The organism is Micromonospora salmantinae, assembly GCF_022230905.1.
Classification (GTDB): Bacteria; Actinomycetota; Actinomycetes; order Mycobacteriales; family Micromonosporaceae; genus Micromonospora; species Micromonospora salmantinae.
Genome location: NZ_JAKKFG010000020.1, coordinates 1 through 99,397, shown reverse-complemented (window position 1 = coordinate 99,397; position 99,397 = coordinate 1). Strand labels below are relative to the sequence as shown.

The 99,397-nt window shown below is 71.6% G+C and carries 88 protein-coding genes, 1 pseudogene and 1 riboswitch; of the genes and pseudogenes, 29 read left to right on the top strand and 60 right to left on the bottom strand.

Features of this window, described 5'->3' with window-relative positions:
* From PSH03_RS17465 to PSH03_RS17435, 7 genes and pseudogenes are all read right to left on the bottom strand, one after another.
* Window positions 1–267 (bottom strand): annotated as a pseudogene (locus PSH03_RS17465) (phage shock envelope stress response protein PspM); the annotation flags it as partial.
* A 23-nt stretch (window positions 268–290) separates the two neighbouring features.
* Window positions 291–1,163 carry a PspA/IM30 family protein gene (locus tag PSH03_RS17460; RefSeq protein ID WP_210786494.1) on the bottom strand — a complete coding sequence of 291 codons (873 nt, stop codon included), beginning with the start codon at window positions 1,161–1,163 and terminating at the stop codon, window positions 291–293.
* Window positions 1,164–1,361: 198 nt separating this feature from the next.
* Window positions 1,362–1,796, bottom strand: coding sequence for a helix-turn-helix domain-containing protein (locus tag PSH03_RS17455; protein WP_210786492.1), 435 nt, complete (start codon window positions 1,794–1,796; stop codon window positions 1,362–1,364).
* Window positions 1,797–2,014: 218 nt separating this feature from the next.
* Window positions 2,015–2,524: a CinA family protein gene (locus PSH03_RS17450; RefSeq protein ID WP_238689771.1), complete on the bottom strand. Its 510-nt coding sequence runs from the start codon at window positions 2,522–2,524 to the stop codon at window positions 2,015–2,017.
* Window positions 2,525–2,743: 219 nt separating this feature from the next.
* Entirely contained in the window at window positions 2,744–3,334 is a 591-nt protein-coding gene (gene pgsA / locus PSH03_RS17445) for a CDP-diacylglycerol--glycerol-3-phosphate 3-phosphatidyltransferase (RefSeq protein WP_030336827.1), read from the bottom strand.
* A 77-nt stretch (window positions 3,335–3,411) separates the two neighbouring features.
* Window positions 3,412–4,920 (bottom strand): 30S ribosomal protein S12 methylthiotransferase RimO, encoded by a 1,509-nt coding sequence (gene rimO, locus PSH03_RS17440; RefSeq protein WP_091402051.1) that lies wholly within the window; start codon window positions 4,918–4,920, stop codon window positions 3,412–3,414.
* A gap of 80 nt (window positions 4,921–5,000) precedes the next feature.
* Window positions 5,001–5,924 (bottom strand): ornithine cyclodeaminase family protein, encoded by a 924-nt coding sequence (locus PSH03_RS17435; protein WP_238689770.1) that lies wholly within the window; start codon window positions 5,922–5,924, stop codon window positions 5,001–5,003.
* 93 nt (window positions 5,925–6,017) lie between these two features.
* Window positions 6,018–6,088: riboswitch (guanidine-III (ykkC-III) riboswitch) on the top strand.
* Window positions 6,089–6,148: 60 nt separating this feature from the next.
* On the opposite strand from PSH03_RS17435, the gene sugE reads away from it, so the two are divergent.
* Together sugE and PSH03_RS17425 are read left to right on the top strand one after the other, a co-directional pair.
* Window positions 6,149–6,463 carry a quaternary ammonium compound efflux SMR transporter SugE gene (gene sugE, locus PSH03_RS17430; protein WP_112586602.1) on the top strand — a complete coding sequence of 105 codons (315 nt, stop codon included), beginning with the start codon at window positions 6,149–6,151 and terminating at the stop codon, window positions 6,461–6,463.
* Window positions 6,464–6,545: 82 nt separating this feature from the next.
* Entirely contained in the window at window positions 6,546–6,791 is a 246-nt protein-coding gene (locus PSH03_RS17425; RefSeq protein WP_210786486.1) for a hypothetical protein, read from the top strand.
* A 60-nt stretch (window positions 6,792–6,851) separates the two neighbouring features.
* On the opposite strand, the gene PSH03_RS17420 is transcribed toward PSH03_RS17425, so the two are convergent.
* Window positions 6,852–9,311: an FtsK/SpoIIIE family DNA translocase gene (locus tag PSH03_RS17420; protein WP_238689769.1), complete on the bottom strand. Its 2,460-nt coding sequence runs from the start codon at window positions 9,309–9,311 to the stop codon at window positions 6,852–6,854.
* A 113-nt stretch (window positions 9,312–9,424) separates the two neighbouring features.
* On the opposite strand from PSH03_RS17420, the gene PSH03_RS17415 reads away from it, so the two are divergent.
* Together PSH03_RS17415 and PSH03_RS17410 are read left to right on the top strand one after the other, a co-directional pair.
* The gene (locus PSH03_RS17415) at window positions 9,425–9,904 is read left to right on the top strand and encodes a YbjN domain-containing protein (RefSeq protein ID WP_238689768.1); all 480 of its coding nucleotides are present in this window, start codon (window positions 9,425–9,427) and stop codon (window positions 9,902–9,904) included.
* An 86-nt stretch (window positions 9,905–9,990) separates the two neighbouring features.
* Window positions 9,991–11,568, top strand: a complete 1,578-nt coding sequence (locus PSH03_RS17410; RefSeq protein ID WP_238689774.1) for a type III secretion system chaperone family protein — start codon at window positions 9,991–9,993, stop codon at window positions 11,566–11,568.
* A 62-nt stretch (window positions 11,569–11,630) separates the two neighbouring features.
* Here PSH03_RS17410 and PSH03_RS17405 read toward each other — a convergent pair whose 3' ends face one another.
* From PSH03_RS17405 to PSH03_RS17385, 5 genes are all read right to left on the bottom strand, one after another.
* Window positions 11,631–13,319: a ribonuclease J gene (locus PSH03_RS17405; protein WP_238689767.1), complete on the bottom strand. Its 1,689-nt coding sequence runs from the start codon at window positions 13,317–13,319 to the stop codon at window positions 11,631–11,633.
* Window positions 13,320–13,371: 52 nt separating this feature from the next.
* Window positions 13,372–14,298, bottom strand: coding sequence for a 4-hydroxy-tetrahydrodipicolinate synthase (dapA, locus tag PSH03_RS17400; protein ID WP_238689766.1), 927 nt, complete (start codon window positions 14,296–14,298; stop codon window positions 13,372–13,374).
* 47 nt (window positions 14,299–14,345) lie between these two features.
* Entirely contained in the window at window positions 14,346–15,086 is a 741-nt protein-coding gene (gene thyX, locus PSH03_RS17395; RefSeq protein WP_210786506.1) for an FAD-dependent thymidylate synthase, read from the bottom strand.
* Window positions 15,087–15,731: 645 nt separating this feature from the next.
* Window positions 15,732–16,340: a DUF2752 domain-containing protein gene (locus PSH03_RS17390; protein WP_238689765.1), complete on the bottom strand. Its 609-nt coding sequence runs from the start codon at window positions 16,338–16,340 to the stop codon at window positions 15,732–15,734.
* A gap of 4 nt (window positions 16,341–16,344) precedes the next feature.
* Window positions 16,345–17,574: a winged helix-turn-helix domain-containing protein gene (locus PSH03_RS17385; RefSeq protein ID WP_238689764.1), complete on the bottom strand. Its 1,230-nt coding sequence runs from the start codon at window positions 17,572–17,574 to the stop codon at window positions 16,345–16,347.
* Between the two features lie 79 nt (window positions 17,575–17,653).
* Between PSH03_RS17385 and PSH03_RS17380 the strand changes: the two genes are divergently transcribed.
* Window positions 17,654–18,205, top strand: a complete 552-nt coding sequence (locus tag PSH03_RS17380; protein ID WP_238689763.1) for a GNAT family N-acetyltransferase — start codon at window positions 17,654–17,656, stop codon at window positions 18,203–18,205.
* On the opposite strand, the gene PSH03_RS17375 is transcribed toward PSH03_RS17380, so the two are convergent.
* On the bottom strand, window positions 18,104–19,378 hold the full coding sequence (locus PSH03_RS17375; RefSeq protein ID WP_210784740.1) for a glycosyltransferase 87 family protein: 1,275 nt from the start codon (window positions 19,376–19,378) through the stop codon (window positions 18,104–18,106). The genes PSH03_RS17380 and PSH03_RS17375 overlap by 102 nt on opposite strands.
* A 35-nt stretch (window positions 19,379–19,413) precedes the next feature.
* Between PSH03_RS17375 and PSH03_RS17370 the strand changes: the two genes are divergently transcribed.
* Window positions 19,414–19,995: a GNAT family N-acetyltransferase gene (locus tag PSH03_RS17370; protein ID WP_210784739.1), complete on the top strand. Its 582-nt coding sequence runs from the start codon at window positions 19,414–19,416 to the stop codon at window positions 19,993–19,995.
* A 119-nt stretch (window positions 19,996–20,114) separates the two neighbouring features.
* Here the strand turns inward: PSH03_RS17370 and PSH03_RS17365 are convergent, their stop codons facing one another.
* The 7 genes from PSH03_RS17365 to truB all read right to left on the bottom strand — a co-directional run bounded on the left by PSH03_RS17365 (window position 20,115) and on the right by truB (window position 28,006).
* A complete protein-coding gene (locus tag PSH03_RS17365; protein ID WP_238689762.1) occupies window positions 20,115–20,585 on the bottom strand; it encodes a GNAT family N-acetyltransferase in 471 nt (156 codons plus the stop codon).
* A 123-nt stretch (window positions 20,586–20,708) separates the two neighbouring features.
* Window positions 20,709–21,476: a 4-hydroxy-tetrahydrodipicolinate reductase gene (gene dapB, locus PSH03_RS17360; RefSeq protein WP_210784737.1), complete on the bottom strand. Its 768-nt coding sequence runs from the start codon at window positions 21,474–21,476 to the stop codon at window positions 20,709–20,711.
* Between the two features lie 107 nt (window positions 21,477–21,583).
* The gene (locus tag PSH03_RS17355; RefSeq protein ID WP_210784736.1) at window positions 21,584–22,981 is read right to left on the bottom strand and encodes a M16 family metallopeptidase; all 1,398 of its coding nucleotides are present in this window, start codon (window positions 22,979–22,981) and stop codon (window positions 21,584–21,586) included.
* 47 nt (window positions 22,982–23,028) lie between these two features.
* Window positions 23,029–25,419 carry a polyribonucleotide nucleotidyltransferase gene (locus PSH03_RS17350; RefSeq protein WP_210784735.1) on the bottom strand — a complete coding sequence of 797 codons (2,391 nt, stop codon included), beginning with the start codon at window positions 25,417–25,419 and terminating at the stop codon, window positions 23,029–23,031.
* Window positions 25,420–25,646: 227 nt separating this feature from the next.
* Window positions 25,647–25,916, bottom strand: coding sequence for a 30S ribosomal protein S15 (gene rpsO / locus PSH03_RS17345; RefSeq protein WP_030337594.1), 270 nt, complete (start codon window positions 25,914–25,916; stop codon window positions 25,647–25,649).
* A gap of 199 nt (window positions 25,917–26,115) precedes the next feature.
* A complete protein-coding gene (locus PSH03_RS17340; protein ID WP_210784734.1) occupies window positions 26,116–27,045 on the bottom strand; it encodes a bifunctional riboflavin kinase/FAD synthetase in 930 nt (309 codons plus the stop codon).
* Window positions 27,046–27,121: 76 nt separating this feature from the next.
* Entirely contained in the window at window positions 27,122–28,006 is an 885-nt protein-coding gene (gene truB / locus PSH03_RS17335) for a tRNA pseudouridine(55) synthase TruB (protein ID WP_372494783.1), read from the bottom strand.
* 202 nt (window positions 28,007–28,208) lie between these two features.
* Between truB and PSH03_RS17330 the strand changes: the two genes are divergently transcribed.
* Window positions 28,209–28,511, top strand: coding sequence for a hypothetical protein (locus PSH03_RS17330; RefSeq protein ID WP_238689761.1), 303 nt, complete (start codon window positions 28,209–28,211; stop codon window positions 28,509–28,511).
* A gap of 10 nt (window positions 28,512–28,521) precedes the next feature.
* Window positions 28,522–29,520, top strand: coding sequence for a hypothetical protein (locus PSH03_RS17325; protein ID WP_238689760.1), 999 nt, complete (start codon window positions 28,522–28,524; stop codon window positions 29,518–29,520).
* Window positions 29,521–29,541: 21 nt separating this feature from the next.
* On the opposite strand, the gene PSH03_RS17320 is transcribed toward PSH03_RS17325, so the two are convergent.
* Complete coding sequence (locus PSH03_RS17320; protein WP_238689759.1) at window positions 29,542–30,864, bottom strand: MATE family efflux transporter; 1,323 nt, start codon at window positions 30,862–30,864, stop codon at window positions 29,542–29,544.
* A 204-nt stretch (window positions 30,865–31,068) separates the two neighbouring features.
* On the opposite strand from PSH03_RS17320, the gene PSH03_RS17315 reads away from it, so the two are divergent.
* Window positions 31,069–31,908 (top strand): hypothetical protein, encoded by an 840-nt coding sequence (locus tag PSH03_RS17315; RefSeq protein WP_210784729.1) that lies wholly within the window; start codon window positions 31,069–31,071, stop codon window positions 31,906–31,908.
* Window positions 31,909–32,353: 445 nt separating this feature from the next.
* Here the strand turns inward: PSH03_RS17315 and PSH03_RS17310 are convergent, their stop codons facing one another.
* The 9 genes from PSH03_RS17310 to rimP all read right to left on the bottom strand — a co-directional run bounded on the left by PSH03_RS17310 (window position 32,354) and on the right by rimP (window position 40,325).
* A complete protein-coding gene (locus PSH03_RS17310) occupies window positions 32,354–32,563 on the bottom strand; it encodes a DUF6186 family protein (protein ID WP_210784746.1) in 210 nt (69 codons plus the stop codon).
* Window positions 32,563–32,970 (bottom strand): hypothetical protein, encoded by a 408-nt coding sequence (locus PSH03_RS17305; protein ID WP_210784728.1) that lies wholly within the window; start codon window positions 32,968–32,970, stop codon window positions 32,563–32,565. The genes PSH03_RS17310 and PSH03_RS17305 overlap by 1 nt, the downstream gene beginning before the upstream one ends.
* Before the next feature lie 102 nt (window positions 32,971–33,072).
* Window positions 33,073–34,122: a DHH family phosphoesterase gene (locus PSH03_RS17300; protein WP_238689758.1), complete on the bottom strand. Its 1,050-nt coding sequence runs from the start codon at window positions 34,120–34,122 to the stop codon at window positions 33,073–33,075.
* A complete protein-coding gene (rbfA, locus tag PSH03_RS17295) occupies window positions 34,119–34,619 on the bottom strand; it encodes a 30S ribosome-binding factor RbfA (RefSeq protein WP_210784726.1) in 501 nt (166 codons plus the stop codon). Before rbfA ends, PSH03_RS17300 begins: the two co-directional genes overlap by 4 nt.
* A 126-nt stretch (window positions 34,620–34,745) precedes the next feature.
* Window positions 34,746–35,042: a DUF503 domain-containing protein gene (locus PSH03_RS17290; RefSeq protein ID WP_091400377.1), complete on the bottom strand. Its 297-nt coding sequence runs from the start codon at window positions 35,040–35,042 to the stop codon at window positions 34,746–34,748.
* A 90-nt stretch (window positions 35,043–35,132) separates the two neighbouring features.
* Window positions 35,133–38,153 carry a translation initiation factor IF-2 gene (gene infB / locus PSH03_RS17285; protein ID WP_238689757.1) on the bottom strand — a complete coding sequence of 1,007 codons (3,021 nt, stop codon included), beginning with the start codon at window positions 38,151–38,153 and terminating at the stop codon, window positions 35,133–35,135.
* A gap of 93 nt (window positions 38,154–38,246) precedes the next feature.
* Window positions 38,247–38,579, bottom strand: coding sequence for a YlxR family protein (locus PSH03_RS17280; protein WP_112624296.1), 333 nt, complete (start codon window positions 38,577–38,579; stop codon window positions 38,247–38,249).
* A 16-nt stretch (window positions 38,580–38,595) separates the two neighbouring features.
* Entirely contained in the window at window positions 38,596–39,639 is a 1,044-nt protein-coding gene (nusA, locus tag PSH03_RS17275; RefSeq protein WP_210784724.1) for a transcription termination factor NusA, read from the bottom strand.
* Complete coding sequence (rimP, locus tag PSH03_RS17270) at window positions 39,636–40,325, bottom strand: ribosome maturation factor RimP (protein ID WP_210784723.1); 690 nt, start codon at window positions 40,323–40,325, stop codon at window positions 39,636–39,638. Before rimP ends, nusA begins: the two co-directional genes overlap by 4 nt.
* Before the next feature lie 155 nt (window positions 40,326–40,480).
* Between rimP and PSH03_RS17265 the strand changes: the two genes are divergently transcribed.
* From PSH03_RS17265 to PSH03_RS17235, 7 genes are all read left to right on the top strand, one after another.
* Window positions 40,481–41,008 carry a hypothetical protein gene (locus tag PSH03_RS17265; RefSeq protein ID WP_238689756.1) on the top strand — a complete coding sequence of 176 codons (528 nt, stop codon included), beginning with the start codon at window positions 40,481–40,483 and terminating at the stop codon, window positions 41,006–41,008.
* Entirely contained in the window at window positions 41,005–41,442 is a 438-nt protein-coding gene (locus PSH03_RS17260; RefSeq protein ID WP_210784721.1) for a ferritin-like domain-containing protein, read from the top strand. The genes PSH03_RS17265 and PSH03_RS17260 overlap by 4 nt, the downstream gene beginning before the upstream one ends.
* Before the next feature lie 53 nt (window positions 41,443–41,495).
* Window positions 41,496–42,098, top strand: a complete 603-nt coding sequence (locus tag PSH03_RS17255; RefSeq protein ID WP_210784720.1) for a PadR family transcriptional regulator — start codon at window positions 41,496–41,498, stop codon at window positions 42,096–42,098.
* Window positions 42,095–42,829: an ABC transporter ATP-binding protein gene (locus PSH03_RS17250; RefSeq protein ID WP_238689755.1), complete on the top strand. Its 735-nt coding sequence runs from the start codon at window positions 42,095–42,097 to the stop codon at window positions 42,827–42,829. The genes PSH03_RS17255 and PSH03_RS17250 overlap by 4 nt, the downstream gene beginning before the upstream one ends.
* Complete coding sequence (locus PSH03_RS17245; RefSeq protein WP_238689754.1) at window positions 42,826–45,603, top strand: FtsX-like permease family protein; 2,778 nt, start codon at window positions 42,826–42,828, stop codon at window positions 45,601–45,603. Before PSH03_RS17250 ends, PSH03_RS17245 begins: the two co-directional genes overlap by 4 nt.
* A 74-nt stretch (window positions 45,604–45,677) precedes the next feature.
* Window positions 45,678–46,178, top strand: coding sequence for a nitroreductase/quinone reductase family protein (locus PSH03_RS17240; protein ID WP_210784717.1), 501 nt, complete (start codon window positions 45,678–45,680; stop codon window positions 46,176–46,178).
* 92 nt (window positions 46,179–46,270) lie between these two features.
* The gene (locus PSH03_RS17235; protein ID WP_210784716.1) at window positions 46,271–47,008 is read left to right on the top strand and encodes a nucleotidyltransferase domain-containing protein; all 738 of its coding nucleotides are present in this window, start codon (window positions 46,271–46,273) and stop codon (window positions 47,006–47,008) included.
* Between the two features lie 6 nt (window positions 47,009–47,014).
* Here PSH03_RS17235 and PSH03_RS17230 read toward each other — a convergent pair whose 3' ends face one another.
* A complete protein-coding gene (locus tag PSH03_RS17230; RefSeq protein ID WP_210784715.1) occupies window positions 47,015–47,728 on the bottom strand; it encodes a VIT1/CCC1 transporter family protein in 714 nt (237 codons plus the stop codon).
* 55 nt (window positions 47,729–47,783) lie between these two features.
* Window positions 47,784–48,641 carry a type I methionyl aminopeptidase gene (map, locus tag PSH03_RS17225; RefSeq protein ID WP_112586528.1) on the bottom strand — a complete coding sequence of 286 codons (858 nt, stop codon included), beginning with the start codon at window positions 48,639–48,641 and terminating at the stop codon, window positions 47,784–47,786.
* 95 nt (window positions 48,642–48,736) lie between these two features.
* Here map and PSH03_RS17220 point away from each other — a divergent pair, with 95 nt between their 5' ends.
* Window positions 48,737–49,051: an STAS domain-containing protein gene (locus PSH03_RS17220; protein ID WP_210784714.1), complete on the top strand. Its 315-nt coding sequence runs from the start codon at window positions 48,737–48,739 to the stop codon at window positions 49,049–49,051.
* A gap of 26 nt (window positions 49,052–49,077) precedes the next feature.
* Here the strand turns inward: PSH03_RS17220 and PSH03_RS17215 are convergent, their stop codons facing one another.
* The 6 genes from PSH03_RS17215 to PSH03_RS17190 form a co-directional block, all read right to left on the bottom strand.
* Entirely contained in the window at window positions 49,078–52,737 is a 3,660-nt protein-coding gene (locus PSH03_RS17215) for a SpoIIE family protein phosphatase (RefSeq protein ID WP_238689753.1), read from the bottom strand.
* Window positions 52,738–52,930: 193 nt separating this feature from the next.
* Window positions 52,931–53,482, bottom strand: coding sequence for a pyridoxamine 5'-phosphate oxidase family protein (locus PSH03_RS17210; RefSeq protein ID WP_238689752.1), 552 nt, complete (start codon window positions 53,480–53,482; stop codon window positions 52,931–52,933).
* Between the two features lie 47 nt (window positions 53,483–53,529).
* Window positions 53,530–54,228: a gamma-glutamyl-gamma-aminobutyrate hydrolase family protein gene (locus PSH03_RS17205; protein ID WP_238689751.1), complete on the bottom strand. Its 699-nt coding sequence runs from the start codon at window positions 54,226–54,228 to the stop codon at window positions 53,530–53,532.
* On the bottom strand, window positions 54,225–54,992 hold the full coding sequence (locus PSH03_RS17200; RefSeq protein ID WP_210784710.1) for a 3-oxoacyl-ACP reductase: 768 nt from the start codon (window positions 54,990–54,992) through the stop codon (window positions 54,225–54,227). The genes PSH03_RS17205 and PSH03_RS17200 overlap by 4 nt, the downstream gene beginning before the upstream one ends.
* 5 nt (window positions 54,993–54,997) lie before the next feature.
* Entirely contained in the window at window positions 54,998–56,344 is a 1,347-nt protein-coding gene (locus PSH03_RS17195) for an aldehyde dehydrogenase family protein (RefSeq protein ID WP_247669629.1), read from the bottom strand.
* Window positions 56,345–56,377: 33 nt separating this feature from the next.
* Window positions 56,378–57,742, bottom strand: coding sequence for a glutamine synthetase family protein (locus PSH03_RS17190; RefSeq protein ID WP_305076087.1), 1,365 nt, complete (start codon window positions 57,740–57,742; stop codon window positions 56,378–56,380).
* Between the two features lie 90 nt (window positions 57,743–57,832).
* On the opposite strand from PSH03_RS17190, the gene PSH03_RS17185 reads away from it, so the two are divergent.
* On the top strand, window positions 57,833–58,978 hold the full coding sequence (locus PSH03_RS17185; RefSeq protein ID WP_238689750.1) for a PQQ-dependent sugar dehydrogenase: 1,146 nt from the start codon (window positions 57,833–57,835) through the stop codon (window positions 58,976–58,978).
* Window positions 58,979–58,996: 18 nt separating this feature from the next.
* On the opposite strand, the gene PSH03_RS17180 is transcribed toward PSH03_RS17185, so the two are convergent.
* The 5 genes from PSH03_RS17180 to pcaF form a co-directional block, all read right to left on the bottom strand.
* Window positions 58,997–60,583: an amino acid permease gene (locus PSH03_RS17180; RefSeq protein ID WP_238689749.1), complete on the bottom strand. Its 1,587-nt coding sequence runs from the start codon at window positions 60,581–60,583 to the stop codon at window positions 58,997–58,999.
* A 352-nt stretch (window positions 60,584–60,935) separates the two neighbouring features.
* Window positions 60,936–61,436, bottom strand: a complete 501-nt coding sequence (locus PSH03_RS17175; RefSeq protein ID WP_112638544.1) for a DUF456 domain-containing protein — start codon at window positions 61,434–61,436, stop codon at window positions 60,936–60,938.
* 46 nt (window positions 61,437–61,482) lie between these two features.
* Window positions 61,483–63,699 carry a putative bifunctional diguanylate cyclase/phosphodiesterase gene (locus tag PSH03_RS17170; protein WP_210784706.1) on the bottom strand — a complete coding sequence of 739 codons (2,217 nt, stop codon included), beginning with the start codon at window positions 63,697–63,699 and terminating at the stop codon, window positions 61,483–61,485.
* 4 nt (window positions 63,700–63,703) lie between these two features.
* On the bottom strand, window positions 63,704–64,516 hold the full coding sequence (locus tag PSH03_RS17165) for an SAM-dependent methyltransferase (protein WP_210784705.1): 813 nt from the start codon (window positions 64,514–64,516) through the stop codon (window positions 63,704–63,706).
* A 110-nt stretch (window positions 64,517–64,626) separates the two neighbouring features.
* Window positions 64,627–65,832 carry a 3-oxoadipyl-CoA thiolase gene (gene pcaF, locus PSH03_RS17160; RefSeq protein ID WP_210784704.1) on the bottom strand — a complete coding sequence of 402 codons (1,206 nt, stop codon included), beginning with the start codon at window positions 65,830–65,832 and terminating at the stop codon, window positions 64,627–64,629.
* Window positions 65,833–65,938: 106 nt separating this feature from the next.
* Here pcaF and PSH03_RS17155 point away from each other — a divergent pair, with 106 nt between their 5' ends.
* The 4 genes from PSH03_RS17155 to PSH03_RS17140 all read left to right on the top strand — a co-directional run bounded on the left by PSH03_RS17155 (window position 65,939) and on the right by PSH03_RS17140 (window position 70,178).
* On the top strand, window positions 65,939–66,904 hold the full coding sequence (locus PSH03_RS17155) for a glutathione S-transferase family protein (RefSeq protein ID WP_210784703.1): 966 nt from the start codon (window positions 65,939–65,941) through the stop codon (window positions 66,902–66,904).
* Complete coding sequence (locus PSH03_RS17150; RefSeq protein WP_210784702.1) at window positions 66,897–67,580, top strand: DUF998 domain-containing protein; 684 nt, start codon at window positions 66,897–66,899, stop codon at window positions 67,578–67,580. The genes PSH03_RS17155 and PSH03_RS17150 overlap by 8 nt, the downstream gene beginning before the upstream one ends.
* Before the next feature lie 168 nt (window positions 67,581–67,748).
* Window positions 67,749–69,041, top strand: coding sequence for a dicarboxylate/amino acid:cation symporter (locus tag PSH03_RS17145; RefSeq protein ID WP_210784744.1), 1,293 nt, complete (start codon window positions 67,749–67,751; stop codon window positions 69,039–69,041).
* Window positions 69,042–69,110: 69 nt separating this feature from the next.
* On the top strand, window positions 69,111–70,178 hold the full coding sequence (locus tag PSH03_RS17140) for an NADH:flavin oxidoreductase/NADH oxidase (protein ID WP_210784701.1): 1,068 nt from the start codon (window positions 69,111–69,113) through the stop codon (window positions 70,176–70,178).
* A 48-nt stretch (window positions 70,179–70,226) separates the two neighbouring features.
* Here the strand turns inward: PSH03_RS17140 and PSH03_RS17135 are convergent, their stop codons facing one another.
* Window positions 70,227–73,829 carry an ATP-binding cassette domain-containing protein gene (locus PSH03_RS17135; RefSeq protein WP_238689748.1) on the bottom strand — a complete coding sequence of 1,201 codons (3,603 nt, stop codon included), beginning with the start codon at window positions 73,827–73,829 and terminating at the stop codon, window positions 70,227–70,229.
* A 715-nt stretch (window positions 73,830–74,544) separates the two neighbouring features.
* Here PSH03_RS17135 and PSH03_RS17130 point away from each other — a divergent pair.
* Entirely contained in the window at window positions 74,545–75,111 is a 567-nt protein-coding gene (locus tag PSH03_RS17130) for a hypothetical protein (protein WP_238689647.1), read from the top strand.
* Window positions 75,112–75,328: 217 nt separating this feature from the next.
* Here the strand turns inward: PSH03_RS17130 and PSH03_RS17125 are convergent, their stop codons facing one another.
* Both PSH03_RS17125 and PSH03_RS17120 read right to left on the bottom strand, forming a co-directional pair.
* Entirely contained in the window at window positions 75,329–76,168 is an 840-nt protein-coding gene (locus PSH03_RS17125; protein ID WP_210787032.1) for a GNAT family N-acetyltransferase, read from the bottom strand.
* Window positions 76,098–77,438 carry an MFS transporter gene (locus tag PSH03_RS17120; protein ID WP_238689747.1) on the bottom strand — a complete coding sequence of 447 codons (1,341 nt, stop codon included), beginning with the start codon at window positions 77,436–77,438 and terminating at the stop codon, window positions 76,098–76,100. Before PSH03_RS17120 ends, PSH03_RS17125 begins: the two co-directional genes overlap by 71 nt.
* 112 nt (window positions 77,439–77,550) lie before the next feature.
* Between PSH03_RS17120 and PSH03_RS17115 the strand changes: the two genes are divergently transcribed.
* Window positions 77,551–78,129, top strand: a complete 579-nt coding sequence (locus PSH03_RS17115) for a PadR family transcriptional regulator (protein WP_238689746.1) — start codon at window positions 77,551–77,553, stop codon at window positions 78,127–78,129.
* 107 nt (window positions 78,130–78,236) lie between these two features.
* On the opposite strand, the gene ispG is transcribed toward PSH03_RS17115, so the two are convergent.
* The 7 genes from ispG to PSH03_RS17080 all read right to left on the bottom strand — a co-directional run bounded on the left by ispG (window position 78,237) and on the right by PSH03_RS17080 (window position 84,657).
* On the bottom strand, window positions 78,237–79,409 hold the full coding sequence (gene ispG / locus PSH03_RS17110) for a flavodoxin-dependent (E)-4-hydroxy-3-methylbut-2-enyl-diphosphate synthase (protein WP_210787026.1): 1,173 nt from the start codon (window positions 79,407–79,409) through the stop codon (window positions 78,237–78,239).
* A 9-nt stretch (window positions 79,410–79,418) separates the two neighbouring features.
* Entirely contained in the window at window positions 79,419–80,669 is a 1,251-nt protein-coding gene (locus PSH03_RS17105; RefSeq protein ID WP_210787024.1) for a M50 family metallopeptidase, read from the bottom strand.
* Window positions 80,669–81,880 carry a 1-deoxy-D-xylulose-5-phosphate reductoisomerase gene (dxr, locus tag PSH03_RS17100; protein ID WP_238689745.1) on the bottom strand — a complete coding sequence of 404 codons (1,212 nt, stop codon included), beginning with the start codon at window positions 81,878–81,880 and terminating at the stop codon, window positions 80,669–80,671. Before dxr ends, PSH03_RS17105 begins: the two co-directional genes overlap by 1 nt.
* Window positions 81,881–81,923: 43 nt before the next feature.
* Window positions 81,924–82,568 (bottom strand): Uma2 family endonuclease, encoded by a 645-nt coding sequence (locus tag PSH03_RS17095; protein ID WP_238689744.1) that lies wholly within the window; start codon window positions 82,566–82,568, stop codon window positions 81,924–81,926.
* A gap of 105 nt (window positions 82,569–82,673) precedes the next feature.
* Window positions 82,674–83,309 carry a hypothetical protein gene (locus PSH03_RS17090; RefSeq protein WP_238689743.1) on the bottom strand — a complete coding sequence of 212 codons (636 nt, stop codon included), beginning with the start codon at window positions 83,307–83,309 and terminating at the stop codon, window positions 82,674–82,676.
* A 279-nt stretch (window positions 83,310–83,588) separates the two neighbouring features.
* A complete protein-coding gene (locus tag PSH03_RS17085) occupies window positions 83,589–83,786 on the bottom strand; it encodes a DUF397 domain-containing protein (RefSeq protein WP_238689742.1) in 198 nt (65 codons plus the stop codon).
* Window positions 83,776–84,657 carry a helix-turn-helix domain-containing protein gene (locus tag PSH03_RS17080; RefSeq protein ID WP_238689741.1) on the bottom strand — a complete coding sequence of 294 codons (882 nt, stop codon included), beginning with the start codon at window positions 84,655–84,657 and terminating at the stop codon, window positions 83,776–83,778. Before PSH03_RS17080 ends, PSH03_RS17085 begins: the two co-directional genes overlap by 11 nt.
* Window positions 84,658–84,868: 211 nt before the next feature.
* Here PSH03_RS17080 and PSH03_RS17075 point away from each other — a divergent pair, with 211 nt between their 5' ends.
* Together PSH03_RS17075 and PSH03_RS17070 are read left to right on the top strand one after the other, a co-directional pair.
* On the top strand, window positions 84,869–85,108 hold the full coding sequence (locus tag PSH03_RS17075) for a hypothetical protein (protein WP_238689740.1): 240 nt from the start codon (window positions 84,869–84,871) through the stop codon (window positions 85,106–85,108).
* A gap of 40 nt (window positions 85,109–85,148) precedes the next feature.
* On the top strand, window positions 85,149–85,466 hold the full coding sequence (locus PSH03_RS17070; RefSeq protein WP_238689739.1) for a hypothetical protein: 318 nt from the start codon (window positions 85,149–85,151) through the stop codon (window positions 85,464–85,466).
* On the opposite strand, the gene PSH03_RS17065 is transcribed toward PSH03_RS17070, so the two are convergent.
* Together PSH03_RS17065 and PSH03_RS17060 are read right to left on the bottom strand one after the other, a co-directional pair.
* Window positions 85,456–89,424 (bottom strand): CARDB domain-containing protein, encoded by a 3,969-nt coding sequence (locus PSH03_RS17065; protein ID WP_238689738.1) that lies wholly within the window; start codon window positions 89,422–89,424, stop codon window positions 85,456–85,458. The two genes, PSH03_RS17070 and PSH03_RS17065, sit on opposite strands and share 11 nt — an antisense overlap.
* 450 nt (window positions 89,425–89,874) lie before the next feature.
* Window positions 89,875–90,426 (bottom strand): GNAT family N-acetyltransferase, encoded by a 552-nt coding sequence (locus PSH03_RS17060; protein WP_210787006.1) that lies wholly within the window; start codon window positions 90,424–90,426, stop codon window positions 89,875–89,877.
* Window positions 90,427–90,477: 51 nt separating this feature from the next.
* On the opposite strand from PSH03_RS17060, the gene PSH03_RS17055 reads away from it, so the two are divergent.
* The gene (locus PSH03_RS17055) at window positions 90,478–91,344 is read left to right on the top strand and encodes a YhjD/YihY/BrkB family envelope integrity protein (protein ID WP_238689737.1); all 867 of its coding nucleotides are present in this window, start codon (window positions 90,478–90,480) and stop codon (window positions 91,342–91,344) included.
* A gap of 135 nt (window positions 91,345–91,479) precedes the next feature.
* Window positions 91,480–93,075: a phytoene desaturase family protein gene (locus PSH03_RS17050; RefSeq protein ID WP_238689736.1), complete on the top strand. Its 1,596-nt coding sequence runs from the start codon at window positions 91,480–91,482 to the stop codon at window positions 93,073–93,075.
* Between the two features lie 90 nt (window positions 93,076–93,165).
* Here the strand turns inward: PSH03_RS17050 and PSH03_RS17045 are convergent, their stop codons facing one another.
* Window positions 93,166–94,746: a Rieske 2Fe-2S domain-containing protein gene (locus PSH03_RS17045; RefSeq protein WP_238689735.1), complete on the bottom strand. Its 1,581-nt coding sequence runs from the start codon at window positions 94,744–94,746 to the stop codon at window positions 93,166–93,168.
* 198 nt (window positions 94,747–94,944) lie between these two features.
* Here PSH03_RS17045 and PSH03_RS17040 point away from each other — a divergent pair, with 198 nt between their 5' ends.
* Window positions 94,945–95,166, top strand: a complete 222-nt coding sequence (locus PSH03_RS17040; RefSeq protein WP_091400308.1) for a DUF2631 domain-containing protein — start codon at window positions 94,945–94,947, stop codon at window positions 95,164–95,166.
* A gap of 85 nt (window positions 95,167–95,251) precedes the next feature.
* On the opposite strand, the gene PSH03_RS17035 is transcribed toward PSH03_RS17040, so the two are convergent.
* The 3 genes from PSH03_RS17035 to PSH03_RS17025 all read right to left on the bottom strand — a co-directional run bounded on the left by PSH03_RS17035 (window position 95,252) and on the right by PSH03_RS17025 (window position 99,082).
* Entirely contained in the window at window positions 95,252–96,400 is a 1,149-nt protein-coding gene (locus PSH03_RS17035; RefSeq protein ID WP_210784354.1) for a DivIVA domain-containing protein, read from the bottom strand.
* A 31-nt stretch (window positions 96,401–96,431) separates the two neighbouring features.
* Window positions 96,432–97,589 carry a dual-specificity RNA methyltransferase RlmN gene (gene rlmN / locus PSH03_RS17030; protein WP_091400305.1) on the bottom strand — a complete coding sequence of 386 codons (1,158 nt, stop codon included), beginning with the start codon at window positions 97,587–97,589 and terminating at the stop codon, window positions 96,432–96,434.
* 104 nt (window positions 97,590–97,693) lie between these two features.
* Window positions 97,694–99,082, bottom strand: coding sequence for a phosphatidate cytidylyltransferase (locus PSH03_RS17025; protein ID WP_238689734.1), 1,389 nt, complete (start codon window positions 99,080–99,082; stop codon window positions 97,694–97,696).
* Between the last annotated feature and the right edge of the window lie 315 nt (window positions 99,083–99,397).

Below are 99,397 nucleotides of genomic sequence, written 5' to 3'. Positions count from 1 at the left end.
CCGCGACCGGGCCGCCGCCTCGGCCGGGGCGAGCGCGGGGGGCGCCGGCTGGGCGGCCAGGGCGCGCACGTCGATCCAGCGCCAGGCGGCGAGCGCCACAGCGCTGCCAGCGGCGCCGGCCCAGGCCGCGTCGGGCAGACCAAGCCCGGCGTACGGAGTCAGCACCACCGCCGCGCCGCCGAGCCCACCGGCCAGCACGCTCCACCGTCGGGCCGACCGGCGAAGCCGACCCAGCCTCCGGAAGTACCGTGTCCGCTCGTCTGCCACAGTGACCCCCTCGATCCGGTCGTTCAGCCGGCGGCGGTCGGGTCGCCGGTGCCCCGCTCGCGAGCCATGCTGGCGCGCAGCTCGTCCAACCGGGCGGCGGCCGTCGGGTCGTTGGCCGGGCCGGTCTTCTCGGATTGCGGCACGGCCGGTCGCTGCGCCGCGCCGCCGAGCTGCTCCCCCGCCATGCTGGACCGGATCTGCTCCAACCGGGCGGAGCCTGCCGAGTCGATCGTGGCCTTCTGAATTTCCAACATACGGCCCTCGACGGAGTTGCCGGCCAGTTCGGCGCGACCCATCGCGTTGGCGTACCGCCGCTCGATCCGGTCGCGCACCTCGTCCAGCGACGGGGTGTTGGTGGGCGCGGTCAGCGACGACATCGACTCCAGCGAGCGGGCCACCGTCTCCTGCATCTTGGCCTGCTCCAGTTGGCTGAGCAGCTTGGTGCGCTCGGCGAGCTTCTGCTGGAGGATCATCGAGTTGTTCTCGACCGCTCGGCGGGCCTGGGCGGCGGCGCCCAGCGCCTGGTCGTGCAGGGTCTTCAGGTCCTCGGTGGCCTGCTCGGCGGAGACGAGCTGGCTGGCCAGGGTCTGCGCGGACTGCTCGAACCGCACCGCCTCGGCCTCGTCGCCCTTGGCCCGGGCCTGGTCGGACAGCACCAGGGCCTGCCGGGCGTTGCCCTGCAACCGCTCGACCTCGGTCATCTGCCGAGACAGCTTCATCTCCAACTGACGCTGGTTGCCGATCACCGCGGCAGCCTGCTGAACCAGCGCCTGGTGCTGCCGCTGGGCATCCTCGATGGCCTGCTGGATCTGCACCTTGGGATCGGCATGCTCGTCGATCTTCGCACCGAAGAGCGCCATCAGGTAGTTCCAACCCTTGACGAACGGGTTCGCCATCTCCGCGGTATCCCCTCAGTAGCGTCGCTCCACCACGGCCGGGCCGGCTGGACCGACCGACCATGACCGGCCGGTCTCCATCGTCCCAGCCGAACGCCAATGAGGCATCCGTACCGGGCGGTCGACAGCACCGGCGGCTCCTGCGAGCAACCCTACGCGGCCGGGGCCAGCCCGCCCATGGTCAACTGGATCGGCGACTCAGGCCGCGCAGACCACGTCCCGGTCGCGCTCGGTCGGGCGGACCCGGGTGCTGCGCAGGGTGGCCTTGAGCGGCGATTCCTGGCGGACCGAGACAGCGACCTTGCCGTCGGAGGTGACCTGACGGACACCCCGGTTGGTGCTCTTGGCGGCGGCGTCGGCCGGCTCGTCCTGCATCGAGACGAGCACCCCGGGCATCTGCTCGGCGAGCGCCACGGTGTCGCTCACCTCACGCAGCAGCTCGGAGAGGCGGGCACCGAGGGCGTCGCAGATCGCGGCGAGCAACTCGCTCGACGGTTCCTTGTGCCCGCGCTCGATCTCGGAGAGGTAGCCGAGGCTGACGTTGGCGGCGGTGGAGACCTCACGCAGCGTGCGCTGCTGGCCCTGCCGACGCGCTCGCAGTGCGTCACCGATCACCCGGCGTAGCAGGATCATCGCACCTCCCCCTGAGGGATACCTCGCGCCCGCCGCTGGGCAGCCGGTCGCGGCGGACCACGCCGACCCCGAACGTCGGAGCCTTCCCGCAACCGTACCCGTTGCGGGCCCGAGCGACATCCCGCCCCGCCCGTCGGTTCGTCGGGACGGGCTCACCGGGGCACGCCGCCGCCCGTGTGGCGTCGGCTCGGTGGCTCTGATCGCTTCGGCGGTGGCGTTCACGAGGTTGCGGCGGCCAGCCGCTCGGAAAGCAGCCGCAACGCCTCGACCACCGCCTCCGCTCGGACATGGTCCCGCCCGCTGCCCAGGTGGAGCTGGCGGACCTCGCCGCCGTTCGGACCGGCGACCGCGACGTAGACCAGGCCCACGGGTTTCCCGTCCTGCGGCTCCGGGCCGGCGACCCCCGTGGTGGCCAGCCCCCAGTCCGCGCCGCACCGCTGCCGGCCGCCCTCGGCGAGCGCCGCCGCCACCTCCGGGTCCACCGGCCCTCGCTCGGACAGCAGGTCGTCCGGTACGCCAGCCAGCGTCGCCTTCAACTCGGTGGCGTAGACCACGAGGCCACCCCGGTAGACCCCGCTGACCCCGGCGATGTTCACGATCGAAGCGGCGAGCGACCCACCGGTGAGCGATTCGACAGTGGCCAGGGTTTCGTGCCGCTCGGCCAGCCGGTGCACGACGCCCGCCGCCGCTCTGCCCACCTCGGCACCGTCCACCTCAGCGCCATTCACCCCGGCACCACCCGCCCCAGGACCATTCACCCCGGCACCGCCCGCCCCGCCACCGTTCACCGACACCCCAACCTCCGTCGCACCAACCAGTCCTTCCCCACCCACCAATCCCCAACCCCGACGCCCGACCCAATCGCGGCGATCATGGAGTTGGCGTCACGACACGCCGTTCCGACCGGCGATAACTCCATGATCGATAGGAGCACGCTGGGCAGGGGGTTAACGGGGGCGGCGGAGGCGGAGGGCCTGGGCTATGTAGTCGAAGCCGGTGGCGACCGTGACCAGGACGGCGGCGGCCATGATCCAGGGGCCGACGGCGGCGAGCGCGGCCGGCATCGGCCAGAGGTACCAGGCGATGGCGAGGATCTGGAGCGCGGTCTTGACCTTGCCGCCTCGGCTGGCGGCGATAACGCCGTGCCGGATCACCCAGAACCGCAGCCCCGTGATGCCCAGCTCGCGGACGAGGATCAGCGCTGTCACCCACCAGGGCAGTTGGTCGTACCAGGAGAGCAGCACCAGCGCCGCGCCGGTCAGCGCCTTGTCGGCGATCGGGTCGGCCACCTTGCCCACCGACGTGACCAGCCCGAAGCGGCGGGCGATCCAGCCGTCCACCAGGTCGGTCGCCGAGGCCACCGCGAAGATCAGGCAGGCCGCCATCCGCCAACCGGCGTGGGTCATCCCGGACATGATCACCGAGGCGGCGAAGACCGGCACCAGCACCAGCCGCAGGGCGGTCAACGCGTTGGCCGCGTTGACGACGGGCACCACGGCCACCACCCGGCCCGGCGTCGACTCCGTCGCCCCGGTCACCGCCGGACTCCGCTCGGGCCGCCGTGGCGTTCCCGGCACCGCACCACCTGGGTCCCCCGCTCCGCTCGGGCCCGCCGTCACCGTGCCGCGCCGGGCGCCGCCGAGATCATCTCATCCGGCACAGCGAGCAGGTCCACCCCTTCGGTGCCGGTCACCGTTGCGCGTACCAGATCGCCCGGGCGCAGCGCGGCCAGGTCGACCCCGCCCTCGGCCGGGGCGACCAGGGTGGTGGAACCGTCCACCTCGGGCGCCTGGTGGGCCGCCCGGCCCTCCACGACGCCGTCCTCGATCGAGTCGACAAGCACCTCGACTGTCGAGCCGAGCCGGTCTTCGGCCCGCTGCGAGCAGAGCTCGTCGGCGAGGGCGCTGAGCCGGTCGTAGCGCCGCTTGATCGTCGCGGCGGAGACCTTGCCGGGCAGCCCGGCAGCCTCGGTGCCGTCCTCGTCGCTGTAGTCGAACATGCCGATCGCGTCGAGCCGGGCCTCGGTCAGGAACCGGACCAGCTCGTCGACGTCGGCGCGGGTCTCGCCGGGGAAGCCGACGATGAAGTTGCTCCGGGCGCCCGCGTCCGGGGCCAGGGCGCGGGCACTCGCCAGCAGCTCCAGGAACCGGTCGGTGGAGCCGAAACGCCGCATCCGGCGCAGCACCGGCTCGCTGGAGTGCTGGAACGACAAGTCGAAGTACGGCGCCACGCCCGGGGTGGTGGCGATCGCCTCGACCAGACCGGGCCGGGTCTCGGCCGGCTGAAGGTAGCTGGCCCGCACCCGGACGATGCCGGTCACCGCGGCGAGCTGCGGCAGCAGCTTCTCCAGGGCGCGCGGGTCACCCAGGTCCTTGCCGTACGAGGTGGAGTTCTCGCTGACCAGCACCAGCTCCCGTACGCCGGTCTTGGCCAGCCACTCCGCCTCGGCGAGCAGCTCGTCCGGGGTACGCGAGACGAAGGCCCCGCGGAAGGCCGGGATGGCGCAGAACGCGCAGCGACGGTCGCAGCCGCTGGCCAGCTTCAGCGAGGCCACCGGGCCGGTGTCGAGCCGTCGGCGCAGCACCTGGCGCAGGTGTGCCGGGGTGTGCTCGTCGGTGTCGACGACGGTGCGGGTCACAGTGCCGTGGCCGGGCAGCGACACCCCGCTGTCGCGGCGCTGCACCGGGGTCAGCGGCAACAGCTCGCGCCGGTCCCGTGGGGTGTGCGCGGTGATCTGCTCGCCGGCGACGACGGCGTTCAGCCGGGCGGCGATGTCGGGATAGTCGTCGAAGCTCAGCACCGCCTGGGCCTCGGGCAGGCTGTCGGCCAACTCCCGGCCGTACCGCTCGGCCATGCAGCCCGCGGCGACCACCTTGGCGCCCGTTCCGGCGGCGGCGAGCAGGGTCTGGATCGAGTCCTGCTTGGCCTTCTCCACGAAACCGCAGGTGTTGACGACCACCACGTCGGCGCCCTCGCCGTCGGTGGTCACCTGCCAGCCGTCGGCGTGCAGGCGGGCGGCCAGCTCCTCCGAGTCGACCTCGTTGCGGGCACAGCCCAGGGTCAGCAGGGCGACGCGACGGCCCTCGGCGTGGTCAGCGGGAGAAGGAGAGGTGGCAGACACCATCCGAGGGTACCGGGCCGGCCGGGTAACCCCATGCACGCGGGCTGCGGAGACGGTCGACACCGAGGCGAACGTCATTCCGGTCAGCGCGCCTCGGCGCCAACCCGGGTCAGCACGTCGAGCAGGAACACCTCGGTGCCGGCCAGGCCGGTGGAGCAGAAGACGGAGATCTGGTTCGCCGTGGTCCGGCCGGGAACCGCGCCGGCCAGGATGCCGCCCAGGTCACGCAACCGCCCGGCGTACGGGGGTGTGGCCGCGAGCATCGGCGGCTGGTAGTCCGCCGCCTGGGCCGGTGAATCGGTGACCAGCAGGTCGGCGGTGTCCAGCAGGTCGGTGCCGAACTCGCTGCGGTCGCGCTGCTTGAAACCGACCGCGTTGACGTGCGTGCCGGGGCTGAGGTCGGCGGCGCAGAGCACCGGGGTCGGGCTGGTGGTCGCCAGCACCACCAGGTCCCGCCCGGCGACGGCCGATCCCGGGTCGGCCACCGCCCGGGCCGGCACGCCCAGTTCGGCACGGACCCGGGCGGCGAACGCCTCCCGGCGAGCGGCGGAGCGGCTGTGCACCACCACCTCGCGCAACGGACGGACCGCGGCGGTGGCCCAGACCTGGGTCCACGCCTGCCGGCCGGAGCCGATCACCGCGAGGGTGGCGGCGTCGGGACGCGCCAGCGCGTCGACAGCGAGGCCCCCCATCCCTCCGGTACGACGGGAGCCCAACTCCTCGCCGACCGCGACCGCCCGAATCGCCCCGGTCCGGGCGTCGTGCAGCACCACCAACTGCTCGCCCTGCGGGTGACCGAAGGTGTCGTACGAGCGGAAGCCGTACCACTCGCCGACCAGGTGCCCGGCGGTGAGAACCATCCGCCCGCCGCCCAGCGGTGCGGCGGCCCGGGGCGGCGCGATCAGGCGCCCCTCGTACGCGGCCAGGAGGGCGGCGCGCATGGCGTCGACAGTGGTGGCGGCGTCCAGCGCGGCGGCGACCTCCGGGTCGGCGTAGAGCATGGTCATGGTGGCGATACTGCAAGTTGAAGTCAGGTGGAGGTCAACGGACCGTGGTGGTGGTCACGGCCCCGCCACCCGGGGCCGGTGCTAGCGTCGGCGCCGGCGGCCGGATGCTCGTGGCCGCTCCGGACGAGTGGTGGGCGTACCCGGTCAGGCCAAGACGCCCCGCGTGACGTGCAGACTCGACTCGTCCCGGCGCGGCAGCCCGGGCGCTTCCGGTGAGGTGAACGATGGCCTGGCTCGTACTGGTGATCTCGGGACTGTTGGAGACGGCCTGGGCGATCGCCCTGGACCGCAGCGCCGGCTTCAGCCGGCTGGTCCCGTCAGTGGTGTTCGTGGTGACCCTGCTGCTGAGCATGGCCGGGCTGTCGTACGCGCTCCGGGACATCCCCGTCGGCACCGGCTACGCGGTGTGGGTCGGCATCGGCGCGGTCGGCACCGCGCTGGTCGGGATGCTGGCGCTCGGCGAGTCGGCGAGCCTGCCCCGGATCCTCTGCCTCCTGCTGGTGGTCGCCGGCGTGATCGGTCTCAAGATCTTCCACTGAGGCGCCCCGTCGGCAGGCGTGGCCGGCGCCCACAGTGGGTAGTGATCGATTCGTCACGACAGGCTCTCACCCGGAGGAAGACATGGCCGACATGCCGAGCACCGCCCGTCCCCGCAGCAACGCCGCCCGCATCCTCACCATCGTGGGCTTCGTCTTCGCGGTCCTGGCCCTGCTGCTCAACCCGATCATCTTCGGCGTGCTCGGCGTCATCGCTGGCGTCGTCGGCGCGGTGCTCGGTGACAAGCCGCTGGGCTGGTACGCCGCCGCGGCCAGCGTCGTCGCCGCGATCATCAGCCTGGTGGTCTTCGCCGCGCTGATCAACAACTGACCACTCCCCCCGTCGCGGGCCCGTCGGATTCCGGCGGGCCCGTCGTGCGTCGGGGGTCGGTCAGTCCACGTCGCCGCGCAGGCCGGTCAGGACCTCGTCCAGCTCGTCCGGCTTGACCAGCACGTCGCGCGCCTTCGACCCCTCGGACGGCCCGACCACTCCCCGGGTCTCCATCAGGTCCATCAGGCGGCCCGCCTTGGCGAAACCGACCCGCAGCTTGCGTTGCAGCATCGAGGTCGAGCCGAACTGCGAGGTGACCACCAGCTCCACCGCCTGCACCAACAGGTCCAGGTCGTCGCCGATGTCCTCGTCAATCTTCTTCTTGGTCTCCTGCGCCGGGGCCAGCACGTCCTTGCGGAACTCCGGCTCACGCTGGTCCTTGCAGAACTTCACCACGTCGGCGATCTCGCGCTCGGTGACCCAGGCGCCCTGGATCCGGACCGGCTTGGAGGCGCCCATCGGCAGGAAGAGCCCGTCACCACGGCCGAGCAGCTTCTCCGCGCCCGGTTGGTCGAGGATGACTCGGGAGTCCGCCAGGGAGGAGGTGGCGAACGCCAGCCGGGACGGCACGTTCGCCTTGATCAGACCGGTCACCACGTCGACCGAGGGGCGCTGGGTGGCCAGCACCAGGTGGATGCCGGCGGCCCGGGCCAGCTGGGTGATCCGGACGACCGAGTCCTCCACGTCGCGCGGCGCGACCATCATCAGGTCGGCCAGCTCGTCCACGATCACCAACAGGTACGGGTACGGACGCATCTCGCGTTCGCTGCCCGGCGGTGCCGTGATCTCGCCGCTGCGGACCTTGCGGTTGAAGTCGTCGATGTGCCGGACCCCGTTGGCGGCGAGGTCGTCGTAACGCATGTCCATCTCGCGGACCACCCAGTCCAGCGAGTCGGCCGCCTTCTTGGCGTTCGTCACGATCGGGGTGACCAGGTGGGGAATGCCCTCGTAGCCGGTCATCTCGACCCGCTTCGGGTCGATCAGCAGCAGCCGCACCTCGTCCGGGGTGGCCCGGGTGAGGATGGACACCAGCAGGGTGTTGAGGCAGCTCGACTTGCCCGCGCCGGTGGCCCCGGCGATCAGGATGTGCGGCATCTTCGCGAGGTTGGCCACCACGTAGCCGCCCTCGATGTCCTTGCCGAGCGCCACCACCATCGGGTGGTGATCGCTGGTCGCCGCGCGCGAGCGCAGCACGTCGCCGAGGGCCACGTTCTCCGGGTCGGTGTTCGGGATCTCCACGCCGACGGCGCTCTTGCCCGGGATCGGGCTGAGGATCCGTACGTCCGGTGACTTCACCGCGTACGCGATGTTGCGGGACAGCTGGGTGATCCGCTCGACCTTGACGCCGTGCCCCAGCTCCACCTCGTAGCGGGTGACGGTCGGGCCGCGGGTGAAGCCGGTGACGGCGGCGTCCACGTCGAACTGGTCGAACACGCCGGTCAGCGCGGCGATCACCTCGTCGTTGGCCTTGCTGCGGGTCTTCGCGGCCGCCCCGGCGCTGAGCATGTTTGCCGGCGGCAGGGTGTAGTCCCCGGACAGCCCGGTCAACGCGAGCTGCTCGGCCCGGGTCGGGGCGGGCGAGTGCTCCGGCGGGTCGACCGGCGGCTTGCGGCTCGCCGGCACCTTCGCCGGAGACTTGCGCGGCAGCACCATGGTCTCCTGGAGGTCCGCGCCGTCCAGGTCCTCGAAGTCGTCCGGGTCCAGTGGCGCGGGCATCCGCTTCGCCGGTCGCTTGCGCGCCGGCTTGGCGGCCACCTCGTCCGCCTCCTCATCCGCCTCCGGTGCGCCGACCAGCCCACCCGCGAGCAGGCCCAGCCGCTCCGGGATCTTGTTGATCGGCGTCGCGGTCACCACGAGCAGACCGAAGAGCAGAAGCAGGATGAGCAGCGGCACCGCCACCCAGGCGGTGACCGCCCGCTCCAACAGCCCGCCGACGCCCGCGCCGACCAGACCGCCGGCGAAGTCACGCTCCAGCGGGTCGGCCGGGTCCTGACCGATCTGGAGCAGCGCGGCGGTCGACACCAGCAGCGACCCCCAGCCGATCAACCCACGGCCCCGGTGCTCCGGATCGGCCGGCTGACGCATCAACCGCCACGCCCCGATCATCAGCAGCACCGGAACGACAACCGAGATCGCACCAAGGAACAGCCGGATCGTGTCGGCCAGTCGCGCGCCCACCGGCCCCGCTCCGGACAGCCAGAGCGCCACGGCGGTGAGCAGGGCGAGCCCGAACATGAGCAGCCCGGCACCGTCGCGGCGGTGCTCCGGGTCGAGGTCGCGGGCCGAGGCGGCCTGCCGGCCGGCGGCGCGCACCGCCCAGCCCATCCCGTGCGCCAACCCCATCCACAGTGCACCGACCGCACGACCGACGTAGACCGCCGGGCCGGGCCGGGACGGCGTGGTGCGACGTCGGACCGGTGCCCGGGTGGTCTTCTTCGCCGGTTGACGGGCACGACTGTTGGTGCCACCGCGCGGCGACGCGCCGCGTCGCCGGCTCGCCTGAGAGGTACGGCCCGCCATAGAGTCACGGTAACGGTGGGGCCGGGCAGAACCCCGCTTTTCCGGGTCGTGTCCGCGCGTCGTAACACGAACCCCACCGCCGGTCGTGATATCCGCCTCAGAAGGGATGCCCCATGGCGTCGCCGGAAATCGACGGCGATCCGGACGATCCGCTGGCCGGGCACCCTGGCGCGCTGCGTCCGCTGACCGGTGAACTGGTCGCCGCGGTCCTCGCTGCCCGTGGCCGGTCCGTCGGCCCGACCCCGGACGGCGAGCTGGTGGGCCACTTCGACGACAACCTGATCTGGTTCCTGCGCGTCGGCGGGGACGGGGAGCTGCTCCAGATCCGCACCATGGTCGATCCGACCTTCGGCATCGAACGGGTGCCCGACCTGTACGCGTTCTGCAACTCCTGGAACCACGACCGGCTCTGGCCCAAGGCGTTCGTCCACGTCGCCGACGACGGTCGGGCCCGGGTGTACGGAGAGGTGATCACCGACCTGGAACGCGGCGTGACCCCACACCAGCTCGACCAACTGCTCGACTGTGGCATCTCCACCGGCTGCCAGCTGGCCGTGGCGGTTCGTCGACTGCCCGGCGCGGTGCCGTCGTGACCGGCCGGGACGAGTTCACCGGCAGCCGCACCGGCACGACACCCACCGGCTCCGGTGACCGCCTCGCGCGGGGCCGCGTACCGGCGCTGGAGACCGCGCTCGCCGCGGCCCGGGACCTCCCCGACGGCCCGGCCCGGCAGGTGGCCCTGGAGCGGCTCGCCGAGCGCGCCGACGCGGCCGGCGACGTCCGGTCCGGGATGGACGCGCGATTCGCGTTGATCGAGGCGTACCTGCTGCACGGGGAGCGGTGGCGTCTGGTCGAGCCGGTCCGGCGCTGCCGGGCCGCCGCCGACCACCGCCCCGACCTCCTCACCGAGACGGAGGCCGGGCTGCTGCTGCGCTACCAGCGGTACGCAGTGGAGGCGTTGCTCGGCACCCCCCGGGTCGGGCTGGACCAGACCCGGTCCCTGCTGCACGACCTGGCCCACCGCGTCGGCGCGGATGGTCCGGACACACCGACCGTCGCGGAGCTGCACTGCCGGATCGCCGATCATCTCGGCGACGAGCCCACCGCCCGGCACTGGTACGAGCGATGGTCCGGAAAACGGCCGGGCCCGGCCGGCGGCTGCCCGGGCTGCGCCTCGGCACGGCGTGCCGAGCTGCTGGCCGGCTGGGGCGAGTGGCATGCCGCGGTCAGTGATCTCGGGGAAACCGACGGCGACCCGCAGGCCTGCACCGACCAGCCCGAGCGGGACCTGGTCGCCGGTCTGCTGCCGGCACTGCGCACCGGCGAGCCGGCGCGGGCGGCGACGTCGCACGTGCGGGCGTACCGCCGGCACCGGCGGGAGCGCGCGGCGTTCCCGCACCTCGCCGCGCACCTGCGGTTCTGCGCGCTGGGCGGGCACCTGGAGCGCGGGCTGGCCATCCTGGCCGAGCAGCTTCCCCGGTTGGACCGGCCGACCGACGATCTCGCCGCCATGGAGTTCGCCGCCGCCGGGGCGCTGGTCTGCGGGCTGGCTGCCGAGGCAGGGCTGGGCGGGCGGACGATGCCCCGGCCGGCGTACGGCGAGCGGACGGCCACCGAGTTGGACGTCGCCACCCTCGGGGCGCTGCTGCTCGGGATGGCCAACGAGTTGGCCGGCAGCTTCGACGCCCGCAACGGCACCGGGCATCACTCCGGACGGATGGCCGCCTGGCTGGCCGAGCGCCCGCTAGCGGCGCCGGTTCCGCTACCCGCCGACGACGAACCTGACGAGCCCGACGCCGACTGGTCCGACCTCCAGGCCGACGCCGACGCCGAGCCCGAGCTGGGCGAACGCGAGTTGTCGGCGCTCTCCCTCGGCATGATCACCGAAATCTTGGACGGGCGCGGCGACCGGTACCTGGTGGACGAGGGCGAGACAGTGGTCGGCCACTGGGAGGGGGCGGTGATCCAGTTCCGGCGGGCCGGTGAGCGCGGCGAGGTGCTGCACGCCCGTGCCATGGCCAACCGCCGGCTGCCGGCGGCCCGCCGCGCCGAGGCGTACGCCTTCTGCAACGCGTGGAACCACGACCGGCTACTGCCCAAGGCGTACGCGCACGACCTCGGCGACGAGTTGGTGCTGGCCGGCGACGTGGCCACCGACCTGGCGCACGGGGTCGCCCCGGCGCAGCTACGGGTCCTCATGGAGGCCGCCATCGCCACCGGCGTCGCGTACGCCGAGGCCGTCGCCGCGCTGCCCTGACTCCCGGATACGGCGGACGCCGGCCCACCCCGTTCAGGTGGACCGGCGTCAGCGGGAGTTGCTCAGACCTCGACGACGGTGGGAACGATCATCGGCCGACGACGGTACTTGTCGTTGACCCACCGCCCCACGGTCCGCCGGACGATCTGCTGAAGCTGGTGCGGGTCGGTGATGCCGTCCGCCGCCGCCCGGTTGAGCGCCTCGGTGACCAGCGGCACCACCGGGTTGAACGCCTCCGGGTCCTCGGAGAAACCCTTCGCGGAGAGCGTCGGGCCGGCGACCACCTTGCCGGTGACCGAGTCGACGACCACTGTGGTGGCGATGAAACCGCCGTCACCGAGGATCCGCCGTTCGGTGAGCAGCGACTCGCTGACGTCACCGACGGCGAGGCCGTCCACGTAGACGTACCGGCTCTTCACGTGCCCGACCAGGGTGGCGCGGCCCTCGACCAGGTCGACCACGTCGCCGTCCTCGCAGATCACCACCCGGTCGGCGGCGACCCCGGATTCGATGCCGAGCCGGGCGTGGGCGCGCAGGTGACGCCACTCGCCGTGCACGGGCATCAGGTTGCTGGGCCGGACCACGTTGAGCAGGTAGAGCAGTTCCCCGGCGGGGGCGTGCCCGGAGACGTGCACCTTGGCCACGTCCTTGTGCACGACCACCGCGCCGGCCCGCGCGAGCCGGTTGATCACCCGGTAGACCGAGGTCTCGTTGCCGGGCACCAGGGAGGAGGCCAGCACGACCGTGTCACCGGGGGCGATGGTGATGTGCCGGTGGTCGCCGCTGGCCATCCGGCCCAGCGCGCTCATCGGCTCACCCTGGGAACCGGTGGACATCAACACGATCTGCTCCGGCGGCAGCGTGGTCGCCTCCTCGATCCCGATGACCAGGCCGGTCGGGATGTTGAGCAGGCCGAGGTCCCGGGCGATGCCCATGTTGCGGACCATGGACCGGCCGATCAGCGCGACCTTGCGACCGTGCTCGGCGGCGGAGTCGAAGACCTGCTGCACGCGGTGCACGTGCGAGGCGAACGAGGCCACGATGATCCGACCCTTGGCCTTCGCGAAGATCGAATCGAGCACCGGGCCGATCTCCCGCTCCGGGGTGACGAATCCGGGGATCTCCGCGTTGGTGGAGTCGGACAGCAGCAGGTCGACGCCTTCGGCGCCGAGCCTGGCGAAACCGGCCAGGTCGGTGATCCGGCCGTCCAGCGGCAGCTGGTCCATCTTGAAGTCGCCGGTGTGCAGCACCAGGCCGGCGGGGGTGCGGATGGCCACCGCGAGGGCGTCCGGGATCGAGTGGTTGACAGCGAAGAACTCACACTCGAACGGGCCGAGCCGCTCGCGGCCGCCCTCCCGCACGGTCAGCGTGTACGGCTGGATCCGCCGCTCGGCCAACTTCGCCTCGACCAGGGCGAGGGTGAACTGTGAGCCGACCAGCGGGATGTCGGGCTTGTGGGCGAGCAGGTACGGCACCGCGCCGATGTGGTCCTCGTGACCGTGCGTCAGCACGATCGCCTGGACGTCGGCCAGCCGGTCCAGGATCGGACCGAAGTCGGGCAGGATCAGATCCACACCCGGCTGCTCGACGTCAGGGAAAAGCACCCCGCAGTCGACGATCAGCAACTTGCCGTCGTACTCGAAGACGGTCATGTTCCGACCGATGGCGCCGAGCCCGCCGAGCGGGATGATCCGCAGGCCACCTTCCGGCAGCGGCGGGGGTAGCTCCGCCTCGATGTGCGCCTCGGTCACGCGTCCACCTCATTCTGCGACGCCGTTACTCGACGTCCATCGTGTCGTTCGTTCATTCGGGCAGCTCCAGGCCCGCTGCCGCGAAGTCCGCGCGCAGCTGGGCGATCTCGTCGTCGGTGGCGTCCACGAGCGGGGGTCGCACCGGGCCGGCCGGCAGGCCCAGCGACGCCAGGCCCGCCTTCACCAGGATGGTGCCCTGGGTACGGAAGATGCCGGTGAACAGCGGCAGCAGCCGCCGGTGCAGGGCCAGCGCGGTCGGCATGTCCCCCGCGTCGTACGCCTCGATCATCTGTACGGTCAGCGCCCCGGTGAAATGCGTCGAGGTGCCGACCACGCCCACGCACCCGACGGCCAGCGCCGGCAGGGTGAGGGCGTCCTCGCCGCTGTAGAAGGCGAGGGTGGTCCGGCTGGTGACCCAGCTGGTGGCGGTCAGGTCGCCCTTGGCGTCCTTGACCGCGACGATCCGGCCGTGTTCGGCGAGCCGGACCAACGTCTCGGTGTCGATCGGCACGCCGGAGCGGTGCGGAATGTCATAGAGCATCACCGGTAGGCCGGTGGCGTCGGCCACCGCTGTGAAGTGTCGCAGCAACCCGCTCTGCGGCGGCTTGTTGTAGTACGGGGTGACCACCAGCAGGCCGTGCGCACCCGCCTTCTCGGCGGCGGCGGCCAGCTCGATGGTGTGCCGGGTGTCGTTGGTGCCAACGCCCGCGACCACCTTGGCGCGGTCACCGACGGCCTCCACCACGGCTCGGATCAGGTGTTCCTTCTCCACGTCGGTGGTGGTCGGCGACTCGCCGGTGGTGCCATTGACCACCAGCGCGTCGTTGCCCTGCTCGTCGACCAGGTGGCTCGCCAGCCGGGCGGCGCCGTCGAGATCGAGGGAACCGTCGGGGGCGAACGGGCTCACCATGGCTGTGAGCAGCCGGCCGAACGGGCGGGACGCCGGTCGGGCCGCGGCGTCGAGGTGGTCGTGCGTCATACCCTCCAACCTAGCGGACGACCAGCCGAGGCCCGCCGGGGAAGGGCTCAGGACGCCTCGTGCGGGCTGGCCGCCACTTCGGTGCCGTCCGGCAGGGTGGTGATCACGAAGTCGGCGAACACGTTCGGGGCGACCCCCTGGAGCTGGCGCAGGCACTCCACGGCCAGCTCACGGATCTCCACGTCGGCGTGCTCGGTGGCCCGCATCGCCACGAAGTGCCGCCAGGCCCGGTAGTTGCCGGAGACCACGATCCGGGTCTCGGTGGCGTTGGGCAGCACCGCGCGGGCCGCCTGCCGGGCCTGCTTGCGGCGCAGCGTCGGGTTGGGCTCGTCGGAGAAGCGCTGCTCGAGGCCCTCCAGCAACTCGGTGTACGCCCGAACGCTCGCCTCGGCGGCCTCCACGAACTTCTTGTGCAGCTCCGGGTCATCGGCGATGACGGCCGGCTCGACCATGGCCGCGTCCCGCTCCGGGACGTAACGCTGCGACAGCTGGGAGTACGAGAAGTGCCGGTGCCGGATCAGCTCGTGGGTGAAGGAGCGGGACACCCCGGTGAAGTAGAAGGTGACCGACCCGTGCTCCAGCACGCTCAGGTGGCCCACTTCGAGGATGTGCGCCAGGTAGCCGGCGTTGGTGGCGGTCGCCGGGTTCGGCTTCTTCCACGACTGGTAGCAGGCCCGACCGGCGAACTCGGCGAGCGCCTGGCCGCCCTCCGCGTCGGTCGACCACGGCACGTCGTCCGGGGCCGCGAATTGGGTCCACGCGATCAACTTGACCTGGGGCTGCACCATGTCCGGCATTCCTGGGACTTTAGTGGTGGGGTGCCGCCCGACCCAACTCAGGCGCGCCCCGTGCAATGTCGATCACTCAGCCAGCGCCGAACCCGCCGACGCACCAGGCCGACAGCCTGGGGGCGTCGGCCGGGTGCCGGGTGCCGGGTGCCGGGGATCGTCGTCGGGGCCGGGGCGGACAGATCCATCGGCGTCCTTTGGAGCTGAATCGTTGGCGACATCACCCCCGGCGGGTGGGCCGCCCGAGCCGGCGACCGAGGCCCGAGCGACCGGGGCCCGAGCGACCGGGGCCCGAGCGGTTCGGCAGCCGCTGCACCCGCAAGATCGCGCAACATCCTGGATGTAGTGGCATCGATCGCGCCCGACTCCACTACATCCAGGATCGAGCGCGCTCTTACATCCAGGATCGAGCGCGCTCTCGGGGCCAGGTACGTCGGCCGTCGTGCGCCCCGGACTCGGGTGGGCGCCGGAGGAGGCCCGTGATGTCGTAAACGAATCAGCTCCAAAGGACGCTCGAACAACGCATGCCGGTCGCACCCGGGCACCGGCCCGTCGGGCGGCGGCAGGTCGCGCACTGGCGCGCCAGGCAGCGGCGCGTCAGACGGCAGCACAGCGGGGCGAGGCGGGGCGGGCGGGGCGGGGCGGTCAGACGTAGAGCGAGGTGAACGGCGCCCAGGGCAGGTTGCGAAGCACCGAGAAGGCCAGCCACGCGGCCAGGAAACCGCCGATGACCTTCGAGCTGATCCGCAGCTCGGGCAGTCGCCACCCGAACGCCTGGTTCCCCGCCCAGGCCACGAAGAGGTACGCGAGGAACGGCAACGCGAAGACGAACAGGAAGTGGTGCCGGGCGGCGGCCGGCAGGTCGCCGTGCAGCACGTACCAGAGCGCTCGGGTGCCACCACAGCCCGGGCAGTCCAGCCCGGTGGTCAACTTGAGCAGACAGGTGGGCGCGGCGTCCGGGTCGGCGTAGGTCGGGTTGCTGAGCAGCGCGTAGCTCATGCCGACGGCGACGCAGCCGACCGCGGCCAGCGGCACCGCCCAGCGCGGGGAACGCTCGTAGAGCCGCAGCACGAACCGGGTGAGCCGGTCCGGCTCAGGCGCCGGGTAGCCACCCGGCGGTGTCGTCGGCCAACCCTCCGGACCCGCGCCACCGTAATTGAGGCCACCGGGAGCCGTGTCACCGTCGGCCGGCGCCGTGTGGACCGCGCCGGGGGCTGGGTGCGGCTGATCGACCGGTCCGGGAGCGCTCGTCACGCGCTCACGGTACACCGGACACGCCGGCCAACGCGGCGGTGAGCGGACCGGCCAGATCGCCGGCTGCCGGCGGGGCCACCGCGTCCAGGCCGAGCCAGCCGGCGAGGCGGTACAGCTCGGCGGCGAGCGCGACCGCGGTCTCCCCCGGGTCGGCGCCGGGTTCGAGCCAGGCGGCCGGCACCAGCAGCACCCCGGCCTTCCGATCGGCCTTCAGGTCGACCCGGGCGGTGAACCGGTCGCCCTGCAGGAACGGCAACACGTAATAGCCGTAGACCCGCTGTGGCGCCGGGACGTAGATCTCGATCCGGTAGCTGAAGTCGAACAGCCGCTCGGTGCGGGCCCGTTCCCAGATCAGCGGGTCGAAGGGGCTGACCAGTGTGTTGCCCCGAACCCAGCGGGGCAGCCGGGCGGACGTGTGCAGCCAGGCCGGCTGTCGCCAGCCCGCCACGGTGACCGGCACCAGCTCACCGGCCTCGGCCAGCTCCGCGACGGCCTGTCGGGCGCCGGCCAGCGGTAACCGGAAGTAGTCGCGCAGCTCCGGCTCGGCGGCGACCCCTAGGGACCGCGCGGCGAGGGCCACCAGCGTCCGGTACGCCTCGGCGTCGGTCGGGGTGGGCGCGGCCAGCACCCTCGCGGGCAGCACCCGCTCGGGCAGGTCGTAGCGGCGGGCGAAGGAGGTGCTGCGCTCGGCGGCGGCCACCTCCCCGGCCCAGAACAGGAACTCCAACGCTCGCTTGACAGCCGACCAGTTCCAACCCCAGTTGCCGGTCTCCCGGGGCGCGTCGTGCTTGATCTCGGCGGCGGTCAGCGGCCCCCGGACGGCCACCTCGTCCCGGACCCAGGCGACCAGCTCCGGCTGCTCCTGGGCGATCCGCCGCATGCCGCCCCAGGATTCGCTGTGCGCCCTGGCCATCCGCCAGCGCAGCATCAGGTGCAGCTCCACCGGGACCAGCGACGCCTCATGGCCCCAGTATTCGAACAGCTCACGGGGGCGCCGGTAGGCGGCCTGGTCGAGCAACGTGGTCGGGTAGGGCCCGAGCCGGCTGTAGAGCGGCAGGTAGTGCGCCCGTTGCAGCACGTTGACCGAGTCCATCTGGATCAGCCCGACCCGACCCAGCACGCGACGCAGGTGCCGGCGGGTGGGCACGCCAGTGGGCGCCGGGTCGGCGAAGCCCTGGGCGGCGAGCGCCACGCGGCGGGCCTGGGCGAGCGAGAGCGATTCCGGTGCGATCATCGTCGGCGACCTTAATTCATCGGTACGACGCCGGTGCGGGAAGCTGGACGTGACGACCAACGGGGCATAGAACGGTGCAATGCTGACCATCCGTCGGGAGGAGCCGGACGACGCCGAGGCGGTCGCCCGGGTACACGTGCACGGCTGGCAGGCGGGCTACGCCGGCTTCATGCCCGACGAGGTGCTGGGGCGGCTCAACGTGGTGGCCTGGGCGCAGCGTCGTCGCGACGTCGGCACCGCCGATCCGGAGCACCCGTTCATCACCCTGCTCGCCGAGGTGGACGGGTTGGTCGTGGGCTTCACCACCTTCGGGCCGTACCGCCGCAACCAGGACCGGGACGACCTGGACCCGACGGTCGGCGAGGTGGTGGCGCTCTACGTGGAGCCGGCCCACTGGGGTGACGGGACCGCTGCGGCGTTGCTGGACGCCGCCCGCAGCGGGCTCACCGAGCGGGGCTGGGCCGGCTACCGGGCGTGGGTGCTGGCGGACAACCGGCGGGCCCGGCGGTTCTGCGAGCGCGCCGGCCTGTCAGCGGACGGTGAGCGGTCGACCTACCAGGTGCCGCTGGCCGGTGGGGGCGCGCCGGTCGGGCTGGTCGAGCTGCGGTACGCCGGACGTCTCGACCGCTGACCCGTTCGGGGTCAGCCACCGGCGGATCGGCAGGAAGGCCAGCAGCGCCAGACTGACCCACACGTAGGCGTTGCTGCCCAGGAAGCCGTCGACGCCGGTGAAGTCCTTCTCCCAGAGCCAGACGGTCCGGCTGATCAGCAACGCGTACCCGATGGTCGCGGCGAGCAGCAGGACCTGCCGTCGGCGGCCGGCCGGCGCGGCCATCGCGTTGTCGACCAGCAGGATCAACGCGGGCAGCAGCCAGACCAGGTGGTGCACCCAGGTGACCGGGCTGACGAGGCACATCACCGCGCCGGTCAGCGCCAGGCCGGTCGCCTCGTCGCCGGCCGCGACGGCGGCCCGGGACCGCCAGGCCCAGAGCGCCAGGGTGCCGAGCACCAGCACCAGCCACAGCAGGGTGCTCGGGTGCTCCGGGTCGAGCCGGGCGACCACCCCGCGCAGCGACTGGTTGGAGACGAAGGCCAACTCGCCCACCCGTCCGGTGTTCCACAGCGCCTCGGTCCAGAACTCCCGCGAGGCGTCCGGGAAGAGCGCGGCGGCCAGCAGCGACACCCCGGCGGCGGTGCCGCTGGCGGTGAGCGCCGCCCGCCACCGCCCGGTCACCAGCAGGTAGACGATGAACACGCCAGGGGTCAGTTTGATCGCCGTGGCGAGGCCGATGCCCACCCCCGTCCACCGGTTGCCGGCCGGCAGCAGCCGCAGCAGGTCCACCGCCACCAGGAAGAGCAGCAGCGTGTTGACCTGGCCGAAGTTGACCGTCTCCCGCATCGGTTCGAACGCGGCGGCCAGGCAGAGCGCCACGGCGAGGGCGAACCACCGGGTCCAGCCGGCGCGGCGGGCGATCGGGTCGACCAGCCACCAGATCAGCACGGTGGTGGTGGCCACGCTGGCGAGCACGCTCACCACGATCGCGGCCGTCCACGGCAGGTACGCCATCGGCAGCATGACCAGCGCGGCGAACGGCGGATAGGTGAAGCCGTACTGGGTGCCCGGCTTGAGGTAGTCGTAGATCTCCCCGCCGTCGTGCACCCACCAGGTCAACGCGCCGTAGTAGACCTTCAGGTCGAAGAACCCGTGCCGGACGGCGGCGACGGCGAGGAACCCGGTGACCGCCGCGGCGAGCACCACCACCCCGACGACCTGCGCGGTCGTCCTGTTGGCACCCTGCGCCACCGTCGTCTCCCTCGCCCTGCGTAGGCTTCCGTCCCATGGCTCTCGGGTACGTCCGCCCGGCGCGTCCCGAGGACGCCGGCGAGATCGCACGCATCCAACTCGCGACCTGGCGGGTCGCGTACCGCCGGATCCTGCCTCGGCATGTGCTCGACAACCTGGACGAGGCGTTCCTCGCCCGGCGGTGGAGCGCCGCGGTGCTGGAGCCGCCCTCGGGCGCGCACCGGGTGCTGGTCGCCGTCGAACAGGCCGAGCAATCGTATCTGGTGGGGTTCGCCGCCTCCGGCCCGGCCGACGCCGAGGCGTTGGCCCCGGGTGAGCCGGCCGACGCGCTCGGCCCGGACGTGGCGGCGGTGACCGACCTGCTGGTGGAGCCGCGGTGGGGCCGGCGCGGGCACGGCAGTCGACTGCTCGCGGCCACCGTCGACCTGTGGCGGGAGGACGGGATGAGTCGGGCGGTGGCCTGGGCGTTCGACGGTGACGAGGCGACCCGCAAGTTCCTGACCAGCACCGGGTGGGAGCCCGACGGCGCGGCCCGGGCGCTGGACGTCGACGACATGCTGGTGCCTCAGGTGCGCCTGCACGTGGGCGTGCCGACCGAGAAGGTACCGGCCGAGTGAACCGGTGTGGCGGCCCCGACGCGGGTCAGACCCAACCAGCCCGGCGATCTTGCGGTTTCGGTCGTTGAGATGCGGGTGATGCGCCTTGTGTCGCGACAGAAAGTGCAAGATCGCGGGGTTCAGGGGGTTCGTTCGGCGATCAGCTCGTCGTCGTCCATGGCACCGGTGGGGTGGAAGCCCAGGGAGGTGTAGAGGGCTGCGGCCTTGGTGTTGTCGGGGTGGTACGACAGGCGGACCGGGGGGTTGCCGTCTCGGGCCGCCAGCCAGGGGGCCAGCGTCTGCACGGTGGCCCGGCCAACGCCCTGGGCCTGCTCGGCAGCGTCGATCAGCATTCCGCCGATCCAGTGCGAGCCGTCGTCGTCCACGCCCCACATGACGTGGCCGACGACGGTCTCGTCGGCGTACACGGCCAGCGAGTTCCACACCTCGGAGCGCATGCTGAGCAGCAGATAGCGCGCGCCCAGCGCGGCCACGAACCGGCGCTGGTCGTCACGCGGGGCGACGTCGGCCACCGCCCGCCAGTTGTCGTCGTCGACCGGCCGCAGCGTGACTCGCCGCCCGGCCCGGTCCAGGTGTCCCGCATCGATCATCCGGCGGATGCTACCCGGCCCGCGCCCGTAGATCTTGGGCACTTTCCGTCAGCGCGGAACGGAATACTGCGCTGGGCGGTGTTGTGGGCTGGTCGGCGGGCGGACGCGGGAGAAAGGGGCCGGTCAGTCGAGCAGGGCGTCCAGGCCGACGGTGAGGCCGGGGCGGTTGCGCACCGCGCGGACGGCCAGCAGCACACCCGGCATGAACGACACCCGGTCGTACGAGTCGTGCCGGATGGTCAGCGTCTCGCCGGTGCCGCCGAACAGCACCTCCTGGTGGGCCACCAGGCCGGTGGCGCGCACCGCGTGCACGCGTACCCCGTCGATCTCGGCGCCGCGCGCACCCGGCACCTCGTCCTTCGTGGCGTCCGGGACCGGGCCGAGCCCGGCCTCGGCGCGGGCCCTGGCGATCTGCCGGGCGGTGTGGGTGGCGGTGCCGCTCGGGGCGTCCAGCTTGCGCGGGTGGTGCTGCTCGATGATCTCGACGGACTCGAAGTGTCGGGCGGCCCGCGCGGCGAACTGCATCATCAGCACCGCGCCGATACCGAAGTTCGGCGCGATGACCACGCCCACCTCGGGCTTGTCGGCCAGCCAGCCGCGCACCTGCGCCAGCCGCTGCTCGGTGAAGCCGGTAGTGCCGACCACAGCGCTGATGCCCTGCTCGATGCACCACTGGAGGTTGTCCATGACGACGTCCGGGGTGGTGAAGTCGACGACCACCTCGGCGGTGGAGACGGCGGAGCGGCTGTCGCCCTGGTCGATCGCCGCGGTCAGGGTGAGATCGTCGGCGGCGTCGACCGCCTTGCAGACCTCGACGCCCATCCGGCCGCGCGCACCAAACACGCCGACCCGCAGCTGCTGGGCCGGGGTCTTTCCCTGCTCGTCAGTCACGGGGCACAACCTATCCCAATCGGGACGGGCCCTTCCGGCCGGATCGGCTGTGCTCCACCGGCCGGGACGCCCAACCGGGGCACCTCGACCGGGCCGGGCGGCAGACCTCAGACCGCGAAGTCGCCGGCGCCGAACGGGCCCACCACGGCCAGCGACATCGGCCGGCTGAGCAGCTCGGCGGCGAGGACGTTCACGTCCTCCACGGTGACCTCGTCGACCCGGCGGAGCAGCTCGTCGACCGGCATCAGGTCGCCGTAGAGCAGCTCACCCTTGGCCAGCCGGCTCATCCGGGAACCGGTGTCCTCCAGGCCGAGCACGAACGAGCCCTTGCTCATCCCCTTGCCCCGCGCCACCTCGGCCTCGGTCAACCCGTCGGCGGCCACCCGGGCCAGCTCGGCGCGGGTCAGGGCCAGCACCTCGTCCACCTTGCCCGGCGCGCAGCCGGCGTAGACGGCGAACAGGCCGGTGTCGGCGTACTGGCTGGCGTAGGAGTAGACCGAGTACGCGAGGCCACGCTGCTCGCGGATCTCCTGGAACAGGCGGCTGGACATGCCGCCGCCGAGCACGTTGTTGAGCACCCCGAGGGCGAACCGCCGGTCGTCGAGCCGGTCGATCCCGGGGCAACCGAGGATGACGTGTGCCTGCTCGGTCTCCTTCGGCTCCACCACAGTGGTCACCGGCTTGGTGCGTACCGCCGGGGTCGCCGCGCGGTGCGGCGCCGGGCTGGCCGGGTCGCTGTCCAGCGGGGTGCCGCGCACGGCCTGACGGACCAGCTTGACCACCGCGGCATGGTCGAGGTTGCCGGCGGCGGCGATGACGATCTGCGGCGCGGTGTAGCGACCCCGGTAGAAGGTCTGGATCTGCCGCCGGGTCATCGGGGTGACGGTCTCCGCGGTGCCGGAGATCAGCCGGCCCAACGGGTGATCGCCGTAGACGGCCTGGACGAAGAGGTCGTGCACCTCGTCACCCGGCTCGTCGTCGTGCATGGCGATCTCCTCCAGGATCACGCCACGCTCGGTCTCGACGTCGGCCGGCTCCAACAGCGAGTCGGCGACCAGGTCGCACATCACGTCGATCGCCAGCGGTAGGTCCTCGTCCAGCACGCGGGCGTAGTAGCAGGTGTATTCCTTCGTGGTGAAGGCGTTGGTCTCGCCACCCACCGCCTCGATCTGCGAGGAGATCTCCAGTGCGGTGCGCTTGTGGGTGCCCTTGAAGAGCAGGTGCTCGAGGAAGTGCGCGGCACCGGCCTGCGGGCCGGTCTCGTCACGCGAGCCGACCGCCACCCAGATGCCGAACGAGACGCTGCGCATCGCCGGAATCGCCTCGGTGAGGACGCGCAGACCACTGGGCAGCACGGTACGACGTACCGTGCCGCCCAGCGGGTCGTCGCTGAGCGTCCGGGTCACCGCGCGGGCGGTGCCGCCGGAGCGGCCCGCCCCGGTGTCCCGAGACGGGGCCACCCCCCGTCGATCCGGTGGAAACGGCGCGCTGATGGCCCGACTCACGACTTGCTCCCGGTTCGACGAGGGGTGGGTGATGCGTTGTACGACGGTCAGCTGTGCCGGGTCCGACGGCGCGGACGCTCGCCGCCCTCGCCACCCTCGCCGCCGCCGCCGTTGCCGCCCTCGCCGCCGCGCTCCGGGCCACGACCGCCACGGTCGCCGCCACGCTCACGGTCGCCGCGGTCACGCGGAGCCCGGTCGCCCCGGTCCCGACCAGCCGGCCGGTCGCCAGCGGCGGCCTCACCGGCGGCCGGAGCCTCGGTGCCCTCCGGGCGGACCTTGTCGAGGTAGATCTTGCCGCGGGCGTCGATGTCCGCGATCTCGACCTCGACCCGGTCACCGACGTTGAGGAAGTCCTCGACGCGCTCGACCCGCTTGCCGTCGCCCACCTTGGAGATGTGCAGCAGGCCGTCACGGCCCGGCAGGAGCGAGACGAACGCGCCGAACGCGGCGGTCTTGACCACCGTGCCGAGGAACCGCTCGCCCTGCTTCGGCAGCGTCGGGTTGGCGATGCCGTTGATCCGGTCGACAGCCGCCTGGGCCGACGGGCCGTTGGTGGCGCCGACGTAGATCGTGCCGTCGTCCTCGATGGAGATCTCGGCGCCGGTCTCGTCCTGGATCGCGTTGATGGTCTGCCCCTTCGGGCCGATCACCATGCCGATCTTGTCCACCGGGATCTTGACGGTGGTAACTCGCGGCGCGTAGTCGGACATCTCGGCCGGAGCCTCGATCGCCGCCTTCATGACCCCGAGGATGATCTGCCGGGCCTCGTTCGCCTGCTGCAACGCGGCGGCCAGCACGTCCGACGGGATGCCGTTGAGCTTGGTGTCGAGCTGGAGCGCGGTGACGAACTCCGGCGTGCCGGCGACCTTGAAGTCCATGTCACCGAACGCGTCCTCGGCACCGAGGATGTCGGTCAGCGTCACGTACTGGGTCTTGCCGTCCACCTCGTCGGAGATGAGCCCCATCGCGATGCCGGCGACCGGCGCCTTCAGCGGGACACCCGCGGAGAGCAGGCCCAGCGTCGACGCGCAGACCGAACCCATCGAGGTGGAGCCGTTGGAGCCGAGCGCCTCCGACACCTGCCGGATGGCGTACGGGAACTCCTCGCGCGACGGCAGCACCGGGATCAGCGCGCGCTCGGCGAGGGCGCCGTGGCCGATCTCGCGACGCTTCGGCGAGCCGACCCGGCCGGTCTCACCGGTCGAGTACGGCGGGAAGTTGTAGTTGTGCATGTAGCGCTTGCGGTTCTCGGGGGACAGCGTGTCCACCATCTGCTCCATGCGGAGCATGTTCAGCGTGGTGACGCCCAGGATCTGGGTCTCGCCCCGCTCGAACAGCGCCGAACCGTGCACCCGGGGCAGCACGCCGACCTCGGCGGTCAGCGAACGGATGTCGCGCGGGCCACGCCCGTCCATGCGGACCTGCTCGCGCAGCACGCGGTTGCGCACCTCGGACTTGGTCAGCGACCGGAAGGCAGCGCTGAGCTCCTTCTCCCGACCCTCGAACCGAGCGCCCAGCTCTTCGGCGACCCGGGCCTTGACCCGGTCCAGGGCCTCCTCGCGGTCGGCCTTGCCGGCGATGGTGATCGCCTCGGCCACGTCGGCGCGGGCCAGCTCGGAGACGGCGTCGTACACGTCGTCCTGGTAGTCCAGGAAGACCGGGAACTCGGTGACCGGCTTCGCGGCGACCTCGGCCAGCTCGCTCTGCGCGCGGCACAGCTCACGGATCGCCGGCTTGGCGGCCTCCAGGCCGCTGGCGACGACCTCCTCGGTCGGGGCGGTGGCACCGGCCGAGATGAGGGCGACGGCGTTCGGGGTGGCCTCGGCCTCGACCATCATGATCGCGACGTCGCCGTCCTCGAGCGTGCGGCCGGCCACGACCATGTCGAAGGTGGCGCGAGCCAGCTCCTCCAGGGTCGGGAAGGCGACCCACTGGCCGTCGATGTGGGCGACGCGGGTCGCCCCGATCGGGCCGGAGAACGGCAGGCCGGAGAGCTTGGTCGACATCGAGGCGGCGTTGATCGCCACGACGTCGTACGGGTGCTGCGGGTCGAGCGCGAGGATGGTCTCGACGACCTGGACCTCGTTGCGCAGGCCCTTGACGAAGGACGGGCGCAGCGGCCGGTCGATCAACCGGCAGGTGAGGATCGCGTCCTCGCTGGGCCGACCCTCACGGCGGAAGAACGAGCCGGGGATGCGGCCCGCGGCGTACATCCGCTCCTCGACGTCGACGGTCAGCGGGAAGAAGTCGAACTGCTCCTTCGGGTGCTTACCGGCGGTCGTGGCGGAGAGAACAACCGTCTCGCCCAGCTGGGCGATGACGGAACCGGCGGCCTGGCGAGCCAGCCGACCGGTGGAGAAGGTGATCTCGCGGGTGCCGAAGGACCCGTTGTCGATCACGGCGGTGCGGGATTCGGTGCCGAGTTTGGTCTCGGTCATGTGCTGTCGTGCTCCTTCGCGTCGTGGGCCCACGACATCGGGGAGCTGCTCAGCCGGCCGGTCTTCGATCGAAGCGCCCGGGTGGCCGGCATGATGCCGGGGTTCCCGGGGGCCACTACCGGAGACCGGTACGCTGACCGGCTCCCTCTCGGGTGGTCGCGCGGCCCGTGTTTCCTCAGGTGGGACGCGGTACGGGGGAGCGGCCGTCCGGCCACTCCCCCGTCACGTCACCGGCGCAGACCGAGCCGCTCGATGAGCGACCGGTAGCGGGCAATGTCCTTCTTCTGGACGTAGTTGAGCAACCGACGGCGCCGGCCGACCAGCAGCAGCAGCCCACGGCGGCTGTGGTGGTCGTGCTTGTGCACCTTCAGGTGCTCGGTCAGCTCGGCGATCCGCTTGGTGAGGACCGCGACCTGGACCTCCGGCGAACCGGTGTCGCCCTCGGCGGTCGCGTACTCCGCGCGGATGCTGGCCTTGGCTTCCTGATCGAGCGCCATGTTCTCCCTGTTTCGATGGGTTGATCAAGTGGGTGTCCGTCGTCCCGATGGACCGGGAACGGACCGGTACCTCGCACCCGCGGCGTCGAGCAGGCACGCGAGGCCCCACGCCGGTCACCCGACGTCCCGGCAAGACTACCAGCACTCGCCGGTAACACCCGGCGAAGGGCCTCGGTGGCGGCCCGTCACCCCGCCACGATCAGGCCAGTACGCGCCGGGTGCGCTCGACGTCCTGATTCATCTGGGCGATCAGCGGCTCGATCGAGTCGTACCGGATCTGACCACGCAGGTGCGCCACGAAGTCCAGGGCCAGCCGCTCGCCGTACAGGTCACCGGAGAAGTCCAGCGCGTACGCCTCGACCCGCCGCTCCCGGCCGGAGAAGGTCGGGTTGGTGCCGACCGACACCGCCGCCAGCAGCGGTTCGTGCTGACCGCGGCGGATCAGCCGGGCCGCGTACACGCCGTCGGCGGGCACCGCCGCGTACCGGTGGCAGAGCAGGTTGGCGGTGGGGAAGCCCAGCTCCCGGCCCCGCTGGTCGCCGCGGACCACGACGCCCTCCACCCGGTGTGGGCGGCCCAGCGCCGCGGCTGCCGCGCCCACGTCACCCGCGTCCACGCAGGATCGGATGTAGGTGGAGGAGAAGACGGTGCCGGCCTCGGCGACCAGCGGGCCGCCCTCCACGCCGAAGCCGAACGTCTGACCGAGCCGTTCCAGCAACGCCACGTCGCCGGCGGCCCGGTGCCCGAAGCGGAAGTTGCTGCCGACCACCACCAACGCGGCGTGCAGGTGCTCGACCAGGACGTCGTGCACGAACTGCTCGGCCGGTACCCGGGAGAACTCCGGGGTGAACGGCACCACGCAGAGCACGTCCACGCCGAGCGCCTCGATCAGCTCGGCCTTACGGGCCGGCTCGGTGAGCACCGCCGGGTGCGAACCGGGGCGGACCACCTCGGCCGGGTGCGGGTCGAAGGTGACCACCACCGACCGCACGCCCAACTCGCGGGCCCGGGCCACGGTGTGCCCGATCGTCGCCTGGTGCCCCTTGTGCACGCCGTCGAAGACGCCGATGGTGACCACCGAGCGTCCCCACCCGCCGGGCGCCGCGTCGTAGCCCCGCCACCGCTGCATGCCGTTCCTCTCTGCTGTCCCGCCGGCCGGCGGGTCGACACCGCCGGCTGCGGGCCGGCGGACCTGCGCTGCGCTGTCAGGCCGGTGCGAGCACGATCTCCGCGCGGGCCCGTCCGTCCCGCTCGCTGACGATAGCGATCAGGCCGCCGGCCGGCCCGAAGACGGCGTACGGCCCGGTGAGGCCGGTCGGGTCCAGTGGCCCACCGTGGGCGAGCACCCGGGCCTCGTCCGGCGTGGCCTCCCGACGGGCGAAGAACCGGTCGGCCGCCGCGTCCAGTGGCAGGTTCACCACGTCCGGGGCGCGCTGCTCCAACTCGTCGAGCGTCGCCGCCTCGGCGAGGGTGAAGCCACCCACAGCGGTGCGCCGCAGCGCCGTGAGGTGCCCGCCGACGCCGAGCGCCAGGCCGGCGTCCCGGGCGATGGCCCGGATGTACGTGCCGGAGGAGCAGGTCACGTCCACGTCCACGTCCACCACGTCCGGCTCGGTGCGACGGATCGCCAGCACCTCCAACCGGGAGATGGTGACCCGCCGCGCCGGCAGCTCGACGCTCTCCCCGTCGCGGACCCGCTTGTACGCCCGCTGTCCGTCGATCTTGATGGCGCTGACCGCGCTCGGCACCTGGTCGACCTCGCCGCTCAGCCCGGCCAGCGCCGACCGGATCGCGTCGTCGGTGACCTGCCCGGCCGAGACGGTGGCGGTCACGTCGCCCTCGGCGTCGTCGGTGACTGTGGTCTGGCCGAGCCGGATGGTGCCGGTGTAGCTCTTGCCCGCGCCGATCACGTAGGTCAGCAGCCGGGTGGCCCGGCCGACACCGATCACCAGCACGCCGGTCGCCATCGGGTCGAGGGTGCCGCCGTGCCCGACCCGTCGGGTCTTCGCCAGTCGGCGGATGCGCGCCACCACGTCGTGCGACGTCATGCCGCCGGGCTTGTCGACCACGATCAGACCATCGGTGCTCACGTCGGCCAAGCCTGCCAGATGCCACCCACCCCGCAGTGCGTGGGCAGGCCCGTCGTGACCGCAGCCTCCACTCACGGGGTCTGAGCCGGCCTGTCGGGAGGGGGCGTCCATTTCGACGGAAGGTCGAGTGGGGCAGCCGACCGACCGTCATGGATGCGAAGATCATCCGCCCGATGCCGTCGCCAAGGGACCAGGACCGCCGATGACCTTCGACCGACCTCCCGGCCACGAGCACCGCGCTCGCGTCGACCTACCGCAGTGGATGCGGCAGCCGACGCCGAAGCGGCGGACCCCGGCGCGCTACGTCGACGACCTGATCGAGGGCCGGCCGGCGCTCCGGGCCGCCCGCCGGGCGGTGTGGCACTGGCGCGGCCGGAGCAGATGGAGCGAGTCGCATCCGCACCTCGTCGCCGTGCTGTCGTTCGTCGTGGCAGTCGTCCTCGGGACCGCCCTGGTGACCGGCACCTACTACCTGCTCGCGCTGGCCACCAGCGGCGAATACTGACGGAGGAACCATGGAGAGCACCACACCGACGGACCCGGTCGACCCACCACCGCCGCCCGCCGCGGTGGCGCAGGTCAACCCGGTGCAGCTACCGGACTGGCTGCGGGCATCGCAGACCGAGCACCAGCCCACCGGGTGGGACCGGGTCCGCTTCTTCTCGGCCCGGCACAACGGGGCGCTACTGCTCGGCTTCGGCCTGGTGCTGACCGTGCTGATGGTCGTCGGCGGGGTGGTGTTGGTCGGTCGAGTTGCCGATGGTGTCTCCGCATCCGCCTCGGCGAGCCCCACGGCGAGCCCCACCCCGCCGGTGAGCAGGGTCGGCGAGCCACGCGACCTGTTTGCCGGGTCGCCAGCGGCCTCCTTCGCGCCGGGTGAGGAGGGCGTGCGGATGCCGGCGGCCAAGGCCACCGGGCCGTTCACAGCGGCCCAGGTGCGGACCGCACTGGAGTCGGTACGCAAGGCGTTGATCAAGAGCCGGCTCGACACCTCGATGTTGATGGGTGATCCCGAGCCGTTCCTGGCGCTGCTCGCCCCGGACGCCCGCGAGCGGCTCCGGCCGGACTTCACCAGCAACAGCTTCCTTCGATACGCGACCCGGATGGCGTCGCCGTCGCAGTGGCAGCCCGGCGCGCGAGCCGCCGGCCGGATCAGTTACCGGGCCACCACCGAGGAGAAGGGGATCCGACTGTTGGAGGTTTCCACGGAGTTCGTGTGGGCGTACCCGTTCAACGTGGACCCGCGGGCCCCCGCCGGAGCCGCTGTGGTGGCACTCCGCGACCGGGTGGTCTGGCAGGTGCCGCACCCGGACGACGTGCAGGCGTCCTCCAAAGGTCTGTGGCTCGGTTCAGCGGAGGCCATCACCTGGAACGCGGACTGCGCTCAACTGCGGGACGGCTGGGTCCGCGAGCAGTACTGGTTGGCTGCCCTGCACGGGAAGCGGATACCCGCTGGTGACCCGGGCACCATCTTCGACCTTGGCGCGCCCGCGCCGACCACCATGCGCTGCTGACCGGCGGGCCCCGGCGACCGGTCAGCGGACCGCGCCGGTCACCGCCCACCTGCCGTTGCGCAGTCGCAGCAGCAGGGCGACCAGCCGGATCACCACGAACACTGTGAGCCCGGCCCAGATGCCGCCCAGCCCGAGGTCGAGCGCGTACGCCAGCCAGATGGCCGGCAGGAAGCCGCCGAGAGCCGCCACGATGGTGAGGTTGCGCAGGTAACGCACGTCGCCGGCACCGATCAGCACGCCGTCGAGGGCGAACACCACCCCGGCCAGCGGCAGCATGACGACGAACCACGGCCAGGCCACCATGGCCTGCTCGCGTACCCCCGCATCGGAGCTGAACCACGACGGCACCACGCCCGCGCCGGCGGCGACGAGCAGCGCGAAGCCCACGCCGCAGACGCCGCCGAGCAGCCCGACCCGGCGGGCGAGCGCCCGCGCACCCGCGTCGTCGCCGGCGCCGAGCGCGGCCCCGACCAGGGACTGCGCGGCGATGGCGAGGGCGTCGAGCACCAGCGCGGTGAAGAACCAGAGTTGCAGGGCGATCTGGTGGGCACCCACGGCGGCGGCGCCGAAGCGGGCGGCGACGGCGGTCGCGGACAGGAAGCTGGCCTGGAACGCCAGCCCACGGATCAGCAGGTCCCGGCTGAGCACCAGTTGTTGCCGGATCACGCGAGGTTGGGGTCGCAGCGACACCCGCTCACCGACCAGGGCGACGGCGAAGAGCACCCCGCAGAGCGTCTGCGCGACGACGTTCGCCACGGCCGAGCCGACCAGACCCAGCCCGCCGGGATAGACCAGCAGCGGGCAGAGCAGCGCGGAGAGCAGGTTGGGGCCGAGCACGAAGTACAGGGGGCGGCGAGTGTCCTGCACGCCGCGCAGCCAGCCGTTGCCGGCGGCGGCGAGCAGCAGACCGGGGGCGCCGAGGGCCGCGATCCGCAACCACTGGGCGGCGGCGTCGGCGACCTCGCCACCACCACCGGCGAGGGTACGCGCGAGCGCGCCGCCGCCGACCTGCATGCCGATAGCGATCAGCAGACCGACACCGAACGCCAACCAGGACGACTGGACGCCCTCGGCGACCGCAGCGGCCCGATCACCCGCGCCGAAGCGGCGGGCCGCGCGGCCGGTGGTGCCGTAGGCGACCACGGTGCCGACCCAGGCGGTGAGCGTCATGACCGTGCCGCCGACGGCGAGCGCGGCGAGCGGCACCCGGCCGAGGTGACCGACCACTGCGGTGTCGACCAGCACGTACAGCGGCTCGGCGGCGAGCACCACGAGGGCCGGCAGGGCGAGCGCGGCGATCCGCCGAGGCGAGGCGGGGCGGTGAGCGGTGGTGGCGTGGTTCATCGCCGCCGATCCTGGCACGGCTGCGGTAAGGAGCACAAGGTCGGTGGCGACTTACGGGCCAACCACTCGACCGGCTCCCCGGACGTCACCGAGGATCGAGGCCCTGCTGCGCTCCATGTCGCCGGCATCCCGGTTTGCGGCGCTCACTACCCTGTCCGAGGCTCCCACGCGGGGGGCACCACGACAGCGATAGGCCTTATCACAGTGAGCGACAGTTACCCTCCGCCCGACCCGAACGTCACCCCCTGGAGCGGCCCGCCGGCTCCGCAGCCGGGCGGCTACCCGCCGTACGGACAGCCACCACCCCAGCCGTACTACGGCACACCACTGGCGCCGGCGCCGGACAAGTCGAACAAGGGCCTGATCATCGGGCTGGTCGCCGGCGCGGTGGTCGTCATACTCGCCATCTGCGGCGCGGGGATCGGCATCCTGCTCGCCTACGATGACGACGAGCCCGCCCGGGACACGTCCTCCACCCCCACGTCGGGCACCGGCAGCAAGCCGGGCACGGGGACGGTCCCCACGCCGGGGCAGGCGGATCCACCGAACAACAACTCGATGACCGCCCGTTACTCCAGCGACCTGGCGAACGTCTGCGAGGGCAGCCCGATCCTGAACGCGGCGCCCTACAGCGGCCCGGCCGGCGCCAAGGCCTACACGTTCTCGAACAACCCCGACCGGCCGACGTCCTGGTCGTCGACGTACGTCCCCTCGGACAAGTCCTACTACGCCAAGGGCGCGGACTACCAGAAGGTGTCGGTGGTCGGCTGCCTGAAGTTCGACCAGGGCAGCCAGGGCGCCCCGAAGAAGTGTCAGTACAAGGACAAGGCGGAGAAGCAGGTCACCGTCGACTACGTCTCGTCGCGCTACACCCTGACCTTCTACGCGGCCAGGACCGCCGAGAAGATCGGCGACGGCGGCACCGTGACCGCCCCGACGAACAGGTGCCCGAGTTTCATCTCGTACGACAAGACCACCATGAGGGCGTACGCGACGCCGGACTCCGGCACCATCGAGGCGGCCCTGGACACGTTCCTGTCCTGAACGACTCGCCCCGCACTGGTGGCCGGACGGTGACGTCGTCGGCGCGGCGTGCCGGCGGCGTCACCACCGGTGGAGACGAGTCACTGACGGGTGTCCATCGACGTCTGCAGCGCGCGGCGGGCCTGCTCGCGGGCGTCGTCGGTGGTGGTCTCGGGCTTGGGCTTGTTCGGCATGGTGGCGCTCCTCTTCCCAGGGCGTGAGCCGCCGACACGCGGCGGCCCTCACGGGCGGTCCTGCTGAGCGCCCCACGGCGGTCCGGGGTTACCGGAGCAGCCGACTGGGCAGCGTGAGCCCGGGTCGATCCGACCCTGGAGGGAGGCGGCACGGGGTGTGGCACCACCGCCCATGACCTGCACCGCCAGGCGGCACCGGCCCTCTCCCAAGTTATCGTTCAGGTCCACATACTGCTTACGGTTCCCGCCATTTGGACGGTCGGCAGCCCGGTTCAGCGAGCCAGGAAGTGCCAGCCCAGCCACCACCAGAACCCGAACAGACCGATCCGGCCCACCGGCACCGAACCGACCTCGTAACGCATCACATAGGCGCAGACCTCGCCGAGGGTGGGGATCCGCGACCCCTCCCGCCGGGCCATCCACTCGACCACCGCGAAGAGGACCAGGGCGGCGACGAAGCCGCCGATCGCGAGCGCGCGCATCATCGCCGCACCAGCCCCCAGAAGGCGGCCAACCAGGCGAACCAGGCTGCCGACCGGGTCAGTTGATCCTCCAGGAGAGGATCGGCCAACCGGGAGAAGGTGGGGAAGTCATCGCCGGCAGCCAGCACGAAGGTCACGCCCTCGAAGACCCCGAAGACCACCACCGGCACCGCCCACCAGGCCGCCCCCGCGCCCAGCCGGCGCGGCGCCGGCCGGCGGGGCACCCGGTTGCTCAGACCGAGCCAGATCAGCACCCCACCCGTCCCGAGGGTGAACAGATTCGCCTCGGTGGAGAAGGACGCGAACCGGCCACCGACGAGCGACAGGCAGACGAGGACGGGAACGGAGACGGCGGGCCGGTCCCAGGCGCGGGGGGCCTCCACGGTGAGGTCGTGCGGCTGCTCCATCCCGCAATTCTTCCCGGTATCACGGAACGCGGGAAGACCAACACTCCCCGGAGCTGACCCTGATCTTCCAGACCGACGGATCGATGGCGGCCGAAGCCGGCGTCAGCCGATCAGCGCCGCGTCCAGCTGACCGCGAATCGACTCGACCACCTGCTCGACCGTGCCCCGACCGGTGAACCCGGCCGCGAACGTGTGCCCACCACCGCCGAGCGCCACCGCGACCCGACTGACGTCCACGGCGCCCTTGCTGCGCATCGACACCGCCCACTCGGCGGGCCTGGTCTGCTTCACCACACAGCTCACATCCGCCTCGGCGGTGCAGCGCACGGAGTCGATCAGCGCCTCCAGCACGTACGGCCGCTGGTCGTGCCGGGCCAGGTCGTCAAGGGTGGCGAAGGTCCAGACCAGGCCCCGACCACCGGCGGCGGCCGGCTCCAGTCGAGCCCGGCCGAGCACCTCACCGAAGAGGCGGACCGCGCCGAAGGGCCGGGTGTCGAAGACCCGCCGGGAGATGTCACCCGGCGAGATGCCGGTCGCCAACAATCGGGCGGCCATCTGATGCACCGCCGGAGTGGTCGCCTCGAACCGGAACGAGCCGGTGTCCGTGGTCAGCGCCACGTAGAGGCACTCGGCGATGGCCGGATCCACCACCACCCCGAGCCGGGCCAGCAGTTGCTCAGCCACCACCGACGTGGCCGCCGCACCCGGGTCGACCAGGTTGACGGTGCCGAAACCGGGGTTGGAGGCGTGATGGTCGAGCACCAGCGCCGCACCCGCCGACGACAACCGCCCGGCCAACTCGCCGAGACGCGACTCGCTCGCCGCGTCGAAGCAGATCACCAGATCGGGTGCCGGGTCGGCGGCGTCCGCCGGGACCAGCAGGTCCAGCCCGGGCAGCCCCCGCAACGGCTCCGGCAGCTCCGGCGGCCCGGGAAAGGTCGCCTGCACGTCGCGTACGCCGAACTGCCGCAGGCCCAGACCGAAGCCGAGCATGCTGCCCAGCGCGTCGCCGTCCGGATTGATGTGACAGATCAGCAGCACCCGGGCGGTCGGCGGGAGAGCCCGCACCAACGCCTCGGCCGCGGCCCAGTCCGCATCGGCGGGGCCGAGCCCGGCTGCCCCGGCGAACGGGGCGCTGGCGGTGTTGCTCACCGCGTTTCCCCACCCCGCGGGGTCTCCTTGACGTCGGTGGCCTCGTCGGCCTCCTCGGTCTCGTCCGTCTCATCGGTCTCGTCGTCCACCCGGTACGGCTGGGCCTCGCCCGCGTACTTCGCCTGGGCGGCGAGCCGCTGCACCTCGGCATCGGCGTTGCGGGCGGCGGCGAGCAGGTCGTCGATGTGCTTGACCTGGTCCTGCACGTCGTCGAGGACGAACGTGAGGGTCGGCGAGTGGCGCAGCCCGAGGGCCTTGCCGACAGTGCTGCGCAGCAGCCCCTTGGCGCTCTCCAGCGCCGCCGCGGTGTCCGCCTGGGCCACCGAGTCACCGAGCACTGTGTAGAAGACCGTCGCGTCACGCAGGTCAGCGGTAATCCGGGCATCGGTGATGGTGATCATCCCGAGCCGCGGGTCCTTGATCTGGCTCCGCACCACCGACGCGACCAGCTCACGCACCCGTTCCGCGTGCCGGCGTACCTTGGCCGGATCAGACATCTCGCCACCTCCACGGCGTCCTGCTTCCGGTCGACCCGGCGGCCCGGAGGCCGCCGGCCGACCGGCCAACATCTCGAACATTACCTTCGGGGCCGCTCCGGTCGCCCGGCACAGCCGGCACCATGGTCAGTCGTCGTCCACGCCGTAGAGCCGGCGTCGAACCGACAACAACTCGACCTCGGGGCGATTGGCCACCAGCCGCTCACAGGAGTCGAGCACCTCGCGGACATGCGCCGTCTCGGCGGCCACCACGGCCACCGCCAGCTGCGCTCGACCATGCAGGTCGAGCGCACCCACCTCGGCGGCCGACACCTCGAAGCGGCGCAGCGCCGCCACGATCGGCCGTACATATGATCTCTTGGCTTTGAGCGACCGGGAGTCGCCCGGCAGCAGCAGGTCGAAGACCGCGGTTCCGGTGAACATCGCCCCGGACGATACCGCCAACCCGCCCCGCATGATCAAGGGGTTTACGCCACTCGGCGTAAACCCCTTGATCAGCGTGTCACTGCCGGATCAGGCGCGAACCTTCTCCCGCATCTCGAAGGTCTCGATGACGTCGCCGACCTGGACGTTGTTGTAACCACCCAGGGTCAGACCGCACTCGAAGCCCTCGCGGACCTCGGTGGCGTCGTCCTTGAACCGCTTGAGCGAGGTGATCGTGAGGTTGTCCGCCACGACCGCCCCGTCCCGAAGCAGGCGAGCCTTCGCGTTGCGTCGGATGATGCCCGACCGGACGATGCAACCGGAGATGTTGCCGATCTTGGACGAGCGGAAGACGTCGCGGATCTCCGCGCTGCCCAGCTCGGCCTCCTCGTACTCCGGCTTGAGCAGGCCCTTGAGCGCTGCCTCGATCTCCTCGATGGCCTGGTAGATGACGGTGTAGTACCGGATCTCCACGCCCTCGCGGTCGGCCATCTCACGGACCTTGTTCGAGGCCCGCACGTTGAAGCCGATGATCGTGACCGGCTCGGACGAGGCGCTCGCGAGCATGACGTTGCTCTCGGTGATCGCGCCCACGCCCCGGTCGAGGACCTTGAGCTGGACCTCCTCGGGGATGTCGAGGTTGAACAGCGCGTCCTCGAGAGCCTCCACCGAACCGGAGACATCGCCCTTGAGGATGAGGTTGAGCGAGGTCTTCTCGCCCTCCTTGAGCTGCTCCATGAGCGTCTCGAGGGTGGCCCGACCACGGGAGTTGGCGAAGGACGCCGCCCGCCGCCGTGCCTGCCGCTGCTCGGCGATCTGCCGCACCGTGCGGTCGTCCGCCGCGGCGAGGAACGTGTCGCCCGCGCCGGGAGGCGCGGTCAGACCCAGCACCATGACCGGACGCGCCGGCCCAGCCTCGGTGAGCTGGTTGCCGTTCTCGTCGAGCATGGCCCGGACCCGGCCGTGCGCCCCACCGGCGACGATCGAGTCGCCCGCCCGCAGGGTGCCCTTCTGCACCAGCACCGTCGCCACCGCACCGCGACCCTTGTCCAGGTGTGCCTCGATGGCCACACCCTGAGCCGGCCCGTCGATCGGAGCGGTCAGCTCCAGCGACGCGTCGGCGGTCAGCAGAACGGCCTCGAGCAGTTCCTCGATGCCGATGCCCGGCTTGGCTGCCACGTTGACGAACATGGTCTCGCCGCCGTACTCCTCGGCGACCAGGCCGTACTCGGTCAGCTGCTGGCGGACCTTGTCCGGGTTGGCGTCCGGCTTGTCGACCTTGTTGACCGCGACCACGATCGGCACGTCGGCCGCCTTGGCGTGGTTCAACGCCTCGATCGTCTGCGGCATCACACCGTCGTCGGCCGCGACGACCAGGATCACGATGTCCGTGACCTGGGCACCACGAGCACGCATGGCGGTGAACGCCTCGTGACCCGGGGTGTCGATGAAGGTGACCGCCCGGTCCTCGCCCTCGTGCGGGACGTGGACCTGGTACGCACCGATGTGCTGGGTGATGCCACCCGCCTCACCGGCCACGACGTTCGCCTTACGGATGGCGTCGAGCAGCTTGGTCTTACCGTGGTCGACGTGACCCATGACGGTCACCACCGGCGCACGGCTGACCAGACGCTCCTCGGCCACCTCCGCGTCGAGGTCGATGTTGAACTGCGCGAGCAGCTCGCGGTCCTCGTCCTCCGGGCTGACGATCTGGATGTCGAAGCCCAGGTGCTCACCCAGCAGGTGCAGGGTGTCGTCAGAACAGGACTGGGTCGCGGTCACCATCTCGCCCAGGTTGAACATCTCCTGGACCAGCGAACCCGGGTTGGCGTTGATCTTGTCCGCGAAGTCGGACAGCGAGGCGCCACGGGAGAGCCGGACGATCTGACCCTGACCCCGGGGAGCACCCGAGCTCATGGTCGGAGCCGACAGGTTGTCGAACTCCTGTCTGCGCTGCTTCTTGGACTTGCGACCGCGCGTCGGCCGACCACCCGGACGCCCGAAGGCACCCGCGGCGCCGCCGCCACGGCCACGACCGCCCGCACCCGGACGACCGCCGCCACCGGCCGGACCACCCGGACGGAAACCGCCACCGGGAGCACCAGCACCGCCGCCGGGACCGCCACGGTAGCCACCGCCACCGCCGGCACCCGCGCCGCCACCGGGGCCGCCTCGGTAACCGCCACCGCCACCGGCGCCACCGCCGGGACCGCCACGGAAACCGCCGCCACCGCCACCGGGACGACCAGCGCCACCGCCACCGGGGCGACCAGCGCCACCGGGACCGGGGCGACCGGCAGCCGGACGCTGACTCGGCATGGACGCCGGGCTGGGCCGCGGCGGCATGGAGTTCGGGCTCGGCCGCGGCGGCATGCCCGCCGGGCTGTTGGGCCGAGGGCCACCCGCACCGGCGGCCGGGGGCCGCTGCTGCTGGCCACCCTGGATGCCGAACGGGTTGTTACCGGCACCGCGCGCCGGCGGACGACCGCCCGGCCGGGCACCCGGACCGGGAGCCGGCGTGCTCGGACGAGCTGCCGGCGAACCGGGACGGGGCGGCATCGCCGCGGGACCCGGCCGAGGGCCGGGGCGGTTGCCACCGTCTGCCGGAGGCTCCCGGCGAACGGGGTTGTCCCGCTGCTGCTGGCGGGCGGCCTGCGCGGCCTTGACCGCGGCCTCCTGCTCAGCCTTCAGCGCGGCGGCACGCGCCTCCGCGGCCGCCACCTCGATGTCGTGGGCACTCGCCGGCTTGGCGACCGGGGTCGCCGTCTGCGGCGCACCGGGAACCGGACCCTTGGGCTTCGGACCGGGTGCCGGCGCGGCCGGCCGCCGAGGCGGCATCGGCTTGGCCGAGACCCGGGGCGCGCCCGGGGCCGGGGATGGCGTCGGGGTCGGGGATGAAGCCGGCGTCGACGCGGGCGTCGACGGGGCGGCCGGAGCCGGGGCTCCGGCGGACGCGACGAATGCGTTACGCAGCCGCCGGGCGACGGGCGCCTCGACGGTGCTGGACGCGGACTTCACGAACTCGCCCATTTCCTTCAGCTTGGCGAGAACGGTCTTACTCTCGACCCCGAGCTCTTTTGCAAGCTCGTGTACGCGGGCCTTGCCTGCCACTGCACTCCTCACTCCGAGGTCGTGCGGGCAGCACCCGCAGCGACCTCACTCGTGCACTTGAAGCCTGGTCATTTCAGGGACTTCATCGTGTGCTCATGTCGGTCGTCCTACCCTGCTAGCGACCCTCGCCCGGTCGGGCTGACCGGACGTAGTGGTTGGCGCATCGACGTGCTCCGCCAGCGCACCGTGGTCGAGGACCTCGGTGCTGCGCAGCGCACGCCCGAAGGCGCGGCGCCGCACCGCCAGCGCGAAGCAGGCCGGATCCGGGTGCATGTTCGCTCCCCGACCCGGCAGCCTGCGGCGCGGATCAGGCCGGAGGCTGTGACCAGCCTCGTCCCTGACCGCGACGATCCGCAGCAATTCGCTGGCCGGCGCACGTTGCCGGCAACCCACACAGGTGCGCTCCGGCTGCGCGCGTCGTACCACTGGAGGAAGTCTACCCCTAGCTCCCCGAGATCGCGCCGCCCGGCTCCCGCACGTGATCAGTTACCCCGCGCGCTGCCGGCGCGGTCTGCTCCGCATCGGAACGAATGTCGATCCGCCAACCGGTCAATCGGGCCGCGAGTCGGGCATTCTGCCCCTCTCGACCGATGGCGAGCGAGAGCTGGAAGTCGGGAACTGTCACCCGGGCGGCCCGGTTGGCCAGGTCGACCACCTCGACCCGCAGCGCCTTGGCCGGCGACAACGCGTTGCCGACGAAGGTGCCCGGGTCGTCCGACCAGTCGATGATGTCGATCTTCTCACCGTGCAGTTCGCTCATCACGGCACGCACCCGCTGACCCATCGGGCCGATGCAGGCGCCCTTGGCGTTCACGCCGGGGGTGGTGGAGCGGACGGCGATCTTCGTGCGATGGCCCGCCTCACGGGCGATCGCACCGATCTCGACGGTGCCGTCGGCGATCTCCGGCACCTCCAGCGCGAAGAGCTTCTTGACCAGAGCCGGGTGCGACCGGGACAGGGTGATCTGCGGCCCGCGCATGCCCTTGGCCACGTGCACCACGACGCAGCGGACCCGCTCGCCGTGCGCGTACCGCTCGCCGGGCACCTGCTCGGACTGCGGCAGCACGCCCTCCAGCTTGCCCAGGTCGACGCTGACGATGCCCTTCTCGGTACGCGTCTCGTGCGCCTGCACCACGCCGGTGACCAGGTCACCCTCGCGGCCGACGTACTCACCGAAGTGCACCTCGTCGGTGGCCTCCCGCAACCGCTGGAGGATCACCTGCTTGGCGGTCATGGCGGCGATCCGGCCGAAGTCGTGCGGGGTGTCGTCCCACTCCCGCACCAGGCTGCCGTCGGCATCCATCTCCTGCGCGTACACCAGGGCGGCGCCCGACCTGCGGTCGATCTCCACCCGGGCGTGCGACTCGGCCCCGTCGGTGTGCCGGTAGGCGGTCAGCAACGCGGTCTCGATCGCCGCGAGAATCGTGTCGAACGGGATCTCCCGCTCGCGCTCGAGTGCGCGCAGCGCCGCGAGGTCGATGTTCACCTCTCCTCGTCCTCCACATCATCTTCGTCGTCGATGTCGTCTGAATCGTCGATCTCGTCGGAATCGTCCGCGTCGTCGAACTCGTCGTCCGGCTCACCGAGCTCGGCGAGCCGGGTGAACTCGACCTGGACGCGGCCAGGGCCCAGCTGGGCGTACGCCCAGGCGGCACGGCCGTCGTCGGTCTCCAGGTGCACGCCCTCGTCGTCGGCCGCGACCACCCGGCCGGTCAGCTGACGGTCGCCGGCGGGCTGCTCGCCCCGCTGGCCGGGCAGCGCGGCCGCGCCCCGGGCGGTGACCTTGACCAGTCGACCCACGTTGCGCCGCCAGTGGCGGGGCAGGGTGAGCGGCCGGTCGACGCCGGGCGAGCTGACTTCCAGCTGGTACTCGCCGGCGACGATGTCGCCACCAGTCTCCTCCGCGGCGTCCAGCGCGGCCGAGACCGCGCGGGAGACGTCCGCGACGGCGTCCAGGTCGATCCCGCCGTCGGTGTCCACCATCACCCGCACCACGTGCCGACGGCCGGCCCGGGAGACCGACAGGTCCTCCAGGTCGTATCCGGCGTCGTTGACCACCGGCTCGATCACGGCCCGCAGTCGGTCCCGCCGGGCGGCGAGGTCACCGCCGCGGGGGCCCGCAGCACCGCGGGGTCGACCCGTCGGCCTGGTGGCACGGCCACGCTGCGTCATCTCCGCACCCTCTCCCTGGTCGACGGGGACCGCTGGTCCCGCCATGCCGGCACGCCACCGGAGTGGACACGCCGGTGGTTGCGCAGAGCGTAACGCGCCTGCCCGGCGGCGGACCGGGCGGCGCACCGACGCCGGTGACCCCCGGAGCGGCACGGATGGTGTTGACTTGGCCGGTGGGGATCGGCAGAACGACACAGCGCGACCAATCATCCGGACATTCCCGGCGAAAGCTCCTGAGTACCGGAGCGCTGTTGGTGCTCGGCGGTGCCGTGACGCCGCTGACCGGCTGTGATCTTTTCGACCGCGACGACCAACCAGCCCCACCGCCCGACCCGCTGCGGCCGATGGTGGACGAGTCACTCGCGCTGGCCGCCGCGTACCGGGCGAGCGCGACCGCCCATCCCGAGCTCGCCGACCGGCTCAACCCGATCGCCGAGACGCACACCACGCACGCCACCGAGCTGGCCCGGGTGATCGGCGTGACGCTGCCGTCGGCGGCCTCCGCCGCCCCGACCACCGCCCCGGCCGCCGATCCCAACGGCGCGCGCGCCGCCCTGCGGGCGCTGGAGAAGACCGCCCAGCAGTCCGCCACCGCCGCCTGCGCCGCGGCGCCAGCGGAGCGGGCGGCACTGCTCGGGTCGATCGTCGCCGCCCGGGCAACTCACCAGGAGGCACTGAAGTGAGGCAGCCGTCCGCCGGGGAGGCACTCGCCTCCGCCCTGTCCGCCGAGTACGCGGCCATCTACGCCTACGGCCGGATCGGTGTCCGGCTCAACGGAGCGGCACGGGACGCGGCACGCCAGGCGGAGGCCGCGCATCGACGCCGGCGCGACGCGCTGGTGGTGCAGCTCACCACGGCCGGCGGCGTCGTCCCGCCGGACCGCGCCGGGTACGCCCTGCCGTTCCCGGTCACCGACCGGGCCAGCGCCCTGCGACTCGCCGCCGAGGTGGAGGAGCGCACGGCCGCGCACTGGCGGGCCGCCCTGGTGTCCACCACCGGCGCCGACCGGGACCAGGCGCTGGCCGCCCTGGTCGACTACGCCGTGCGGGCCACCCGGTGGCGGAAGACTGCCGGGCTGACCCCGCTGACTGTCCCGTTTCCCGGTCGGCCGACCTGAGCCGGTTCCACTCCGGTTGCGGTACGCATACCAGGTATGCATACTCCGTTGCCATGTCCATCCGTCACGGGTTGCTCGCCCTGCTCGAACGCGGCCAGATGTACGGCTACCAGCTGCGCGCCGCGTTCGAGGAGTCGACCGGCTCGACCTGGCCGCTGAACATCGGGCAGGTCTACACCACGCTGTCCCGGCTGGAACGGGACGGTCTGGTGCGCCCGCTGCCGGAGAGCGAGGCCGGGCAGCGCCCGTACGAGATCACCGACGCCGGGCGGGCGGACCTGGCGCTGTGGTTCGCCACCCCGATCAGCCGTACCGACCGCCCCCGCGACGAGCTGGCGATCAAGCTGGCGCTGGCCCTCACCACCCCCGGGGTCGACGTCCGGTCCGTGGTGCAGGCCCAACGCAGCGCGACGATGCGGGCCCTCCAGGAGTTGACCCGGTTGAAGTACGGCAGCAACCGGCCGGAGGACCTTCCCTGGCGTCTCGTGCTGGACTCGATGGTGTTCCAGGCCGAGGCCGAGGTGCGCTGGTTGGACCACTGCGAGACCAGTCTGGTCCGGCACCAACCCAGCGGCCCGGCGCCTCCCCCTCCCCGACCCGATGACGCCGACGCTCGGGACGCGGCTCGATGGGCCGGCGAGGAGGCAAGACGGTGAGCGGATCGGACGACGCGGTGCTGGAGCTACGCGCCGTCCACCGCACCCACGGCGCCGGGCCTGCGGCGGTACACGCGCTGCGCGGCGTCAGCCTGGTCGTCCGGCCCGGCGAGCTGGTCGCCGTGATGGGGCCGTCCGGCTCCGGCAAATCGACACTGCTGGCTCTCGCCGGTGGGTTGGACCGTCCGACCGGCGGCGAGGTCCGGGTCGAGGGGCAACCGCTGGGGGCCCTGGACCGCCGCGGGTTGGCCCAGCTGCGCCGCCGTCGGATCGGCTACATCTTCCAGCAGCTCAATCTGCTGGGCAGTCTGAGCGCACTGGAGAACGTGGCGCTCCCACTGGAACTCGACGGGACCAGCGGACGTCGGGCCCGCGCACTGGCCGTGGCCGCGCTCACCGAGGTGGGCCTACCGGCGTTGGGTGACCGTTTCCCGGACCAGCTCTCCGGCGGGCAGCAGCAGCGGGTGGCGATCGCCCGCGCGCTGGTGGGCGAACGCCGGCTGGTCCTCGCCGACGAGCCCACCGGGGCGTTGGACTCCCAGACCGGTGAGGCGGTGCTGCACCTGCTGCGCCGCCGGATCGACGCGGGCGCCGCCGGAGTGCTGGTCACCCACGAGGCGCGGCACGCCGGCTGGGCCGACCGGGTGGTGTTCCTCCGCGACGGCGTGCTGGTCGACACGACGGCACCGCTGGGCAGTGTCGAGCAGCTGCTGTCCGGCAGCGAGCGGTGACCATCCGCCGTCCGACGCGGGCCCGCGGTCGGGCCGACACCGTGACGCCGCGGCCGGTCGCCCAGCCTGCCCCGGTCGGCCGGCGGCGGTTCGCCGAGCTGACCGGCTCCTGGCGGGCGGCGCTGCGGATCGCCCGGCGGGAGTCACGCCGCTCCCGGCGGCGGACCGCCCTGGTGCTCGCGATGATCGCTTTGCCGGTGGCGGCGCTGGCCTTCCTGGCGGCGAGCTACGACATGGCCGAGCTGACCCCACAGGAACGCGTCGACCGCAGGCTCGGCGTGGCCGACGCGCAGTTGCAGTGGATCGCCAATACCCCGGTGGCGCAGGACGAGTGGGGTGAGGGCTGGTACACCCGCGAGGGCGAGCTTCCCGCGAAGGTGACCGCGGCCCAGCTGACCGCACTGCTCGGGCCGGGCAGCCGGGTCACCGAGGTGCGTCCGCACATCCCGCTGACCCTGCGCGGCCCGCACCGCGACGAGGTCGTGAACGGTCGGGTGCTGGACCTCACCGATCCGCTGGCCCGTGGGCTGGTGCGGTTCCGGGCCGGCCGGGCGCCGCAGCAACCCGGTGAGGTCGCGGTCAGTCCGAGGGCGCTGCGTCGCCTGGACCTGCGCCTCGGCCACGCCGTGGCCGCCGCCGACGGCAGCAGGGCGTACACAGTGGTGGGTGTGGTCGAGTTTCCCGACGACCTCGGACCGGTGGTGGCGCTGCACCCGGGAGCCGTGCCATCGACCGGTCCGGAGCCGGACGGAGTCTGGCTGGCGGACGTGCCGGGCACCGTCGACGCGGCGCTGGTGTCCCGGCTCAACGACAGTGGGGTGGTGGTCACCGCGCGGCACCGGATCGGCTCGGCGACCGGAGCGGACCGGACCTGGCTCGGGTCGGTCATGGGGGACAACCCGAACGATCTGAGCACCGGCGTCCTGATCGCCGGCCTCGGGCTGCTGGAGGTCGTCCTGCTGGTCGGGCCGGCCTTCGCGGTCGGAGTCCGTCGCCGTCGACGGGATCTGGCGCTGGTAGCGGTGGCGGGCGGGGACGCCGCCCAGCTTCGCCGGGTGGTGCTGGCCGACGGTGTGGTGCTGGGTGTGCTGGGGGCCGCCGCCGGCCTGCTGGTCGGCGTCGGCGCGGCGTTCGCCGGTCGCCCGCTCATGGAGCAGTACGTCTTCAGCGCCCGCTTCGGCGGCTACCGCTGCTGGCCGAGCGCGCTGGTCCTGCTCGGTGGCGTCGCGGTGCTGGCCGGGGTGCTCGCCGCGCTGGCACCGGCCTGGACCGCCGCCCGGCAGGACGTCAGCGCCGGGCTCGCCGGACGACGCACCCCGGCGAAATCCCCGGGCCGGTGGTTGGCTCTCGGACTGGCGCTGGTGGTCGGCGGGGCGGGGCTGGCGGCATTCGGGGCCACCCGGACTTCCCCAGCGGTGGTTCTCACCGGGCTGATCCTCGGCGAGTTGGGCCTGGTCTGCTGCACGCCCACGCTGCTCGGGGCACTCGCCCGCCTCGGCCGGGTGTTGCCGCTGGCACCACGGATCGCGTTGCGCGATGCCAGCCGCAACCGGGCCGCCGCGGCACCGGCCATCTGCGCCGTGATGGCCGCCGTGGCCAGCAGCGTCGCCCTCGGCGGATACCTGGCCAGCGACGGCGCCCGCGAGGCGCGCGCCTACCGGCCGGCGCTGCCGACCGGCCATGTCTTGGTCAACCCGGTCGGTTCGGCCGGGCAGCCCACGCTGGCCCAGATCACCGACGCGGCCCGCAACCAGCTCGGGGTCGGCGCTGTCGCCCCGGTGCAGACACCGAGCTGCGGGGCGGGCCGCACCGGCTACTGCGACATCGCACCGGTGCTCCCACTGACCCGGGCCTGCCCCTGGCAGCCCGACGCTCAACTTCCCGCGGCGCAGCGCCAGCAGGCCCGCGCCGATCCCCGCTGCCAGATCCGCGAGGCGGACTACTTCGGCGGCTACGTGGAACCCGGAGTCGACGACGGAACCGCACTCCCCCTGCTCACCGGCGTGGACCCGGCGACGACAGCAGCCGCCACGGCCGTGCTGCGCGCCGGTGGCGTGGTGGTGACCGACCCGCGCTACCTGCACGACGGCCTGGTGACCGTCCGGGTCAGCGAGGTGGAGGCCGGGCCGGACCGGCCGGTCACCGTCCACGACCTTCCGGGGTACGCGCTGCCCCGGGCGACCGGCCAGTCCCGTCTGCTGCTGTCCACCGCCGCCGCCCGGCAACTCGACCTGAGCTGGTCTCAGACCGGCTGGGTGATCGGCACCACCACCCCGCCCGACGAGGAGCAACAGGCACGGTTCGCCGCCGCCCTGCGGCCATTCGGGACGCTCGCACTGAGCGTGGAGAACGGCGGCGCCCCACGCGACGTCTCACCCCTGCTCCTGCTGCTCGCGGCGGCGGCCGGGTTGATCACCGTGGGCGCGGCCGGGATCGCCACCGCGCTCGCCGCCGCCGAGGGACGCGCCGAGCTGACCACCCTCGCGGCTGTCGGCGCGGCCCCGGCGCTACGTCGGCTGCTGGCGATCTGCCAGGCCGGGGTCATCGCCGGTCTCGGTTCGGTGCTCGGCATCGTGGCCGGCCTCGGCACCGCCGCGATCGTGCTGGTCTCGGTGAACCGGCAGTACGCCAATGACTGGCCGGTATCCGATCCGTACCCCTTTCTGGTGCCGTGGCCCGCGCTCGGGGTCCTGGTGCTGGTGCCGGTGGTGGCGATGCTCGGGGCGGGCCTGTTCACCCGGGCCCGACTGCCTATCGAACGACGGCTCGACTGACCGATCCGCCGGGCGACCGAAACGGGACCGCGCGGGGGTGCCGCCGGGGCCGGGCAGCCGGCAGACTGACCGGCGTGTCAGTGCTCAGGAATGTCGTCCGTCGGGCCGGTCATCATCGCTGGTTCGGCGCCACCGTGCGCCTGCTGGTTCCGGCCGATCGGGTGGTTGGTCGACTCACCAGGGGCCGGGTGGTCGCGCTCGGCCTGCTCCCCTCCCTGCTGATCACCACAACGGGCCGCCGCTCCGGCAGGCCCCGCAGCAATCCGCTGCTCTACGTGCCCGACGGCGACGCGTACGTGGTGATCGGCTCCAACTGGGGCCAGACCCACCACCCCGGCTGGGCGATGAACCTGCTCGCCGATCCCGCCGCCGAGGTGGACGTGAAGGGCCGGCGGGTCGCGGTGCGGGCCGAGCGGGCCTCCGGCGCCGAACGGGACCGGTTGTGGCAGCTGCTGGTCACCGCGTGGCCCGCTTACCACACGTACGTGCAGCGGGCCGGTGGCCGGGAGATCCACATTTTCCGGCTGGCCCCGACCGGGCGCGGCGCGCCCGAAGCTCCGCCGTCGGCTGGCTAGGCTGACGCTCGGTAGTTAAGGCGAGGTGGTCCCGTGAGCGCCAGGAGTGAGCCGGGGTTGCGAGCCCCGCAGCCGCGAACAAAGGCGGTCCCGTGAGCGCCAGGAGTGAGCCGGCCGGTGTCGACCGGGGCCTCGACGATCGACGGTGGACGGTCGCGGAACGGGTCGCCGAGGCGGTCCGACGGCGTTTCGCGGCGGATGCGCTCGTAATCGCTGTGCACGGGCCTCTGGCGCACGGGGACGACGACGGCGGCGGAGACCGCGAGGCCGGAATGCTGGTGGTCACCTATCGACCCGGGACGGGCCCGCCGCCGGCGACCCGGCGGGTGGACGGGGTGCTCGTCGATCTGACAGTGGCCGCCGCCGAGGACTACCTGGCCCAGGCCCGGGTGCTCTCCCCGCTCTGGCCGCTGACCGCCGACCGGTACGTCACCACGCAGGCGTTGCACGATCCGACGGGCTGGTTGCGGACGCTGCGCGACGAGCATCTCGGCCGGTTGGCTCGGGCCCGGCCGGCGGAGTTCAGCACCGCTGCCCGCCAGGCGTGGTACCGGGGCAGCGCGGCGCACTCCCGGGCGGCCCGGCTCGCCGAGTGGTACGAGACCGATCAAGCTCTGTTGATGCTCGGTGAGGCCCGGCTGGCGGCGGCCACGGTGACCGGTCTGCTGAGTCGCACCTACTTCCGTGACCCGGGGGACGCGGTGCGGCGCACCGGGTTGGCCGGCGCGGACATGACCGAGGTGGGTGTGGTGCTGGCCCGGCAGGCCGAGGAGTTGGCCGCCCGTGGTCGTGCCGTCGACGGCACGATCGACGAGCTGCTCAGCACCTGAGGCGGGTCACAGCCCGCCCGGTACGCCGATCAGCGAGCCGATCAGGTAGGTGGCGCCGGCCGCGGCGGCGCCCAGCAGCAGCTGGCGCAGCCCACTGGTCCACCAGGGACGGCGGGTGAACCTGGCCACCACGGCACCGGCGGCGAACAGCCCGAGCCCGCCGACGGCGAGCGCCAGCCACAGTTCGGTGGCGCCGAGCAGGTACGGCAGCAGCGGAACCAGCGCGCCGACCGAGAAGAACAGGAACGACGAGATCGCCGCCGCCCACGGGCTGGGCTGGTCGTCGGGGTCGACGCCCAGTTCCTCGCGGACATGCACCCGCAGTGCCTCCTCCGGGTCGCGCCGCACCGCCTCGGCGACCTGGGTGGCGAGGTCCCGGGGCAGGCCCCGGGCCACCCACGCGTCGGCCAGCTCCCGGGCCTCCGCCTCGGGGTGCCGTTCCAGTTCCCGTCGCTCCTTGGCCACCTCGGCGGCGACCTGCTCGTTGGCGGAACGCACGCTGGTGTACTCGCCGAGGCCCATGGAGATGGCACCGGCGACGAGGCCGGCGCTGCCGGTGAGCACGATGCTGCGGGGCGACACCCCGCCGCCGCCGACGCCGGCGATCAGGGCGATGTTGGTGACCAGGCCGTCCATCGCGCCGAAGACGGCCGGGCGCAGCCAGCCGCCGGAGACGTCCGCGTGGTGCGCCTCGCGCAGCGCCGCTGGGGTGTCGGTCACGGCGCCTGCCCTTCGTTCGCGACTGCGGGACTCCGCTTCGCTGCGTTCCTCGCGCTCACGGAAGGGTCAGGATCTCGTGGCCGTCGTCGGTCACCACGATGGTGTGCTCGAACTGAGCCGTCCACTTCCGGTCCTTGGTGACCACGGTCCACCCGTCGTCCCACATGTCGTACTGGTAGGTGCCGAGGGTGATCATCGGCTCGATGGTGAACGTCATGCCGGGCTCCATGATGTCCGTGGGGCGCGGGCTGTCGTAGTGCGGCACGTAGAGGCCACTGTGGAAGGCCTCGCCGATGCCGTGGCCGGTGAAGTCGCGGACCACGCCGTAGCCGAACCGCTTGGCGTACGACTCGATGACGCGGCCCACCACGTTGATCTGGCGTCCCGGGGCGACGGCGCGGATGCCGCGCATCATCGCCTCGTGGGTCCGCTCGACCAGCAGCCGGGCCTCTTCGCTGACCTCGCCGACGCAGAAGGTGGCGTCGGTGTCACCGTGCACCCCACCGATGTACGCGGTCACGTCGACGTTGATGATGTCGCCGTCGGTCAGGACCGTGGTGTCCGGGATGCCATGGCAGATGACCTCGTTGAGGCTGGTGCAGCAGGACTTCGGGAAGCCCTTGTAGCCCAGCGTCGACGGGTACGCGCCGTGGTCGCAGAGGAACTCGTGCACCACCTTGTCGATCTCGTCGGTGGTCACGCCGGGCTTGCAGTGCTCGCCGGCGAGCTGGGTCGCCTGGGCGGCGAGCCGGCTGGCGAGCCGCATCTTCTCGATGGTCTCCGGCGTCTGCACGTGCGAGCCACGCCACTCCCGCGGGCGCGCCTTGCCCACGTACTCCGGTCGGGCGATCTGGGGTGGCACCGGTCGCATCGGGGAGAGCGTGCCTGGTGTCAGCGGCGGACGGACGGTCATGCCGCAAGCCTATCGCCGGGGCCGCTGGTGACCCGCGCCACGGCCACCCGGTGGAGGTTGTTGCCCTGCCAGGGTGGCTGTGCCATGGTGTCAACGTGGATCAAGGGGGAGCACCGCCCGTCTTCTCCGCCAGCGCCGAGATCGACGGTGACCACCTCCACGTCGTGGTGGCCGGCGAGGTCGACATGGCGACCGCGGACACGATGCTCCAGACGGCACTGCGCGAGCCCGCCGAAAAGATGACTCTGGACCTGAGCGCTGTCACCTTCTTCGACTCGGCAGCCATCCACGCCCTGGTCCGGCTCGCCCGGGAGTTTCCGGGGCGACTCACCGTTCGCCCGTCCCGGCAGGTCCGTCGGGTGCTGGAGATCTCCGGCCTCGGCGAGCAGGGCTGGCTCGACCCGGCCTAGGCGCCCGGCCGCAGCCGGGCGCGCCGTCAGTCCTGCAACTGCCGGCGCAGCGTCACCTCGGTGCCCTCAGCGGTGCGCCGTACCGACAGTTCGCCGAGCGCTCTGATCAGGTCCAGGCCGCGGCCCCGGAAGCCGGAGCCGGTCGACTCCCGCCACTGCCCGCTGTCGCGCACCGTGGCCGTCACCGTCCGATCCTCGATGGCCACCTCCACACTGATCATGGCTTCGGCGGGGTGGACCGGGTGCTCGATGGCGTTGGCGGCGGCCTCGGAGACGGCGACGGTCAGGTCGAACAGGTCGGTCTCGCCGACGGAGTGCGCGACGAGGAAGTCCTCCAGCCGCTTTCGGAGCACGCTGAGCCGGGTCGGGTCCGCCGGTAGCCGCAGCGCGAAGCGGTTCAGCTCCGCCGCCTCCAGGGCGAGAACCGCCACGTCGTCGCGGCGCGGCCGTCCGGTGACCCGTTCCACGACGGCGTCGATCAGGTCCACCACGTGCTCACTCGGGGTGGCCGCGTCGATGCGCAACTGGGCCAGTGAGGCATCGATGCCGAGCTGACGGTCCTCGATCAGCCCGTCGGTGTAGAGCAGCAGTCGAGTGCCGGCCGGCAACTCGCCCTCGGCCGACTCGTACGTCGCGTTGGGGAGGGCGCCGACCGGTGGACCGAGCGCCCGGTCGTGCAGGAACGCCACGTCGCCTCCCGTGATCAACAGTGGGGACGGGTGACCGGCGCTCGCATACCGCAGCCGACCGGTGCGGGGGTTGAACAGCAGGCAGACCACAGTCGCGAAGGAGCGGCCCTCGGTGGAGCCGACCAGCCGGTTGAGCCGGGTCAGCGACTCACCCGGATCGAAGCCCTCCAGCACGTACGCCCGCAGCGCGTTGCGCAGCTGCCCCATCGCCGCGGCGGCCCGGACGCCCTTGCCGACCACGTCGCCGATGACCAGCACCAACTCGTCGCCGTTCAACGCGATCGCGTCGTACCAGTCGCCGCCGACCTCGACGTCGGCGCTGCCGGGCAGGTAACGGCTGGCCACCACGGCGCCGGGCAGTTGGGGCAGCGACCGGGGCAGCAGGCTGTGCTGCAGCGTGGTGGCGATGCGGTGTTCGGCTTCGTAGAGCTGGGCGTTCTCCAGTCGCACCCCGACGAGCCGGGCCAGCTGGGTCAACGCGGCGTCGTCGGCCTGCGCCTCGTCGCCGGCCGCCCGCCAGACCTGCAGCTCACCGAGCTGCTTTCCGGTGGTGCCGGTCAGGTCGGCCACGAAGGACGGGTCGGCGGCGGTGCTGCCGCCACCGTCCGCCTCGAAGCGCGCCTCGGCCGCGGTGACCACCACCCGGGCGGCCTCGGCGAGACTCAACGCGTGCCGGGCGGCGACCTGGAGCACGTCGGCGGTGGACCGGGCGGTGTTCACCGCCACCGCCGCGTCGGCCAGCGCCCGGAGCCGGCGGATGATCTGCCCGCGCAGCTGGCCCAGCTCGACGTTGGCCCGGACCCGGGCGATCAGCTCCTGCGCGGAGAACGGCTTGGTGAGGTAGTCGTCGGCGCCGACGGCGAGACCGGCGACGGCCTCCGCGGAGCCGGCGCGGGCGGAGAGCAGCACGATCGGCACATGCCGGGTACGCGGGTCCGAGCGCAGCGCGCTCACCAGCCCGAACCCGTCCAGCCGGGGCATCATCACGTCGGTGAGAACCAGGTCGAACCCGCCCTCGCGGGCCAGCGGCAGGGCATCGAGCCCGTCGTTCGCGGTGACCACGTCCCAGGTCGGGGAGAGCAGCCGACTGACGTGTTCCTGCAGGTCGGCGTTGTCGTCGACGACCAGGATCCGGCCAGCCGAGGTGCCCTTCACCGGCTGCCGGTCGAGCTCGGGTGTCGACGCGACACCGGCCCACAGCGCGGTCTCCGCCACGAAGAGCCGGGCCTGCTCGGGCTCACCCACTGGCAGTGGGTCGAACGCCGCCACCCGGTCCGCCGGCAGGTGCGCCGAGCCGAACGGGACGGTAACCGTGAACGTGCTGCCCACGTCCACCTTGCTGGTCAACCCGACCTCACCGCCGTGCATCTCGACAAGTTCCCGGACCAACGCGAGGCCGATGCCGGTGCCCTCGTGGGTGCGTGCCCGCACCCCGGGGACCCGGTGGAACCGTTCGAAGACGTGCGGCAGCTCGTCCGGCACGATGCCGACGCCGGTGTCCGTCACCTCCAGCCGGGCCGCGCCCTCGACGGCCCGGATCCGCACCCGGATCTCGCCGTCGAAGGTGAACTTGACCGCGTTCGACACCAGGTTGAGGACGATCTTCTCCCACATGTCCCGGTCGACGAAGACCGGCGTCGGCAGCGGCGGACAATCCACCACCAGTCGCAGGCCGGCCCGGTCGGTGGCCGAGCGGAAGGTGCTGGCCAGGCGGGCGGTGTAACCGGCGAGGTCGGTGGGCTGGTAGCGGGCGGCGAGCCGACCGGACTCCAGTCGGGAGAAGTCCAGCACGGTGTTGACCAGCTTGAGCAGGCGCAGCGCGTTGCGGTGCATCATGGTGAGCCGGTCGGTTTCGGTGGCGGGCAGCTCCGGGTCGGCCAGCATGTCCTCCAGCGGACCGAGCACCAGGGTCAGCGGGGTGCGGAACTCGTGGCTGACGTTGGCGAAGAAGTTGGTCTTCGCCCGGTCCAGCGCGGCCAACTCGGCGGCGCGGGCCCGTTCCTGCTCGTACGCCCGCTGGGTGCCGACCGCCCGGGAGATCTGGGCGGCGACCAGGCCGAGGAAGTCGCGGTAGTCGTCGCCGAGCGGCAGCTGACGGGCCACGCCGACGACCAGCGCGCCGACCGTCTGGTTGGTCGCCGTGAGCGGCAGCACGAGGGCCTGGTCGGCGGCGTCGACCGGCGACGCGTCGAGCAGTGCGGCCACCTCGATCGTGGCGGGCGCGTCATCGGCGCTCAGCCGGGCCAACAAATGCGCTGTGACATCGGCGGCGGGCGGGGTGGTGCCGGTGCAGCCGGCCAGGGTGAGCTGGTCGTTGTCGTCAGCCAGATAGATCAGGGCGAACGGCACGTCGGGCCGGTGCCGGCCGAGCACCCCGGCGGCGGTGCGACCCAGTTGCGTGGCGCTGCCGATGTCGCTCAGCTCGGCACCCAGCTCGGACAGCGCTCGCAGCCGACGCTCGCCGAGCACCCGCCCGGTGGTCTCGCTGACGATGCAGTAGACGCCACTGACCGAGCCGTCGTCCCCCCGGATCGGGTCGTACGAGACGTTGAAGTAGGTCTGCTCGACGAAGCCGTAACGGTCCAGCAGAAAGGGATGGTCCTCGCCCCGGTAGGAGCGGCCGGTGCTCCGGACGCTGTCGAGCAGCGGGCCGAGCACCGCCCAGGTCTCCGCCCAGCTCAAGCGGGCCGGTCGGCCGATCACGTCCGGGTGTTTGCCGCCGATGGTCGGCCGGTAGGCGTCGTTGTAGAAGGCCAACTGCTCGTCGCCCCAGAACATGACGATCGGCGCGCTGGAGGCGAGCATCATGCCGACAGCGTTGGAGAGCGCCGGGGGCCACTGACCGGGCTCACCCAGCGGGCCGGAGGACCAGTCGAAGGAAGCCAGCCGCTCGCCCATCTCGCCGCCGGCCGCGAACGCGGCCGCCAGCATCGGCGGGGTCTCGCGACCGGACAGGGTGGGATGCCCGATGTCCGCGCCCCCCTGGGCCGAGCTCATGCAGCCTCCCGCTCCGGCCGTACCCCTCGACCGTTGATCTTCACCCGCCGTGCTCCGACTTGTACCCCAGCGGACCGGCAACGTAACGCATCACGACAGATGGACGCTGGTTACGTACGCGTGAGCCGTCGGGCACCGGACAGTGCTGGTGGACGGCGGCGCCGAACGGCGGTGGCCGGAACGCTCTGAGGAGTCAGAAGACCGGCAGCCCGTCGATGCTTGCCGCGTTCTTGGTGGCCCGGTAGGTGACCAGATCATCGGCACTGCGGCGGGAGTGTGAGGTGAGTAACAGATCACGTTCGGCCCGGAAGTCCATCAGTGGCACCGCGTATCCGCAGGAGTCACTGACCCGCTCCACCTCGACAGTGATGACCGCCCGGACGGCGTGCACGTCCGGCGGCGCGGGAAACTCGCCGAGCCGAGCGGCGAAGGCGTCGTCGGTGACCGCGACGCTGCTGCCCCGACCATGCAACCGGACGATCTTCGGCGGGCCGTCGAAGGCACAGAACATCAGCGTGATCCGGCCGTTGTCCCGCAGGTGGGCGATGGTCTCCGCCCCACTGCCGTGATAGTCGAGGTAGGCCACCCGGTGCGGGCCGAGGATCACGAACGTGCCCCGCATGCCCTTCGGTGACACGTTGACGTGCCCCTCGACCCCGGACGGGGCGGTCGCCACGAAGAAGAGCGGCTGGGCCACGATGAAGTCACGCAGTCGAGCATCGATCTCCGGATAAACCTTGCCCATGCGCCGATCCTGCCACCGATGCCATCCAGGGGCGGGGGCGATCCCAGTCACACCCGCCGGCCGGCGGCCTGCACCAACGCCGTGATCGGGGCGGGATCCGACTCGTTCTCCGGATGCCACTGCACCCCGAGCACGAACGGCAGGGCCGGGTCCTCCACCGCCTCGACCACACCGTCTCCCGCCCAACCGGTCACCGTGAGCCGGCCCGGATCGGCGACCGCCTGGTGGTGGTACGAGTTGACCTGATCGACCCCGGCCAGCACCGAGGCGGCCAGGCTGCCCGGCGCGAACCGCACCGCGTGCGCCCCGTACACGCCGGGCGCGGGGCGGTGCGCCTGGTGACCCACCACGTCAGGCAGGTGCTGGTGCAGAGTGCCGCCGTACGCGACAGCGAGCAACTGCATCCCCCGACACACACCCAGCACCGGCACCTCGGCGGCGAGCGCGGCGGCCAACACTGTCAACTCGCCGGCGTCCCGGTCCGGCCGGTCCTCGGTACGGGGGTCGGGCGGCTGGCCGTACCGCACCGGGCCGACGTCCGCGCCACCGGCCAACAGCAACCCGTCGAGGACTGCCACCACGTCCGCGTCCACGTCGTCCGGCGGCAGCACCACCGCCCGGCCACCCGCGGCTGCCACCGCCCGCGAGTACGCCTCCGGCACCAGCACCGCCCGCACACCCCGCCAGACCGCCCAGTCGGCGGGTTCGACGTACGCGCTGACCCCGATCAGCGGCCTCCTCCTCATAGAGGAGTGACGTAGGCGCCCGTGATGCCACCGTCGACAACGAACTGCGCGGCGGTCATGAACGAGGCGTCGTCGCTGGCCAGGAACGCCACCGCGGCGGCGATCTCCTCCGGTTGCCCGAAGCGTCCCATCGGCACGTGCACCAGCCGACGGGCGGCCCGCTCCGGGTCGGCGGCGAAGAGTTCCAGCAGCAACGGGGTGGCCACCGGGCCGGGACAGAGGGCGTTGACCCGGATGCCCTCACGGGCGAACTGCACACCCAACTCCCGGGTCATCGCCAGCACCCCGCCCTTGCTCGCGGTGTACGCGATCTGCGACGTGGCCGCACCCATCAACGCCACGAACGAGGCCGTGTTGATGATCGAGCCCTTGCCCTGCCGACGCATGTGTGGAATGGCGTACTTGCAGCACAGGTAGACGCTCGTGGTGTTGACCCGCAACACCCGCTCCCACGCGTCCAGGCCGGTGTCCAGGATGGAGTCGTCGTCGGGCGGTGAGATGCCGGCGTTGTTGAACGCGATGTCCACCCGGCCGTGCCGGTCGGCCACCCCGTCGAACAGGTCGCGTACCGCCGACTCGTCGGCCACGTCGGTGGCCACGAACTCGCCGCCGCACTCCTCGGCGGCCCTCGTGCCGGCCGCCGCGTCGATGTCCACGCAGACCACCCGGGCCCCCTCGGCGGCGAACCGCCGCACGGTGGCCAATCCGATGCCACTGCCCGCTCCGGTGACCACTGCCACCCGGTCCTGCAACCGACCCTGCACTGGCGTCACTCCTCCGTCGCGATGAACACGTTCTTGACGTCCGTGAAGGAGTGCAACGCGTCCGGGCCCAGCTCACGGCCGAGCCCGGAGCGCTTCATTCCGCCGAACGGGGTCCAGTAGCGCACCGAGGAGTGCGAGTTGACGCTGAGGTTGCCCGAGTCGACGGCGCGGGCCAGGCGCAGGGCCCGACCCACGTCGCGGGTCCAGATCGAGCCGGAGAGGCCGTACTCGGTGTCGTTGGCGAGCCGGACCGCGTCCGCCTCGTCGTCGAACGGCAGCACCGAGACCACCGGGCCGAAGATCTCCTCCCGCCAGTGCCGGTCGGCCGGCGAGTCGGCCAGCAGCACAGTGGGCGCGTGCCAGAACCCGGGGCCGTCGGGGCAGGAGCCGGTGAAGGCGACAGTCGCCCCGGCGAGGTAACCGGCTACCCGGTCCCGTTGGGCGGCGGAGATCAGCGGGCCCATCTCGGCGGTGTCGTGGGACGGGTCCTCGACGCGCACCGCGCGTACCGCCGGTTCGAGCAGTTCCAGGAACCGGTCGTACACCGAGCGCTGGACCAGGATCCGCGACCGCGCGCAGCAGTCCTGGCCGGCGTTGTCGAAGACCGCGCCCGGCGCGGTCGCGGCGGCGCGTTCCAGGTCGGCGTCGGCGAACACGATGTTCGCGCTCTTGCCGCCCAACTCCAGGGTGAGTCGCTTCACCTGGGCGGCGCAGCCGGCCATGATCCGGGTGCCGACCTCGGTGGAGCCGGTGAAGCAGATCTTGCGGACCGCCGGGTGGCTGACGAACCGTTCCCCCACCACCGAACCCTCGCCCGGGATGACGGTGAAGACGCCGTCGGGCAGGCCCGCCTCGCGGGCCAACTCGGCCAGGCGCAGCGCGGTGAGCGGGGTCAACTCGGCGGGCTTGAGCACCACTGTGTTGCCGGCGGCGAGCGCCGGGGCGAACCCCCAGGCGGCGATGGGCATCGGGAAGTTCCAGGGCACGATCACGCCGACCACACCGAGTGGCTCGTGGAAGGTGACGTCCAACCCGCCGGGCACCGGGATCTGCCGCCCGGTCAACCGTTCGGGCGCGCCGGCGTAGTAGTCCAGGACGTCGCGGACGTTGCTCGCCTCCCACCGGGCGTTGCCGACGGTGTGCCCGGCGTTGCGCACCTCCAGCGCTGCCAACTCGTCCAGCTGCGCGTCGACGACGGCGGCGAACCGCCGCAGCAACCGCGCCCGGTCCCCCGCCCCCACGAGACGCCAGGTCGCAAAGGCCGTGGCGGCGGCGGCGATCGCCGCGTCCACGTCCTCGATCGAGGCCGCCGCAACCTCCCGAAAACCCACCCCGCGAGCCGGGTCAACCAAGACCGTCACACCGCCACCCCCATCCTCACGTGGTCAGAGGCGTTCGAAGCCACGGGTCAGCTCCCAGTCGGTCACCGCGGCGTCGAAGGCGGCCAGCTCGACCCTCGCCTGGTTGGCGTAGTGGGCCACCACCTCGGGGCCGAACGCGTCCCGGGCCACAGTGGAGTTCTCCCAGAGGGCCAGGGCGTCGCGCAGGGTGCCGGGGACCCGCTCGGCCTCCGGGTCGTCGTACGCGTTGCCGGTGCACTCCGCGCCCAACTCCAACTCGCCCTCGATGCCGTGCAGCGCCCCGGCGACCAGCCCGGCGATCGCCAGGTACGGGTTGACGTCGGCGCCGGGCACCCGGTTCTCCACGCGCATGCCCTGCCCGTGCCCGACCACCCGCAGCGCGCAGGTGCGGTTGTCGACACCCCACCGCAGCGCGGTCGGGGCGAACGATCCTGGCTGGTAGCGCTTGTAGGAGTTGATGTTCGGGGCGAAGAGCAGGCTGAACTCCCGCATGGTGCCCAGCAGCCCGGCGAGCACCCGCTGCCCGGTCTGCGACAGGTGCGCCGGTCCGTCGCCGAGCATCGCCGACGAGCCGGAGGAGTCCCGCAGCGAGAAGTGGATGTGGCAGGAGTTGCCCTCCCGCTCGTTCGGCTTGGCCATGAAGGTGATCGCCATCCCCTCCTGGGCGGCGATCTCCTTGGCGCCGTTCTTGTAGATCACGTGGTGGTCGGCGCAGGCCACCGCCTCGTCGTACCGGAAGGCGATCTCGTGTTGCCCGAGGTTGCACTCGCCCTTGACGCTCTCCGGGGTGAGCCCGGCGCCGGCCATCTCGACGCGGATGCGGCGCAGCAGCGGCTCCACCCGGGCGGTGCCGAGCAGCGAGTAGTCGACGTTGTACTGGTTGGCCGGGGTGAGGTCGCGGTAGCCGCGCTGCCAGGCGTCCTCGTACGAGTCGCGGAACAGCACGAACTCCAACTCGGTGCCGGCGTACGCGGTCAGCCCGTGCTCGGCCAGCCGGTCGAGCTGCCGGCGCAGGATCTGCCGGGGCGAGGCCACCACGTCACCCGAGCCGTCGAGCCAGGTCAGGTCGGCCAGCAGCAGTGCGGAGCCGGGCTGCCAGGGCACCCGGCGCAACGTGGCGAAGTCCGGCACCATCGCGAAGTCGCCGTAGCCGCGTTCCCAGCTCGACATCGCGTACCCGTCGACGGTGTTCATGTCGACGTCCACGGCGAGCAGGTAGTTGCAGCCCTCGCTGCCGTGCTCGGCCACCTGATCGAGGAAGAACGGCGCGTGAAACCGTTTGCCCTGCAAGCGGCCCTGCATGTCGACCAGGGCCAGCACCACCGTGTCGATCTCACCGGCTTCGACGGCGACCCGCAACTCTTCCAGCGAAAACGGCGTTCTGCTCATCAGGGGGCCTCCATCACCAAGGTCTACTGGCAATCCGGATCACCGTCAATGCCCCCGGCCCGGTCGGCGGCAAACCCGCGAGGAGCTGTCATGCGTCTTCGAGCAGTCCTGGCCGTCGCCGTCCTCGTCACCGGAGGGCTGGGCACGGTGACGGCCGAGGCGGAGGCGCAGCCAACGCCTGGTCCGGTCATCGCACTGGGTGCCGGCGGTTTCGACTTCGCCGACCCGGAGGTCGTCGCGACGGGTCTCGACGTCCCCTGGGGGCTCGACTTCCTCCCCGACGGCAGCGCCCTCGTGGCGCAGCGCGACCTGGGCACCGTGGTGCGGATACGACCAGGGCAGCCTCCCGTGCAGGTCGCCCGGATCCCCGGGGTGGTCGCCGGCGGCGAGGCGGGGTTGCTCGGTCTGGCCGTCTCCCCCCGCTACTGGCTGGACAGGTGGGTGTACGTCTGCTTCACCACCGCCTCCGACATCCGGATCACGCGGTTCCGGCTCAGCACGCCGCAGGCCCAGCAGGTGATCCTCAGCGGGCTCACGCGGGCGTCGGTGCACGACGGTGGGCGGATCGCCTTCGGCCCGGACGGGCTGCTGTACGCCGGCATCGGTGACGCCGGTGTCGCCTCCAACGCGCAGAACCTGGCCAGCCGCAACGGCAAGATCCTGCGGATCCGGCCGAACGGCGGCATCCCGGCGGACAACCCGTTCCCCGGCTCGCCGGTCTACAGCTACGGGCACCGCAACGTGCAGGGGCTGGCCTGGGACCCGCGCGGTCGCCTGTTCGCCACCGAGTTCGGTCAAGCCACCTGGGACGAGGTCAACGTCATCGTCCGGGGCGGCAACTACGGCTGGCCGATCGTGGAGGGCCCGAGCAGCGACCCCCGGTTCCGTGCCCCGGTGGTCGTCTGGCCGCCGGCGCAGGCGTCGCCGAGTGGTGCCGCCTTCACCAACGGCACCCTGTTCGTCGCCGCTCTGCGAGGAACCCGGCTCTGGACCGTGCCGGTGAGGGCCTCCGGACAGGTTGGCACCCCGGTCGCCGAACTCGTGGGCGCCTACGGCCGCCTTCGTACCGTCGTCGCAGCCCCGGACGGCTCGCTCTGGGTGGCCACCAGCAACCGCGACGCCAATGGCACGCCGGCGCCGGCGGACGACCGCATCCTGCGGTTCACGACCGGCGAGCGGCAGCCGCCGCCCGCCGGCCGCGCCGGATCCCACGCCGTTGACGCCGCGCAGCCCTGACCCACTGTGGGGCACCGGTCATTCCGACCCGTCGACCGCCGCCGACCGTCGTTCGTCCGCGGGTTCCTCGACGGTACGAACCGGGCCGGTGAACCACTTGCGGGCCGAGGCGTACCACCAGACGGCGACCACCAGTAGCACCCCGCCGACGGCGAGCGGCGCGTAGTTCACCGCCGACCAGGTGAACCCGTCGTTGCCGGGCACCCCGGCGGGCACGATCGGCAGCACGAAGTAGACGGCGATGATCGCGATCTCGATCACCGCGATCCAGCCGAGCAGCTTGTACTTGCGCCCCAGCGTCCACGGCCCGGGGACGAACCGGTCGCCCATCCGCAGTCGGAGCGCGATCGGGATGAGGAACGACAGGTAGAGCCCGAGCACCGCGACGGAGACGACAGCGTAGAAGGCGATGGGGATACCGGCCGAGCTCTCGTACAGCGCCGGCAGGGTCAGCACCAGGCCGGCCGCCGTGGCACCGATGATCGCGTTGACCGGGGTGCCGTTGCGGTCGACAGTCGACCACAGCCGCCATCCGGGTACGGCACGGTCCCGGCTGAACGCGTACGCCATCCGGCTCATCGAGGTCACGCAGCTCATGCCGCAGAAGAACTGCCCGATGGTCGAGATGATGATGACGATCTTGAAGAAGACCGGGGTCAGCGCCGACTCGAAGATGGCGCCGGAGAAGCCGCCCGCGGCGTTTACCGCCTCGACGTCGGTGGCCGCGAAGAGAAACGCCAGCAGCAGGATCCAGCCGCCGACCGCCGAGTAGAAGATCGACTGCCAGAGTCCGCGGGCCGCGGCCTGCGAGGCGCCCCGGGTCTCCTCGGAGACGTGCGCGCAGGCGTCGAAGCCGGTGATCGTGTACTGGGTCAGCAGGAAGCCCAGCGGCAGCACGTAGAACCAGAACGTCAGCCCGCCGATGTCCCCGTCACCGAAGCCGGAGTTGTTGAACCGCTCGGTGAACACGAACTGGAAGCTCTGGTGGTTGTCGGGCACGAAGACCAGGATGGCGACCACGACGGCCGCGCCGGCCACGTGCCACCAGACCGAGACGTTCTGGAGTACGTCGATGATCCGGTGCCCGAAGATGTTGATCAGCCCGTGCAGCACCAGGATGATCACGAAGAGGACGAACGCCTGACGCAGCGTCCCGGCCCAGCCGTCGAAGAGCGCCGACAGGGTGAGGTTGAGGAACGTCGCACAGCCGTAGTCCACCGAGGCGGTGACCGCCACCAGACCGATCAGGTTCAGCCAGCCGGTGAACCAGCCGTGCACCGGGCGGCCCATGGTGGCCGCCCACCAGTAGATCCCACCCGCGGTCGGGTACGCCGACACCAGCTCCGCCATGCAGAAGCCGATGATCAGGATGAACAGCGAGATCAGCGGCCAGCCCCAGGAGATGGCGACTGGCCCGCCGTTGTTCCACGCCTGACCGAAGGTGGTGAAACAGCCGGCCAGGATCGAGATGATCGAGAAGGAGATGGCGAAGTTGGAGAAGCCGCTCCACTTGCGGCGCAACTCCTGTTTGTAGCCGAGTTCGGCGAGCCGCCTGGCGTCGTCGTCCATCGGTTGCTCGGCGGTCGGCACGGGCGTCGTGGCCACTGCACACCTCCCTGAGGTGGTTCCGCGTGCGAGTGGGCAAAGTGTCGACCCGGCCGATCAAGGCGGTCAATACGTAGTCGGTGGGAATCTCACCGCCGGCGGGCTAATTGCGTTGCCGACCGGCTGTCCCGGCCGGCATCCTGGACCAGTGACCAGGCCCGACATGGGCCCACCCCGGGCGCTCGGACCGCCCGACCCGGTGGCGCGGGGCACGCCTCTCTCTCACGTACGGCCACTCCGCCGTACCCGAAAAGTGCCCCGCGCCCCATTCCCCCTCGTGATCAAGAGGATTGCGTCAGATTTCCGGCAGTGCCTGACCGAAAGCTCTTGATCACCGCGGGAAAGGCGTGGGTCAGGTCAGGAGGAGGCCGGCTACCCAGAGGGCCGCGACCAGGAGGCCGGCCAGGAACTCCACCAGCATCGACAGGCCGGCGGCCTTCAGGGCCTGCACGGTGGACGGCCAGGCGAGCTGGTTACTGCCCAGCCGGAGCCGTTCGGCCGCCCACACCCCGGCGACGAAGCCGAGCACCAGGCCGACGACAGGCACCACGAAGAACCCGATGATGCCGAGCACCCCACCGGCGAGCAGCGTGGACGTCGGCACACCGGTGCGCTTCAGGTTCCGGCCCGGCCACGCGTACTTGATCACGGCGCCACCCCCGGCGACCAGGGTGGCGGCGGCGAACACCGCCCAGCCACCCAGACCGGCGCCACCGAAGACCGCCCAGAGCAGCACACCACCCCAGCACAGCGGCAGCGCCGGCAGACCGGGCACCACCACGCCGGCCAACCCGGCCAGGATGGCCAGCCCGGCCACCACTGTCACCGCCGTCTGCGAGTCCGTCAGGTCCACGCCGCCACCCTCCGTCGCCACCCTCCGGACCAGAACGGTCCCCCACTCACGCCAACGCTCCGCCGCGTAGCCGGGCGGTGATCACGTCGGCCGAGGCGGGCGCACCGAAGTATCGGCCCTGCCCGGTGTCGCAGCGCAGCGCCCGCAGCCGTTCCGCCTGCACGCCCGTCTCCACCGCCTCGGCCGTTACCCACAACTCCAGGGCGTGCGCCAACCGGACCAACGCGTCGACGATCCGTTCGTCGCGGTGGTCGGCCGCCACGTCGGTCCCGTCCGCGCGGATGCCCTCGACGAACGGACCGGCGAGCTTCAGGCAGTGGATCGGCAACCGGCGCAGGTACGCCAGGTTGGAATACCCGGTGCCGAAGTCGTCCACGGCCAGCCGGACGCCGAGCGCGGCGAGCCGGTGCAGGCTGCGCAGGGGTTCACCGGCACTGCCCATCACGGCGCTCTCGGTCAGCTCCAGTTGGAGCAGCTCCGCGGGCAGTCCGCTGGTCTGCAACGCGTCGGCGACGGTGTCCACGATGGCCGGCTCGTCGGCCTGCCGGGCGGCCAGGTTGACGCTGACCACCAGCCTGGCGTCGGGGAACTCCCGCCACCACCGTTCGGCGTCCTCGCAGGCCTGCCGCAGCACCCACTCGCCGAGCCGGACGATCAGGCCGGTCTCCTCGGCCAGGCCGATGAACCGGTCCGGCCCGATCAGGCCCAACTCCGGATGCTCCCAACGGACCAGCGCCTCCACCGCGAGCATGGTGCCCTCCAGCAGCGACACGATCGGTTGGTAGTGCAGCACGAACTCGCCCCGCTCCAGTGCGGCGGGCAGCCCGGCGACCAGCGCCGAGCGGGCGATGTCCCGGGCGCCGCGCTCGGGGTCGTAGACCGCCCACCGGCCCCGGCCCGCCGCCTTGGCCCAGTAGAGCGTGGTGTCCGCGGCCTTCATCAGCTCGGACGCTGTGGTCTCCGAGGCCGGGCACTGCACGATGCCCACACTGGCCGAGACGGCCAACTGGTGCTCACCGACGTGGACCGGGGCCGCGACGGCGGCCAGCGCGGCCTCCGCGACGGCGACCGGGTCGTCGGTGTCGTCCCCTCCGTCGACGAGGATCACGAACTCGTCGCCCCCCATCCGGGCGACCAGGTGGCCGTGGTCGGCCACGCACGCGGCCAGCCGCCGGCCGATCATCACGAGCAGCCGGTCACCGAGGTCGTGGCCGAGACTGTCGTTGATCGCCTTGAAGCCGTCCAGGTCGAGGAAGCACACCCCGACGCGCTGCCCGGCGTCCGCGGTGTCGAGCACCCGCCCCAACGTCTCGAAGAACAGCGTCCGGTTGGGCAGCCCGGTCAGCGGGTCGTGCAGCGCCTGGAAGCGCAGCCGCTGCTGGAGTTCGTACCGCTCGGTGATGTCCTCGATCATCGCGACGGTGAATCGCGGCCGGCCATCGTGTCGGATCAGCGAGACGGCGAGATCCGTCCAGACCACTGTGCCGTCCTTGCGGTGGTAGCGCTTCTCCACCCGGGCGGCGTCGTGCTTTCCCTCGATCAGCTCCTGGTAGAGCTCCCACATCCCGGCGGCGTCGTCGGCGTGGAACAGCGCCGCCACGTTGATCTCGCGCAACTCCTCGATCGAGTAGCCGAGCATGTCGGCGAACGCCTGGTTGACGTCGATGATCCGACCGTCCACGCCGGCGATCCCGATCCCGATCGCGGCGCCGGTGAACACCGCCCGGAACCGTTCCTCGCTCTCGCGTAGCGCCTGCTCGACCTCGTCGCGCGCCTGCCAGGCCGACCGGGCGATCCGCTCCTGCTGGCTGAAGGTGCGGTCACGCAGCGCACGGGCGAACCCGGCGGCCAGCCCGCCCTGCACCGCCGCGATCCGTTCGGCGAGGTCGGCCGGCCGTTCACCGTCGCACAGCACCCGACGTCCGAAGGTCGCGCCGAGCGCGTGCAGCGTCCACTCCAGGGCCTGCGGCTCGGTGAGGTGCGCCTCCACCAGGGCCCGCCCGATCTCCTCGGCCGGGTGGGCGGTGAACGGCTCCGCCCGTACCGCCTGGGCCAGCCGGATCGTGTGCGCCAGCAGCAGCCGCTCGGTCTCGGCCACGCTGAGCGGCACGAAGCCGAGTCGGCGAACCGCGCGGGCCCAGTCGGCGGCGTACCCCTGGGCGTCCGCCCGACCGGCGACGACCCCGGCGGGGTCCCGGCCGGCATCGACCCCGGCGGGGTCCCGGCCGGCATCGACCCCGGCGGAGTCCGGGACGGCGGCCACGAGATCAGCCGGCGGGCTGGTCGTACCGGGCGACGCCCCCGAAGGCGCCGAACCGCTCCGGGTGCTCGTCCACCTCGGACGGTGAGTCCGGGCGCCAGAGCGGCATGTGCACCACGCCCGGTTCCAGGACGGTCCAGTCGCCGAAGAAGCCGGTGACCTGAGCGCGGGAGCGCAGGGTGATCTCGGTGGCGGTGCGGGCGGAGAGGCGCTGGGCGTCCAGCATCTCCTGTGGCTGGTCCTCGAAGGTGGAGTGGGAGACGACCAGGAAGCTGCCCGGCGCGGCCGCGGCCCGCAGGGTGGCCAGGATCGCCTCGGGCCCGTCGGCGTCCGGGATGAAGTGCACCACCCCGGCCAGCAGGATGCCCATCGGACGGCTGAAGTCGATCAGCCCGAGCTGTCGGGTCTCGGCGAGGATCCGCTCCGGCTCGCGCAGGTCGGCGTGGATGACACCGGTCAGCTCGTTGCCAGCCAGCAACTCCCGGCTGTGCGCGACCGCCACCGGGTCGATGTCGACGTACACCACGCGGGCCTTGGGGTTCACCCCCTGCGCCACCTCGTGCACGTTGCCCACGGTGGGAATTCCGGAGCCGATGTCGAGGAACTGGTCGATGCCGGCGTCGAGCAGCACCCGGACGGCCCGGCGCAGGAACTCCCGACCGGAGCGCATGGTGGCGGCGAGATTCGGGGTCATGCTGGCGATCTGCTCCGCCAACTGCCTGTCGATCTCGAAGTTGTGTGCCCCACCCAGAAAGTAGTCGTACACCCGGGCCGCGCTCGGCCTGGTCAGATCGATCTCGGTCGGCAGTCCGTCCGGCATCAGCGTGCTCCCCAGTTCATCGCCGCGGCGCGGGACGGCACCGGCGTCGGGGCGCGCAGCGGGCACGCGTGGGCACCGGTCGACCCGCGGGTCGTGTGGTGTGGACCACTCTAGGCGGCTGACTCCAGCAACAGCGAGATGCCTTGACCAACGCCGATGCACATGGTGGCCAGAGCCCGGCGGCCACCGCGACGGCGCAGCTCCAGGGCGGCGGTCAGCGCCAACCGCGCGCCGCTGGCACCGAGCGGGTGCCCCAGCGCGATGGCGCCACCGTTCGGGTTGACGTGGTCGGCGTCCACTGGCAGCCCCAGCTCGCGCAACACCGCCACGGACTGCGCGGCGAACGCCTCGTTCAACTCCACCACGTCCACCGCGCCCACCTCGACGCCGAGGCGGTCGAGCAGCTTGCGGGTGGCCGGCACCGGGCCGATCCCCATGATCCGGGGCGGCACACCGGCCGCCGCCGCGCCGACGATCCGGGCCAGCGGGGTCAGGCCGTACCGGGCGACCGCCGCCTCGCTGGCCACCAGCAACGCGACAGCGCCGTCGTTGACGCCCGAGGAGTTGCCGGCGGTCACCGTGCCGCCGTCGCGGAACGGGGTGGGCAGCGCGGCCAACTTCGCAAGCGAGGTCTCCCGGGGGTGCTCGTCGACCTCGACCAGGCGGGTCTCCCGACGACCGGCCGGCACTGACACCGCCACGATCTCCTCGGCGAACCGGCCGTCGGCCTGCGCCTTGGCCGCGCGCTGCTGCGACCGGTACGCGAAGGCGTCCTGCTCGGCCCGGCTCACGCCGTACTCGGCGGCCACGTTCTCCGCCGTCTCCGGCATCGAGTCGACCCCCCACCCGTCACGCATCAACGGGTTCACCAACCGCCAGCCCAGTGTGGTGTCGTACACCTCGGCCGAACGGGAGTACGCCGACGTGGCCTTCGGCATGACGAACGGCGCCCGGCTCATGCTCTCCACCCCGCCGGCGATCACCAGGTCCGCGTCCCCGGCGACGATGGACCGGGCGGCGGTGGCGAGCGCGTCCAGGCCCGAGCCGCAGAGCCGGTTGACGGTGCTGCCCGGCACCTCCTCGGGCAGGCCGGCCAGCAGCGCCGCCATCCGGGCCACGTTGCGGTTGTCCTCGCCGGCCTGGTTGGCGCAGCCGAGCACGACGTCGTCGACTCGCGCCCAGTCCACCGACGGGTGGCGGGCGACCAGTTCTCGGATCACGTGCGCGGCCAGGTCGTCGGGGCGGACGCCGGCCAGCGCGCCCGCGTACCGGCCGATCGGGGTGCGGACACCGGCCACCAGGTATGCCACGGTCATCGTGAGTCCTTAGGGGGTGCAGACGGCGGGGGTGGGGCACGCCCACCGGGTCACGAGGGCTGCCGGCCGCCAGGATATCCGCGCCGACAGCGGATAGGTTGACGGCATGGCCCGGGCCCAGTTCAGCGCAGAGACCAGCGGCGGCGGCGCGTTCGTCCGCCAGCCGAACCGGTTCACCGGTCGGGTCACCGCCGACTCGACCTCGCCACCCGGCGGCGGCCCGGACGAGCAGGACCGCTGGCCGCTGGAGGCTGGCCGTTACCGGCTGATCTGGTGCCGGGCCTGCCCCTGGGCGCACCGGGCGAGGATCGTGCGTGGCCTGCTCGGGCTGGACGACGCGATCTCGCTGGGCACCGTCGACCCGATCCGGGACGAGCGGGGCTGGGCGTTCGCCCTCGACCCGGACGGCTTCGACCCGGTGCTCGGCGTGAGCTTCCTCTCCGAGGCGTACCTGGCCACCGACCCGGACTACACCGGCCGGGTGACAGTGCCGGCGCTTGTCGACACCCTGACCGGTCGGGTGGTCACCAACGACTATCCGCAGCTCACCCTCGACTTCTCCACGCAGTGGCGGTCGCTGCACCGTGCGGGGGCGCCGGACCTCTACCCGGAGGCGCTGCGCCCGGAGATGGACGCGCTGATGGCCGAGATCCACACCGACGTGAACAACGGCGTCTACCGGTGCGGGTTCGCCACCTCCCAGCAGGCGTACGACGAGGCGTTCCGGGCGCTCTTCGCCCGACTGGACGCGCTCTCCGAGCGGCTGGCCGGGCAGCGCTACCTGATGGGCGACGCGATCACCGAGGCGGACGTGCGGCTGTTCACCACGCTGGTCCGCTTCGACACCGCTTACCACGGGCACTTCAAGTGCAACCGCGACAAGCTGACCGAGATGCCGGTGCTCTGGGCGTACGCCCGGGACCTGTTCCAGACGCCGGGTTTCGGCGAGACGGTGGACTTCGACCACATCAAGCGGCACTACTACGGCACGCACCGGGAGATCAATCCCAGCGGCATCGTGCCACTCGGGCCGGACGAGTCCGGCTGGAGCACGCCGCACGGGCGTGGCTGAGCCGGGTCGGCCGGCCGCCCCGACCGTGCCGAGGGCCCGCGGCGAGGTCGCCCGCCGGGTCGCCGGGTCCGCCGCGGCCGGCTGCACCCTGGCCGGTGCGGTGGCGGTGACGCTCGCCGTGGTCGCCGGTCCCGGTCCAGGGCTCACCGGGTACGTCAGCGAGGCGGGCATCGCCGGCAGCGCTCACGCCGCGACGTACCGGATCGGGATCCTGGCCCTTGCCGGCGCGTTGCTGTTGATCGGCGCGGCGCTGCCCCCCGGGGTGTGGGCGGCGGCCCCGGCGCTGCTCGCCACCGGGGCCGTGTTCACCGCCGTGTCCGGGGCGGTGACCTGCTCCGGCGGCTGCCCGTTGCCGCCGTTCGAGCGCGCGACGACGGCGGACCTGGTGCACGGCGGCGCGAGCATCGCGGCGACCGCCGCTGTGGTCTTCGCCATGATCACGCTGGCCGTCTCCGGGCCGGCCGGCCGGACGGTCCGTCGGCTGGCCGGCGTCGCCGCCGCGCTGGCTCTGCCGCTCTGCGCCACTGTGGGGCTGGCGATGCTCGTGATCGGCCGAGGCCCGGTGGTGGGGGTGCTGGAACGGCTGATCCTCGCCCTCGCGGTGCTGTGGGGCCTGGGCACCGCCACCGCGCTGGCCCTCTGTAAGGAGCCTCACGCCGTCCGGTCCTTCCGATGAGCGGGAATCGGCGTATCGTCGGCCAACGATGACCAATGTCTGGGGCCTCACCGTCCGCCTGTATGTCGATCTCCGACTGCAGGCCAGTGGCATCTGTCCGGGCTAGCCGCGTTTCTACGCCTGCCCCGATCGGACCGGACAATTGGATACATCCCCATGCCCTTCAGCCTGCGCAAAATTCCCTTCTCCGTGCAGATCCTGCTCGGCCTCGTGCTCGGCGTCGCGCTGGGCTTCCTTGCCCGCAGCAACGACCTGAGCTGGCTGACCAGCACCCTGCACACCGTCGGTAGCCTCTTCGTCCAACTACTCAAGCTGGCCGTGCCGCCGCTGGTCTTCACCGCCATCGTGGTCAGCGTGGTCAGCCTGCGCGGCGTCGCCAACGCCGCCCGGCTCGCCGTCAAGACCCTGCTGTGGTTCGGCATCACCGCGCTGATCGCGGTGAGCATCGGCATCGGCCTCGGCCTGCTCACCAACCCGGGCAAGGGCGTGACCCTCGACCTGGGTGGCGCGGCGCCGCCGAAGAACACCGGCTCGTGGACCGACTTCCTCACCGGCATCGTGCCCACCAACCCGGTCGGCGCGTTCGTCGAGGGCAACGTCCTCCAGATCGTCTTCCTCGCCGTCGTCATCGGTGCCGCGGCCCTGCTGGTCGGCGAAGCCGCCGAACCGTTCGTGGCGCTGAACCGCTCCCTGCTGGAGATCGTCCAGAAGGCGCTCTGGTGGATCATCCGGCTCGCCCCGATCGGCACCCTCGGCCTGATCGGCAACGCCGTCGCCTCGTACGGCTGGGACCTGCTGGCCCCCCTCGCGAAGTTCACCACGGCCGTCTACGTCGGCTGCGCCATCGTGCTGTTCGTGGTCTACCCGCTGGTGCTGATCCTGGCCGGCCGCCTCAACCCGCTGCGCTTCTTCGCCGGCGCCTGGCCGGCTATCGAACTGGGCTTCGTGTCCCGCTCCTCGGTCGGCACCATGCCGGTGACCCAGCGCTCCGTCGAGCGACTCGGCGTGCCCCGCGAGTACGCCTCGTTCGCGGTGCCCTTCGGCGCGACCACGAAGATGGACGGTTGCGCCGCCATCTACCCGGCCCTCGCCGCGATCTTCGTGGCCCAGGTGTTCGGCGTGCAGCTCGGCATCGGCGACTACCTGCTGATCGCCTTCGTCTCGGTGGTCGGCTCGGCGGCCACCGCCGGTCTGACCGGCGCGATCGTGATGCTCACCCTGACCCTCAGCACGCTGGGCCTGCCACTGGCCGGCGCCGGCCTGCTGCTGGCCATCGACCCGATCCTGGACATGGTCCGCACCGCCACGAACGTCGCGGGGCAGGCGCTGGTGCCGACGGTGGTCGCCGCCCGCGAGGGCACCCTCGACCGGGCCGCGTACGAGTCCGCCGGCCGACGTGACCTGACCGACCCGGTGCCGGTCGCCGACACCCGGCCCGAGCTCACCCCCGTTCCCGCCTGACCGATTCACCAGTACGGCGACGGGCCCCTCTCCCCAGGGGCCCGTCGCCGTGTCGGAGAGGATGACCCCATGAGTTCCCTGTTCACTCCCCTGGCCCTGCGCGGGGTCACACTGCCCAACCGGATCGCCATGGCACCGATGTGCCAGTACTCCGCCGGCCCCGACGGCCTGCCCACCGACTGGCACCTGATCCACCTCGGCAGCCGCGCGGTCGGCGGTGCCGGCCTGGTGCTGACCGAGGCGACCGCCGTGCTCCCCGAGGGCCGGATCAGCCCACAGGACACCGGCCTCTGGTCCGGTGCGCACGTCGACGCCTGGCGGCCGGTGACGGCGTTCGTCGCCGCCCACGGCGCGGTGCCGGCCGTGCAGCTCGCGCACGCCGGCTTCAAGGCCTCCACCTACCGGCCGTGGGCGCCGGAGCGCGGTGGCGTGCCGGACGCCGAGGGCGGCTGGACACCCGTCGCCCCCGGCTCGGAGCCCTTCACCGCCGGCTATCGGACGCCGACCAGCCTCGACGAGGCCGGCATCGCCGGGGTGGTCGAGGCGTTCGCGGCCGGAGCCGTCCGCGCCCTGGACGCCGGCTTCGCCGCCGTGGAGATCCACGCCGCCCACGGCTACCTGCTCAACGAGTTCCTCTCGCCGCTGACCAACCACCGCACCGACGCGTACGGCGGCGACCGGGCGGCCCGGATGCGGCTCACCCTGGAGGTGGCCCGCGCGGTACGCGCCGCGGTCGGCGAGGACGTGCCGGTGCTGACCCGGATCTCCGCCACCGACTGGGTCGACGGCGGCTGGACGATCGAGGACAGCGTGGTGCTCGCCGGTGAGCTGGCCGGCGTCGGCGTCGACCTTGTCGACGCGTCCTCCGGTGGGGTGAGCACGGACCAGCGCATCCCGCTCGGCCCGGGTTACCAGGTGCCGCTGGCCGCCCAGATCCGCCGCGAGGCCGGTGTGCCGACCGGCGCGGTGGGCCTCATCGTGGAGCCCGAGCACGCCGAGCAGATCGTCGCCGGCGGCGAGGCCGACCTGGTGCTGCTGGGTCGGGAGTTGCTGCGCGACCCGTACTGGCCGCGCCGGGCCGCCGCGAAGCTCGGCGTCACGTACTCCGGCCCCGCCCAGTACGCCCGCGCCTCCTGATCCCGACCGGTCGGGCGGCCGCCGCGTGAGCGGCCGCCCGACCGTCGGTCAGCCGGCCAGGTGCGACCAGTCGCCCTCCAGGTCCTGCCAGGTGCCCTGGGCGGCCACCGTGCCGCCGATCAGCACCACCACGTGGTCGGCCCGGACCAACGCGGCGCGCTTCGCGGTCGAGCCGACAACTGTCACCCCGTGGCCGCGCAACGCCTGCCACAGCGCCAGCTCGGTGGTGACGTCCAGCGCCGACGACACGTCGTCGGCGACCAGCAGTTCGGTACGCGGGGCCAGCGCCCGGGCCAGTGCCAACCGCTGCAACTGCCCACCGGAGAGCCGGGTGCCCTTGTGCCCGATGAGCAGGCCCAGCCCGCCGCCGGCGGCAGCCAGGTCATGGTCGAGCTGGGCGGTGCTGACCGCCCCCGCCGCGTCCACCTGGTGCCCGAGGGCGATGTTGTCGGCCACCGTGCCGGAGAGCACCCGGGGCAACTGACCGACGTAGCCGACCTGGTTGGGACGCAGGAACAGCTCCGGCTCGGTGACCGGATCACCGTTCCAGGCCAGCTCGCCGGTGTGGTGCACGATCCCGGCCAGCCCACGCAGCAACGAGGACTTCCCTGACCCCACCGGCCCGACGACCAGCACCAACTGCCCCCGCTGCACGGTGAGGTCCACGTCCCGGACGGCCACCGTGCCGTCGGAGTGCACCACCCCGAAGCCGCGCAGCTCCAGCCGTCGCAGCGGATGCCGGGGCGGCATGGTCGGCGCGGGCGCCGTCCCGGCGGTCAGGTCGACCTCCGGCACCCCCGCGGAGTACGCGCTCACCCCGGTCATCGCCGCCGTGCGCCGGGTCCAGACCCGTGCCGAGGGCAGCTGCGAGATCAACGACGCCGTCGTCCAGGCGAACCACCGGGCCGCGCCCAGGGTGGACACGGCCACCAGCACCGCCCCGGCGGAGAGCGAGCCGTTCAGGTAGAGCGCCCAGGCGCCGATCGGCAACAGCCCACTGGCCATCGACGGTGTGGAGCGCGCCCACACCTGCACCGAGATCTCCCGCCGCTGCCGGTCGCTGCGCAGCACGTCCAGGCTCGCCAGGTGGCGCAGCACCGCAGTGGTCGCGCCGGCGAGCTTCACCGTCCGCGCCGCGGAGAGCGCGGAGACCAGCGCCGTGGCGAAGGAGGCCCGCGCCGCCACCGTCGCCCGGGCCGCACGCTCCAGCTTCGGCCCGAACAACGTCGCCGCCAGCCCGGAGACGACCATCGTGCCGAGGAAGAACAGCCCGGGTACGACGCTGCCGGTGACCGCCGTCATGGCGACCACGAGCACCAGCGCGACGGTCTGGTCCAGCACGTTGTCGGCGAGCTGGACCACCCGTTCGGTGTCCCCACCCTGCGCCACCACCTCGGCAGGGCTGTGTGAGCTGACCCGGCGCGGCCCGGTCTGGCCGTGCACCAGGCGAAGGCCGATCCGCAGCATCTGCCGCACCCACCACTGCGGGAACCAGACGTGGGTGTAGAACGGCAGCGGCAGTGTGATCAGCAAGCCGGCGACGATCCCCACCGCCGGCAGGTACGGGTTCCCGGTCCCGTCGACCAGGTCCGCCCAGAGCCACGGCAGCACCGGGCCGTCCAACCCGAGCAGGCTGAGCCCGAGGAACAGCACGATCGCGGCCGCACCGTACCGGGGATCGTTGGTACAGAGTCGGAAGATCTCCCGCAGCGTCCGGGCCGGCGGCACCGGCGGCAGCGGCGGCGGCTCGGCCCGGGTCGGCCCGACCGCGCCCTGCGTGCTGTCGGGCGGTGTCTCCCGCGTGGCCTGCCCGTTCGGCTCGGCCCGCGTCGGTGCCGGCTCGGTCGGCCAGGCGGCGGCGTGCTCGGTCGCCGCGACCGGCTCGCCCCGCGCGGGCGCCGGCTCGCTCGGCCACGCGTCCGGACCGGGGCCGACCAGGAGGTCCGTGCCGACGCCGCTGCGACCGGCCGGCGCCACAGTGGCGTACGCGGCGGCGTGGCTGGTCGCCAGGAGTTCGGCGAAGCGTGTCGACGTCTCCAGCGGACCGGCCTCGACCACCGCGCCGTCGGCCAGGACCACCACCTCGTCACAGCGGCGCACCGAGGAGAGTCGGTGCGCGATGACGATGCCGATCCGGTCACGCAGCAGTCGTTCGGTGGCCCGCTGCACCCGCGCCTCGGTGACCGGGTCCAGCCGAGCGGTGGCCTCGTCGAGGATCACCACGTGCGGCTCCCGGACCAGGATCCGGGCGAACGCCACCAACTGCTCCTGACCGGCGGAGAGCACGTGCCCGCCCTCCCCCAGCCGGGTCGTCAACCCGTCCGGCAGCTCGGCGATCCAGCTGGCCAGGCCCAGCTCGTCGAGCGCCCGAGCGGCCGCGTCGAGCAACTCCGGGTCGAAGAGCGCCACGTTCTCGGCGAGCGTGCCGGCCAGGATCTCGGTGCGCTGCGGCACCAACGCCACCCAGCGGCGCAGTTGCTCGACGTCGAGGTCGCACAGGTCGGTGCCGCCGAGGAAGACAGTGCCCGGCGGCACGTCGACCGCCCGGGTGAGCACCTTCGCCAGCGTCGACTTGCCCGAACCGGTCCGCCCGATCAGCGCGTACGAGCGACCGCGCGCGAAGGTGAGGCTGAGCCCGCGCAGCGCGACCCTGCGGCCACCCTCCCCGTACCCGAATGTCAGGTCCCGAATGCGCAGGTCACCCTCGCTCGGGCTGGCCCCGCCCACCGGCTCCTGCCGGGCCTTGTAGAGCAACTGCACCCGCGCCCACGCGCCGAGCGCCTCCTGGATCTCCGGCACCATCCGGCTCACGTGTTCCGCGGTCGCCCCGAAGGCCAGGGCGAGCAGCCAGATGGCGGTGAGCCGGGCGGCGTCGATCCGGCCGGTGGCCAACGCCCAGGCACCGCCGAGCACCACCGCGCCGATGCCCGCCCGGATCGTCGCGGTGGCCACCGTCGCCACCCGGGCGGACAGCACCCAGACCACCAGGCCACGGGACAGCACGGCGGAGGCCCGCCGGGCGTACAACCGCAGCACGTACGGCCGCGCCAGGCTGGTGCGTACGTCGTCCTGCCCGTGCACCGCCTCCTCCATCACGGCCGCCAGGTCGGACCACGCCTCCTCCTCGGCCATCCGGGCCGGGCCGATCCGGGCCGTGGGCCGGCGCAGGCCGACCGCGAGCACCACAGTGAGCAGCAGCATCGCGATCCCCGCCGGCCACCACACGAACACCGCCACGACCATCGACAACAGACCGACGCAGAGGCCCTGGGCGAGCCGGGTGCCCTGGTTACGAATTGCCGACGCCACCTGATAGACGTCCCCGTCGATCCGGTCCAGCAGCTCGCCCACCGGAGTGGTCTCCAGGGTGGGCAGGTCCTGCCCGAGAGCGACGCGGCAGAGCCGGCGACGCACGTCGGCGGACCAGTCGGCGGTCAGGCCGGCCATCAGCAGACTCACCGCGAGGTCGCTGAGGACCACGGCGACCAGGGCCGCGGCCAGTACGGCGAACAAACCAGCCGAACGATGCACCAGCACCGCGCCGGCCAGGGCCGACGCGCCCGCCTGCCCAGCGGCACCCAGCACGATGAGGACGGCCACGATCGTCACACGACGGGTCGAGGTGCCCCACAGATCACGGAGCAGGCGCATGGAAAGTCCTCCGGATGTGGGGTTGCGGAGACTTCAGCCTGCCGGCGTCGGCGTGTAGATTCAACCGAATTTCCGGCCTCTGAGCTGGGCATCCGTGCAGTTCCGCCAGCGGCGGCAGCGGACCTGCAGGGTCAGCGCCGGCAGAACCCCGGCGGGGCTCCGCACCGCAGGCGTTCTGCCCGATCTGATGCGATCTAGCCAACTTTGGTGCCGGCAGGGGCTTCTTGATCGACCAGGGGTGGTTTGGGGTCGCACGAGCCACGCCGCATGGGGTGATTTGTCCGTTGGTGGGTGTTTGTGGGGTGTGGTCGGGCGCACTCGTGGGCCGGAATCATGGCCGGGCCGGGGTCGTTAAACACCCTGACGATCGCAGCACCACCGACCGGCCGCCGCACCCATGGGCTGGTCGCGCAGGCCGGAATGCCAGCCTCCACCCGGTCGTTACAGTCCCCACGAACGACCACCGGGCACCGCCACGACGAGGGTGCCGGCAGATGGGCCGACCCCGGAATGACCCCGGCCCCCCGGTCGTTACAGATGGACCCGGCGCCACGAGCCCCCCGCTCGTAAGGTCGCCAACCTAGACGCCCGACCGGGTGTCACCCCCCAAGACTTTTCTCCTTGTTAGTGCAGCGCCGGACGAGGTGCTCACACCCATCACCGCCGTCCCCCTCTTTGGCGGTGCGGGTGTTCTACCCCCGAAGGAGCTACCCCCATGAACACGATCTTCCGTAAGAGCATGCTGTCTGTTGCTGGTCTCGCGTTCGCCGGTGGTGTGTTCGCCGGCCCGATCGCCGCCCACGCCGCTACCCCGGCCGTGGATGCCAAGGCGGTTGCGGTGGCCGTGCAGTCGGCGGCGCCGAAGCCGCAGGGCGAGCAGTCCCACATCACCCTCAACGACGAGCAGACCACCAACGTGAAGGCCATCATCGCGGCCACCAAGAAGGCCGGCCTGCCGGAGCGGGCCGCGGTCATCTCGATCGCGACGAGCCTGCAGGAGTCCAAGCTGGAGAACCTGGGTCACCTGGGTGACCGGAACGACCATGACTCGCTGGGTCTGTTCCAGCAGCGCCCGAGCTCGGGTTGGGGCACCCCGGAGCAGATCACCGACCCCGAGTACTCCACCACCGCGTTCCTCAAGGGCCTCAAGCAGGTCGACGGGTGGCAGGACATGCCGCTGACCGACGCCGCGCAGACCGTACAGGTGTCGGCCTACCCGGACGCCTACGCCCAGTGGGAGCAGCAGGCCACCGACCTCGTCGCCCAGCACTGGAACAGCTGACCCACACCACAAGCACCCAGCACCCAGCACCCAGCACGGCAACACCACAGCACCACACCGACCACTGGCCGGCACCCCGCAACCCGGGGCGCCGGCCAGCGGCGTTTCTTTGCTCCGAGTGCGCAGATCTTGGACATTTCCCGTTCAGCGCGAACGGAATCTGTCCAAGATCTGCGGGGATACATCACCGCGTGCCGCGCGAGCCAACCGGCAGCGGTCAGAAGAGGACGGTGGCCAGGGTGCCGATCGGCTGGAATCCGCAGCGCTCGTAGACACGGCGGGCCGGGAGGTTGAAATCGTTGACGTACAGGCTGACGGTGGGGGCGACTCGCAGCAGCGCGTCGCGGACCACGGCTGCCATGGCGGCGGTGGCGATCCCCCGGCCTCGCCACTCCGGTGCCACCCAGACGCCCTGGATCTGCGCCGTCCGTTTGGTGACCACGGCCAACTCGGCCTTGAACACGACCTTGCCGTCGATGATGCGGGCGTACGCGCGACCGGTCCGGACCAGGTCGTTGACCCGCCGGCGGTAGCTGCGTCCGCCGTCCTCGGCCAGCGGGGAGACGCCGACCTCCTCGGTGTACATGGCAACCGCCGCCGGGAAGAGCCGGTCGACCTCGCCGGAGCGAACCTGGCGTACCTCCGGATCGGCCGGTACGGGTGGCAGCGTGTCGGTGACCAGCAGTGGCTGATTGGGGCGAACGTCTCGCGCTGGCCCCCACGTTCCGGAAAGGCGGTCCCACAGCCCGAGGACGGCATCGGCCCGGCCGACGATGGAGGAGCAGAGCCGCTCCTCGCCGGCGAGCAGGTCGGCGAAGGCAGCGACCGCTGCGTCACTGGCCAGCACCGGGGTCAGGTTGCCGCCGAGCCAGCAGAGTGACTCGAGGTTGCGGCGAGCCCCGTACCCCAGGATTCTGCCCTCGGCCCGCCACCAGGAGAGTCCGCGCGCGGCGATCCGCTCGGCGACCTGCGCGCCCGCGAACGGGTCATGGTCGAGCAGTCGCTCGACCGCGCGGCGCTCCGATTCCCCCAGTTGGCGTACCGGCACCGTCAGCACGACTATCAGCCTGCCAGATCGACCCCCCGCTCCGCCGGTCGAGTGGCGAGGCCGGCACCGGTTCTGCGGGCCCACTGATCGGCCGGGTCCGCCCGGCCCAGCGGACGACCGGGGGCACCAGGGCTCCGAGCAGGAGAAAAAGGGCACCGAGCACGAGCCAGCCAGGTACGCCCCAGCCGAGCGCGAGGGTGGTCACCACGACCGGTGCGAGCATCTTGCCCAGTTCGTAGCCCATGCCGTACGCCCCCTGGTACTGCCCCTGTGCGTCCGCTGGTGCCAGCCCGAAGGAGATCCCCCAGCCGGCGGCGGAGTGCCACAGCTCCCCGGTGACGTGCGCGAGCGCCCCGAGGCCGAGCAGGCCCACCGCGCCGGCGGTGGGCAGCGCGCCGCTGGCAGCGAAGAGTACGCAGGCCAGGGCGATGGCCACGCCCGCTCGGCGGGCGGCGCGGGCGGCCCCGGGCACTGTGGCGGCGGTATTCGCGGCGCGTACCTGAAGGAGCACGACCAGCACGGTGTTGACCAGCGTCAACGCGGAGATCATCCAGACGGGGGCCCGGGTGTGGCCGGCGATCCACAGCGGCAGTGCGATGGTGAGCAGGCTGAAGTGCATCGACATCAGCCCGTCGACCAGTGTGAAGGCGAGGAACGGGCGGTCCCGTAGGGCGACCAGCCGAGGGCCGTGCGTCGGGGCGGCGACCGGGGCGACGGCGGGCAGACGAAGGAAGACCACCGCTGCGGCCAGTGACGTCGCCGCCGAGGCCAGGATGAGCACGACGTACCCGGTTCGGGTGTCGGCGGCGATGGCGAAGCCGCCGAGGACGGCGCCGACGGAGATCCCGACGTTGGTGGTGGCTCGCAGGTAGGCGCGGGTGCGGACCCGCTGGTCGGCTGGGATCGCGCCGCCGATCAGTGCGCCGCGGGCACCTCGCTCGACCGCGTCGGCAAGCGCGGTGGCCGCTCCCACCAGCACGAACGTGGGGAACGACCGGACGGCGATCAGGCCGATGGTCAGGGTGCCGGCGACGAACAGCGCGCCGACCTGCACGCCGCGTGGGCCGACGCGGTCGGCCAGGTAGCCGCTCGGGGCGCTGGCCAACACACCGACCAGGGCCGAGATGGTCAGCCCGATACCCACTTCGGTGGCCGACAGGCCGACCGACCGGGTGAGGAAGAGCGCGCTGGCGACGAGCCAGAGGCCCCGCCCGACGGTCTTGACCAGAGTGCCGAGGGTGAGGACCCGGGCCGGACCCGGCGGGGGAAGCAGGCGCATGACCGACACTCTAACAAGACGTACGTACGGTTTGGTAGATGGGAGTTGTCGGCGATGCATTGCCGATATATCGTTGATGCATCAGCGATAGTCCTAAGGAAGGAAGAACCCGATGAGGTTCCACCGACAGCACCACCCGATGCACGAGGCTCGGATGCGGGGGTTCGGCTTCCCGCCCGGTCCGCACGGTCATGGCCACGAGCACGGCGGCCCCTGGGGCGGCCGGGGCCGTGGACGGGGTCGGGGCCGACGCCCCAACGTCCGAGCGTCCGTGTTGGCCCTGCTCACCGAGCGGACTATGCACGGCTACGAGATGATCCAGGAGATCGACTCCCGCACCGGCGGTGCGTGGCGGCCGAGCCCGGGCTCGATCTACCCCACCCTCCAGCTACTGGAGGACGAGGGCGTGATCGTCGCCAGCACCGAGGAGTCCGGTGGTGGGCGGAAGCGGTTCACTGTCACCGAGGCCGGTCAGGCGGAGGCCACCGAGGCCGCGCAGACCCCGCCGTGGGCGGACGTCGCCCAGGGCACTGTGAGCAGCTGGCACGACATCCGTGACTCTGGCGCACAGGCGATGAACGCGCTGCGCCAGGTGATGATGAACGGCACCGACGACCAGCGTGAGCGGGCCGCCCAGGTGCTCGACGAGACCCGGCGCAAGCTGTACGCGATCCTCGCCGAATCCGAGTGACGCCAGGCCGCGCCACAACGCCAGGCCACCCCAACAGCGCACGATCAGCACGAACGCACAGCGGCCGCTCCCCGCACGGGGAGCGGCCGCTTTTTCCAGATGGAAGATCAGTGCACGGTGACGGTCGGGCCGGTGACCAGCCCGCGCAGCTCCTCGGGGAGTTCGGCGCCCATCTCGTCGGCGATCCGCAGCGCCTCTTCGATCAGGGTTTCGACGATCTGGGCCTCGGGCACCGTCTTGACGACCTGGCCCTTGACGAAGATCTGGCCCTTGCCGTTGCCGGAGGCGACACCGAGGTCGGCTTCCCGGGCCTCGCCCGGACCGTTCACCACGCAGCCCATGACGGCGACCCGCAGCGGCACCGGCAGCCCTTCCAGGCCGGCGGTGACCTCCTCGGCGAGCTTGTAGACGTCCACCTGGGCCCGCCCGCAGGACGGGCACGAGACGATCTCCAGGCCCCGCTCACGCAGACCGAGGGACTCCAGGATCTGGTTGCCGACCTTGATCTCCTCCACCGGCGGGGCGGACAGCGACACCCGGATCGTGTCGCCAATCCCCTCGGCCAGCAGCGCGCCGAACGCGACCGCCGACTTGATGGTGCCCTGGAAGGCTGGCCCGGCCTCGGTGACGCCGAGGTGCAGCGGGTAGTCGCACTGCTCGGCGAGCTGCCGGTACGCCCGGATCATCACGACCGGGTCGTTGTGCTTGACCGAGATCTTGATGTCGCGGAAGCCGTGCTCCTCGAACAGCGAGCACTCCCACAGCGCCGACTCGACAAGCGCTTCGGCGGTGGCCTTGCCGTACTTGCTCAGCAGGCGCTTGTCCAGTGACCCGGCGTTGACGCCGATCCGGATCGGCGTCCCCGCCGCCCCCGCGGCACGAGCGATCTCCTTGACCTTGTCGTCGAACTGCCGGATGTTGCCCGGGTTGACCCGGACCGCCGCGCAGCCGGCGTCGATCGCGGCGAAGACGTACTTGGGCTGGAAGTGGATGTCGGCGATCACCGGGATCTGTGACTTCTTGGCGATCGCGGGCAGCGCCTCGACGTCGTCCTGGGACGGCACCGCCACCCGGACGATCTGGCAGCCGGACGCGGTCAGCTCGGCGATCTGCTGAAGGGTCGCGTTGATGTCGGAGGTGAGGGTCGTGGTCATCGACTGCACGGACACCGGCGCACCACCACCGACCGGAACCGAACCGACCATGATCTGGCGGCTGGCCCGACGGGGAGCGAGCGGCGGGGGCGGCACGGCGGGCATACCGAGACTGATAGCTGTCACTTCAGGCACTCACCTTGAGAAGAGCGTGATGGGGTTGACGACGTCCGCGGCGATGGTCAGCAGCGTGAACGCGCCACCGATCAGGATCACCACGTACGTGAAGGGCATCAGTTTGAGGTAGTCCACCCGGCCGGGGTCGGCCCGGCCGATCCGCGCGTAGACCCAGGAGCGGGCCCGTTCGAACCAGGCGATGGCGATGTGGCCGCCGTCCACCGGGAGCAGCGGCAGCAGGTTGAACACGCCGATGAAGAAGTTCAGCGACACGAAGAGCATGAAGAAGACCAGCCAGGCGTTGTTCTCGACCGCCTCCCCGCCGAGTCGGCTTGCGCCGACCACGCTGATCGGGGTGTCGACGTCGCGCTCGCCGCCGGTGAGGGCGGTCCACAGGGCGGGGACCTTCTGCGGGAGGCGCTGGAGCGCCTGGGCGGTGCCGACGGCCAGTTGACCGGTGAAGTCGGCGGTGGCGCCGAAGGCGCCGACCGGGCCGTACGTCACACGGGTTGGGGTGCTGGGGACGAGCCCGACGCCGAGCGCGGCCACCGGCGCGGCGGCACCTGTCGGGTTGTCCAGCGGCGGACGCTGGGTCTGCGCGAGCACCGTGCTGGTGGTGCCCGGCTGCCCGTCGCGGACGTACGCGATCTGCGCGTTGTCGCCCGGCTTGAGCCCGCGCAGCGTGGTGAGCAGGTCGCCGTAGGAGTTGATCGGGGTGCCGTTGACCGAGGTGATCCGGTCGCCGTTGCGCAGTTGCGCCTGCGCTGCCGGGCTGGCCGCGTCGGCGGGGGTGCACGCCCGCACCGCGTTCTCCGGAACCACGCACTCACTGAGCTGGATGACGGCGGGCTCCTGGCGGGCCTGCGCGTCGGTGGTCGGGAAGTCGGGGTTGGGCAGGCCGGCGGAGACGGCGAGGATCCAGATGGTGACCAGAGCGAGCGCGAAGTGCGTGATCGACCCGGCGGCCATCACGATCGTCCGCTTCCAGACCGGGTAGCGCCACATCACCCGCGACTCGTCGCCCGGCTCGACGTCGTCGTCCTGCGGCGTCATCCCGACGATCTTGCAGAAGCCACCGAGGGGGATGCCCTTGAGGCCGTACTCCGTCTCACCCCGCCGGAACGACCAGATGGTGGGGCCGAAACCGACGAAGTACTTCGTGACCTTCATCCCGAACGCCTTGGCGGTCAGCAGGTGACCCGCCTCGTGCAGGCTCACCGAGATGAGAATGGCCAGGGCGAAGAGGACCACCCCGAGCAGGTACGACATCAAGCTCCTTCCACCGAACCCGCGATGATCTCCTGCGCGTGCGCGCGTGCCCACGACTCGGCCGCGAGCACGTCCTCGACGGTACCTGGTTCGTCGAAGTCCGGAGCCTCCTCCAACACGCGTTCGAGGGTGTCGACGATGCCGAGGAACGGCAGCCGGCCCGCCACGAACGCGGCCACGCACTCCTCGTTCGCCGCGTTGTAGATCGCCGGCCGGCAGCGCCCGGTCTCCCCGGCGGCCTTGGCCAGGGCGACGGCCGGGAACGCCTCGTCGTCGAGCGGCGCGAACTCCCAGGTGTGCGCGGCCGTCCAGTCGACGGCGGTGGCCGCCTCGGGCACCCGGTCAGGCCAGCCGATGCCGAGCGCGATCGGCAGCCGCATGTCCGGTGGGCTGGCCTGGGCGATCGTCGACCCGTCGACGAACTCGACCATCGAGTGGATCACCGACTGCGGGTGCACCATCACTGTGATGTCGGCGTAGGGCACGTCGAACAGCTCGTGCGCCTCGATCACCTCCAGCGCCTTGTTGACCATGGTGGCTGAGTTGATCGTGACGACCGGCCCCATGTTCCAGGTCGGGTGTGCGAGCGCCTGCTCGGGTGTGACCTGCGTCAACTCGTCGCGCCGTCGGCCCCGGAACGGGCCGCCGCTGGCCGTGACGATCAGCCGACGCACCTCACCGCGCGAACCGGAGCGCAGGCACTGGGCCAGCGCCGAGTGCTCCGAGTCGACCGGGACGATCTGCCCCGGCCGCGTCACCGCTGCCTTGACCAGCGGGCCGCCGGCAACGAGGGACTCCTTGTTGGCCAACGCGAGAGTACGACCACCGCGCAGCGCGGCCAGCGTAGGAGCGAGGCCCAGCGAGCCGACCACCCCGTTGAGCACGATGTCGCACGGCCACTGGGCCAGCTCGGTCATGGCATCGGGCCCGGCCACGATCTTGGGAAGCTTGAAGTCACCGGTGGCCCATCCGCGCCGGCTCGCCTCGGCGTAGAACGCGAGTTGCAGGTCCTGCGCGGCGGACGCCTTGGCCACTCCGACCGCCTCGACGCCCAGTTCGAGGGCCTGCGCGGCGAGCAGCTCGACGTTGCCGCCACCGGCGCCCACGGCGACCACTCGGAACCGGTCCGGGTTGCGCCGGACGATGTCGATGGCCTGGGTGCCGATCGAGCCGGTGGACCCGAGCAGAACGAGGTCGCGGGGGGAAGTCACCCGGCCATTCTTCCCCACCCCCGCTGTACGCCCGCTGGGAGCCTCAGCCCTCGGCGTCGGGCTCCTCCAGTGGCGCTTCCTCGCCGAGCAGGTCCGCAGGATCGATGGCGAACTCGAACGGCTCCCGCATGGCGAACCGCGTGCCGGCCGCAGCGGCGGCCACCGGGCGGTACTCCCCCTCGGTCAGCTCGAACAGCGCGATGGTGGGCACCCGATTACGCAGATCCACCCGGAGGAAGAAGGGCACGCCAGCCGTGGCGTACTCGCGCGGACGGTCGATGATGTCCTTGCGCCGGTTTCCAGGGGAGACGATCTCCCCGAGAAGCACGGCGTGCCCGATGTCCATCGTCGTTCGACCGCCGCCTGGAACGTCGAGAATGACGATGTCCGGGATGAAGAGATCCTCGCCCGAGACGATGTTCGTCTCAAGATAGAGCCACAGCTTCGCGCGACGGGCCGCCTGCTTGAGGAGATAGGCGAGATCCAGCTCCGCGTCCTGATGGTCGTACCCGGCATGTGGTGTCACGATCACGCTTCCGCTCAGGACCTCAACCTTGGGGCCGTTGGTCTCCGGCAACAGGTCGAGGGCGAGCTGCGCAGTCCAGGGTTCGTCGTGCCACCGCAGCACGTCGAACGACGGCTCGGTGTGCTGCGGCGCCGGCTCCGGCGCAAAAGCTGCTTGGGCCATCCGGGCTCACCCCCTCAGCGGACCATCATGCTCAGGCCAGCCTAACCACCGCGGCCCCAGTTGCGCGTCATCGCACAATCAGTGCGACATCCAAGTGGCTGACGGTCAGCCGCACTGGTCCTGATCGATGGGCCGAGGTGGCACCACCCCGTCGCCGTAGTTGGCGGCCAGGGTTGCGGCCCACGCGTCCGGGACGGTCCGACCGGGGAACGTCAGCGGCAGGTACGACTGCAGCGCGCCGGATGCGTCCAGCATGGGTGCGAACTGCTCCTGCCATTCGCCGCGTGCGGCCGAGGTGGGGAAACCCCGGAAGACTGCCACTTCGGGATCCCGCTCACCCCAGCATCCCCACCTGCCTGAAGGTCCGGTCACCGCGATGACGTTCGCCGAAATCGCGATCGAACCGAAGATGTCGCTGGCAGCCTCGTGACCAATCAGTGCCCAGTAGTCGTCCTCGCTGGCCTCGACGGACAACGACAGGGCCGGATACGACTGATACTCCGACAGATAGTACGCATCGCAATCCGGCTCAAGGACCAGCAGCTCGACGTGCTCGTCGCCATGCCAGCGGGCCATCGCGCAGAGCGCCGGCCAGAGCTCCGGGGCGAGGATCGCATCGAACTCGCAGAACAGTGACTCCCCGCCAATCTCACGGAAGACCTGGTCAGGCAACCTGACCGAGAGATCGAAGGTCGCTCCGCAGCGGGAGCGAATGTTCAGGTAGGCGTGGTGATCGATCACGACAGACCCCTCCCCGGAGATCCCCAGCGTGCTGCCCGCACGAGTGGTTCGTGTAGATCTTGGACACTTTCCGTTATGGCGTAACGGAAAGTGTCCAAGATCTGCGAGCCGCAGCGAAGTCGCAGCACGACGCGCCGCCAGTCGAGGCCATGCCGCCGAAGCGCGAGGGCCGGCACCGGCACCTACAGCAACCCGGACTTGCGACAGATCTTGGAGGGAAATCGCCCCTCCCGAGGCCGAATTCTTCCAAGATCTCGCTGAGCGAGTTCGCCGAGCCGCTCAGCGGCGGTTGTTCGACTGCGATGCGCGGGTTGACGCGATGAAGGCGGTCCAGACCGAGGGAGTGAAGGTCAGCACCGGCCCTTGCCGGTCCTTGCTGTCCCGCACGCCAATCAGGTCGGCGAACCCCGCCACCTCGACGCAGTTGCCGTCGCCGCCGGACCGGGTCGACTTGCGCCAGACTCCGTCACGCACCATCGGTCATCTCCTTCGCTATAGCCACGATCAACTCACGGGACTCGATCGGGCTCAGCGCCCGTTCCCCGAGTGAGCGCCATACGGTCTCGTAGACCTCGATTTCGTGGGCCTTGTCAAGGTAGACCGCGCCGCAGGGACCGTCCATGTAGATCGTGGTTGGCTCCGGCTCCCGCACGTCAGTCGGGAAGTCGAGCATGGTGAAGGTGCCAGACGATGCCCAACGGAACAGCCCGGCAGCCAGCGGTAGCACCCGCAGGCTGATGTTGTGCCGCTCGCTCGTCACCACCAGGGCATCCAGTTGCCGGACCATCGCCGCTCGGTCGCGCAGCGGCCGACGCAGCACGGATTCGTTCAGGATCACGTCGAGATGCGGGGCTCGGGGCACCGCGCGGGCCAGCAACCGCTGCCGACGCAGCCGGATGTCCACCCGAGCCTTGCGCTCCGCCTCGCCGAGCTGCGGGTGGTCGGTGGCGATCACCTCGGTCATGTACTCGACCGTCTGCAGCAGACCGGGTACCAGGTTCGCTTCGTAGTGGCGGATACGGGTGGCGGCGGCTTCCAGGCCGACGTACAGCTTGAACCAGTCCTTGATCGCTTCGCCGTAGCTGTGCCACCAGCCGTGCGCCTTGGTCTCGCGGGCCAGCGCCCGCATCGTCTCGATCGTCTCCGGGGACGCGCCGTAGACGCGGCACATGGCCGCCACGTCGTTCGGGTGCATGGGGACCTGACCGGTCTCGTAGCGCCAGATCCGGGGTGCCGACCATTCCAATTCCTTGGCCGCCGCGGTAACCGTCACATAGGCATTTTCGCGAAGCTCTCTCAGGTATCTGCCGAGCTGCCTCCGTGGGACTGTGCTGCCGGAGTCGTCCACGTCATCTCCCTGGCTGTCGTCGCGTAAGACACCTCGCCCCTTGGTCCGCATTCTGCCGTGAAAGATTGCGTTGGGCCAGCAGTGAAACGACCATCGTGGAAAGGCACAACAACTCGGAGCGGTCACTCTCGTGAGCGGTATACCTCAGGGTCATATTTATACCTACGAGGTATACCGCTCATCGAGAGGTCGCCGCCCGGACGGGAGGACCATGGACCCCATCGATGACCTACCGCTGCCGCCCTACCTGACCACGGAGGACATCGTGTTCGCGCTGAGGGCGGTCACCGTGCACGCCCCCGAGCGGCCCGACGGTGAGCGTTGCCGCAAGGACCAGGCAACACACCCGTGCCGGCTGCACCGCTGGGGCCGTCGCGTCCTGGAGCGGCGCGGCCTGACCGACGAGCAGGTACAGATGTTGATCGCTGGAGGATCGGTGGCATTGCGATGAGCCGCCGCGTCCGGGGAGCACCCGACAACCGGGGGCCGCGATGACCGCGCCGCGGTGGATCATCCACCTGCCGACCACGCAGACCAGCCTCGACGAGGTCACCGCCCTGGCCGTGGCGCTGCGCGACTCGCTCGGCCATCTCAGCACCATCGACTTCGGCGAGACCACGCTCAGCGAGGAGGACGCGCAGTTCCTGCGTACCCGAGTGTTTTGTGACACCAACCTCGACGGTGCCGGTCGCTGCCGGCGGCCCGACGCCCACGACGGACCCTGCGCCGCAGTGCCCAACACGGAAGTCGGGGTGTCCTCGACATCCGGACACCCCGACTTCACTCAAACCGTGTCGATCAGGGAGTAATGACGAACTGCGAGCCCGGCTGGATGACGATGTTGCCGTCGGCCGAATTGGTGATTGTCACGTTGGTCAGGTTGGCGTTGCCGCGCGCGCCGCTCATCGCGAGAATGCCGGCACCGTTGACGGACCTGTCGATCCGCACGTTGGTGATCGCGAGGTTCGGTATGTTGCCGCCACCGTTCTTGAACTGGATGCCGTCGTACGTGGAGTCGATGATGTCGGTGTCCCGGATCGTGACCCCGACGATGTCCCTGGTGGCCGGGAAGATCGTGATGGCACCGAACTCCTGGTCCTCGTTCCAGAAGGCGCCGCCGGTGCGGTAGAGCCCGTTGTTGGCGATCAGCGTCGTGCCGGAGAACGGCAGCGGGTCGTGGTCGGTCGCCAGCATGATGCCCGGGTAGTTGGCGGTGTCGTAGATCAGGTTGTTCTCGATCGAGTTGTCGTAGCCGCCGTAGATGGCGATGCCGTTGGCCCGCCAGGGCAACTGGATGGTGTTGTTGACGAAGTGGTTGTCGTGGGCGATGTCGACGTTGCGGTCCTTGACGTACGGGTTGGCCCAGACGGCGAGCGCGTCGTCACCGGTGGTGCGGAAGGACGAGTTGAACACCCGCGAGTTGCGCGTGCCGTTGCTGAAGTTGATGCCGTCGGCGTACGTGTTGCGGATCCGCATCCCGGTGAACTCCAGCCCGTCGGCCGGCCCCCACAGGTCGGGGATGTTGTCGTAGTCGCGACCCACCCAGGCGCCCACGTTGGCGTGCTCGATCCAGACGTTGCTGATCTTCGTACCGGCGCCGAAGCGACCGTTCAGACCGACGCCACCCTCGGCGTTGCCGTCACCGCCGCGGATCCGACCCGAGCCGAAGATGGCGATGTCGGAGATCTGGGTGTTCTTGTCGATGTCGAAGCCGAAGTTGCCCTCGTGCGGGTGGTTGATGCCGCCCACCACGTTCTGCGGCTCGGTCAGTGTGTAGAGCTGCGAGTGCCACATCCCGGCGCCCCGGATCGTGACGTTGCTGATGCCGACCTGGTTGTGCATGCCCCGGTTCAGCGGGTCGTCGGTCAGGATCTTCTGCTCCTGCCGCCACTGCCCGGCGGGGATCCAGACGCAGCTGATGACCCCGTTCTGGTCGTCGGTCACCGCCCGCTGGATGGCGGCGGTGTCGTCGAGCCCGTCGTTCGGGACCGCACCGTACGAGGTGATCGAGGTGCAGCCGGCCGGCTGGCTCGCCGCCGGCGCCACCTGCTCCAGATCGATCATGTCGATGACGTAGAAGGAGGCGCTGTCACCCGAGTCGCGCTGCAACTTGAACCGGGTGCCGGCCGGGTACGACTGCGCCAACAGCGCGTTCGACTCGTCGAAGAGCCGCCGGGCGTCGGCCTGCGGGGTGTTGGTCAGCGCCTCCGGCCCGTCGGTGTTGCCGTAGAGCCAGCTGTGCTTCGACGACAACGTCAGCTTCCGGGAGAAGACGTCGTTGACGTAGAGGCTGATGGTCGCCTCGATGCCGCCACCACCCGGAGCGTCCGGGATGGAGTTACGCACCACGATCGAGTTGGCCTGGTTGGCCGAGGTGAACTCGACGAACTGGCCGGTGCTGGTGAGGCGTACCGACTTGCGACCCGAGGACTCGCTGGCGAAGTTGGTGTGCCCGAAGGTCCGCAGCGGGTCGGCCTCCAGCAGCGTGCCCTGGTAACGGCCGGCCTCCGCCTCGTACGAGACGTACGGGACGGCTGCCCCACGACCGACCACTATCGACTGGCTGAACGCGTTGTTGGTCTCGTTGGTCTCGGTGACCACGTTCGTGGCGTCGGCGGTGGCGGTGATGGTGGCGCCGCCGCTGGTGGCGGTCCAGCTACCGCTGACGGCCACGGTGACCGTCGCGCCGGCGGCGATGGAGGCGGTGTTGGTGTTGAGCGTGGTGCTGCCCGCCACCAGCCGGGTGACGGTGGTCGCCCCGGTCGCGGTGGTGCCCCGGTTGCGAACGGTCACGGTGAAGGTGACGGACGCCCCGACGGCCGGGTTCGGCGGGTTCGAGGCGATGCTGAGCACCTGGAGGTCGGGGCCCGGGGCCTGCGCCACCACCAGCGGCGACGCCGCGGTGCGGCTGTTGTTGCCGTTGTTCTGCTCGACGATCGTGTTCGCCGGGTCGACCACCGCCGAGACGGCGTAGCTGCCCATCGGCCGCGTACCGGCGTTGAACGACACGGTGGTCGAGGCGCCCGCGGCGAGCGTGCCCACCGAGGCGCTGCCGACGACCGCGCCGGCCAGGCTGAAGTTCACTGTGGTCGCGCCGGCGGCGGCCGACCCGACGTTCTGCACCACTGCCGAGAGGGTGACCGGGGAGACCTCGCTGGGCGACGTGGGCGACCAGGTCACCGAGCTTACGACCAGGTCCGGGTTGGGCGCCGGGGTGCCGCACACCTCAAGCTCGGCCACCTGGCCGGACGGGGCACCGGTGTTGCCGGTGAACCGCAACTGCACGTCAGCGGTGGTCGCGCTGACCGGGATGGTCACCAGGTTGGTGCCCTGGGCGAACTGGTAGGTCGCCGCCGACACCAGACTGGTGTACGCGGACGACGCCTGGTCGCGGCCGAGGACCTGGATGGTCTGGGTACGGGTGCCCCAGGCCGGGTCCGGGTTGAGCCTCAGCGTGACACCGGAGATGGAGTGGTTCGCGCCCAGCGCCACTGTCAGGTTCTGCGGGTAGCTCGCCGCACCCTCCCAGTAGGTGGTGAGCTGCCCGTCGTTCGCCTTGTCCGGGGTGAAGCTGAAGGTGGAGCCGCTCGCCGTCATGCTCTTGCCCGCCGCCACGTTGGTGCAGGCGGGCGGGTTGCTGCCGGTCCGGGTGACGGTGTTGCTGTTTCCGGAGAGGTTGCCGGCGCCGTCGCGGGCCCGGACGTGGTACGACACGGTCGCCGTCGCCGGTTGGGTGTCCTGGTAGGTGAGGACGGTGCCCAGCGTGGCGATCAGGCTGCCGCCCCGGTAGACGTTGTAGCCGGCGAGCCCGCTGCCACCGGAGTCGGTGGAGGCCCCCCAGTTGAGCGTGATCGTGCTGCCCGACGTGCTGTGCGACAGCGTCCCCGGGACGCTCGGCGCTGTGGTGTCACCGCTGCCGGTACGGGTCACAGTGTTGCTGTTGCCGGAGATGTTGCCGGCGACGTCGCGCGCCCGGACGTGGTACGACACGGTCGCCGTGGCCGGCTGGGTGTCGTTGAAGGTGGTCACGTTGCCGATGGACTGGAGGAACGCGCCGTTGCGGTAGACGTCGTAACCGGCGATGCCGCTGCCGCCCGCGTTGTCTGTCGACGCGACCCAGTTGAGGCTGATGGTGGTGCCCGACTGGGTGTACGAGAGGTTGCCGGGGACGCTCGGCGCCGTGGTGTCGGGGGTGGTGCCGCCGCTGCCGTACACCTCCAGCTCGGAGAGTTGCCCGGCCGGCCAGCCGCTGTTGGCGGTGATGGTGATCCGGACGTAGCGCGTGGAGGTCGAGCTGAAGTTGATCGTGGCGGTGCTGCCGCTCGCCGGGTTGAAGGTGTACGTCTGCGACCCGACCAGGTCGGTGAAGGACGAACCGTTGGTGCTGCCCCGCACGCTCAGCGTCTGCGTCCGGGTCCCCCAACCGGAGGTCGGCAGCTTCAGCACTACCTGGTTGACGCTCTGCGATGAGCCGAGATCGACCTGCACCCACTGCGGGAACGCGTTGTTGACGCTCTCCCAGTAGCTGCCCGCGTTGCCGTCGACGACCTTCGACGAGTCGTAGACGTCGGCGTGGCCGCTCTCCTGGGTGGGACGGCCCTGGGCGAGGTTGGTGGCCGCCGGGGCGAAGCCGGTGCTCGGTGCGGCCGCCGGATCGGCCGGGCGGACGGCGGCGGCCGGGTTCGCGAGGGCTGTCGCCCCGGCCGCCGCGATCAGCGCGGCGGCGGCCGTGGCCGCCACCATCCTGAACAGATTCGTTCGTCTCATCACTGTCCTTGTCGTCGGGGGACGGTTGCCGCGGTGGCTGGACCACGGGGGTGGGGGTGCGGCGGTGCAGCGCCGGCCGACGCGAGAGGGCCGGTGTCGAGAGAGACGGGGTGGTACGGGCGGCGCGGGGGCGCCGCTCGTCCTGCAAACACCAGATGGGTACGACCATCAACGGGCCTCCCCAGGAGGCCCGTTGAATCTTCCGAGAGCATGCACAGAACCGTGCATGTCTTTGTCTAAATCTTGCGTTACTTTGGCCCAAAGGTTACTGACGTGCTACGGGAGCGTCAACACTTCGACCACCGTGACTATTGACGGACTTGTCTGCCCTGAGGGCCGCCGTCCGCGCTGACCTGCCCACGAATTCGGGGAAGGTGCCGCCTCCTGACTACTGGAGGCCACACCTTCCCCGAAGTTGCGCGGATCTTGCGTCAGGTCGTACGGGAACGATCAGGCATCTGGTGCCGTCAGCACGAAGGTCTCCACCAGCTCCCCGCCGTACCAGTCCGTGCGCTGACCGACATGGCTCATGCCCAGCCTCCGAGCGACAGCCATCGACGGCTCGTTGCTCGGCGACACGACCGCGTAGATCTCCCGGGTACCGGCGGCGAACTCCCGGGCCACCGCCGCGCGCGCCGCCTCGGTGGCGTAGCCGTGACCCCACGCGTCCGGGTGCAGGTGCCAGCCCACCTCGATGTCGTCGGTCCGGCGCGACTCGTCGCGCCCCGGCAGCGGCTTGAGCAACAGAGTGCCCACCACCTGACCCGTCTCGCGTACCTCGATCGCCCAGGTGCCGTACCGGCCGCCGTCGGCGGCGTGCCGCTCCTGCCAGATCCCCAGCCGCTCGGCGGCCTGGGCCGGGTTGGTCATCGGCAGACCCGACGCCACGCCCAGATATCGGCTGATCTCGGGACGCGAGTAGATGTCGTAGATCCGGACCAGATCGGCCGGATCGTCGGTCCAATCGCGCAGGATCAGGCGTTCGGTGGTGAGAACAGTCATGACCGGCGATCTTAAGGAGTGACGGCCGCGACGACAGGGAAGGAGGACCCGATGGGCAACGGATGGCAGCGCGCGAAACGGATCACCAGTGCCGCGTTCCGTCCGGTGCGCGGACGGGACCTGTCGCTGCACGCCGCCGCCATCACCTTCTACGGGGCGATCGCCGTGGTGCCGGTCGCCCTGCTGGCGATCTGGCTCACCGCACTGGTGGCCGGGGCCGACCGGGTACGCCGGCTCACCTCGTACGCCGTGGAGGCCCTGCCCACCGCGATCGGCGCGCCCCGGGCGGTGGAGGCGCTGGTCGACGCCGGGGTGGGGTTGACCCCGCTGCTGGCGCTGGCCTCCCTGCTGCCCGCCTCGCTGTACGGCGAGGGCCTGCGCCGGGCGTTCGTCTCGGTGGCCGCGCCCCGCTCCGACGAGCACCTGGTCGGCTGGCGGGGCCGGCTCCTGCTGCTGCCGCTGCTCGCGCCGGCGCCCGCGCTGCTGCTGTCGATCCTGCTGGCGCTCCCACTCACCACCCGCCTCGTACGCCAGGGCGGTTGGCTCGGCGTGCTCGGCGTGGTGCTGTCGTTCCTGGCGGTCTGGCTGGTGCTCACGCCGGTGCTGGTGTGGGTGTTCCGGGTCGTCGGACCGGCCTCACCGGACTGGCTCTGCACCCTCGGGGTCGGGTCGTTCACCGCGGCGAACCTCTCCGGATTCCTGCACGGCTTCGTTCTCTTCGCCTCGCTCCCGCTGGACCTGGGAGTGCCCTTCGGCGGCTTCGACGAGATCGGCGCCGGCGTGGCCGTCCTCCTCTGGCTCTACCTGTTCCACGTGATCGTCCTCGCCGGCTACTCCGCCACCCTGGCCCTCTCGAACTGGCGCACCACCCCCACCCCCACCCCCACCCCCACCCCCACCCCCACCCCGCCGGGTTGATCAAGAGGTTTGCGTCACCGGGAGGCCGTTCCTTGACGCAAAGCTCTTGATCACCGGGAGGGGTCGGGCAGGGGTGGGGTGGGTGGTCGTGGAAGGGGTTACCTGGGCTGGTGGGGCGGACTAGGCTGCCGCGGCATGAGCAGTGAGATTCCGGCCCGCGCCGACGTCGTGATCGTCGGTGCCGGGCACAACGGTCTGGTCTCCGCGGTCCTGCTGGCCCGGGCCGGCCTGGACGTTCTCGTCCTGGAGGCCGCCGACGTCATCGGCGGCGCGACCCGCACCGAGAACCCGTTCCCGAAGGTGCCGGGGCTGCGCCACTCCACCGGGTCGTACCTGCTCGGGCTGATGCCCCCGGAGCTGCTCGCCACGCTCGACGTACGGATCCCGGTGCTGCGCCGCGACCCGCACTACTTCCTGCCCACCCCGGGCGGCCTCGGCTCGCCGTACCTGCTGTTCGGCAGTGACACCACCGCCACCCGGGCGCAGCTCGCCGAGTTCTTCTCCCCAGCCGACGTGGCCGCCGACGACGCCATGCAGGCCGAGCTGGCCGCGCTGCGGGAAGACCTCGCCCCGGCCTGGCTGGCCGAGCCGCTGAGCGTCCAGGAGACCGCCGAACGGCACGTCCGCCCGGCGCTGCGCCAGGTCTTCGTCGACCTCGTGCAGGGCTCGGTCGCCGACTACCTGGCCCGGTTCGAGTTCCGCTCCGAGCTGCTGGTCAGCATGTACGCGGTCACCGACGGCCTGTCCGGGCTCAACGCCGGCCCGGACGACCCCGGCACCGGTCACAACTTCCTCGTGCACAACATGTGTCGGCTGCCCGGCTCCGGCGGCACCTGGATGATCGCCGAGGGCGGCATGGGCACGGTCTCGCGCACGTTCGCCGAGGCCGCGCGCGCCGCCGGAGCGACAATCCTGACCGGTACGCCGGTGCACGCGGTGACACTGGACGGCGGCGCGGCGAGCGGAGTGGTGCTGGCCGACGGTCGGGAGGTCGCCGCCCGGGTGGTGCTCGGCGCGTGTGACCCGTACCGGCTGATGGACCTGTTGCCCGACGGCGCGCTCCCGGCGCGGCTCGGCGAACGGATGGCGGCGGTGCGCCGGCCCGGCACCACCCTCAAGCTCAACCTGGCGCTCACCGGGCTGCCGCGGTTCTCCTGCCTGCCGGACGGCACGCCGAGCCCGTTCGGCTCGACCATCCACCTGCTGCCCGGGTCGGCGTCGCTGGTCGGCGGGGCGGAGACGTCGCCGATGACCGCGCTACGCGCCATGTGGGCGGACGTGCAGGCCGGGCTGCTGCCGGCGGAGCCCACCATCGAGTGGTACCTGCACACCACCGTCGACCCGTCGCTCTCCGACGCCGCCGGGCACCACTCGTCGGCGCTCTTCGTCCAGTCCGTCCCCTATGAGTTGGCCGGCACCACCTGGGACGCGGAGCTGCCCGGCTACGTCGACCGGCTGCTCGGGATCGTCGAGCGGTACGCCCCCGGCACCGCCGACCTGATCGCCGACGCGGTGCCGCTGCCGCCGCCGGGCATCGAGGAGCACTTCGGCATCACCGGCGGGCACATCCACCACGTCGACAACACCGTCTCGTTCACCGACCGGATGCCCTACGCCACCGGCGTCGACGGTGTGTACGCCGGCAGCGCCGGCTGCCACCCGGCCGGCAGCGTCATCGGCGCGGCCGGCCACAACGCCGCCCGCCGCATCCTCACCGACCTGTCGGCCTAACCCCCAACCCGCGCCCCGTTGATCATGAAGTTATTGCCCGACGTGGCGGCGTGTCGTGGCAATAACTTCATGATCAACGATGGGGGGTCGTCAGATCACTGTCTCGCCGGCGGGGGCCGGGGTTTCCGCGTCTACTCGGTGGGCTCTCACCTTGTGGCCGACGCTGGTCAGGCAGCGGCCAGAGGGCAGGTCGAAGCGCCAGCCGTGCAACTGGCAGGTGAGCTGGTCACCGTCGACGATGCCGAAGCGGGTCAGGTCCGCCTTCAGGTGCGGGCACCGCCGCTGCACCACCCAGTCGCCCAACGTGATGTCCTCGGCGTCGGTGCTGCGTTCGTGCTCGTCGTACCAGCCCTCGGCGTACTGGAGCCGCTCCTCGGAGAGGCACTTGAAGAACGCGTAGACGAACTCGTTGTACTGGCCGATCCGGGCCGCCGAGAACCGGCAGGACAGGAAGAGCGAGTTGACCCAGTCCACCTCGTCGATGAAGAGCAGGTGCTCGATCAACGACCGCTCGGTCCGGAACCGGTAGCGCACCTTCTCGTCCGCGTACGGCCGGACCTCCTTGCCGGGGAAGTCCACCACGATCGACTCGACGCTCTCGCCGTCGTACCCCACCAGGTCGAAACGGACCGGGCCGCCGACCCCCTTGGCCAGGTAGATCGACTCGTCGAGCAGCGGCTCGATCCGACGCTTCATCTCCCCCAGGACGTCCACCTCGGGGTGCCGCCAGGACGCCTTCTCCGCCTCGATGATCGGGCGCTTGCGCTCCCGCATCTCCTCCAGGTGCGCGACCTTGTTCGCGAAGAACTCCTGCACCGGCACCGGGTGGGTGGTGCTCGCGCCCTCGGTGGTGACCTCGGCGACGCTCCCCGGCAGCAGCACGATCCCGTTCGTGCCGCCGACCTTGGCGTACTCCGACAGGAAGACGGACTGGTCGGGGAAGATGTTGCCCTCGTCGCCGTGGATGTCGTTGAACTGCCACAGGGCGTCGTCGAGGAAGCACGGCGGGCCGGCGATCGGGAAGACGTGCGACGCCTTCAGGTCGTCGATGTACCGCCAGGTCCGGTCGAACTGCCGGTCACGCTTCTGCTTGCCGAACGCGGTCTTCGCCGCCTGCGGCAACTCGTAGACCATCGGGTACCAGATCGCACCGGAGAACTGGAGCAGGTGCGCGTGCACGTGCCCCAACTCGGCGAAGACGGTCAGGTCGGTGGGGCGGGCGTCGTTCTGGTTGAGCAGCCGCACCCCCTCGTACTCGACCCAGAGCGAGGAGTCGCCGATCGGCCCGTCGGTCGGGCTGGTCAACGCCTGAATCATGATCTTCAGGCCGCCGGGCAGCTCCACCACCTGCTCGTTGGGCGCCTTCAGGAACTTGGTGAAGCCCAGCGCCCGGAACTCGTCCTCCATCTCCGAGGTCGGGAACTCGGGGAGCAGGACCGTTGCGTCCTTGGAGACGAAGTCGCGCAGGTGCTTCGCGTCGAAGTGGTCCCGGTGCAGGTGGGAGACGTACAGGTAGTCGACCTGACCCAGGCTCTCCCAGTCCAGCAGTGAATTGTCCGGGAACGGGAACCACGACGCGAAGTAGGCCGGGTTGACCCACGGGTCGCACAGGATGCTGCCCGCGGTCGTGTCGATCCGCATGCTGGCGTGCCCGGTTCCGGTCACTCGCACCGCACAGTCCCCCTCAAACAGACAATCAGGTGTACGCCAAACGCTACCGGAGCGAGTCTGACCGCCGCCCCGCGACGCCGGTAGTGCCGTCCAGCCCAGGTGGGGCAGGGCCGATGGCCAGGAAACCCCCACCCCACCGCACCGCCTACGAGGCGTGCCAGACTAACCAAAGATCCGATCGCGAGGGAAGGACCGACAGTGGCAGGAAGCGAGCCGGTAACGTCGCCAGACCAGCACAAGCCCGGGCACCGCAAAGCCGGGCAGATCGGCGCCGTGCTGTCCGCACTGGCGCTGCTGGCGATGATCTGCGGCAACCACGAGGGCAGGGTCGAGGACATCTGGCTGATCGGCCTGGCCGCGCTGCTGCTGATCATCGTGATCGGCGACGTCGTGTTGCGGCGCAGCGGTCTGCGCTCCTGACCGACCCACCGCCGGACGACCGGCCGACGTACGCCGAGGGCCCGCCCCCACCCGGGGGACGGGCCCTCGTCCGTATCGCGTCGGGTCAGCGCCCGAAGAGGATGTCCTGCACGTCCTTGAGCGCGGCGTCGACCTCGGCCTCGAAGTAGCCACCCGGCACCAGGCCGAACCGGAGCGTGTCCAGGTCCTTCGGGTCGACCGGCATCGGGTTGCGGCGCTGCATGCCACCGAGCAGGGTGTCGAAGAACCGGTCCACCTGGTCGGGGTCGTACCCGCTGCCGAACCGGCGCACCTGGAAGCTACGGCGGATCTGGTCGACCCGGTACAGGTCGCTGCCGGGCGGACCGGCCATCGGCGGACCACCCATCGGCGGGCCGGCCACCGCCGGCGGACCGGCCATCGGCGGACCACCCATGCCCTGCTGCGGCAGCGGAGGCGGACCGGCCGGACCACGGCGCATGTCGCGCAGATCCCGCTCCGGCATCCGGATCTCGGCCGTCATGTCGGCGCGACCGTGCCGCCCGGCCTCGAAGCCGTCGAAGCGCGGCTCCTCCGGCGGCGGCGGATAACCGCCGGGCGCGCGCTGGTCGTCGGGGCCGTACCCACCGCGTTGGTCATCCTGGCCGTAGCCGCCGGGTGAGCGCTGGTCGTCCGGGGGGCCGTACCCGCTGGGACCGGCGGGCAGGCCGCGCTGCGGCATGCCGTGGCCACCCATCGGGCCGGGGCCCATCGGGCCACCGGGACCCATCGGCGGGCCGGCCGGGCCACGTGGCGCGTCGTAACCACCGCCGCGGGGGGCGTCGTACCCACCGGCGAAGGCACCGGTCGGCTCGTCGTAGCGGCCGTAGGGCGGGCCGGCCTGAGCGGGCATCGGCCGGGGCGGCATCGGCTGCGGGACCATGCCCCGGTCATCACGCATCGGCGGACCCATCCGGTCCGGTGGGCCCATCCGGTCACCCATCCGGGGGTCGCCACCGCGCCCGGCGCTGTTGCGCTCCTCCAGCTCGGCCAGCTGCCGCTCGACCCGGTCCAGGTGCAGGTCCACCTGCCACTCGTCGTAGCCGTTGAAGCGGACCCGGAAGACGACGTCATGAACCTCCTGGGAGGCCACCGGGGCACCGACCTGTCGGCCGTCGAGCGTCGCCTCGACCCGGTCGAGGAAGGCATCCACCTCGTCGACCTTGTATCCCCGGCGGAGCGCCTTGCGCCGGAAACGCTGACCCTGACTCGCCACTATGTCTCCTGGTCTCGTTCGCCACGCCCGGTCACGCCGGTGCCTCTCCGGCGCGGTCGGTGTTGGTGTCGTTGTCTTCGGCGGCGGCAAGCTGGCCACACGCGCCGTCGATCTCGCGACCTCGGGTGTCCCGAACTGTGGTGGACACCCCGGCGTCGCGCAACCGCCGGACGAACTCCCGCTCGACCGGCTTCGGGCTCGCGTCCCAGCGGCTGCCCGGCGTCGGATTGAGCGGAATGAGGTTCACGTGGGCCAATTTGCCGGCCAGCAGCCGCCCGAGCAGGTCGGCTCGCCACGGCTGGTCGTTCACGTCCTTGATCATCGCGTACTCGATCGACACGCGGCGGCCCGTCCGGGCGGCGTAGTCCCACGCTGCGTCCAGCACCTCGGCTACCTTCCAGCGCTGGTTTACCGGCACGAGTTCGTCGCGCAGATCATCATCGGGCGCGTGCAACGACAACGCAAGGGTCACTGAGAGGTCTTCGCTGGCCAGTCGGTGGATGGCCGGAACCAGGCCGACCGTGGAAACGGTGATGTGCCGCTGGGACAGGCCGAGCCCCTCCGGGGCCGGGCTGACCAGCCGACGGATCGCCGCGATCACCCGGTTGTAGTTGGCCAGCGGCTCGCCCATGCCCATGAAGACGACGCGCGACAGCCTCGGCGGGGAACCCGCCACCACGCCGGAGGCCGCCACCCCGGCCATGTAGACCGCCTGGTCGACGATCTCCGCCGTCGACAGGTTGCGGGTCAACCCGGCCTGGCCGGTCGCGCAGAACGGACAGGCCATGCCGCAGCCCGCCTGGCTGGAGATGCAGACGGTCACCCGGTCCGGGTAACCCATCAGCACGCTCTCCACCAGCGCACCGTCGTGCAGCCGCCAGAGCGCCTTGCGGGTCGCGCCGTCGTCGCAGGCCAGCTCGCGCACCGGGTTGAGCAACGTCGGCAGCAACTGGTCGGCCAGCCGCTCCCGGGTCGCAGCGGGCAGATCGGTCATCGCCTGCGGGTCGCGGACCAACCGCCCGAAGTAGTGGTTGGAGACCTGCTTGGCGCGGAAGGCCGGCTCACCCAGCCCGGTGACCAACGCCTGGCGGCCGGCCAGGTCCAGGTCAGCGAGGTGCTGAGGGGGCATGGAGGCCCGGCGCGCAGCGGGGGCGACCGAGATGGCGGGGATCAGGGGCAGGCTCGTCATGGCTGGTCCAGTGTGTCACGCCGTCGGCGGCGGCTGCCGGTCCGGAGGTGTCGAACGGGCCGCGACCGCCGGAGCCGGATGACCAGGTCGCCGTGATTCATACCTCAGCTCACCACCGGCACGAGGACCGCCAACAGCAGGTAGGCCGTCGGCACCGCGAACAGGATCGAGTCCAGCCGGTCCATCAGACCGCCGTGGCCGGGCAGCAGGTTGCTCATGTCCTTCACGCCGAGATCCCGCTTGATCATCGACTCGGCCAGGTCGCCGAGGACGGCCGCGCAGGAGACCGCCACCCCGAACAGCGCGCCCCACCAGGGGGCAACCTCGAACATCAGCCACAGCAGCAACGCTCCACCCAGGGCCGCCGCGGTGACCGAGCCGGCGAAGCCCTCCCAGGACTTCTTCGGGCTGATCGACGGGGCCATCGGGTGACGGCCGAAGGAGACCCCGGCCGCGTACCCACCGGTGTCGGAGAGGACCACCCCGATCAGAGTGGCCAGGATGCGCAGATGGCCATCGCCGGGGGCCGCCGCCAGCAGCGCCGCGAAACCGGCGAGGAACGGCACGTAGACGGCGATCAGGGTGGCCGCTGTGAGATCCCTCTGGAAGCCCGCCGGCCCGTCACCCAACCGCCAGATCATGGTGCCCAGCACGGTGACCAGCAGCCCCAGGCTGAGCGCGTCCGGACCGGCGTACCAGGCCAGACCCACTGTCAACACGCCGCCGGCGATCAGTGGCACCAGCGGCGGGTGCGCGCCGCTGCGCCGTACCGCGCGGGCCATCTCCCAGATGCCGACGGCGACCGCGGCGGCGATCACCGGCAGGAAGGCCAACGGATAGAAGAGCAGCGGCACCACGATCAGCGCGCCGAGGCCGAGCCCGACCCCGATCGCCGCGGGAAGGTTGCGCCCCGCCCGCCCGGTGCCCACCTGCTGGGTGGCCGGACGGTCGAGGCTGGCCCGACGTCGCCCCTTCGACCGTCGACCGGTCGTCGGCGCCTCGTCCGGCACCACGTCGGCCCGGACGGGCGCGAGCTGCTCGGTCGGGTACCCCGGGTCGTCGAAGCGGACGGGAGGGCCGTCGAGACGGCTCGGCTCGTCGAAGCGCCCACGGTCCGGGCCGTCGTACCGGGGCGGCCCCTCCCCCGCGGGAGGTCGGTCCGGGTAGCGGTCACCGCGGCCGCGGTCGTCGTACCGGTCGGGTTGGTTGCGGTCGTCGACGTGCCGGTCGCGGTCGTCGAAACGATCGCGCCGGTCCCGGTCGTCGAAACGGTCGTCCGGACGGACCGGGCGGCCACGCTCGTCGTACGGGTCCGCGGGGTGCGGGTCGGCGTACGGCCGAGCGTGCGGGTCGGCGTACAGCTCAGGGCCGGCGGCCGGACGGTGGCTCCACTGGCCGGCCTCCAGATCCTGGTCCGGCCAGGGCAGCGCCACCGGGCGCTCCGGGCGGTCCCAGCCGCGAGGCTCGCTGCCGTAGGGGTCGGGGTGGGACATCACGCACCGCGAAGCGGCACGAGAACCACCACATGACGCAAGACCACAAGCATCCCCTACACGTGCGATGTTCCTCCGATTGACCGCCCCGACGGTCGGTCGATCCCCGGTGTTCACCACCCGGTGGCCGGGAATCCTGCCGAGCCTACTGCACACGCCGGATCGGCACGGCGGACGAGGCACGCCCACGGACGCCACCCGGTGCCGCCGGCCCGCCGGCCAGCGACGCACACCCATCCGGTACGGCAGACAGCAGCACCAGGACCGTCTGGATCGCCTGCTGACCTATGGAACGAGGCCCGTTCCCGACGTCGG

Excerpts from the sequence above, each read along its gene's own strand:
- PSH03_RS17460 (WP_210786494.1), bottom strand. The coding sequence starts at position 1,163 with ATGGCGAACCCGTTCGTCAAGGGTTGGAACTACCTGATGGCGCTCTTC.
- PSH03_RS17455 (WP_210786492.1), bottom strand. The coding sequence starts at position 1,796 with ATGATCCTGCTACGCCGGGTGATCGGTGACGCACTGCGAGCGCGTCGG.
- rimO (WP_091402051.1), bottom strand. The coding sequence starts at position 4,920 with ATGGTGTCTGCCACCTCTCCTTCTCCCGCTGACCACGCCGAGGGCCGT.
- PSH03_RS17435 (WP_238689770.1), bottom strand. The coding sequence starts at position 5,924 with ATGACCATGCTCTACGCCGACCCGGAGGTCGCCGCCGCGCTGGACGCC.
- sugE (WP_112586602.1), top strand. The coding sequence starts at position 6,149 with ATGGCCTGGCTCGTACTGGTGATCTCGGGACTGTTGGAGACGGCCTGG.
- PSH03_RS17425 (WP_210786486.1), top strand. The coding sequence starts at position 6,546 with ATGGCCGACATGCCGAGCACCGCCCGTCCCCGCAGCAACGCCGCCCGC.
- PSH03_RS17420 (WP_238689769.1), bottom strand. The coding sequence starts at position 9,311 with ATGGCGGGCCGTACCTCTCAGGCGAGCCGGCGACGCGGCGCGTCGCCG.
- PSH03_RS17415 (WP_238689768.1), top strand. The coding sequence starts at position 9,425 with ATGGCGTCGCCGGAAATCGACGGCGATCCGGACGATCCGCTGGCCGGG.
- dapA (WP_238689766.1), bottom strand. The coding sequence starts at position 14,298 with ATGACGCACGACCACCTCGACGCCGCGGCCCGACCGGCGTCCCGCCCG.
- thyX (WP_210786506.1), bottom strand. The coding sequence starts at position 15,086 with ATGGTGCAGCCCCAGGTCAAGTTGATCGCGTGGACCCAATTCGCGGCC.
- PSH03_RS17385 (WP_238689764.1), bottom strand. The coding sequence starts at position 17,574 with ATGATCGCACCGGAATCGCTCTCGCTCGCCCAGGCCCGCCGCGTGGCG.
- PSH03_RS17380 (WP_238689763.1), top strand. The coding sequence starts at position 17,654 with ATGCTGACCATCCGTCGGGAGGAGCCGGACGACGCCGAGGCGGTCGCC.
- PSH03_RS17370 (WP_210784739.1), top strand. The coding sequence starts at position 19,414 with ATGGCTCTCGGGTACGTCCGCCCGGCGCGTCCCGAGGACGCCGGCGAG.
- PSH03_RS17365 (WP_238689762.1), bottom strand. The coding sequence starts at position 20,585 with ATGATCGATGCGGGACACCTGGACCGGGCCGGGCGGCGAGTCACGCTG.
- PSH03_RS17350 (WP_210784735.1), bottom strand. The coding sequence starts at position 25,419 with ATGACCGAGACCAAACTCGGCACCGAATCCCGCACCGCCGTGATCGAC.
- rpsO (WP_030337594.1), bottom strand. The coding sequence starts at position 25,916 with ATGGCGCTCGATCAGGAAGCCAAGGCCAGCATCCGCGCGGAGTACGCG.
- PSH03_RS17340 (WP_210784734.1), bottom strand. The coding sequence starts at position 27,045 with ATGCAGCGGTGGCGGGGCTACGACGCGGCGCCCGGCGGGTGGGGACGC.
- PSH03_RS17330 (WP_238689761.1), top strand. The coding sequence starts at position 28,209 with ATGACCTTCGACCGACCTCCCGGCCACGAGCACCGCGCTCGCGTCGAC.
- PSH03_RS17325 (WP_238689760.1), top strand. The coding sequence starts at position 28,522 with ATGGAGAGCACCACACCGACGGACCCGGTCGACCCACCACCGCCGCCC.
- PSH03_RS17320 (WP_238689759.1), bottom strand. The coding sequence starts at position 30,864 with ATGAACCACGCCACCACCGCTCACCGCCCCGCCTCGCCTCGGCGGATC.
- PSH03_RS17310 (WP_210784746.1), bottom strand. The coding sequence starts at position 32,563 with ATGCGCGCGCTCGCGATCGGCGGCTTCGTCGCCGCCCTGGTCCTCTTC.
- PSH03_RS17305 (WP_210784728.1), bottom strand. The coding sequence starts at position 32,970 with ATGGAGCAGCCGCACGACCTCACCGTGGAGGCCCCCCGCGCCTGGGAC.
- rbfA (WP_210784726.1), bottom strand. The coding sequence starts at position 34,619 with ATGTCTGATCCGGCCAAGGTACGCCGGCACGCGGAACGGGTGCGTGAG.
- PSH03_RS17290 (WP_091400377.1), bottom strand. The coding sequence starts at position 35,042 with ATGTTCACCGGAACCGCGGTCTTCGACCTGCTGCTGCCGGGCGACTCC.
- rimP (WP_210784723.1), bottom strand. The coding sequence starts at position 40,325 with ATGACGCAGCGTGGCCGTGCCACCAGGCCGACGGGTCGACCCCGCGGT.
- PSH03_RS17265 (WP_238689756.1), top strand. The coding sequence starts at position 40,481 with ATGGTGTTGACTTGGCCGGTGGGGATCGGCAGAACGACACAGCGCGAC.
- PSH03_RS17255 (WP_210784720.1), top strand. The coding sequence starts at position 41,496 with ATGTCCATCCGTCACGGGTTGCTCGCCCTGCTCGAACGCGGCCAGATG.
- map (WP_112586528.1), bottom strand. The coding sequence starts at position 48,641 with ATGACCGTCCGTCCGCCGCTGACACCAGGCACGCTCTCCCCGATGCGA.
- PSH03_RS17215 (WP_238689753.1), bottom strand. The coding sequence starts at position 52,737 with ATGAGCTCGGCCCAGGGGGGCGCGGACATCGGGCATCCCACCCTGTCC.
- PSH03_RS17210 (WP_238689752.1), bottom strand. The coding sequence starts at position 53,482 with ATGGGCAAGGTTTATCCGGAGATCGATGCTCGACTGCGTGACTTCATC.
- PSH03_RS17205 (WP_238689751.1), bottom strand. The coding sequence starts at position 54,228 with ATGAGGAGGAGGCCGCTGATCGGGGTCAGCGCGTACGTCGAACCCGCC.
- PSH03_RS17190 (WP_305076087.1), bottom strand. The coding sequence starts at position 57,742 with ATGAGCAGAACGCCGTTTTCGCTGGAAGAGTTGCGGGTCGCCGTCGAA.
- PSH03_RS17185 (WP_238689750.1), top strand. The coding sequence starts at position 57,833 with ATGCGTCTTCGAGCAGTCCTGGCCGTCGCCGTCCTCGTCACCGGAGGG.
- PSH03_RS17165 (WP_210784705.1), bottom strand. The coding sequence starts at position 64,516 with ATGCCGGACGGACTGCCGACCGAGATCGATCTGACCAGGCCGAGCGCG.
- pcaF (WP_210784704.1), bottom strand. The coding sequence starts at position 65,832 with ATGACCGTGGCATACCTGGTGGCCGGTGTCCGCACCCCGATCGGCCGG.
- PSH03_RS17155 (WP_210784703.1), top strand. The coding sequence starts at position 65,939 with ATGGCCCGGGCCCAGTTCAGCGCAGAGACCAGCGGCGGCGGCGCGTTC.
- PSH03_RS17140 (WP_210784701.1), top strand. The coding sequence starts at position 69,111 with ATGAGTTCCCTGTTCACTCCCCTGGCCCTGCGCGGGGTCACACTGCCC.
- PSH03_RS17135 (WP_238689748.1), bottom strand. The coding sequence starts at position 73,829 with ATGCGCCTGCTCCGTGATCTGTGGGGCACCTCGACCCGTCGTGTGACG.
- PSH03_RS17130 (WP_238689647.1), top strand. The coding sequence starts at position 74,545 with ATGAACACGATCTTCCGTAAGAGCATGCTGTCTGTTGCTGGTCTCGCG.
- PSH03_RS17120 (WP_238689747.1), bottom strand. The coding sequence starts at position 77,438 with ATGCGCCTGCTTCCCCCGCCGGGTCCGGCCCGGGTCCTCACCCTCGGC.
- PSH03_RS17115 (WP_238689746.1), top strand. The coding sequence starts at position 77,551 with ATGAGGTTCCACCGACAGCACCACCCGATGCACGAGGCTCGGATGCGG.
- PSH03_RS17105 (WP_210787024.1), bottom strand. The coding sequence starts at position 80,669 with ATGTCGTACCTGCTCGGGGTGGTCCTCTTCGCCCTGGCCATTCTCATC.
- PSH03_RS17095 (WP_238689744.1), bottom strand. The coding sequence starts at position 82,568 with ATGGCCCAAGCAGCTTTTGCGCCGGAGCCGGCGCCGCAGCACACCGAG.
- PSH03_RS17085 (WP_238689742.1), bottom strand. The coding sequence starts at position 83,786 with ATGGTGCGTGACGGAGTCTGGCGCAAGTCGACCCGGTCCGGCGGCGAC.
- PSH03_RS17075 (WP_238689740.1), top strand. The coding sequence starts at position 84,869 with ATGGACCCCATCGATGACCTACCGCTGCCGCCCTACCTGACCACGGAG.
- PSH03_RS17070 (WP_238689739.1), top strand. The coding sequence starts at position 85,149 with ATGACCGCGCCGCGGTGGATCATCCACCTGCCGACCACGCAGACCAGC.
- PSH03_RS17065 (WP_238689738.1), bottom strand. The coding sequence starts at position 89,424 with ATGAGACGAACGAATCTGTTCAGGATGGTGGCGGCCACGGCCGCCGCC.
- PSH03_RS17060 (WP_210787006.1), bottom strand. The coding sequence starts at position 90,426 with ATGACTGTTCTCACCACCGAACGCCTGATCCTGCGCGATTGGACCGAC.
- PSH03_RS17055 (WP_238689737.1), top strand. The coding sequence starts at position 90,478 with ATGGGCAACGGATGGCAGCGCGCGAAACGGATCACCAGTGCCGCGTTC.
- PSH03_RS17050 (WP_238689736.1), top strand. The coding sequence starts at position 91,480 with ATGAGCAGTGAGATTCCGGCCCGCGCCGACGTCGTGATCGTCGGTGCC.
- rlmN (WP_091400305.1), bottom strand. The coding sequence starts at position 97,589 with ATGACGAGCCTGCCCCTGATCCCCGCCATCTCGGTCGCCCCCGCTGCG.
- PSH03_RS17025 (WP_238689734.1), bottom strand. The coding sequence starts at position 99,082 with ATGTCCCACCCCGACCCCTACGGCAGCGAGCCTCGCGGCTGGGACCGC.